The sequence below is a fragment of the Thermosipho japonicus genome, assembly GCF_014201655.1.
Lineage (GTDB): Bacteria > Thermotogota > Thermotogae > Thermotogales > Fervidobacteriaceae > Thermosipho > Thermosipho japonicus.
This window is the reverse complement of record NZ_JACHEX010000002.1, coordinates 115344-230686: the sequence shown is the minus strand read 5'-3', so window position 1 is coordinate 230686 and position 115343 is coordinate 115344. Positions and strand designations below refer to the sequence as shown.

The 115343-nt window shown below is 30.9% G+C and carries 111 protein-coding genes and 2 tRNA genes (2 of these 113 cut by a window edge); 77 read left to right on the top strand and 36 right to left on the bottom strand.

The genetic code is table 11. The features are described from left to right. The 11 genes from atpA to recJ all read right to left on the bottom strand — a co-directional run. Positions 1-601: the 5' portion of a F0F1 ATP synthase subunit alpha gene (gene atpA / locus HNP65_RS05045; protein WP_004100563.1), read on the bottom strand. Its footprint begins 923 nt before the window's first position; 601 of the gene's 1524 nt are visible here — the first part of the coding sequence; the start codon lies at positions 599-601; the stop codon falls past the left edge of the window. A gap of 4 nt (positions 602-605) precedes the next feature. Then, a complete protein-coding gene (locus HNP65_RS05040) occupies positions 606-1157 on the bottom strand; it encodes a F0F1 ATP synthase subunit delta (protein ID WP_184619224.1) in 552 nt (183 codons plus the stop codon). Next, positions 1154-1639 (bottom strand): F0F1 ATP synthase subunit B, encoded by a 486-nt coding sequence (gene atpF / locus HNP65_RS05035; protein WP_004100568.1) that lies wholly within the window; start codon positions 1637-1639, stop codon positions 1154-1156. The genes HNP65_RS05040 and atpF overlap by 4 nt, the downstream gene beginning before the upstream one ends. A gap of 14 nt (positions 1640-1653) precedes the next feature. Beyond that, the gene (locus HNP65_RS05030; protein ID WP_004100570.1) at positions 1654-1905 is read right to left on the bottom strand and encodes a F0F1 ATP synthase subunit C; all 252 of its coding nucleotides are present in this window, start codon (positions 1903-1905) and stop codon (positions 1654-1656) included. Between the two features lie 24 nt (positions 1906-1929). Then, positions 1930-2772: a F0F1 ATP synthase subunit A gene (atpB, locus tag HNP65_RS05025; protein ID WP_184619223.1), complete on the bottom strand. Its 843-nt coding sequence runs from the start codon at positions 2770-2772 to the stop codon at positions 1930-1932. Further along, the gene (locus HNP65_RS05020) at positions 2756-3136 is read right to left on the bottom strand and encodes an ATPase (protein ID WP_184619222.1); all 381 of its coding nucleotides are present in this window, start codon (positions 3134-3136) and stop codon (positions 2756-2758) included. Before HNP65_RS05020 ends, atpB begins: the two co-directional genes overlap by 17 nt. Then, on the bottom strand, positions 3114-3365 hold the full coding sequence (locus HNP65_RS05015) for an AtpZ/AtpI family protein (RefSeq protein ID WP_184619221.1): 252 nt from the start codon (positions 3363-3365) through the stop codon (positions 3114-3116). The genes HNP65_RS05020 and HNP65_RS05015 overlap by 23 nt, the downstream gene beginning before the upstream one ends. Beyond that, on the bottom strand, positions 3362-4432 hold the full coding sequence (locus HNP65_RS05010) for an aminopeptidase P family protein (protein ID WP_184619220.1): 1071 nt from the start codon (positions 4430-4432) through the stop codon (positions 3362-3364). Before HNP65_RS05010 ends, HNP65_RS05015 begins: the two co-directional genes overlap by 4 nt. A 25-nt stretch (positions 4433-4457) precedes the next feature. After that, positions 4458-4534: transfer RNA gene (locus HNP65_RS05005), tRNA-Arg, on the bottom strand. Between the two features lie 4 nt (positions 4535-4538). Next, complete coding sequence (ruvX, locus tag HNP65_RS05000; protein ID WP_184619219.1) at positions 4539-5147, bottom strand: Holliday junction resolvase RuvX; 609 nt, start codon at positions 5145-5147, stop codon at positions 4539-4541. Between the two features lie 9 nt (positions 5148-5156). Then, entirely contained in the window at positions 5157-8084 is a 2928-nt protein-coding gene (gene recJ / locus HNP65_RS04995; RefSeq protein WP_184619218.1) for a single-stranded-DNA-specific exonuclease RecJ, read from the bottom strand. A gap of 223 nt (positions 8085-8307) precedes the next feature. Here recJ and HNP65_RS04990 point away from each other — a divergent pair, with 223 nt between their 5' ends. From HNP65_RS04990 to HNP65_RS04975, 4 genes are read left to right on the top strand one after another with little or no spacing between them, the layout of a single operon-like run. Beyond that, on the top strand, positions 8308-8517 hold the full coding sequence (locus HNP65_RS04990; RefSeq protein ID WP_126992802.1) for a hypothetical protein: 210 nt from the start codon (positions 8308-8310) through the stop codon (positions 8515-8517). A 15-nt stretch (positions 8518-8532) separates the two neighbouring features. Continuing rightward, entirely contained in the window at positions 8533-9396 is an 864-nt protein-coding gene (hslO, locus tag HNP65_RS04985) for an Hsp33 family molecular chaperone HslO (protein WP_184619217.1), read from the top strand. Next, the gene (locus tag HNP65_RS04980) at positions 9393-10589 is read left to right on the top strand and encodes a HAMP domain-containing sensor histidine kinase (RefSeq protein WP_184619216.1); all 1197 of its coding nucleotides are present in this window, start codon (positions 9393-9395) and stop codon (positions 10587-10589) included. The genes hslO and HNP65_RS04980 overlap by 4 nt, the downstream gene beginning before the upstream one ends. After that, positions 10579-12234: a formate--tetrahydrofolate ligase gene (locus HNP65_RS04975; protein WP_184619215.1), complete on the top strand. Its 1656-nt coding sequence runs from the start codon at positions 10579-10581 to the stop codon at positions 12232-12234. Before HNP65_RS04980 ends, HNP65_RS04975 begins: the two co-directional genes overlap by 11 nt. 27 nt (positions 12235-12261) lie before the next feature. Here the strand turns inward: HNP65_RS04975 and HNP65_RS04970 are convergent, their stop codons facing one another. From HNP65_RS04970 to HNP65_RS04960, 3 genes are read right to left on the bottom strand one after another with little or no spacing between them, the layout of a single operon-like run. Continuing rightward, the gene (locus HNP65_RS04970; RefSeq protein ID WP_184619214.1) at positions 12262-13698 is read right to left on the bottom strand and encodes a diguanylate cyclase; all 1437 of its coding nucleotides are present in this window, start codon (positions 13696-13698) and stop codon (positions 12262-12264) included. A gap of 5 nt (positions 13699-13703) precedes the next feature. Further along, positions 13704-14732, bottom strand: coding sequence for a uroporphyrinogen decarboxylase family protein (locus tag HNP65_RS04965; RefSeq protein ID WP_184619213.1), 1029 nt, complete (start codon positions 14730-14732; stop codon positions 13704-13706). Next, positions 14713-15369 (bottom strand): cobalamin B12-binding domain-containing protein, encoded by a 657-nt coding sequence (locus tag HNP65_RS04960; RefSeq protein WP_184619212.1) that lies wholly within the window; start codon positions 15367-15369, stop codon positions 14713-14715. The genes HNP65_RS04965 and HNP65_RS04960 overlap by 20 nt, the downstream gene beginning before the upstream one ends. Before the next feature lie 162 nt (positions 15370-15531). Here HNP65_RS04960 and HNP65_RS04955 point away from each other — a divergent pair, with 162 nt between their 5' ends. Further along, positions 15532-17424: a metallophosphoesterase family protein gene (locus tag HNP65_RS04955; protein ID WP_184619211.1), complete on the top strand. Its 1893-nt coding sequence runs from the start codon at positions 15532-15534 to the stop codon at positions 17422-17424. A 42-nt stretch (positions 17425-17466) separates the two neighbouring features. On the opposite strand, the gene HNP65_RS04950 is transcribed toward HNP65_RS04955, so the two are convergent. Continuing rightward, positions 17467-19395: an IGHMBP2 family helicase gene (locus HNP65_RS04950; protein ID WP_184619210.1), complete on the bottom strand. Its 1929-nt coding sequence runs from the start codon at positions 19393-19395 to the stop codon at positions 17467-17469. Positions 19396-19496: 101 nt separating this feature from the next. On the opposite strand from HNP65_RS04950, the gene HNP65_RS04945 reads away from it, so the two are divergent. From HNP65_RS04945 to HNP65_RS04935, 3 genes are all read left to right on the top strand, one after another. After that, on the top strand, positions 19497-19754 hold the full coding sequence (locus HNP65_RS04945; protein WP_184619209.1) for an SHOCT domain-containing protein: 258 nt from the start codon (positions 19497-19499) through the stop codon (positions 19752-19754). Positions 19755-19766: 12 nt separating this feature from the next. Then, positions 19767-20336 carry a hypothetical protein gene (locus tag HNP65_RS04940; protein WP_184619208.1) on the top strand — a complete coding sequence of 190 codons (570 nt, stop codon included), beginning with the start codon at positions 19767-19769 and terminating at the stop codon, positions 20334-20336. Positions 20337-20579: 243 nt separating this feature from the next. Continuing rightward, positions 20580-21863 (top strand): Glu/Leu/Phe/Val family dehydrogenase, encoded by a 1284-nt coding sequence (locus tag HNP65_RS04935; protein WP_184619207.1) that lies wholly within the window; start codon positions 20580-20582, stop codon positions 21861-21863. A 67-nt stretch (positions 21864-21930) separates the two neighbouring features. On the opposite strand, the gene acpP is transcribed toward HNP65_RS04935, so the two are convergent. The 6 genes from acpP to HNP65_RS04905 form a co-directional block, all read right to left on the bottom strand. Beyond that, the gene (acpP, locus tag HNP65_RS04930; protein ID WP_004100598.1) at positions 21931-22161 is read right to left on the bottom strand and encodes an acyl carrier protein; all 231 of its coding nucleotides are present in this window, start codon (positions 22159-22161) and stop codon (positions 21931-21933) included. A 123-nt stretch (positions 22162-22284) separates the two neighbouring features. Beyond that, positions 22285-23760, bottom strand: a complete 1476-nt coding sequence (locus HNP65_RS04925; protein ID WP_184619206.1) for a tetratricopeptide repeat protein — start codon at positions 23758-23760, stop codon at positions 22285-22287. Between the two features lie 107 nt (positions 23761-23867). Beyond that, positions 23868-24203 (bottom strand): HIT family protein, encoded by a 336-nt coding sequence (locus tag HNP65_RS04920; RefSeq protein ID WP_184619205.1) that lies wholly within the window; start codon positions 24201-24203, stop codon positions 23868-23870. A gap of 11 nt (positions 24204-24214) precedes the next feature. Next, entirely contained in the window at positions 24215-25420 is a 1206-nt protein-coding gene (locus HNP65_RS04915) for an adenylosuccinate synthase (protein WP_184619204.1), read from the bottom strand. Positions 25421-25435: 15 nt separating this feature from the next. Next, positions 25436-26698: a hypothetical protein gene (locus HNP65_RS04910; RefSeq protein ID WP_184619203.1), complete on the bottom strand. Its 1263-nt coding sequence runs from the start codon at positions 26696-26698 to the stop codon at positions 25436-25438. 1 nt (position 26699) lies between these two features. Next, entirely contained in the window at positions 26700-27371 is a 672-nt protein-coding gene (locus HNP65_RS04905) for a metal-dependent hydrolase (protein WP_184619202.1), read from the bottom strand. Positions 27372-27483: 112 nt separating this feature from the next. On the opposite strand from HNP65_RS04905, the gene HNP65_RS04900 reads away from it, so the two are divergent. The 17 genes from HNP65_RS04900 to HNP65_RS04820 all read left to right on the top strand — a co-directional run bounded on the left by HNP65_RS04900 (position 27484) and on the right by HNP65_RS04820 (position 48389). Beyond that, positions 27484-28851: a GlmL-related ornithine degradation protein gene (locus HNP65_RS04900; protein WP_184619201.1), complete on the top strand. Its 1368-nt coding sequence runs from the start codon at positions 27484-27486 to the stop codon at positions 28849-28851. Between the two features lie 3 nt (positions 28852-28854). Beyond that, positions 28855-29442: an NUDIX domain-containing protein gene (locus HNP65_RS04895; protein ID WP_184619200.1), complete on the top strand. Its 588-nt coding sequence runs from the start codon at positions 28855-28857 to the stop codon at positions 29440-29442. Further along, positions 29397-30224 (top strand): 4-(cytidine 5'-diphospho)-2-C-methyl-D-erythritol kinase, encoded by an 828-nt coding sequence (gene ispE, locus HNP65_RS04890; RefSeq protein ID WP_184619199.1) that lies wholly within the window; start codon positions 29397-29399, stop codon positions 30222-30224. The genes HNP65_RS04895 and ispE overlap by 46 nt, the downstream gene beginning before the upstream one ends. Next, on the top strand, positions 30205-32565 hold the full coding sequence (locus HNP65_RS04885; protein WP_184619198.1) for an AAA family ATPase: 2361 nt from the start codon (positions 30205-30207) through the stop codon (positions 32563-32565). The genes ispE and HNP65_RS04885 overlap by 20 nt, the downstream gene beginning before the upstream one ends. Continuing rightward, positions 32565-33560, top strand: a complete 996-nt coding sequence (gene trpS / locus HNP65_RS04880; protein WP_184619197.1) for a tryptophan--tRNA ligase — start codon at positions 32565-32567, stop codon at positions 33558-33560. Before HNP65_RS04885 ends, trpS begins: the two co-directional genes overlap by 1 nt. A gap of 4 nt (positions 33561-33564) precedes the next feature. Further along, complete coding sequence (locus HNP65_RS04875; RefSeq protein ID WP_184619196.1) at positions 33565-34362, top strand: mechanosensitive ion channel family protein; 798 nt, start codon at positions 33565-33567, stop codon at positions 34360-34362. A 387-nt stretch (positions 34363-34749) separates the two neighbouring features. Further along, positions 34750-36741: a methyl-accepting chemotaxis protein gene (locus tag HNP65_RS04870; protein WP_184619195.1), complete on the top strand. Its 1992-nt coding sequence runs from the start codon at positions 34750-34752 to the stop codon at positions 36739-36741. 96 nt (positions 36742-36837) lie between these two features. Further along, positions 36838-37095 (top strand): flagellar biosynthesis anti-sigma factor FlgM, encoded by a 258-nt coding sequence (flgM, locus tag HNP65_RS04865; RefSeq protein ID WP_184619194.1) that lies wholly within the window; start codon positions 36838-36840, stop codon positions 37093-37095. 3 nt (positions 37096-37098) lie between these two features. Beyond that, entirely contained in the window at positions 37099-37533 is a 435-nt protein-coding gene (gene flgN / locus HNP65_RS04860; protein ID WP_184619193.1) for a flagellar export chaperone FlgN, read from the top strand. 17 nt (positions 37534-37550) lie between these two features. Further along, complete coding sequence (gene flgK / locus HNP65_RS04855; protein WP_184619192.1) at positions 37551-40094, top strand: flagellar hook-associated protein FlgK; 2544 nt, start codon at positions 37551-37553, stop codon at positions 40092-40094. 12 nt (positions 40095-40106) lie between these two features. Then, positions 40107-40994: a flagellar hook-associated protein FlgL gene (gene flgL, locus HNP65_RS04850; protein WP_126992774.1), complete on the top strand. Its 888-nt coding sequence runs from the start codon at positions 40107-40109 to the stop codon at positions 40992-40994. Next, positions 40991-41641 (top strand): tRNA1(Val) (adenine(37)-N6)-methyltransferase, encoded by a 651-nt coding sequence (locus tag HNP65_RS04845; RefSeq protein ID WP_184619191.1) that lies wholly within the window; start codon positions 40991-40993, stop codon positions 41639-41641. The genes flgL and HNP65_RS04845 overlap by 4 nt, the downstream gene beginning before the upstream one ends. 23 nt (positions 41642-41664) lie before the next feature. Beyond that, the gene (locus HNP65_RS04840) at positions 41665-43593 is read left to right on the top strand and encodes a CHASE2 domain-containing protein (RefSeq protein WP_184619190.1); all 1929 of its coding nucleotides are present in this window, start codon (positions 41665-41667) and stop codon (positions 43591-43593) included. Then, positions 43586-44524 carry an HD-GYP domain-containing protein gene (locus HNP65_RS04835; protein ID WP_184619189.1) on the top strand — a complete coding sequence of 313 codons (939 nt, stop codon included), beginning with the start codon at positions 43586-43588 and terminating at the stop codon, positions 44522-44524. Before HNP65_RS04840 ends, HNP65_RS04835 begins: the two co-directional genes overlap by 8 nt. Continuing rightward, on the top strand, positions 44517-45149 hold the full coding sequence (locus HNP65_RS04830) for a DUF3307 domain-containing protein (RefSeq protein WP_184619188.1): 633 nt from the start codon (positions 44517-44519) through the stop codon (positions 45147-45149). Before HNP65_RS04835 ends, HNP65_RS04830 begins: the two co-directional genes overlap by 8 nt. Continuing rightward, the gene (locus HNP65_RS04825; RefSeq protein ID WP_184619187.1) at positions 45146-47167 is read left to right on the top strand and encodes a FecR family protein; all 2022 of its coding nucleotides are present in this window, start codon (positions 45146-45148) and stop codon (positions 47165-47167) included. The genes HNP65_RS04830 and HNP65_RS04825 overlap by 4 nt, the downstream gene beginning before the upstream one ends. Positions 47168-47171: 4 nt before the next feature. Further along, positions 47172-48389, top strand: a complete 1218-nt coding sequence (locus HNP65_RS04820) for an HD domain-containing phosphohydrolase (protein WP_184619186.1) — start codon at positions 47172-47174, stop codon at positions 48387-48389. 13 nt (positions 48390-48402) lie between these two features. Here the strand turns inward: HNP65_RS04820 and HNP65_RS04815 are convergent. Continuing rightward, positions 48403-48476, bottom strand: a tRNA-Gln gene (locus HNP65_RS04815). Positions 48477-48540: 64 nt separating this feature from the next. Here HNP65_RS04815 and sdaAB point away from each other — a divergent pair. From sdaAB to priA, 10 genes are all read left to right on the top strand, one after another. Next, positions 48541-49188 (top strand): L-serine ammonia-lyase, iron-sulfur-dependent subunit beta, encoded by a 648-nt coding sequence (gene sdaAB / locus HNP65_RS04810; RefSeq protein ID WP_184619185.1) that lies wholly within the window; start codon positions 48541-48543, stop codon positions 49186-49188. After that, a complete protein-coding gene (gene sdaAA, locus HNP65_RS04805) occupies positions 49188-50045 on the top strand; it encodes an L-serine ammonia-lyase, iron-sulfur-dependent, subunit alpha (RefSeq protein WP_184619184.1) in 858 nt (285 codons plus the stop codon). Before sdaAB ends, sdaAA begins: the two co-directional genes overlap by 1 nt. A 154-nt stretch (positions 50046-50199) precedes the next feature. Continuing rightward, entirely contained in the window at positions 50200-50985 is a 786-nt protein-coding gene (locus tag HNP65_RS04800) for a DUF4912 domain-containing protein (protein ID WP_184619183.1), read from the top strand. Positions 50986-50987: 2 nt separating this feature from the next. After that, a complete protein-coding gene (locus tag HNP65_RS04795) occupies positions 50988-52601 on the top strand; it encodes a glycoside hydrolase family 57 protein (protein WP_184619182.1) in 1614 nt (537 codons plus the stop codon). Positions 52602-52780: 179 nt separating this feature from the next. Then, positions 52781-53356: a 2-oxoacid:acceptor oxidoreductase family protein gene (locus HNP65_RS04790; protein ID WP_184619181.1), complete on the top strand. Its 576-nt coding sequence runs from the start codon at positions 52781-52783 to the stop codon at positions 53354-53356. After that, positions 53349-53681, top strand: coding sequence for a 4Fe-4S binding protein (locus tag HNP65_RS04785; RefSeq protein WP_004100655.1), 333 nt, complete (start codon positions 53349-53351; stop codon positions 53679-53681). Before HNP65_RS04790 ends, HNP65_RS04785 begins: the two co-directional genes overlap by 8 nt. 13 nt (positions 53682-53694) lie before the next feature. Continuing rightward, positions 53695-54873, top strand: a complete 1179-nt coding sequence (gene porA, locus HNP65_RS04780; protein WP_184619180.1) for a pyruvate synthase subunit PorA — start codon at positions 53695-53697, stop codon at positions 54871-54873. Positions 54874-54886: 13 nt separating this feature from the next. After that, on the top strand, positions 54887-55864 hold the full coding sequence (locus tag HNP65_RS04775; RefSeq protein ID WP_184619179.1) for a thiamine pyrophosphate-dependent enzyme: 978 nt from the start codon (positions 54887-54889) through the stop codon (positions 55862-55864). Between the two features lie 89 nt (positions 55865-55953). Beyond that, positions 55954-56796 (top strand): SDH family Clp fold serine proteinase, encoded by an 843-nt coding sequence (locus HNP65_RS04770; protein WP_184619178.1) that lies wholly within the window; start codon positions 55954-55956, stop codon positions 56794-56796. Between the two features lie 51 nt (positions 56797-56847). Further along, a complete protein-coding gene (gene priA, locus HNP65_RS04765; protein WP_246348191.1) occupies positions 56848-59136 on the top strand; it encodes a replication restart helicase PriA in 2289 nt (762 codons plus the stop codon). On the opposite strand, the gene HNP65_RS04760 is transcribed toward priA, so the two are convergent. Beyond that, complete coding sequence (locus HNP65_RS04760) at positions 59129-59584, bottom strand: chemotaxis protein CheW (RefSeq protein ID WP_126992759.1); 456 nt, start codon at positions 59582-59584, stop codon at positions 59129-59131. The two genes, priA and HNP65_RS04760, sit on opposite strands and share 8 nt — an antisense overlap. 28 nt (positions 59585-59612) lie before the next feature. Then, positions 59613-61640 (bottom strand): helix-hairpin-helix domain-containing protein, encoded by a 2028-nt coding sequence (locus HNP65_RS04755; RefSeq protein WP_184619177.1) that lies wholly within the window; start codon positions 61638-61640, stop codon positions 59613-59615. A 140-nt stretch (positions 61641-61780) separates the two neighbouring features. On the opposite strand from HNP65_RS04755, the gene HNP65_RS04750 reads away from it, so the two are divergent. Continuing rightward, the gene (locus HNP65_RS04750) at positions 61781-63811 is read left to right on the top strand and encodes a methyl-accepting chemotaxis protein (RefSeq protein WP_184619176.1); all 2031 of its coding nucleotides are present in this window, start codon (positions 61781-61783) and stop codon (positions 63809-63811) included. A 151-nt stretch (positions 63812-63962) separates the two neighbouring features. Beyond that, on the top strand, positions 63963-65222 hold the full coding sequence (locus HNP65_RS04745; RefSeq protein WP_184619175.1) for an ABC transporter substrate-binding protein: 1260 nt from the start codon (positions 63963-63965) through the stop codon (positions 65220-65222). 48 nt (positions 65223-65270) lie between these two features. Here HNP65_RS04745 and pyrE read toward each other — a convergent pair whose 3' ends face one another. From pyrE to HNP65_RS04720, 5 genes are read right to left on the bottom strand one after another with little or no spacing between them, the layout of a single operon-like run. Then, on the bottom strand, positions 65271-65837 hold the full coding sequence (pyrE, locus tag HNP65_RS04740) for an orotate phosphoribosyltransferase (RefSeq protein ID WP_184619174.1): 567 nt from the start codon (positions 65835-65837) through the stop codon (positions 65271-65273). Then, the gene (pyrF, locus tag HNP65_RS04735) at positions 65828-66439 is read right to left on the bottom strand and encodes an orotidine-5'-phosphate decarboxylase (protein WP_184619173.1); all 612 of its coding nucleotides are present in this window, start codon (positions 66437-66439) and stop codon (positions 65828-65830) included. Before pyrF ends, pyrE begins: the two co-directional genes overlap by 10 nt. After that, positions 66436-67254 carry a beta/alpha barrel domain-containing protein gene (locus tag HNP65_RS04730; RefSeq protein WP_184619172.1) on the bottom strand — a complete coding sequence of 273 codons (819 nt, stop codon included), beginning with the start codon at positions 67252-67254 and terminating at the stop codon, positions 66436-66438. Before HNP65_RS04730 ends, pyrF begins: the two co-directional genes overlap by 4 nt. Then, the gene (locus HNP65_RS04725) at positions 67251-67898 is read right to left on the bottom strand and encodes an iron-sulfur cluster-binding protein (RefSeq protein ID WP_184619171.1); all 648 of its coding nucleotides are present in this window, start codon (positions 67896-67898) and stop codon (positions 67251-67253) included. The genes HNP65_RS04730 and HNP65_RS04725 overlap by 4 nt, the downstream gene beginning before the upstream one ends. Beyond that, positions 67876-69012, bottom strand: a complete 1137-nt coding sequence (locus HNP65_RS04720) for a dihydroorotase (protein WP_184619170.1) — start codon at positions 69010-69012, stop codon at positions 67876-67878. Before HNP65_RS04720 ends, HNP65_RS04725 begins: the two co-directional genes overlap by 23 nt. Positions 69013-69222: 210 nt before the next feature. On the opposite strand from HNP65_RS04720, the gene HNP65_RS04715 reads away from it, so the two are divergent. Then, a complete protein-coding gene (locus HNP65_RS04715; RefSeq protein WP_184619169.1) occupies positions 69223-70254 on the top strand; it encodes a hypothetical protein in 1032 nt (343 codons plus the stop codon). Here the strand turns inward: HNP65_RS04715 and ispG are convergent. Continuing rightward, positions 70232-71266 carry a flavodoxin-dependent (E)-4-hydroxy-3-methylbut-2-enyl-diphosphate synthase gene (gene ispG / locus HNP65_RS04710; protein ID WP_184619168.1) on the bottom strand — a complete coding sequence of 345 codons (1035 nt, stop codon included), beginning with the start codon at positions 71264-71266 and terminating at the stop codon, positions 70232-70234. The two genes, HNP65_RS04715 and ispG, sit on opposite strands and share 23 nt — an antisense overlap. A 45-nt stretch (positions 71267-71311) precedes the next feature. Here ispG and HNP65_RS04705 point away from each other — a divergent pair, with 45 nt between their 5' ends. Genes HNP65_RS04705 through HNP65_RS04695 form a run of 3 tightly spaced genes read left to right on the top strand, consistent with a single transcriptional unit; the run spans position 71312 to position 75873 of the window. Then, complete coding sequence (locus HNP65_RS04705; protein WP_184619167.1) at positions 71312-72985, top strand: HD domain-containing phosphohydrolase; 1674 nt, start codon at positions 71312-71314, stop codon at positions 72983-72985. A gap of 10 nt (positions 72986-72995) precedes the next feature. After that, complete coding sequence (locus HNP65_RS04700; protein ID WP_184619166.1) at positions 72996-74390, top strand: GGDEF domain-containing response regulator; 1395 nt, start codon at positions 72996-72998, stop codon at positions 74388-74390. Further along, positions 74383-75873: a M50 family metallopeptidase gene (locus HNP65_RS04695; protein WP_343043466.1), complete on the top strand. Its 1491-nt coding sequence runs from the start codon at positions 74383-74385 to the stop codon at positions 75871-75873. The genes HNP65_RS04700 and HNP65_RS04695 overlap by 8 nt, the downstream gene beginning before the upstream one ends. 28 nt (positions 75874-75901) lie before the next feature. Here HNP65_RS04695 and HNP65_RS04690 read toward each other — a convergent pair whose 3' ends face one another. Both HNP65_RS04690 and HNP65_RS04685 read right to left on the bottom strand, forming a co-directional pair. Next, the gene (locus HNP65_RS04690; RefSeq protein WP_114702203.1) at positions 75902-76255 is read right to left on the bottom strand and encodes a hypothetical protein; all 354 of its coding nucleotides are present in this window, start codon (positions 76253-76255) and stop codon (positions 75902-75904) included. A 12-nt stretch (positions 76256-76267) separates the two neighbouring features. Further along, positions 76268-76957, bottom strand: a complete 690-nt coding sequence (locus HNP65_RS04685; protein ID WP_343043465.1) for a 16S rRNA (uracil(1498)-N(3))-methyltransferase — start codon at positions 76955-76957, stop codon at positions 76268-76270. Positions 76958-77045: 88 nt separating this feature from the next. Here HNP65_RS04685 and leuS point away from each other — a divergent pair, with 88 nt between their 5' ends. Beyond that, entirely contained in the window at positions 77046-79523 is a 2478-nt protein-coding gene (gene leuS / locus HNP65_RS04680; RefSeq protein ID WP_184619164.1) for a leucine--tRNA ligase, read from the top strand. A 12-nt stretch (positions 79524-79535) separates the two neighbouring features. Continuing rightward, the gene (locus HNP65_RS04675; protein ID WP_184619163.1) at positions 79536-80543 is read left to right on the top strand and encodes a peptidyl-prolyl cis-trans isomerase; all 1008 of its coding nucleotides are present in this window, start codon (positions 79536-79538) and stop codon (positions 80541-80543) included. 73 nt (positions 80544-80616) lie between these two features. Here the strand turns inward: HNP65_RS04675 and HNP65_RS04670 are convergent, their stop codons facing one another. Further along, the gene (locus HNP65_RS04670) at positions 80617-81927 is read right to left on the bottom strand and encodes an alkaline phosphatase (protein WP_184619162.1); all 1311 of its coding nucleotides are present in this window, start codon (positions 81925-81927) and stop codon (positions 80617-80619) included. A 182-nt stretch (positions 81928-82109) separates the two neighbouring features. Here HNP65_RS04670 and mtnA point away from each other — a divergent pair, with 182 nt between their 5' ends. Genes mtnA through HNP65_RS04500 form a run of 34 tightly spaced genes read left to right on the top strand, consistent with a single transcriptional unit; the run spans position 82110 to position 112304 of the window. Beyond that, positions 82110-83150 (top strand): S-methyl-5-thioribose-1-phosphate isomerase, encoded by a 1041-nt coding sequence (gene mtnA, locus HNP65_RS04665; protein WP_184619161.1) that lies wholly within the window; start codon positions 82110-82112, stop codon positions 83148-83150. A 5-nt stretch (positions 83151-83155) separates the two neighbouring features. Beyond that, positions 83156-84436: a serine--tRNA ligase gene (serS, locus tag HNP65_RS04660; protein ID WP_184619160.1), complete on the top strand. Its 1281-nt coding sequence runs from the start codon at positions 83156-83158 to the stop codon at positions 84434-84436. 26 nt (positions 84437-84462) lie between these two features. Further along, positions 84463-86304 carry a 1-deoxy-D-xylulose-5-phosphate synthase gene (gene dxs / locus HNP65_RS04655; RefSeq protein ID WP_343043464.1) on the top strand — a complete coding sequence of 614 codons (1842 nt, stop codon included), beginning with the start codon at positions 84463-84465 and terminating at the stop codon, positions 86302-86304. Then, entirely contained in the window at positions 86279-86608 is a 330-nt protein-coding gene (locus HNP65_RS04650; RefSeq protein WP_004104284.1) for an Asp23/Gls24 family envelope stress response protein, read from the top strand. Before dxs ends, HNP65_RS04650 begins: the two co-directional genes overlap by 26 nt. Positions 86609-86624: 16 nt before the next feature. After that, on the top strand, positions 86625-88238 hold the full coding sequence (locus tag HNP65_RS04645; protein ID WP_126993143.1) for a DAK2 domain-containing protein: 1614 nt from the start codon (positions 86625-86627) through the stop codon (positions 88236-88238). 9 nt (positions 88239-88247) lie between these two features. After that, positions 88248-88655 (top strand): SoxR reducing system RseC family protein, encoded by a 408-nt coding sequence (locus tag HNP65_RS04640; protein WP_184619159.1) that lies wholly within the window; start codon positions 88248-88250, stop codon positions 88653-88655. Next, entirely contained in the window at positions 88652-89422 is a 771-nt protein-coding gene (locus tag HNP65_RS04635; protein WP_184619158.1) for an alpha/beta hydrolase, read from the top strand. Before HNP65_RS04640 ends, HNP65_RS04635 begins: the two co-directional genes overlap by 4 nt. Before the next feature lie 4 nt (positions 89423-89426). Next, positions 89427-89864, top strand: a complete 438-nt coding sequence (fliW, locus tag HNP65_RS04630) for a flagellar assembly protein FliW (protein ID WP_184619157.1) — start codon at positions 89427-89429, stop codon at positions 89862-89864. Between the two features lie 10 nt (positions 89865-89874). Next, positions 89875-90096: a carbon storage regulator CsrA gene (gene csrA / locus HNP65_RS04625; protein ID WP_126993139.1), complete on the top strand. Its 222-nt coding sequence runs from the start codon at positions 89875-89877 to the stop codon at positions 90094-90096. Between the two features lie 18 nt (positions 90097-90114). Beyond that, entirely contained in the window at positions 90115-90396 is a 282-nt protein-coding gene (gene gatC / locus HNP65_RS04620) for an Asp-tRNA(Asn)/Glu-tRNA(Gln) amidotransferase subunit GatC (protein ID WP_184619156.1), read from the top strand. Positions 90397-90405: 9 nt separating this feature from the next. Continuing rightward, the gene (gene smpB, locus HNP65_RS04615) at positions 90406-90855 is read left to right on the top strand and encodes an SsrA-binding protein SmpB (protein ID WP_126993137.1); all 450 of its coding nucleotides are present in this window, start codon (positions 90406-90408) and stop codon (positions 90853-90855) included. A gap of 15 nt (positions 90856-90870) precedes the next feature. Further along, positions 90871-91593 carry a deoxyribose-phosphate aldolase gene (deoC, locus tag HNP65_RS04610; protein ID WP_184619155.1) on the top strand — a complete coding sequence of 241 codons (723 nt, stop codon included), beginning with the start codon at positions 90871-90873 and terminating at the stop codon, positions 91591-91593. Between the two features lie 4 nt (positions 91594-91597). Further along, a complete protein-coding gene (gene glgD / locus HNP65_RS04605) occupies positions 91598-92713 on the top strand; it encodes a glucose-1-phosphate adenylyltransferase subunit GlgD (RefSeq protein WP_184619154.1) in 1116 nt (371 codons plus the stop codon). An 11-nt stretch (positions 92714-92724) separates the two neighbouring features. Beyond that, positions 92725-93963, top strand: a complete 1239-nt coding sequence (locus HNP65_RS04600) for a glucose-1-phosphate adenylyltransferase (RefSeq protein ID WP_184619153.1) — start codon at positions 92725-92727, stop codon at positions 93961-93963. Between the two features lie 12 nt (positions 93964-93975). Further along, entirely contained in the window at positions 93976-94965 is a 990-nt protein-coding gene (locus HNP65_RS04595; protein WP_184619152.1) for a DUF4899 domain-containing protein, read from the top strand. 12 nt (positions 94966-94977) lie between these two features. Next, the gene (locus HNP65_RS04590; protein WP_184619151.1) at positions 94978-95976 is read left to right on the top strand and encodes a 2-C-methyl-D-erythritol 2,4-cyclodiphosphate synthase; all 999 of its coding nucleotides are present in this window, start codon (positions 94978-94980) and stop codon (positions 95974-95976) included. A gap of 13 nt (positions 95977-95989) precedes the next feature. Then, positions 95990-96595, top strand: coding sequence for a hypothetical protein (locus tag HNP65_RS04585; protein WP_184619150.1), 606 nt, complete (start codon positions 95990-95992; stop codon positions 96593-96595). Next, on the top strand, positions 96592-97377 hold the full coding sequence (rsmA, locus tag HNP65_RS04580; protein WP_184619149.1) for a 16S rRNA (adenine(1518)-N(6)/adenine(1519)-N(6))-dimethyltransferase RsmA: 786 nt from the start codon (positions 96592-96594) through the stop codon (positions 97375-97377). The genes HNP65_RS04585 and rsmA overlap by 4 nt, the downstream gene beginning before the upstream one ends. Before the next feature lie 28 nt (positions 97378-97405). Continuing rightward, positions 97406-98320 carry a methionyl-tRNA formyltransferase gene (gene fmt / locus HNP65_RS04575; protein ID WP_184619148.1) on the top strand — a complete coding sequence of 305 codons (915 nt, stop codon included), beginning with the start codon at positions 97406-97408 and terminating at the stop codon, positions 98318-98320. Next, entirely contained in the window at positions 98310-99599 is a 1290-nt protein-coding gene (gene trmFO, locus HNP65_RS04570) for a methylenetetrahydrofolate--tRNA-(uracil(54)-C(5))-methyltransferase (FADH(2)-oxidizing) TrmFO (RefSeq protein ID WP_184619352.1), read from the top strand. Before fmt ends, trmFO begins: the two co-directional genes overlap by 11 nt. Before the next feature lie 17 nt (positions 99600-99616). Then, on the top strand, positions 99617-100888 hold the full coding sequence (gene murD / locus HNP65_RS04565; protein WP_184619147.1) for a UDP-N-acetylmuramoyl-L-alanine--D-glutamate ligase: 1272 nt from the start codon (positions 99617-99619) through the stop codon (positions 100886-100888). Further along, positions 100885-102696 (top strand): translation elongation factor 4, encoded by a 1812-nt coding sequence (gene lepA, locus HNP65_RS04560; RefSeq protein WP_184619146.1) that lies wholly within the window; start codon positions 100885-100887, stop codon positions 102694-102696. The genes murD and lepA overlap by 4 nt, the downstream gene beginning before the upstream one ends. Then, positions 102683-103555, top strand: coding sequence for a phospholipase D-like domain-containing protein (locus HNP65_RS04555; RefSeq protein WP_184619145.1), 873 nt, complete (start codon positions 102683-102685; stop codon positions 103553-103555). Before lepA ends, HNP65_RS04555 begins: the two co-directional genes overlap by 14 nt. Continuing rightward, the gene (locus tag HNP65_RS04550) at positions 103530-104543 is read left to right on the top strand and encodes an L-threonylcarbamoyladenylate synthase (RefSeq protein WP_184619144.1); all 1014 of its coding nucleotides are present in this window, start codon (positions 103530-103532) and stop codon (positions 104541-104543) included. The genes HNP65_RS04555 and HNP65_RS04550 overlap by 26 nt, the downstream gene beginning before the upstream one ends. Next, positions 104540-105070 carry an ATP-dependent protease subunit HslV gene (gene hslV / locus HNP65_RS04545; protein ID WP_004104244.1) on the top strand — a complete coding sequence of 177 codons (531 nt, stop codon included), beginning with the start codon at positions 104540-104542 and terminating at the stop codon, positions 105068-105070. The genes HNP65_RS04550 and hslV overlap by 4 nt, the downstream gene beginning before the upstream one ends. Position 105071: 1 nt before the next feature. Next, positions 105072-105350: a DUF503 domain-containing protein gene (locus tag HNP65_RS04540; RefSeq protein ID WP_184619143.1), complete on the top strand. Its 279-nt coding sequence runs from the start codon at positions 105072-105074 to the stop codon at positions 105348-105350. Further along, complete coding sequence (gene yqeK / locus HNP65_RS04535) at positions 105347-105931, top strand: bis(5'-nucleosyl)-tetraphosphatase (symmetrical) YqeK (RefSeq protein ID WP_184619142.1); 585 nt, start codon at positions 105347-105349, stop codon at positions 105929-105931. Before HNP65_RS04540 ends, yqeK begins: the two co-directional genes overlap by 4 nt. Further along, positions 105928-106608, top strand: a complete 681-nt coding sequence (locus HNP65_RS04530) for a hypothetical protein (protein ID WP_184619141.1) — start codon at positions 105928-105930, stop codon at positions 106606-106608. The genes yqeK and HNP65_RS04530 overlap by 4 nt, the downstream gene beginning before the upstream one ends. Before the next feature lie 4 nt (positions 106609-106612). After that, positions 106613-107059: a hypothetical protein gene (locus tag HNP65_RS04525; protein WP_184619140.1), complete on the top strand. Its 447-nt coding sequence runs from the start codon at positions 106613-106615 to the stop codon at positions 107057-107059. Between the two features lie 13 nt (positions 107060-107072). Beyond that, positions 107073-107843 (top strand): tRNA (adenine-N1)-methyltransferase, encoded by a 771-nt coding sequence (locus HNP65_RS04520; protein ID WP_184619139.1) that lies wholly within the window; start codon positions 107073-107075, stop codon positions 107841-107843. Between the two features lie 12 nt (positions 107844-107855). Next, positions 107856-109067 carry a S41 family peptidase gene (locus HNP65_RS04515; protein WP_184619138.1) on the top strand — a complete coding sequence of 404 codons (1212 nt, stop codon included), beginning with the start codon at positions 107856-107858 and terminating at the stop codon, positions 109065-109067. Next, positions 109064-109591: a hypothetical protein gene (locus tag HNP65_RS04510; protein ID WP_184619137.1), complete on the top strand. Its 528-nt coding sequence runs from the start codon at positions 109064-109066 to the stop codon at positions 109589-109591. Before HNP65_RS04515 ends, HNP65_RS04510 begins: the two co-directional genes overlap by 4 nt. Further along, the gene (locus HNP65_RS04505; RefSeq protein ID WP_184619136.1) at positions 109581-109979 is read left to right on the top strand and encodes a hypothetical protein; all 399 of its coding nucleotides are present in this window, start codon (positions 109581-109583) and stop codon (positions 109977-109979) included. The genes HNP65_RS04510 and HNP65_RS04505 overlap by 11 nt, the downstream gene beginning before the upstream one ends. After that, positions 109980-112304, top strand: a complete 2325-nt coding sequence (locus HNP65_RS04500; protein ID WP_184619135.1) for an efflux RND transporter permease subunit — start codon at positions 109980-109982, stop codon at positions 112302-112304. A gap of 130 nt (positions 112305-112434) precedes the next feature. On the opposite strand, the gene HNP65_RS04495 is transcribed toward HNP65_RS04500, so the two are convergent. From HNP65_RS04495 to HNP65_RS04485, 3 genes are all read right to left on the bottom strand, one after another. Beyond that, on the bottom strand, positions 112435-113586 hold the full coding sequence (locus HNP65_RS04495; RefSeq protein WP_184619134.1) for a glycosyltransferase: 1152 nt from the start codon (positions 113584-113586) through the stop codon (positions 112435-112437). Beyond that, a complete protein-coding gene (locus HNP65_RS04490; protein ID WP_184619133.1) occupies positions 113587-114417 on the bottom strand; it encodes a glycosyltransferase family protein in 831 nt (276 codons plus the stop codon). Between the two features lie 67 nt (positions 114418-114484). Then, a protein-coding gene (locus HNP65_RS04485; RefSeq protein WP_184619132.1) for a lysylphosphatidylglycerol synthase transmembrane domain-containing protein crosses the window boundary here: on the bottom strand, positions 114485-115343 show its 3' portion. It continues 161 nt past the right edge of the window; the window shows 859 of its 1020 coding nt (coding positions 162-1020); its start codon lies off the right edge, out of view; its stop codon occupies positions 114485-114487.

Below are 115343 nucleotides of genomic sequence, written 5' to 3'. Positions count from 1 at the left end.
GACCTATTGCAACATATACACAATATACACCTTTTCCTTTTTGGTTTATTATTGTGTCAATTGCTATTGCAGTTTTACCTGTTTGCCTATCACCAATTATTAATTCCCTTTGACCTCTTCCAATTGGAATCAAAGCATCAATTATTTTTATACCTGTTTGAAGAGGTGTATCAACTGGTTTTCTGTAAATAACACCAGGTGCTTTTACTTCAACATCTCTAAACTCTTTTGCTTCAATTGGTCCAAGGCCATCTACAGGTTCACCAAGTGGGTTTACAACTCTACCAAGGAGTGCTTCACCAACAGGAACTTGCATTATTTTCTTTAATCTTCTTACAGTATGTCCTTCTTTAATTCCTTTATAATCACCTAGAATTATTATACCTACATTATCTTCTTCTAAGTTAAATGCAACACCTATTGTCCCGGTTTCAACAAACTCAACCATTTCATTGGCCATAACGTTATTTAAGCCGTATGCTCTTGCAATTCCATCACCGACTTGTATAACCTTACCAACATCTTCTAAATTAATTTCTTCTTTAAATCCTTCAATTTTTGATTCAAGTACTTTTACAATTTCTCCGGGATTTATTCTCAAGATTTCACCCCTTTCTTAAGAAAAAAACTTCCTTAGCAATCTTGTCCATTCTTCCCTTTATTGACACATCTATCATTTTTCCAGCAAATTCTATAACTGCTCCTGCAATTAAAGATTCGTCAATTGTTTCTTCAATTACAGGGGTTTTACCGACATATTTTTCTACAAAATCATTTATAACTTTTATCTCTTGGTCTGATAACTTTACAGCAGTTTTAACATTAACCAATATCTTATTTTCAATATCAATAGCAGCATATTTATAAAGTGCTTGCATTTGAGGAATAAATTTTTCTCTTTTGTTTTCAAAAACAATATTGATAAAGTTTAAGAAAGCTTCATCTGGGCTTTCTTTAAAAATTTCCTCAAATGCTTGTTTTATTACAAGAACCTTTTGTTCTGGTTTTACAATTGGATTGTTGAAAAATGTTGCAAAACTTCCATAAATATCCTTTACAAAAGATAGAAATTCACCATATTTTTCAATTTTATTTAATTTTTGCCCGACAATCAATAACGCTTTAACATATTTGCTGGCTATAACAGAATATCTCATTTTTCAGACCCCTTTAAAACTTTCACAAGATATTCCCTCTTTGCCTTTTCGTCCAATGTGCCTTTGAGAACTTTCATTGCAAGAGCAACCGCGATTTCTCCAACCCTTTGTTCCACTTCCTTTATCATTTCTGCACGTTGCCTTTCAATTTCATCTTTTGCTGCAGCTATGATTTTAGAAGCTTCATCTTCAGCTTTTTTCTTGGCATCGCTTATAATATTTTCAGCTTCGTCTTTTGCCTTTTTAATTATTGAATCAGCTTCGCTTCTAATTTTCCTTAGTTCTTCTGTTGCTTCATTTTTAAGCTTTTCAGCTTCTTTCCTTAATTGTTCAGCTTTTGCTATTTCTCCTTCTATCTTTTCTTTTCTTGCGTCCATAACCTCAAAATATTTATCGTAGAGGAATTTCTTTAAGAAGTATAAAAGTAACAAAAAACTCATCAGTTGCACAACTGATGTCAAATTAATTTCAAACATATCCATAATATCGCCTCACATTATAATGTAAGAAGTATTAAGAAAGCAATCAAAAGGGAGTAAATACCTGTTGATTCAGCAACAGCGTCTGCAAGTAACATACGAGTTGTGATTGTTCCAACCATTTCAGGTTGTCTTGCCATTGCATCCATTGCATGTGCACCAATGTTACCTTCACCTATACCAGGACCAATAGCTCCTATACCCATTGCAAGACCTGCACCGATTGCTTTACCCATGATGATTAATGCATCTGCCAAGCTTTTTTCCATAAGTACCAACCTCCTCTTAAAGATTTATGATATTTTTTCTGAAATATATGCAACTGCTAACATTGAAAACACAAGTGCTTGAACCAAACCGACAAACATACCAAAGTAACCCCAAAATACAACAGGCATAAATAGATACTTAACTAGATACGAGAGCATAAATGTTAAAATTGCACCTCCACCAATGTTTCCAAAAAGCCTTAAAGAGTGAGAGATTGGTTTTGCAAGTTCACCAATGATATTCATCGGAAGCATTATTGGTGTTGGTTCCATCCATGATTTAAGCCATCCACCAAATCCCTTTGCTTTAATTGCAAACGCATGGCTTATTACAAAGACCATTAATGCATAAGTTAGATTTGTATTCAGATCAGCGGTTGGTGAAAACCAAGTATCCTGGAAGAGAGTAAATTTAACGTGACCATCTATCACACTTACATTTATACCTGGAATTGCACCACCAATTATGTTAGCGATCGATATGTAGATAAACAAGGTGGTTGCAATCATAAAGGTAGGCTTTACAAACTTTGGATCATCAATAACACTTTCTACAACTTCATACATAAAGTCCATTACAGATTCAGATAGAGCTTGCTTTCTATCTGGAATAACTTTAAAATTTTTTCCAACGCGTACTGCGAAAATAATAAGGCCTATAATTATAGCCCAACTCATTATTAGAGTTAGAGGATTAATTCGTGTGTACCAAGCTTTTGTATCAGAAAATTGTACTATCCATCTGTTGGCAAGTCCTTTTGTTACCTCAGCAGTGTCTTTCGGTACAAAGTAGATGGCATTGATAATTCCAACTACAGTATAAATTATTAAAAATATTAAAAGACCTGTGCTAATCTTTTTTTTCATGCCAGCCACCTCCAAATAAAAAGCCCACTAGATACGCAGAAATTTTTACATTTATCAATCCTAAAAAAGCACTAATAATTGCTGTGAGTTTTTCTTCAAAAATGACTCCCACTAAAAGAAAAATACTGGCTGAAAAAATGTAACGAATGTAATATCCTTTTTTGCTGATTTTTCTTTTCAAATTCAGACTAATTATATCGTGATATAGCGAAATTATGTATAAAATTGCGCCAAGTGTACCTAAAATGTAACTTACTATAAACGTCGTTTTGTTTTTTGTAATAATACTACCAATAGTTATTACAATTAAAGCTATAAATATTATAACATAAATAAATTGTTTAACTATTTTTTCGTCTTTCATTTTTATCAACCTTTTCAACTTCTTTCAGTAGTTGCCGTATAGCGTTATAAATACCAGATATAGCACCGAAAAACAGAAAAATAATTACGAATAATTTGTCTTTTTCAAAAATTTTATCAAGCCATTTTCCAATAAAATAGCCTACTACGATATTACCTATTACCGTTGCTCCAAAAAGAGTTAAAAGGTTTAATTTGTTTAATTCTTTTATGACATTGTCCTTTTTCATACTATAAAAATATCTCTTGGAAGACTACTTAAAACTTCACAGCCGCTTTCAGTGAGCAGAATATCGTCCTCGATTCTAATACCAAACTTGTTTGGTAAATAAATTCCTGGTTCTACAGTTACAACGGAATTTGCTGGTAATTTTTCATTGTTTAAATAACTTAATCTTGGTTCTTCATGTACTTCTAATCCTATACCATGCCCTAATGAGTGTCCAAAATACTCTCCGTATCCTTCATCTTTAATGTGTTCTCTAGCAGCAAGGTCAATTTCAGCACCTGTTAAAGATGCTCTAGCAATTTCTATAGCTTTTTCTTGAGCTTTGTATACAACATTGTGAACTTTTTTGACTTCTTCAGAAGGCTCACCGATACAGAATACTCTAGTTAAATCACTTGCGTATCCTTTGTAAAATGCTCCCCAGTCAACAACAACAGGCTCGCCTTTTTCTATGGTTTTTTCACTTGCTATTCCGTGTGGAAGGGAACCACGCCATCCGGACGCAACGATTGTATCAAATGAAAATTTATCTCCACCAAGCATTTTAATTTGGTATTCAAGGTAAGCTGCAAATTCTTTTTCAGTCATACCAACTTTAACGATTTCCAGAGTTTTTTTGAAAGCTTCTTCTGCAATATAAATTGCCTTCCTTATTAATTCAATTTCCTCATCTGTTTTAACCGCTCTAAGCCTTAAAAGCTCTTGTGAGACATCTATAAATTCAACACCATCAAGCTTATTGATTAAATATTCCATAACTTTTGCTGACGTTTTATCTTTTTCAATTCCAACGTTTTTTGCTTTAATATCTTTTAGGAGTTCAACTATAAGATCTAAAAATTTTTTATCACCTTTGAACTTTACAAGATCAAATTCTGATTCCAATTTTACTTGTTCCCAATATCTTGAATCAGTTGCAATTATCCTTTTATCTTTTGAAAATATTATACCAGAAAAGCTTCCACTAAAACCAGAAATAAATCTTGTAGTTGGTTTGTTAGAGCCTTCAAAATTAAGAACTAATAAAGTATCTAATCCTTTTTCGTTTAGTAAATTTACTAAATTCATCATTTTCCCCCTTTCATTTTTCACTTGGTGTGCCTGGCGGGATTTGAACCCGCAACCTCTGGATCCGGAGTCCAGGGCTCTATCCAATTGAGCTACAGGCACTTACCTAAACTAATATAATTTTACCACCACTTTTCAAAAAATTCTTCCCATTTTTTTCAAATTCTTTTTTTGTAATGACTATATTATATTTTTTGTCAAGTGTATCGGGATTTGAATATGTAAAATTTCCAATACTTAAGTGCAAAAAGGCTATTGAATAATCTTTGGTTAGTGCGTCAGCTTTAATCTTTTTTGAAGGTGGAACTTCATAAAATAATACGTTTTCTTCCCTTAGATCTAAATTTAAAAATTTTTCTTTTCTAAATTTTTGAGCAACACTTGGATTTTGTACAAAATCCATAAAGATTTGTCTTGCGCTAAAGGCGTCATCATCTTTAATACCAAAGGAGCTTGCCATTTTTGTAGTTAGCCGTTCATCTATTAAAAAAACATCGTATCCTTTTTCTACTAATTTATTTGCAAATGTTAGAACTTTAAGGCTCTGTGTTGAGTAATTTCCACTCATCGACAATGGTATGCCCATGACGATTTTTTTGGTATTTGAGATAATTTTCATAATATCTTTAGTTTTTACAGTGCCACTTTTTGAAATAAAGTTGTTTCCTATTGCGTATCCGCATTTGTTATTTCCATAGTCTATTGCTATTATCATTGTACACCTCTATATCTCAAGATATGTATCATACATATCTCTTTCTTCTATTATTTTATAAATATCCTTTATCGAGTTATTTAGCAAAAACATAGTATATCTTTCAAAGTATCTAAGTTCAAATTCACGTTCAATATTTCTAAGTATCTTTTTTCTTTCTTTGTAATCCTTTATCGCTTGATTTAATATTTTCGGAGAAATTGATGCGCTTTTAGAGAAATTTAAAAATTCTTCTTTGTTTTTTATATTATTTTCAAAGAATTCTTTTACTACATTTTCTAGGTTTTCTGGAAATAGTTTTTTTAGATGTTCCATTCTTTTTTTGGCGTCTTCTTCGTCGAAATAGAGTTGCAAAATGGTATATGAATCACCTGAAACTGCATCTATCAATTCTTTAACTGAAAGTGGAAAATCAAAAAGTCTTATTTCTGAACCATTAGGAAGCATCGAAGGAAGTCCATCTGAATTTGTTGATGATACCAATTTTTTTATTCTTCCTTTTTTAATAAGTGTACTTATAGCCTTTTTTTGGAAATCCTCTAAAATAGGGCTGTAGAATACCAGATCTTTAAATTTGTATCCTTTGGTAATTAATTTTTCATAGAATTTTGTTACGTAATTATAGTTTGAAAACAAGAATGCAATAGAATCAACTTCATAGTCAATAGTCTTTTTTGAATTTCTTCTATCTTCAAGGCCAAAATTTAGTTTTCTTTCTTCGCTGTATAAAGGAATGTTGGTATCAAATTTATATAGACTAGTAATTATCAATTTTTCTTTTTTTAATTTCTCTAGAAGTTTTTCATACATTTCAGTTGATAGAGCTGACAAAATATGCATTTCATTAAATACGATAAAGTCGAAATCATCAACTGGAATTTGTTCTTCAACTATCATAACCGCATTTGTAATGACATGGTTTGAAATTTTTCTATTTAAAGAATTTACAAATGAAAGGTCCTTAGGTGAGTGCCTTGAGAGGCTTTCATATACATGAAGTGCCTCAATGTTATTTGGATTTACTATTAAAGTTTTTCCTTTTTGCATTAAAAGCATTAAAAAGGCATTTCTTGTCATTGGATCCATTTGTAAAACAAAAGGCCTTTGGATATGAAGATACTTTTCAACTTTTTCATACCTTTGAGAAAGCTCATCAAAAACTCCAAAATGTTTGAATTCTTCTTGTTTTTGTGATTTCCAGTCATTTGTAAATGAATATATAAAGTATTTATCGTTGTAATCTTCTTCATGGACGGAAGAAATTTTAAAATCTAAAATATTTAAAATAGGTCCAACTCCATTTTTTCTTATATTTGCAACAACATCTAATGATGTAAGAAAAGCTTGAATTGCAGGTATATCATAATAATTCTTTCTAAGACCAAATCCGATGCCTTCCACAGTTTGTTTGTTTTTACCTTTAAGGATCATCCTTACGTTGGAGTTGGTGTTTCCAAAGAATCGTATTCTATCAACAATACTATCTTTAATTAAGAAAACAGGTTCAGGATTTCCATGGCCAAATGGTTCCAAATACCTGAGGGAATCTATAATTTCATCATTTATATCATCGACTTCTAAAATAGAATCTATCTCAATTTTTGAGTCTACTTCGAAAAATGTATTTCCAAATTTTTCTGATATTGCTTCAATTAATTCTGGTATTTTCTCGTCCTTTATGCTGAATCCGATTGCCATTGGATGGCCACCAAATTCTTCGAAATAACTTGCAAAGTCTGATAAAACTTCTAAAATATTTACACTGTCCACACTTCTACCTGAACCTCTTCCAATTCCGTTTTCCAAAGATACAACTAAAGAAGGTTTGTTATATTTTTGAACTAATTTTGTAGCCACAATTCCTAAAACACCTGCATGCCAGTTGTCACCGCTCACAATTAAAATTGGCAGATCTTTAATTTTAGAATGTTCAATTTTTTCTATTGCTTCTTTGAAGATTTTGTTTTCAATCTCTTGTCTAGTAAAGTTGTATCCCATTAACATTTCAGCAAGTTGTTCTGCAGAAGAAATATTATCAGTCATTATTAGTTTATAGGCATCTTCTGCTGAATAAAGTCTTCCCGCTGCATTCAATTTTGGTGCAAGTCTGTATCCTATATCTTGACTTGATATATTTGTAATATTTAATTTTTTCATAAGTTGTAAAAGACCAATTCTGTGAGTTGCATTAAGTTTCTTTAAACCTTCTTTTACTATATATCGATTTTCATCTACCAAATCCACCATATCAGCTATTGTTCCTAATGCAACAATATCTAATACTTCATCAACTTCATCATCTGGAATTCCAAGTTCTTGTGCGACTGCTGAAATTAATTTATATGCTACTCCAACTCCTGCAAAGTCCCTGAAAGGGTATGTTTCATCTTCTCTTTTTGGATCAACCACAGCGTGAGCTTCAGGAATTTTATCTTTGATCGTATGATGATCGGTTATAATGACGTACATCCCTAGTTCTCTTGCTTTTTCAACTGCTTCAAAACTTGTTATTCCGCAATCAACGCTCAGGAGAACTCTGTAGCCTTTTTTAAAATATTCTTCTACAACTTGTGGTTGTATACCATAACCCTCATCAAGACGGTTTGGAATGTAATAATCAACTTTCCAACCATATTTTGAGAGGAAAGTTACTAGGGTGGCCACACCGGTGATACCATCTACATCGTAATCACCATAAACAAACACTGGAAGCTTTTTTTCTCTTGCTTCCAATAAATACTTAACAGCCTTATCCATGTCTTTTAGCAAAAATGGAGAGCGAAGGTGTTTTTTAGATGGGTATAGGAATTTTTCAATTTCTTCAAAATCTGTATAGCCTCTTGTTACCAATAACTGAGAAGTTAAAAAAGGAAGATTTAACTCCTCAGAGATCTTCTGAGCAAGCTCCTTATTAAATTTTTTTAATTCCCATTTCACTATCCTACTCCTTTCTTTTTTATTTTTTCTTTTGTAATTATTTTACCACAACTAAAATTTAATTAAAAGAATTTAGTTTTTTTAAAAAAATGTTGTATAATATAATTGCATTTCTAATTTTCTCTCCATCTTTTTATTTTTTCTTATTGTGTCCCATGTTCCACCAGCAACATTTTGTAAACGGAAACAAGCTTTACCAAAAAACTTCATAGGAGGTGGAATTATGAGGAACACCCCTTACTATTGGCTAGTTCTTCTTGGAGAAAAAGAGTACCATATTTTACCAATACTTTTTGTCCCATCTCAATCTCATGTCGATAACATTCTTGAAACGATTTACAAAAACAAACTTATTGATTTTGAAGTCAAAAGGGTAATGTTTTCAGATAATTTTGAAGCAGTTAAGAGGGTTACTGAAAAATATCTTAATTAAGAAGGGTGGTTTTATATGTTGAAAAATGGTATTGTTTACAAGGCTCTTGTTAGGTTTTCAGTTATAGATAGTACACAAATTGTTAGGACTGCAACAGAAAAACATGGACTTTCTCCAATTTCTGCGGTAGCATTAGGAAGATTGTTGACTGGAGCTGCATTAATGATTCCTTGGCTTTCTGAAAAAGAAACATTAACCTATATTATAGAAGGTTCAAATCAAATAAAGTACATAGCTTCTCAAGCAAAAAGTGATGGTACTGTAAGAGGCTACGTTATCCCAAAGATAGTTGAAACAATGACAAACGAACTTGGAAAATTTGATTTAAAAAAGGCTATAGGAAGAGGTACATTAAAGGTAGTAAGAGATCTAAATTTAAAAACTCCATATGTTACACCAGTTGAGTTAGTAAGCGGAGAAATAGCAGAGGATCTTGCACATTATTTTGCTGTTTCAGAGCAGCTCCCAACTGCTATAGCACTTGGAGTTTTAGTTGACAAAAATGGTATTAAAAAAGCCGGTGGAATAGTTATTCAAATTTTGGATAAAAATTTACCTGAAAGTGATATACTAGAAATTGAGAAAAAATTTAAAGAAGTTACTCCAATATCGAAGTTTTTAGAGAATAATACTGTTGAAGATGCTGTAAAACATATATTTGGGGATAAAATTGAAAAAATTGAAGAAAGAAAAGTAGAATTCAAATGTAATTGTTCATATCAAAAGGCTGTTGAGTCATTAAAGCTTTTAAAAGTAGATGAGCTGAAAGAAATGTTAAATGAAGGAAAAGCTGAAGTTGAGTGTAAATGGTGTAGTACAAAATATTATATTGAAAAAGAGGATATCGAAAAGATTTTGGAGGAAAAAGAAGAAAAATGAGTATTTCATCTAAAGTAACTTATATAACTACTGTTATTACAGCTATTACAATGGCAATAGTTTTAATTCTTTTATACTCAAGTATTCGGTTAATGATCTATCAGTCGACTAAAAAAGATCTAATTGAAAGTGTTAGACCATGGCTTATTACACCCATGGGAAGGATGCACAATCCCAAAAATGATATTTATATTTCAAAAGATGGGGTTGTTATTGTTGATCCTTACAAAATTGGGCCAATAAATAAAATAGGAAAGTTTGAAATTAATGGTAGAACTTACATTTTTTTAAAAGCAGAAAATTTGATAGTTGGAAAAGATATTACTCCTATAGTAAATTACTTAAATAACATAAAGAAAATTTTTGTGTATATTTTTGTTATTTCATTGTCACTTATTAGTTTTCTAACATATTTTATAACAAAGAAGTCAACAAAACATTTAAGAAATTTTGTCAGCGAGCTTTCAAAAATCAAAGGCGATAATTTAAGTTATAGATTTATAAAACCAAATACTCATGATGAGGTAGATGAGCTTGTTGAAAAATTTAACGAACTCATGGATCGTGTTGAAAAAAATTACAAACTTCAAGAAGAATTTGTTTCAAATGTATCTCATGAATTAAAAACCCCGATAGCGAACTTAATAGGTTATTCGAAAATGCTTGAAAGATGGGGTCACAAAGATGAACAAATTTTAAAAGAGGCTATAGATTCTATTTCTCAAACTTCCAAACAGATGAAAGACTTGGTTGAAAATATGATATTACTTTCAAAAAATCTGGAACTTGATATGGAACAAATTAATTTGAGAACACTAGTTGAAGGGATAGTAGTAGGATATAAAGATAGTAAAATTAAAATAATCGGAGATGGAACAATTTTGGCCAATAAAGAAGCTTTAGAGATTGTAATTAAAAATTTAGTTGAGAATGCTATATATCATGGGAAAGCACCTATTGAGATAAAATTGTACCAAGGCAGAATAGAAGTAACAGATCATGGAGAAGGTATAAGCAATGATTTAAAAGAAAGGATATTTGAGAAATTTCATAAGTCGAGAAAATCTAAAGGTCATGGATTAGGACTATATATAGTAAAGAAACTTTGTGATCAAATGGGGCTTAATATTTACATTAAGGATGATAAATATACCACATTTGTAGTTGAAAGGAGTGAAAAAGATGAAAACTGATATTGTAATTGCAAGAGAAGCAAAATTGGAGAAAATAACAAAAATAGCAGAAAAAATAGACATACCAGAAGAATATGTAGAGCCATATGGAAAGTACATAGCAAAAGTTGATTTAAAAATATGGGAAAAAGTTAAAAATAACAAAGATGGAAAGTTAATTTTGGTAACTGCAATGACACCAACCCCAGCCGGAGAAGGTAAAACAACAACAAGTATAGGACTTTCTATGGCGTTAAATAGACTCGGAAAAAAATCAATAGTAACACTTAGAGAGCCATCACTTGGTCCGGTATTTGGAATTAAAGGAGGGGCTGCTGGGGGTGGCTATTCTCAAGTTCTCCCGATGGAGAATATAAATCTTCATTTTACCGGCGATATACACGCAGTTTCAGCGGCTCATAATTTGATATCAGCAGTAATAGACGCACATATAAAGTTTGGAAATGAGCTTGGAATTGATCCCACTCGTATATATTGGAAAAGAACCATGGATATGAATGATAGGGCTCTTAGAAATATAGTTGTAGGTCTTGGAGGAAGTGCAAATGGACAACCACGTGAAGATGGATTTATAATTACTGCTGCATCTGAAATTATGGCTATTTTGTGTCTTGCTAAAGATCTTAAGGATCTAAAAGAAAGACTTTCAAATATAGTTGTAGCTCAAAGTTATGACAAAAAGCTTATTAAAGTAAAAGATTTAAAAATTGAAGGAGCACTTGCAGTTTTATTGAAAGATGCCATTAAACCTAATCTTGTTCAAACAATTGAAAATACACCTGCATTTGTACACGGAGGGCCATTTGCAAATATTGCCCATGGAACAAATAGTATAATTGCAACAAAATTAGCATTAAAGCTTTCTGATTATGTAGTAACAGAAGCAGGATTTGCAGCAGATTTAGGTGCGGAAAAGTTTCTTGATTTTGTTTCACCAACAGCAGGTTACGATGTAAATGCAGTTGTTGTAGTTGCTACAATAAAAGCTTTAAAATACCATGGTGGTGTAAAGAAAGATGAGCTTGACAAAGAAAATGTTGAAGCTATGTTAAAAGGTATGGAAAATCTTAGAGTTCATGTTGAAAATTTGAAAAAATATAACGTTCCAGTTGTAGTGGCTCTTAATGTGTTTGGAAGTGATACACAAAGAGAATTAGATGAATTTTCAAAGAATTGTGAAATTCCTCATGCACTTGTTTATGCCTTTGAAAAGGGCGGAGAAGGTGCTATTGATTTAGCAAATCTTGTTCTTGAAAACATAAAAGAAGCTCAGTATAAACCTTTAATAACTTCTGAAATGAGTCTTGAGGAGAAAATTGAAACACTTGCAAAAGAAATTTACAGGGCAGGGAACGTGATTTATACCGATAAAGCAAAAAGTAAATTGAAGTTCTTAAGAAAGCATGGATATGATACACTACCGGTAATTGTTGCAAAAACACAATCAAGTATTTCTGATGATCCAAAAAAGATTAATGCACCATCTGGTTATACTTTTACAATAAGAGACTTTGAACTTTCAGCTGGTGCAGGATTTATAGTAGCACTTGCCGGTGACATTATGAGAATGCCAGGGCTTTCAAAAATTCCAAATGCGGTTAATATAGACATTGATGAAGAAGGAAATATAATCGGGCTATCATAAAATAAACAGCTCCCGATCGGGAGCTGTTTATTTGTAAACACAAATTCTATCTTTTCCTGATTGTTTTGCCTTATATAAAACTTCATCAACTTTTTTAAAGGTTGCTTCAGGATCATCTTTGCCATTATAGCTTACAACTCCAAAGCTAGCTTTTAGTTTTTCATTTTTAATTTTTATTTCATTAATAATTTTTTTAAGCTCTTTAGATAGTTTTTCAGCATTTTCTAAATTAGTGTTTGGCAATATGATTAGAAATTCGTCACCACCCCATCTAAAAAAGAAGTCAGTTTTTCTAAGTCTTTTTTGGACTTTTTCTGCTACCTTAATTAAAACTTTATCACCAAAGTGGTGACCATATTTATCGTTAATTCCTTTAAAGTTGTCAAGATCAAACATTATTAGTGAAAAAGTTTTTCCTTCCCTTTTACACCTATTTATTTCCTCTGAAAGTTTTAATTCAAAATAGTTTTTGTTGTATATACCTGTTAGTGCATCAGTAATTGCCAAGTTTAGAATTTTTTCAATCTTTCTTACATTTGAAATGGCAAGTCCGAGGACATCTTTGATAGTTACCAAAAAGTTTACGTATGAATCAAAATACTGATGGAACAAAAATTTTCCAACTTTTAAAAATCCATATATTTCATTGTTGTATTTGATTTTTACGATTATTTCAATGTTATTGTTTATTTTATATTCATCTCCTTTTAGAATATCATTTCCTTCAAATGGGAAATATTCTATTATTTCTGGAGAAAGTAATATTTTAATTTGATCAACTATTATACTTATTAGTTCATCTTCTTTCTCAATTTTTGAACTTGATATTCTCGATAAAATATTGAAAGCTGCCATGTAATTACTTTTTTCTATAGTAAGTTCTTTTATTTTCTTTTCAGCTTTTATTTCTGCCAAAATTTTATTTATTAAAAGTTCAAAATAATCAAGTCCTATGTCTTCTATAGTGTAAGGCAATTCAAGAAAATTTGAAAAATCTTTTAATATAGTTTCGATATTCTTTTCAACTTTTGTATTTAATAAGACTATTTTATTTGTGATTTCTTTAAAAAAGCTTTGTGCAGTTTCTTTATCAAAACCATATGAGGATAAATTTTCTTTCCACCTAACAAGCCATCCTGGAGTTACAAGATATGCACCTTTACTAAGATATTTATCTATATTTGTTTTTCCAAACATGTAAAAGCAGTTTTCAAATTTGTATAGCTTTATTTGATTTAAATATTTTTCTGGTATCTTTTTTAAGATATCACAAAACTTACAACAAAAAATAACTAAATTCTTGCTTTCTAAAAGTTTCTCTTTTATTTTATAATTTCTATTTTCCTTTTTTAAAGTACAAAAAGAAGGGAAAGTGATAATATCAATTTTTTCATTTAGCTTTTTAGATACTGTTTCAAACTCTTTTCTAAAATTTTCACAGATAAGGAAAGTAATTCTTTCCAATTATTTCACCCTCTTATTGGATATGTCCCATATTTTTGTACTGACTCAGAAATTGAAAGTAATACCTCTTCACTCACATACCATGGAATTTCACCATGAGTATCACCTATTATAAATCCTCCTCCTTTTGCACCTTTTAGTATTAATTTTTTAACCTTTTCTTTAGCTTCTTTAACTGTCCAATGTTTCATTGATATGCCATCAAGATTTCCAACGAATGCAATTTTTCCTTTAAAAGTTTCTTTTAGTTTTTCTATATCATCGTCTGTTCCAAAACTCACTACCCTTACTTTTGGATCAATAATATCTTCTACAGAATCTGATACTCTAGCAGATGCCATATGTATGGCAATAGGGCCTGCAATCTTTTTAAACATTTCTTTTGCAACTAAAAAACCAGTTTCTTTAAGAACTTTTTTGGGCATCATTTCTGTTGATAGAAGAGGATCAAAATATACAATTATATCAGCACCAGCTTTTAATTGTGTGTTTGCAAAATTTGATGAAAAGTCCATGTTTTTTCTCATTAATTTCCAGAAATAATCTCTTTGAAAATATATTAATTCTATATATTTATCAAATCCCATTTGCATTATTGGAAGTGAAAATGGAGAAATTATAACCCCTATAACAGGGATATCGGTGTTTTTTAATGCATTTTCAGTCTCAAAAACCTTCTTCAAGACAAAAGAATTTCTTACATCTGGGATTTTTAAGTTATCAATATCTGAAAGTTTTTTAATAATAGGTTCTCCTGCATTTGGAGGGCCATTGTCAATAAATATACTTTCTCCTCCAAATGCTTCTATTTCAAGAGAAGCATAGAAAAATACATAATAAAAATCATGATTATATTTTTCTCTTAATTTTCTTTGGGCATATACAACATTTTCTGACTTTGAAAAGTATTCTTTTATTGTTATACCAAGCTCTTTTGCGCCATAAAATGTGAAGGCTAAAAAGAGTGGTACTTTATCTGGCTCTTTATATGACAATGCTTTTAATGTTCTTTCTCTAGATGTTATATTTTTCATTTTCTACCATCCTTTTTACGATTTTTACTGCATCAGTTGCTGTTTCACCAAATTCATTTGCTTTTACCTCTTTCCACAAACTTTTGTCAATTTTAAAAGGTGCACCTCCAACAACTATTTTTATTTCTGGATTTTTTTCTTTTAATTTTTCGGTTAGATCTTTTACTTTCAAAGCAGCGGGTAACATTAATGTAGATACCAGCAAGATATCAACTTTATCTTTAACTGAAAGATTGACAACTTCATCAACCTTTCTTCCAATACCATAATCTTTAACTACAAAACCTGCTGAATTCAAAAATGATAGAACTATTTTTCTACCAAGTCCGTGGTAATCTTCCAAAGTAACGATTGCGATATTTAAATTATTTTGTTTTTTTTCATCATTTGATTCACAATTATTTTTGCAACATTTATTTACCATTTCTTCTGCAATAATACCAATCAGATAATACTGTGCAAGAGAAATTTCACCTGCTTCCCACATTATACCGACCTTGTCCATGACTTCAGTAAGGATTTTTTCAGTGAAGACAAGAGCATCTTTTTTATTAAAAATATCTTTGAACAATTTTTCAGTCATTACTTTATTTCCTTCAAGCATATATTCTAAGAGTTTTTCAGAAATATTGTTCATCACATTCCTCCAAACTATTATTTTCAAAAATTATTTTATCATATATACTGGTCTGTTTTAAAAAATTATTATCTTTGAATTTATTGTTATTGTATTGTATAATTGAATGATATTTAAAAAATGGAAAAAACTTAATAATATTTTTTGAAAAGGAGGGTTTATATGAAAAAGAAACTTTTTATTCTAATTTTAATGTTTGTATCTGTAATTTCTTTTACCAGTGTAACATTTAAAGGGATCACACCATTTTTGGGTAATAGTGATTACATTCTTTCAAATAATAAAATTGTAGCAAGTTTTACTAAAGAAGGTGTGCTTGAAAATCTTGCACAAAAGGATGTAATGTATGATGCGATTGATAATTTATATTATGCACTAGATAAAAAAAGAGTGTATTTTAACAACTCACAAATACTTAATGATAAGTTAATTGCTTTTGGTACTAATGGGGATAAAAGTGTCAAAGCTGAATATTCACTTATTTCAAACGGGCTACATGTAAAAATCACAACTGACTCTACTTCACAAGAATTAAGAGTATTTTTCAAAGACAGTGACGTTAATCCTGTAATTTTTAAAGGCAAAAATTATCATTTTGTTCAAGGTAGCCATGTTGCATATGCAATTTCATTTCCAAATTCAATGTCTATGTACAGAATTGGGGCACTTATGATACTAAATAGAACTCCAAAAATAGACAATGGAAAATTTTCTTTTGAATTTGATATACTTGTTGATAAAGATGTATTTAGCTTAAAAAAAGATCTTGAACTGGTAAAAGATACTTTTAATATGAAAGTTGTTGATGAAAGGGGACGTCCAATAAATGATTTAAAAGTAGTTGCTTTGAATAATTATATTCCTTTGGATGTTTCAACTACATCAAAAGATGGTGAACTTGTCTTTTCACTACCACAAGGAAATTATAAATATCAAATTTTAAATCTTGATTTAGAAATTAAGGATGTTGAAGATGGAAAGATTATAATAAACCTTCCTGAAAATCTTGGTTTTAAATGGAAACCGTATCTTACGGATCTCTCAACTAATAGTGTTTATGTTGCCTTTAGAACAAACAAACCTTCTACCGCATTAGTTTTATTTGATCATAGCAAAGTAATTGATAACTTGTACGATACTTTCCATATGATTAAACTTGACAACCTTAAACCTATGACTACTTATGCAGCAACTGTAATTGTGGGAAATTCATTAATTGATAATGTATATTTTAAAACAGCTGGTCAAGAGAGATATAAATTTCTAGTATATGGTGATACAAGAACAAATAATGATTGGCATAAAGTAGTTTGTGATGAAATGGCAAAAGAGAATGCATTGTTTGTTCTTCACACAGGTGATCTTGTGGAAAGTGGAATTGTTCCAATTGATTGGGATAGGTTCTTTGATGCTGTACATGATCTTTATTCAACAACTCCACTTTTCCCAACTCTTGGAAATCATGAACACAATTCTATATTGTACTATCAAGCATTTATGACAGCCGAAGGTGGAGGAGATTTCCATAAGCAGTGGTATTCTTTTGATATTGGACCTGTTCATTACATTTTTCTTGATAGTGACGTAGAACAAAATACCGTCGAAGATTCAATCCAGACTGAGTGGTTAGAAAATGATCTAAAAAATACAAATAAACCTTACATAGTTGTTTTGTTTCATCATCCATTTTTCTCAAATGTGAAAAACAGAGGGCAACAATTTAGACCAACCTGGCATGATTTATTTGTAAAATATAAAGTTTCCGTGGTATTTAATGGACACATACATCATTATGAGAGATTTTACAAAGATGGTATTATGTATGTTACAACTGGTGGTGGAGGTGCTCCACTTGGTTTTGGTCTATACTCAAGTGATGTTTCTTTCCTTCCATTTTCAAAGGCAGCATATGCAGGTTATTTACACTATATAATTGGGAATATAGAAGATGATCATATACAATTTATAGTAAAAGCGGTTGGAAAGCAAGAGAATAACAAGTTGAAAAAAGTAAACCAAATTTTAGATGAATTTATAGTTACTCCAAGAAAATAAACTCAACCAAAATATTGCCCCCAATGTCTGGGGCAATATTTTTTAGATAGTAAAATCAAGTAAAATTCCTTTATTTTTTACAAACTCAATAAATTTTTTGTAAGTTTGATGGTTTACAAGGGTTGATGAATCACCAATACAAATTAATTTTCTTTTTGCACGTGTAAGTGATACATTTAAACGTCTCAAATCCGTTAAGAATCCTAATTCTTTTCTCTGATTTGATCTAACAAATGAAATAATTATAACTTCCTTTTCTCTTCCTTGAAATCCATCAACTGTATTAACTTCTACTCCAAGATTGAAAGATTTAATTAAATCGACTTGGTCATCGTAAGGTGTTATAACACCAATAAATTCTCTATTTAATCCAAGTTTTAGAAATCTTTTAACAATATCTTTTACAATATTTGCTTCAAGCTCATTAAAATATGAATTTGAATCCTTTTTTTGGCCTTCTGTCTTATCTTTTCTATTTTTTGTATCAATGAAAATAATTGTATTTTCAGGTTTTGTGATTTTATCATTCCCTTCAAATCCAAGATCTTTTAAAGTTATATTTCCAACGCCTGATTTGAGTTTTCCATTGTAAAATTCTTTATTTGGAAATTCCATTATCTTTTCATTCATTCTATATTGAATGTTGAGAAGTTCTTTCGTGTGTGGATATTTATCAACGAGTATTTCAAATAGCGTTATAGAAAGTTCTTTTGCTTTTTCAGAGATAATAGTTGGTGGAAGCTGTTTATGATCTCCAGCTAACACGAATTTTTTGCCTTTTGAAAGTGGAATTAAAACACTAGGTATAGTAGTTTGTGCTGCTTCATCTATAACGACAATATCAAATTCAACTCCTTTTAAAATTTCTGAATATGAGGATGAGTTTGTTGAAAATACAACACTTGAGTTTTCAATTATATCTTTTGAAATCTCTTCCTCAAATTTTTCCATTTCTTCTTTGATTTTCTCTATTTTATTGTTTAAAGTTATCCACTCTGCCATGGTATTTATCATTTTTAATGGTATTCCTCGTGTTGTTTTACCTTCCTTTGAAAGCTTCAGAATTTGTTCATCCGAAAGTCCACGTCTCCACTTTTGTATAGGCTTTTGGAATTTCTCTCTTTCTTCTGTTAAATTTGAAAACTTTTCTTTTAATTTATTGAGTTCTTTATATCTTTCATGTTTTTGTATTTTGAACAAAAGAGTAGAGGATAAAAGTTTTTTTGATACTCTTGAAGGATGACCAATTCTAACGTGAGAAACTTTTTCGGAGAGTCTTTCAACAAGATTATCAACAGCCATATTGCTATCTGCCGAGACAAGAACTTTTTTTCCTTTCCTTACTTCCTGTAAAATATATTCAACAAGTGTTCTTGTTTTTCCGGTTCCAAAAGGGCCGTGAATAAGAAAAAAATTTTTGCTTGAAAGTGCTTTAGAAATAGAAAGTTTTTGAGAATAATTAAGATTTTCATCAAAAGGTTTAAAATCAATTTTTTTAATATCATCAAATTTGACATCTTTTAGAATGTAAAGAAGAACTTTTTTGCCATTTTCAGATAAGTTTTTTAAATTATCAATTTGTCTTTTATATGTTACGTCACTTGCGTAGAGATCAATTCTAACTTCTTTAAAACTTTTTGGAAGGAGTTTATCTAACGAAACTACTATAAATCTTGAACCTTTTTCAACTACAACACCTTTAAAATCATCTCTAACTTTTCCTTCATTTTTATTTATTAATACTTCATCACCAACATTAATTTCTGTTTCAATTATTTTACTTCTTCCAAATTTAATAAGATATAATCCAAGTTCTTCTCCGATTACTTTTGGTTTTAAATTTAATATTGCTCTTCCTTTTTTTTCTCGCTCAAAGCCAGATAAATTTTTTATTTCCCACTCCATTTTTCTTATTTCTTCATTTCTTTCTAATTGAACAAGTTTAATTAATTTTTCAATGTATTTTTTCAATTTTGATCACCTCACCTTTTTTATTATATCATTAGAGTTTCTAAGGATTTTTTAAGGTTAAATATATATAATGAAGATGTAAAGTGCAAGGAGGTGAGAAAATGCATTGGTTCTTTCCAGTATGGCACCACAGCTTTTATGGATGGATTATTCCAATAATTGGTCTTGCTTTATTTATCTTAGTAGTGTTCTTGTTTTATAGAATATTAAAAAGTTTAATAAAAGATTTTAATGAAAAAAGGTCTTCGTCGTACAATTTTTCAAATGATGAGAGTTTGAAAATTTTAAACGAGAGATTTGCCAGAGGAAAAATTAGTGAGGAAGAATATAAAAGATTTAAAAATCTAATTCTTAAATAGGAGGTGGAAGTTATGAGAAAATTGGTATTTTTACTTGTTTCAATTGTATTTATAAGTGCATTATTTGCTTTCCCTTATAATTATCAAACAGCCAAGTCAGCAGATTATAAAAATGTATGGGAGAAGTTAAAAAATGTAGAAGTAAGTGAACCTGCAACATACACAGGTACAATAAAAGAAGTTTACATAGTAGTAAATCCAGGTTTTTCAAAGTCAAAAATTATACTTGAAACAGATGAAGGAAGCGATGTTGAGATATTTGTTGGACCTATGTGGAGATTTTTTGAATTTAAACCTGGAGAAAAAGTAGAACTTGAAGTAGTAAAAATTAACTTTAGCAAAGATTCATCATTTTATTTAGCATACAAACTTACAAGTGACGGTATTACAGTAGAAATCCCTTACAAACAAATGATAAAAGAAAGAATTGCAAATTTAAAAAGGCTCAAATTTCAAAATAATGTGGTCCCAAGATTTCAAAGAAGACCAGAGCAATCATTTGGATCGATGATGCCACACTATGGGAGTCCTTATGAGAATGGTTATCCTCCAATGAGTAGGCCACGAAATAGATGGAAATAGAAAATAGGGTGCACTTTTGCGCCCTACTTATTTTATTGTAGTATTTCGTAGAGTATTTTATCACAATTTTTGAAAAAATAAATGTATCCTATTAAAAGCTTTGATTAGTATATTAAAGAATTATGTTATATTCTTCAATAATTCAGTTTTATGTTAGGATTTTCACAAAATATAAAGTTTGATAAATATGCTAATATAAGTGATAATTTAAGTGTATTACAACAACATAGGGAGGTATTGAAAATGAGATTAAGTGAACTTGGTAGATTAGAAGCTCCTGGACCACTTTATAAAATGGCTCAACACCAATTTTTAAGAGCTGCAAAACTCATGGATTTGGATCCAAACATTGGTAACTTTTTACTTTGGCCACAAAAATCACTAATTGTTCATTTTCCAGTAGTAATGGATGATGGAAGAGTTGAAATATTTGAAGGATATAGAGTTCAACATAATACAGCAAGAGGTCCTGCAAAAGGTGGTATAAGGTATCACCCAGAAACAAATTTAGATGAAGTTTCTTCACTTGCATTCTGGATGACTTGGAAATGTGCTGTTGTTAACCTTCCATACGGTGGCGGTAAAGGTGGCGTTAGAGTTGATCCTAAAAAGTTGTCAGAAAAAGAATTAGAAAAACTCAGCAGAAGATTCTTCTCTGAAATTCAAATGATGGTAGGACCAACAAAAGATATTCCAGCACCAGACGTAAATACAAATGCAAAAATTATGGCATGGTTTATGGACACATACAGCATGAATTCTGGAAATACTACGCTTGGTGTAGTTACCGGAAAACCATTAGACCTTGGTGGATCAGAAGGAAGACCAGAAGCAACTGGTCGTGGTGTTTCAATTGTTGCATCCGAAGCATGTAAGGCAAAAGGAATGGATATTTCAAAAGCAACAGTTGCAGTTCAAGGTTTTGGAAACGTAGGTTCTTACGCAGCAAAAATTTTACATGAAGAATATGGTGCAAAAATTGTTGCAGTAAGTGACGTAAGTGGTGGTTTATACAGTGAAGAAGGTTTCGATGTAAATGATCTTATTAGATACAGAGATGAAAATGGTGGAGTTATCAAAGGATATCCAAAAGGTAAATCAATATCAAACGAGGAATTACTCACATTAGATGTTGATATCTTAGTTCCAGCAGCACTTGAAAATGCAATTACTGGAGAGATCGCAAAAGATGTTAGAGCAAAGATTATAGTTGAAGGTGCGAACGGCCCAACAACAGAAGAAGCAGAAAAAATATTAATCGAAAAAGATGTTCTTATTGTACCTGATATTCTAGCAAATGCTGGAGGAGTTACAGTATCATACTTTGAATGGGTACAAGACTTACAAAGCTTCTTCTGGGATATAGATGATATTAGAAAGAAATTGCACAGGATAATGACAAAATCTTTCGGTGAAGTATATGCAACAAAAGAAAAATACAACACAGATATGAGAACAGCTGCATACATTGTCGCAATTTCAAGGGTAGCAGAAGCAGTTAAAAAAAGAGGATATTTCCCAATGTAAGAAGATCTATAAAAAATCAAGCCCCCTTCAAATTTGTGAAGGGGGCTTTTAATTTGTCTAGTAAAAATTAAACTCTTGCGCTAATTAAATCAATAACATCTTTTACTGTGTTAATTTTTGAAAGATCGGAATCTTCCACTTTTACTCCAAATTCATCTTCAAAAGCCATTACTAAATCCACCATATCTAATGAATCAGCACCTAAATCCTCTGTTAAACTCTTTTCATCCGTAACTTCTTCAATATCCACACCAAGCTGATCAGCAATAATTTCCCTTATTTTTTGAATTTTTTCCATTTTAATCACCTCCTGTCATAGGAAATGATACCACAGAGAAAAGTTAGTGTCAAGTAAAAAAGTTAATGTAAATTAATTTTTAAAACAAAAATAAATCCCGCAAGAATGCGGGATTTATTATACCTATATGTTTAATATAAATTTCATTAATTTTCCAAGGAAAGTACTTTCATCTAATTCGTACTGGGTTGGTTCATAACTTAATAGTTCCAAAATTTTTAAGATAAATTCTTCTAAATCATTTGGTTCGGTATAATTTTCCCAAAAATCCTCTAAGGAAGTTCTTTCAATTTCAAGCATGTGCTGGGCTTTTTTCATTAAAGGAAAATCATAGTCTGAAAGTACTTCTAAAGATTTATCTATTAAATCTTCGAAGTTTAATTTTTCAAAGAGCCTTCCAAAGTATATTATTTGAATGACTTTATAAAAACTAATTACTTTATCAATTTTAAATAAAACCATGGAAGCTTTTACAAGGTTTTTTTCAATTAATATTGGATCTGCACCGGCAATGTAGGCACTTGAAATTATATATGAAAGTTTTTGATTAAAATTTCTAACTTCTATTTTTGAAAATTCATCTAGGATAATTTCTCCTTTTTCATCCGTTAGATCAAATACTTTTTCTAGCTCATCAAATTGAAAGTTTATATTGGAAAGTTTTTCTTCTAGTTCATCTTTTAATTTAAAGAGTACTTTTTTCAGGAACTCAACATATTCAGGATCATATTTTGTTAATTTATCAAGGATTTTATTATCGTATCCTTTAGTATAGAGCAAAATTTTTAAATAATTTTCTTCATACTCTTCTCCTGCAAGTTTTAGGTTTTCCTCTGCATCTTCATACAAACCTAAATTTTTTTGTAGTAATCCAAGTTCATTATATACTTCTGGAGTTGGGTAATTATTTGCCAATTCCTTTAGGATCTGCAAAGCTTGAAAATGTTTTCCAAGTCTAATTAACGTATATGAAAGGTTGTATGCAATTTCAGGTTTGTACTCCACAGATAATCCATCTCTAAAAACTTTTTCAGCCTTATCAAATTTTTGAAGTTCATTATATAGGACTCCTAATCTCAAATATACCTGAGGTAGTTTTTCAATTTTTAAAGCAGATTTATATGCAATTTCTGCATCTTTAAATTGACCATTTTCAAAGTATGTATCTCCAATTTTTAAAAGAGGTAATGAAAATTCTTTATTTAATTCAAATGCCTTCATGTACATTTCTATCGCTTCATCATAATCTTTTTTTAAATAAAGGACGTTCCCTAGTTCATAGTATCCAATATAGAAATTAGGATTTAATGATACTGCTTGTTTTAACTCAATTTCCGCGTTATCATAATCACCTAGTTTAGCAAATAATAATCCATAGTAAAAATGATATCTGTAATCGTATAATACATTTTTTGCTTTTTCGAGTATTTTTCTTGCTTCTTCATATCTTTGTTCATTAAGTAGTTTTTTAAACTTTTCATAGTAAAAGTAAACAAGGTAAGTTGCCCAATAATCTGTTTTTTCAACAGAATATTGGGCTTCAAGTCCTCTTACTATGACATCTAAAGGTATTCTATCCATTTCAGTAATAAGCGGCATATCCTCAACTAAAACAGGTAGTTTGACTGGTAAATTCTGTTTTTTAGCGATTTCAGGTTTTATTGGTAAATATACAATAGCCTTGATCTTATCACTCCTCCTATTTTTTAGCCAATTTTCCCTAATTTTCTTCCGGCAATTACATGGAAATGAATATGTGGGATTTCTTGTCCTGCTTGTTTTCCATTGTTTTGAACAATTCTATATTCTTTAAAATTTAGTTCTTCTGATAATTTTTTAATTATATTAAATACTTTCCAAAATCTTCTTTGATCGTCTTCTGATAATTCGTGTATTACAGGAACGTGTTTTTTATAAATTACTAAAAGATGTATTGGAGCAACAGGATTAATGTCTTTGATAACTATAAAATCTTCATCTTCGTATAACTTTTCAGATGGTATTTCATTGTTTATTATTTTACAAAACACACAATTTTCCATGTTTTCCCTCCCTACAATTTTATTATTTCTTCAACTTTTGGACCTATAGAAATATGTGTTATTTTTCTTTTTACGTGAGATTCAATAAAACGCAAGTATTCATTGAATTCTTTTGAAGTGTGATTTTCCCAGCCATCAAGAGTTTCATATATTGGTTCTGCTTTTTCCAAGTCATCTATTGAGTTAATTCTATCTACAATATTACCATCAATTTTGTATGCTACACAAACTTTTATTTTCTTCATGCCGTTTAGTATATCTCCTTTAGTCATTATAAGTTCTGTAGCTCCAGATACGGTAATTGCATACTTTAAAAGAGGAAGATCAAGCCAACCACATCTTCTAGGGCGTCCCGTTGTCGCTCCAAATTCGTGACCTCTTTTTCTTATTTCTTCCCCTTCTTCTTCGAATGCTTCTGTTGGAAATGGTCCATTTCCAACTCTTGTTAAATAAGCTTTGAAAACGCCTATATAATTCTCAGTTTTTACAGGAAAGCCAACACCATTTTGGATTCCAGTTGTATTACAATTTGTTCCAGTTACGTACGGATAGGTTCCAACATCTATATCCAATAGTACACCTTGTGTGCTTTCGAATAATACTTTGTTTTTGCTTATTAGGTTAATAATCTCTCCGTGAGGAATTATATGGCTTTTTAGTTTTTCGTATGAGTTTAAAACATTTTCAACACTTTCGACTTCAATATTATATAGATTTTTGTAGAGTTTTGAAATGTTCTTTATTTTTTCATAGAATTTATCTTTATTTTTAAAATCACTAAGTCTTATTCCTATTCTGTGTACTTTATCAGCGTAAGCTGGACCTATTCCACGTTTTGTGGTTCCAACAGCATTTTTTCCTTTAATTTGTTCTAACTTTTCATCTAACTTCTTGTGATGTGGCAAGACGACATGTGCAAGCTCTGAAATGTAAAGTTTAGGATATGTACCTGTTTTAGTTTTAAATTCTTCAATTTCTTCGACTAATTGTTCTAAATCCAAAACAACTCCGTTAGAAATAATGGCACCAACATTTTTTTTTACGTAAAATGAAGGTAGTAGGTGATGAATTAATTTAAAATCAGTATATTCAACTGTGTGTCCAGCGTTGCTACCACCACTGTATCTTACCACATAATCATAATCCTTTGAGAAATAAGTTGTTACTTTACCTTTTCCTTCGTCCCCCCACTGTAATCCAAAAATAACACTTCTCAAGAAAATTCACCTCTCTTAATAATCTTCAATAATTGATTTTTTATCACTAACAATATTTTCTATTTCTACCAATCTTTTCAACAATTTTGATTTTAATGCTTCAACTTTTTCTATTTTTGCTTTATAAAATTTTCCAACACAAAATGTATTTAATTTTAAATTTCCAAACTTAACATCTTTTCCATGAAAGTATACTCCTCTTTCAAATGTAACTTTTTCTACTTGAGAAAATCTAATTACAATATTTGAAAAATCACTAACTGCTAAAGACTTGGATCTAAGATTATATATATTAATATTTGTTAGACCTTCCACTCTTGAATTAGTAGAGTCAATATTATTTAATATAACTTCCCTTGTATTTGAAATATTTAAATTCGTTATTGTTGAGTTTTCCAAAACTAAAAAAGCAATGTGTTTAGCGTTTATGTTAGAAATAACAGAATTTTTTATTACAACAACGTTAGTTTTTGAAACATTTACATTTTCAAGATGTGCATTTTCTATATAGACAAGTTGTCCCCCATCTGAGGAAATTTCACCATCAAAATTTTTTGTTTTTGAGACAAATTTTCCATTTTCTGAAACGTCAAAACTAATATATCCAGGAAACGAAACATTTTCTGGAATATAAACTGTTCCTTTTACTGTTATCCCACTTTTTCCTATACTCTTTAATTCAACACCAGGTTCAAAAAAGAGTACTGCTTTCTCAGGAATTACAACACGTCCAACAATTTTGTATGGAGATTTTGAGCTAAGTAAAATATTCTTATTATTTATTCCTGATATAGGAGTTTTAGAGTCAAGTGGCGTTATATTGCTTATGCTTGGTGGAACGATGGAAAAGCCTCCCATATTTTTTGCTTCATCCATATTACAAAATAAGAAGGGGGCTTTTTCATCTCTTTTAAAACTTCCGGTAATTTTTTCACCAAAGAAACTTATTCTATTTTCGTAATTAATTTTTAAAACTTCATTTTCTAAAATAACAAGATTTGGATCCCTTGTGGTAAATATGGTGGAAGTTGGTGGAATAGTGTCTATAATAACTTTAAACAAAAATTCCTGGTAACTTCCTACCAATCTTAAAGAATGAACTCCTTCTTCAAAATCAAGCCCGTTTATTTTTTTATCTTTTATAGCAACTCCATTAAAATATCCTTCTAGATTTTCAAATTCAATTTCAACATCGTTACTTCCGATGTACCGTGGAATACTGAAAGAAAAAATTATTAAAGAAAAAAGTACTAGGAAAATTACAATAATTTTTTTCACTTTATACCTCCACACTTTCGCCAGGGTTTAGAATAATGCACTTAATTCCTAATTGTTCAGCACCCTTTTTAAATTTTTCTTCATCAGCGTTTATAATGTCCCATGTGTTATAGTGCATAGGAATTACTACCTTAGGTTTAATCATTTCAACAGCTTTTAAGGCATCCTCAACATCCATTACAAAATTTCCACCAATTGGTAATATTGCAACATCAACACCACGTAAAAGTTCCATATCTTTTGTAAGGCCTGTATCTCCTGCATGATATACAGATTTTTCAGAATAAATAACAAATCCACCAGGATTACCTCCGTATATTATATTATCACCTTCAATTATGCCTGATCCATGTAAAGCAGGCGTCATTTTTAATTTGCCAAATTCAAAATTGAAAGAGCCACCAATATGCATTGGATGAACTTTATTAACACCTTTCTTTTGAAGATAATTACATATTTCAAAATTTGAAACAACAGTCGCATTATATTTTTTAGAAAGCTCCACAGTATCTCCAATGTGATCTCCATGGCCATGGGTTACTAGTATGTAATCAATTTTATCAAAAGAAAAATCTTTTGGAAATGCAGGATTTCCAGTTATAAATGGATCAATTAATATCTTTTTGTTTGTTTCAATAAGAAAAACAGCATGCCCTAAAAATGTAATTTTCATATTTTACACCTCCCTATCCATTTTTTACAACTAAATTATACTCTATAACTTATATAACTTGCAATATATTTTTTCAACTTTCATGTTAAAATTTAAAAAGGGGGTGAATAAATTGAAGATTGATTTAGTTTTTGCAGAAATTGGTTCAACTACAACTGTGGTAACAGCCTTTCATAATTTGGATGGAAAAGTAAAAATTTTAGCTCAGGGAGAACACTGGACAACTGTAAATGAAGGGGACGTAACAATTGGTATAGAGAGAGCAATTGAAAATTTAAAAGAAAAACTGGGAGTTTCTAATTTTTCATGGGATAAATTTGCTGCTTCAAGTAGTGCAGCCGGTGGGCTAAAAATGACAGTACATGGTCTAGTATATGATATGACTGTTCGAGCTGCAAAAGAAGCTGCACTTGGTGCGGGTGCTGTAATAAAATATATTACGGCAGGAAAGATGGATGAATTTCATCTTCACAAGATAAAGCAGATTTCACCAAAATTAATACTTCTTGCCGGTGGAGTTGACTATGGAGAAAAAGAGACAGTAATTCATAATGCAAAATTACTGTCAAAGCTTGATTTGGATGTTCCTATTATTTATGCAGGTAATATTGCCGCAGCTGAACAGGTCGAATTTATTTTAAAAAACTCTGGAAAAACTGTTTTTGTAACTGAAAATGTTTATCCAAAAATAGACCAATTAAATGTTGAACCTACTCGAAACATAATAAAAGAAGTTTTTGCAAAACATATTACTAAAGCACCTGGTATGGAGAAGATTTATAATGTTGTTGATTATGAAATTCATACAACCCCGGGTGCTGTAATGAAGGCGACGCAACTTTTATCTGAAATTTATGGAGATGTGTTAACAGTTGATATTGGTGGAGCTACAACAGATGTAGATTCAGTAACAGAGGGAAGTAATGAAATTCAAGAGATTACAATTTCTCCAGAACCTGTTGCAAAGCGTACTGTTGAAGGTGATCTTGGTTTGTTTGTTAATGCTCACAATGTTATTGATTTAATTGGTAAAGAAAATTTAAAGCACGAATTTGAAAATTTAGATGAGTTGATAGAAAGAATTTCACCTTATCCAAAAACAGGCCAGGATGAATATTTTATATCAAAACTTGCTTTATATTGTTTTCAGCAAGGAATAAGAAGACATGTTGGTAAAAAAAAGCATATATATACTGCGTTGGGAAGAAAATTAATAGCGGAAGGGAAAGATTTAACTGCTGTTAGATATCTTTTTGGAACGGGAGGTTTTTTAAGTCGTTCCAAGTATGCAAAAGATGTTTTGAAAACTGTGAATAATCTGTCCAAATTACATCCGATGGAACTTTTACCACAAAATGAAGTTAAAATATTTAGAGATAAATATTACATTTTTGCTGCAATAGGTGTAATTGCTAGTGAAATTGATAAAGAAATAGCAAAAAAGATATTATTAGAAGACTTAGAAGAATTGGGAGGTTAAAAAATGTACGAGAATGAAAAAGTTTTGGTTGTACCGACAGAAGATGTGGAAAGACTTTGTAATAAAAGGCACGGATTAATTTTTGTTAATGAGTATGATATAATTTCGTTAATAGAAAATAAAGGTTTTTTTGTTGATAGAAATTCTGCAGAAAATGATGAAAGTATAAGACAAGTTATACCGTATATTGTATTAAGAGAAGAAAATAAATTTTTGCTTTTTAAAAGAACAAGTAAACAGGGTGAAAAAAGATTACATAATCAAATAACGATAGGTGTTGGAGGACATATTAATACAGATGATTCATTAGAACCATTGAAGGCATTTAAAAATGGGCTTATAAGGGAAATAAACGAAGAAGTTGACGTTGATATAAAATCGTTAAACTATGTCGGAGTTATTAATGTTGTGGATACCCCTGTAAGTAGAGTTCATGTAGGTATATGTTACGTTGCAGATGTAAAATACAAGGGGTTGAAAGAAAAAGACAAATTTATAGAATTGTTCACTGAAAATCCGAGGGAATATTTTGAGGAGATGGAAGGATGGAGCAAAACGGTAGTACAGTCGTTAGAGCTTATGCAAAAATAAATCTTTCTTTGGATGTGGTAAAAAAAAGAGACGATGGTTATCATGAAATTACTTCATTATTTCAAAATATATCTCTTTATGATAGATTGTCGATTGTAAAGATAGATAGAGGACTTGAAATTAAATCAAATGTTGAAATTGAGAATAATATACTTTATAAAGTATGGGACTTGTTTTGTGAAAGATACAAAGAACCAGAATTTGGTTTTAGGATAGTTCTTGAAAAAAACATTCCAATGGAAGCGGGACTAGGTGGAGGAAGTGCCGATGCTGCAGCTTTATTATTTTTTCTTGGAAAAACTTTTAAAATTTCCACTTCTGAACTTTTGAATTTAGCAATAAAAATTGGTAGCGATGTTCCTTTTTTTCTAATAGGAGGTACTGCAATAGTAAAGGGAAAAGGAGAAAAAATTGAACCACTTCCAGCTCTTAAAGGCTATTATGTAGACCTTTTGACTAGTGAAAATGGTATATCTACAAAAGAAGCGTATAGTCTTTTGAATCCTTCTTTGTTTAACAGAGCGCCATGTTCTCCGTATGTTTTATACGAAGCATATAAAAATAGAAATGCGGGGGAAATTAAAAGATGTACTTATAATATTTTTGAAAAGGTGGTTGCAAATAACTATAAAGAAATTATGGCGAATATAAAAAGGTTGAGAAGGACTCATATAACAGCAGCTTTAACAGGAAGTGGAAGTGCTGTTTTTGGTGTTTCATTTAGAGATGGTAAGTATAAATTCGTTTCAAGGGGGGTTGAATATGAAGAAACTAAGTTATAATGATTTAAAAATAGATAATAAATTGTTTCCAAAAGTTACTACTTCAAAAAATGTAAGTCCTTGTGATACATTTATTGGTCGTGACAATGCTTTTGATTCTATGAATTTTGGGCTTTCAATGGACAAACTAGGCTACAACGTATTTATTGTAGGTCCCAGTGGAACAGGAAGAAAGTCATTTGCACTTTCTGTTACAAAGAAATTTGCAAAATCAAAGAAAAATTATTATGATCTTGTTTATACAATTGATCTTGATGATCCGTATTCTGCAAAAGCAATTATGCTTCCTTCTGGGCAGGGACGAAGATTAAAAGAAAAGCTTGAAAATTCAGCTGAGGAAATTTTTACAAATATTCAAAAGACATTTGAAAGTGAAGAATATGAAGAAAAAAGAAAAGAACTTGAAGAGGAATATAACGAAAAACGTGAAAGTATTATTAAAGAACTTTCTAAAAAAGCTTTAAGATTGGGTTTTTTAATAAAACTTGCTCCAACAGGAATAATTTATATACCTCAGATTGACGGAAGGGCATTGACTCCTGAAGAATTTGAAAAGCTTTCAGAAGAAGTAAAACAGACATTTGAAGAGAATTCCAAAAAAGTAGAACATCTTATATCTGGTGCACTGCACCAGCTTAGAAAGCTTGATTTAGAATACAAGGAAAAATTTAATGATTTAGATAAATATGCTACACTATTTTCAATAGAATCTTTATTTGAAGAATTGAAAGACGAGTTTAGATACAGCGAAAAACTTGTGAATCATTTTGAAAAGCTTAAAAACCACATTGTAAAGCATATAGGTCGAATAAAAAAATCCGATGATTGGAAGAATTACATTAAACATATTCTAACTATTAATTTAATCGTTGATAATTCACAGGAAAATAGTGCTCCTGTGGTTTATGAAAATAATCCTACATATCCCAATCTTTTTGGAAAAGTTGAATACATTTCAAAATCTGGTGTTTTATACACAGATTTTTCAATGATACGAGGGGGATCAATACATAGAGCAAATGGAGGGTACCTTATACTCAATGCGGAGGATTTGCTAAAATTTCCTTATGTTTGGGATAAATTAAAGAAAACTTTAATGTCTAAGAAAATTCAGATTGAAAATCTGGATAGTGCTTACGGAGTTAGTCCAACAATTACTTTAAAACCTGAACCTATTGATTTAAATTTAAAGGTAATTTTAATAGGAACACCGGATTTGTATTATATTTTATACGAGCACGATGAGGATTTTAAAAAGCTTTTTAAGGTAAAAGTTGAATTTGATTGGGAAATGGATGCTACAAAGGATAACATTAAGCAATATTATTCATTTTTGTCAAATGTTGTAGAAGCAAATGAATTGAATCCTCTTGATTCTTCTGCTTTAAAGAAAATAATCTGGTATTCTATGAGACTGTCAGAAAGTAAAGAAAAAATATCGATGAAGATGGGGAATATAGCCGATTTAGTTATAGAGTCTGATTATTATTCAAAATTAAGAAATTCTGAGACCATTTCAAAACAAGATGTTGAAAAAGCTATAGTAGCTCGTGAAAATAGAACAAAACTTATAATGGATAAATACGATGAAGCATTGAAAAAATACGAGATAATGATAGAAACTCATGGAAAGGTTGTAGGTCAGATTAATGGTTTAACTGTAAGTCAATTTGGTGATTTTTCTTTTGGAATGCCAGTAAAAATAACTGCAAAAACTTATGTTGGGAATGCAGGGATTATTGATATACAAAGGGAATCTGATTTAAGTGGAAACATTCATGGGAAAGCCGTGTTAACATTAATGGGTTATTTGGGAAGTAAATATGCAAGAGAATTTCCAATTTCAATAGGAGTATCGATTAGCTTTGAACAGGTCTATGGTATGGTGGAAGGGGACAGTGCATCTCTTGCAGAAACAATTGCAATAATTTCTGCTATCTCAAATATTCCGATTAAACAGTCAATTGCTGTTACGGGATCTATAAACCAACATGGAGTAGTTCAACCTATTGGTGGAGCAATTGAAAAAGTGGAAGGATTTTATAGATTATGCAAGCACAGGGGATTAGATGGATCTCATGGTGTTATTATTCCAGAATCAAATGTCAAAAATTTAGTATTAAAAGATGAAATTTTAAATGATATTAAAAAAGGGTTATTCAATATATGGGCTGTTAAAACTGTAGATGAAGCAATTGAAATTTTGATGGAAAAAACGGCAGGTAAATTAAATTCAAAAGGTAAATATCCTCGCGGCACTGTAAATTATATCGTTGAGGAAAGATTAAAAAGTATATATGAAAAGCTGGAAGGGAAAACCAAAAGTAGGAGGTCAAAATAATGAGAGTGCTTAGTGGAATGAGACCAACAGGAAAATTACATATCGGACATCTTTTTGGTGCACTTTCATCTTGGGTAGAACTTCAAGAACAAGGCCATGACTGTTTTTATTTTGTGGCTGATTGGCATGCACTAACTACCCATTACAATGACACCAAAGAAATTGTAAATAATTCAATAGAGCTTGTCAAATCTTACCTTGCAGTTGGAATTGATCCAAATAAATCTACAATTTTTATTCAATCTGAAATTAAAGAACATGCAGAATTAACACTATTGTTTTCAATGTTTGTTTCAGTTTCAAGGCTTGAGAGAGTTCCAACTTACAAAGAAATAAAACAGCAACTTTCCGATAAAGATCTTTCAAATGCTGGTTTTTTAATTTATCCGGTTCTTCAGGCTGCTGATATTTTAATTTACAGGGCAACTGGTGTTCCAGTTGGTGAAGATCAAGTCTATCATATAGAACTTACAAGGGAAATTGCAAGAAGGTTTAATTACTTATACAAAGAAGTATTTCCTGAGCCAGAACCAATATTATCAAAGGTTCCAAAACTTTTGGGAACAGATGGTAGAAAAATGAGTAAGAGTTATGGTAACACAATACCATTAGTAATAGATGATGAAAATTTGAGGAAAAAGGTTATGCCAATGATTACAGATCCTGCAAGGCAAAGGAGAACTGATCCTGGAAATCCTGAAAAATGCCCTGTATGGGATTATCACAAAGCCTTTGGCATTTCTGAAAAAGATGCTGAATGGGTAAAAGATGGATGTACAAATGCAAAAATTGGTTGCGTGGATTGTAAAAAGTTGTTGTTAGAAAATATGAAGAAAAGGTTAGAGCCTATTTGGGAAAGGTATAACAGTTTGACAGATGATTATGTAAAAGATGTAATAGTCGAGGGAAATAAAAGAGCAAGACAAGTTGCAAAAGAAACGATGGAAATGGTAAGAGATGCAATGCAATTGGATTATAATTTTTTGAGGAAGTGAAAAAATGAAAGATATATTTCAAAATTTCTGGGATGAGGTACTATTGTCAATCATCTCTGTTTTAGTTGGTTATGTAGTTTATAAGTATTTAACTAAGATTATTCAAAAATCCTTAGAAGCTTTTGGCAAAGAGTTAAAAGCTCCAAAAACTGTAAGGTTTTTTGTTGGTGTTATTATTTCTGTTTTTGTAATACTTGCCTTGTTGAGTATTTGGAAAGTAAATCTTGTACCATATATAACTGGGCTTGGTATATCGGGTATAATTGTAGGTCTTGCTCTACAAGAACCGTTAACTAATTTTGTTTCAGGTATTTTAGTTATGTCTACTAGAAAGTTGTTTGAAGGTGAAGTTGTAGACATAAATGGAATTACAGGTATTGTTGATGAGATAAAGATTAATCACAGTTATATTAGAAGTTTTGATGGAAAATTAATTTTAATTCCAAATAAATCTGTTTGGAGTGGAATAGTTACAAAATTTTGGCCCGATCCTGTAAGAAGAGTGACAATGGATGTTGGAGTTTCATATAGCACTGATTTAGAAACGGCATTTAAATTACTTCAAAAAGCAATTGAAGAAGAACCACTTGTTGTAAAAGAAGGTGTTAGTAATTTTATTGCTTTTAAACAATTTGGAGCAAGTTCAATAGATTTTACTGTTTATTTTTGGGTGGAAAGAAGTACTTATTTTGATGCTGTTAATTCACTTGCATTTAGAATAAAGAAAATATTTGATGAAAACAATATTGAAATACCATTTACCCAAATTGATGTTCATGTCAATTATCAAAATTCAAAGTGAGGATAAACACATTTCAGATTTTTCAAATAAAAATTTTTAAAAATATTAAATACAAATTCCCACCAAATTGCAATTGCCTATTAGTTGCTGCCTATGATTTTACTTTTCTCCATCTCTTTGGTTATATTATTGTAACATTCAAATGTTGTATTGGCTATTCTTTAGAGTGTATGTAATTCATTCGTTGGTGTTTTTTTAATAAGTCATTTTTGAACTTTTGGGTCCATTTTTTTTTAGTGTTGGAAAAATTTTTTTAAAAGTTATTTTGATATTTTTTTATGGTAGAATATTTATGTACTGTAAATGTCGGAATAAAAATGTGAACTTTTGGTTAAGGAGATTATAATGTTATTTTTTGGATAACAAACTTTTTATGGAGGTGATATCATGTTAAAAAACATGACTATTAAGGGAAAACTCTGGCTACTTTTGATTCTTTCTGCGGTTTTACCATTGGTTATAGTTTCTATCGTAGCTATTGTCAATTCATACCAAGTTGGAAGAGAGTTGGGAACAAATTCTCTTTTATCAATTGCAACAGCGGGGACAGAAAATTTGGAAAATTTTCTTGAGGGTTATGTGAATGTAATAGATTTTCTTTCTACGGATGCAAATGTTGTTGGTGCAAAGGAAAATAAATATGATGAAGTAACATGGATGATGAAGACTTTTAAAAATATAAAAAACAAGTACAAAGATGCCTTATATGTTTACCTTGGAACAGCTGACAAGAAATTTTATATTTATCCAGATGTTGAAATGCCGGAGGGTTATGATCCAACAAAAAGGCCATGGTATATTGATGCAATTAATAATAGAGGTAAAGTTATTATAACAGATCCATATATTGATGCATCATCAAAGGATATAGTTATAACTGTTGCAAAGACAGTGGAAAAGGATGGAAAAATATTGGGAGTTGTAGCGCTTGATTTTAAAGCATCTGAGCTTGCAAATTCACTACTTTCTGCAAAATTTGGTGAAAGTGGATATTCCTATCTTTTATCGTCTGACGGAAAAACTTTATTGCATAAAGATGAGAAAAAAATTGGTAAATCTGTTGCCGACATGGATTGGTTTAAGCAAATTGTTAATAGCAAGGATAACTCAGGAATTATAGAATATGAATATGATGGTATAAAAAGGATAGCAGGTTTTTCAAAAATGGATAATGGATGGATTTTTGTCACTGCTGCTCTTTCAAAAGATGTTAATAAGAGAGCAACTGAGGTTATGATAACTCTTATTATTATTTCAGTAATTGCTATTGCACTTTCTTTTGTTTTTGGAACAATTACAGGAAACTCTATTGTAAAACCAATTAGAACACTTGTTGAAATAATTGAAAAACTTGGAAGTGGTGATTTAACACAGAGAGCTGAGATAAATTCAAAAGATGAGGTCGGTCATATGTCAGAAGAACTTAATAAAGCACTTGATAATTTGTCTGTACTTATTTCACAAGTTGATCAAAATACAATAAAGCTTAGAGAAAATTCAGAAAAACTTACAATGCTTTCAGAGGAGCAAGAAAGTGAAGTAGAAGAGTTTACTAAGAATATAGAAGAGATAAATTATGAAATCCAAAATGCATCATCTGCGATAGAAGAAACCACAAGTGGTGTGGAAGAAGTAGCAGCAAGCGCTCAAAACGTTTCAAAGACATCCCAAGATCTAACAGAAAAAGCTACTGATGTATCAAATTCTGCAAAGGATAGTGAAAAAGCTATAGATACTATTGTTCAGATTATTGAAAATATAAAGGCAAAGTCACAGTCTATGTCTGAGAAGGTAGATGACCTTGCAAGCAATGCTAACAACATTGGAGAAATAGTTGAAACTATTTCAAGTATAGCTGAGCAAACCAACCTTCTTGCATTGAATGCAGCAATTGAGGCTGCAAGGGCAGGAGAGGCAGGAAAGGGATTTGCAGTTGTTGCTGATGAAATAAGAAAGCTAGCAGAAGAAAGTAAATCTGCAACTGATAAAATTACGCAGATATTGAAGAATATACAGAAGCGTTCTGAGGATGTTAGAACAGAGACAGGAGATATGGTAGAGATAGTTTCTAATGCAAGTAAAGAAAGTGAAAATATTGCAAATAATTTAAGGGGAATATTGAACCAAATAACAGATATTTCTGGAATGATTGAAAATCTTGCTGCAATTGCACAAGAGCAAAGTGCGGCTGCGGAAGAAATGGCAAGTGCTATGGATGTTGCAAGTAGGAATATAATGAGTGTTGCAGAAAAGATGGAAACTGTTGTTGATTCGACAAAACTTCAAAAAGAAAGATCAGCTGAAGTTAAAAATGCAGGAGATGAAGTATCAGAAATTGCTAAAAAGCTATATGAAGAGGTTCAAAAATTTAAATTTTAATTGAGAATGAATAGATTTAATTGTCCCTCCACTTTTGTGGAGGGATTTTTAATTTTTTTACTTTTTTCCGATAAGTAATATTGGAGGTGAAAATGTATGGAAATTAAAAAAATAGGTGGATATGGGTATATTCAAGGAATAAATAGTAAGAATGCAGAAAAAGTAAATAGGGGAAAAAATGGTAAAGATAAAGTTGATTTTTCAGCAACGCTTGAAATCAAAAAACTTTTCTATGAATCAAAAAACATTCCTGAGGTTAGAGAAAAGTTAGTAAATGAATTAAAACAAGCGATTGAGAATGGAACGTTCAAGATTGATCCTGAAAAAATTGCAAGATCAATACTAGGAGGTTAAAAGATGAAAGATTTATTGGAAAATCAAATCAAATTGTTAAAAAGTATTATTGAATCTTTTAAACTTTCTGAAAGAGCATTAATAGAAAAAGATGTACAAAATCTTTCAAGGCATATTTCAAAAGTTGAGGAGTATTCTTTTAACTTTGAAAGACTTGAAGAAGAGCTAAATAAGGAAGTAAATAAGAGGGGCTATACGTCAATAAAAGAATATATTGAAAAGACTAATGATAGCGAAATAGCATATTTGCTTGCTACTTTAGTCGAAAATCTTAATGAGTTAACTATTGTTATGTCAAATTTTAAAAATTTAGTGGATTTTGAAAACAAATATTTTGAATTTATAAAGTCGTTGTTTTCTAACACTTCTACTACTTCAACTTATACAAAAAAAGGGTATGGAGTTGATCAAAAATCATTAATTGATAAAACATATTAATATAGAGGAGTGATTAAATGCCAGATATTAGCCTTTTTGGGGCTTTAAATACAGGATTATTAGGAGTTTATACTAGTAAACTTGCAATGAATGTGGTTTCACATAATATAGCAAATGCCAATACCCCCGGGTTTTCAAGGCAGGTTCCAATTATTAGGACAATGCCTCCAATACCTGCTACAACGCTTACTCAACCTTCCATTCCTTTACAGATTGGTACGGGCTCAAAGGTAAAAGATATTCAAAGAATACGAGATGAGTTTTTAGATATTCAATACAGACAAGTGAATAACAAATACAATTATTGGGATTCAATTACTGCAAATATGCATTTTGTCGAGCAGCTTTTTGCTGAACCTGGAGATTCAGGTATTAGGTATCTTTTTGATTCGATGTGGTCTGGTATGGAAGAAATTATTACTGATCCAACAAATAGTGCAGCAAAGCGGGAGCTTGTAAGTAGAGCGGAAGAATTAGTTAAAAATGTAAAAGATTTGTATTCAAGACTCGAACAATTAAGAGAGGATCTTGACTATGAGATATCTCAAAGAGTTGAGCAAATAAACGGAATGGTAAGAAGACTTGCTGATATAAATTCGAAGGTTAGACTTTCTATGGCGTTGAAATCTACACCAAATGATCTTTTGGATGAAAGAGATAGAATTTTAGATGATTTATCAAAATTTGCTGATATTTTTTATACTGAAGATGCATCAGGTCAAATATCTTTAAGAATAGGTGATCAGATTGTATTGACAGGTAGTGATGTTAATGAGTTAAGAGCTCTAGAAAGACCATATGGAAAAGGATTTAAAGAAATTTTTGTGGGAAATTCAAAGGTTGATATACATGATGGAAGTTTGAAGGCAGCTATTGATTTAAGGGATAATATAATAGTCAAATATATGAATAGACTTGATGAATTTGTTCTTTACTTAACTGATAAATTTAATTTGATTCACAAAGATGGATTTAACTCTGATGGAAGTGTAACAGGTTTAAATTTCTTTAATGAAATGACAGCTGATAATATAGAAAATTCTGTGTTATTTAGAATAGCAGGATCAAAGAGGGTTGAAGGTGGACCTATAAAGTATATCTCGGGGATGTCAAATAGGGATAATTTGAGCGATATAACAACAAAACAATTTATCGATCAGGGTGCAATTGTATTTTTTGATGGTTCAAGCAATGCCCAGGCAATTTCGGTGAATGCTGGAGATACCATCCAGGATTTTATGAATACTGTTTCATCAAGTGGACTGTGGTTTAACTTTGAAACAGCGCTTCACAATAGCTCTACTTATTTACTTAGAATGACAAGTAATACAAACAATTTGAAAGATACACTTGCATTAGATTTTAATGGAAATATGTTCAATACTATGGGTTTTAATACTAAAGATGTTGATATTTACGTGATAAACCAATCAGAGTTTAATATTCAAGAAGGCACTTACAAAATAAAAATTAACGGCACTGAGGCTAATATAAATGTAACAAGTGGATATACGATTAATGACCTTGCAAACGATATTAATTCCAATTTTTCATCCGATGTAAAAGCAGTTGTATATAATAATAAGCTTTTGATAATTCCTACAAAAAATAATAATTTTGATAGAAATTTAGTTAATATAGAAGATTCAAATGGGCTATTTACTCAAGCAAATCTTCATGTCGAAACATATAAGGCATTAGATACGAGCAGAGAAACTTTGGATAATATTCTAGATCACACCTCACCATTTAAGATAACAATAGGTGCTACAAGTATTGAGATTGATCCGACTCAAACTACATTAAAAGAACTTGCAGATAAATTGAATGAGGTTGGAACAGGTATTTTGTTTGATGTTACACCTCACAATAAATTTGTAATTAGAGGGACAAGGTCCATGAATTTTAAAATTGATAAAACAATAAAAGGACCAGAGGCATTATTTGTAAAATTAGGATTTATAGATGCAGATTCTGATCCGACAAACGATTGGAATGAGGATTATGTATTTTTAAATCCTTTTGACGAGCCAAAGTCTTTAAGAGAGAGATTTGCAAAAGCTGATACACTTTTTATAGATAAGTTAACCCCTAATGAGCCTTTTAGGTTTGTTGAAAAGTTTAATGTAAATTCAACCGTGAGTGTTAATCCTGAAACTATTGCAGTTGATTATGGTAAAATAGAGGATAACACAAATTGGGATGCGAAAGTATTTACCCCAACAGGTCAGGCTAATACAGCAATTATGGAAATTCTTTCAAAAATGCGTTTTGAAAAGATCTTAAATGATGGAAGAGAGAGTTTTGCAGAATATTTAGGTGGAATTGTTGCCGAAATGGGGGTCGAAGGTGAAACAGCGATGAAGATGAAAGATAATACGGATATTATAATGAAAGATATAAGCAATGAAAGAGAAAGAGTTAAAGGTGTTTCATTAGATGAAGAAATGGCAAATATGATAAAGTTTCAACATGCATTTAATGCCTCTGCAAGGGTGATGACTGCTGTTGATGAAATGATAGGTAGGGTTATTGATAGACTAGGAGTTGTAGGAAGATAGGGAGGGATTTAAATGAGAATAACAAATGGAATGATCAATGAAAGAACATTATTTAATATACAACATAGTTTGTATAGAATTTCAAAGCTACATGATAAGCTTTCTTCAGGAAAGGAAGTCTCCTATCCTAGTGATGACGCAGTAGTTGCTACAAGAGCTTCTAATATTTCCAGTCGTATGAGGGAATTAAAACAGTTTAAGAGGAATGTTGAGCATACCCAAAACTTTGTGAATATATATGATTCTACCATACAAGAACTTACAAATGTGTATCATAGAATAAAAGAACTTATTGTTAGAGGAGCTAATGGGACGAATGATGCTGCTGAAAGAGAAGCAATAGCTTCGGAACTTGAAAAATTAAAAGAACATCTTGAAGATATTGCAAATACGCAACTTGGTGGTGAGTATATATTTGGTGGTGCAAGAAGTGATTTAAAGCCTGTTGAAAACGGAAAAATTCAAACTCCTCCTGATGCAAATATAAAAAGAAAAGTAAATGCTATGGGGTTTACAATTGAGTATGGAGTAACCGTTTACGATGTTTTCAAGCTAGAAAATGGAAAGGACGCATTTACAGTTATAGATGATGCAATAAATGCATTAAGAGAAGGAGATAGTTTAAAGCTTTCAAATATTACTTTAAAGGAAGTAAATTTATTAGAAAATTCTACGATGGAAGTATTTGCTCAAATAGGTGCAAATTCCCGTACATTAGAGTTGGTAAGTTCAAGGTTAACAGATATTGATACGTTTATGACTGAATATCTTTCAAAGGAGCAAGATGCAGATCTTACAAAGGTTTTAACGGATCTTTCTATGCAACAATCCGTTCTTCAAGCTGCTTTAAAATCAGCTGCACAGGTATTACAAAAAACTTTGGTTGATTTTGTGTCATGATTAAACTACCACCATTTGATAAAAATCTTGGAAGGGATATTAAAACTATTGATATTGATGGACATAAGCCGACGCATGCGTCGGTATTTCTTTTGTGGTATTCACTGCCAACAAGTGACATTAAGAATGTATGTGAGTTGGGTAGCGGAACTGGGTTTGTAAGCTTTGGACTTTCGAAGTATTATAACTTAAAAGTTACGGGAATTGAAGTACAAAAAGAACTTTTTAATGCTTCAGTAAAGGCTATAGAGTTAAATAATGTTTCTAATGTAGATTTTTTTAACTTAGATCTTAAAGATGTAAAAAAGCATTTTTCAGCGGAAAGTTTTGATATGGTAGTTTTTAATCCACCTTACCATTTTTCTTCTAGCTCTGAAAATAAAATAAGGGAGATTTCAAGAAAATCCAATCAAGAACTTTTAGAAATTTTTATATCATCTGCTTCTTTTTTGTTGAGAAATAGAGGAACTTTTGTGACAGTTGTTGCACCTTATATTTTTCCTCTGTTTAACAACATCCTTTTAAAATATAGATTAACACCTCAGCAGATGTGTATCGCATATGGCAAAAAAGCAGAGTTAATTGCAATAAGAGGGCGTAAAAATGGGGGAATGCATTTTGAAATTGATGTACCAGTATATTTTTGATTAATATGTGGTAAAATTGTAGTATGAAAATATTATATTATTTGTCAGTGATTTTTATTATTGTTTATGGTTTATTCTTGTTGTTTCAAGTACCATTTATAGATTTTTTTGAATTAAAAATTATGGATCTGTTTTATCGAATAAGGGGTTCAGTTAATATATCTCCTGACATTGTAGTTGTTGGGATTGATGAGTATTCTTTAACTTCTCTTGAAGCAGAAAAGGATGTATGGCCGTGGTCTAGACATCACTATGGAAAGGTTGTTAAGAATTTATTTAATGCTGGGGCAAAAGTTATTGTATTTGATGTGTCTTTTACAGAAGAAGATGAAACAAATCCAATGTATGATAATTATTTTGCAAGTATTATTTCAAAATACAAAAATGTGATTTTAGGTACCTATCTGATAAATGAAAAAGATACATATCAAAAGTACAATGAAAAGATCAAAGAAAAACTTGAAAACAATATTACTTACCTAAATTATACCTACAAAATGAAAAATTTTAAAAGCCTAGATTTCATACAACCTATTGAAATTTACAAAGTTCGCCCTCCTATATTGAAGTTTTCATCACTTGTTCCTTCTGCAACATATGAAATCGGTGAAATAGATGTAGATGGAGTAGTAAGAAGTTTACCTTTGTTTTTTAAGGAGTTATGGGCCAATGAAATGGGAATTTCTTCAGGATTTTTACCTCATATGGATGTTTTGGCAGTTGCAATGTTTAAAAATGCAGATTTGACAAATTTAATAGTTGATTTTGACAAAAGAATAGTTGAAATAAAAGATTTAAAAATTCCTTTTGATTCAAATGGTCTTTTTAAGATTTTTTATTATGGAAATAATATATTTAAAGAAATTTCTTTTTATGATATTGAAACTGGGAATTTTAATAAAGATATTTTTAAAAATAAAATTGTGATTATTGGTTATACTGCAACTGCCAAAGGATTGTATGACCTTAGAATAACTCCATTTTCAAATAATACGCCTGGAGTTTATATTCATGCAACTGCTATTCAAAATATGCTATTAGGTGACACTTTAATTAGAGCATCAACTTGGTTAAGGTTATTATTTACTACATTAGCAATTATTTATGTTCTTTTGTTTTCAAGATCAAAAAATATAAAAATAAACATTTTGGCTCTTCTTTCTGTACCATTAATTTTCCTTGTTTCATATATGTTATTCTTAAATCAGATATATTTAGATAGCTTTTTTCCGGTAGTTTCCTGTATTATTTTAAGTACTACAAACATTTCAAAGAATCTTATTCAAGAGAATAAAGAAAAAAAGAAAATCAAAGAATATCTATATAGATATGTTCCAGATAATGTAGCTGATTATTTGATAAAAAGTGGAAAGTTAACACTTGGTGGAGAGACAAGAAATATTGTTGTACTTTTTTCAGATATAAAGGGCTTTACAAGCCTTTCTGAGAAACTTGATGCAAAAGAATTAGTTGAGTTGTTAAATAGTTATTTAACCAGAATGAGTGACATAATAAAAAATAAATACAACGGGACAATTGATAAATTTGTTGGAGATGCCATAATGGCTGTTTTTGGTGCACCAATTAGTTTTGAGGATGATATTGAAAGGGCTTTAAAATGTGCACTTGAGATGCGACAAGAATTAAGAAAATTTAACAGTGAGAATAATATAGATTTGGATAGCGGTATAGGAATTCATTTCGGCCCAGCAATTGTAGGTAACATTGGAGCACCTTTTAGAATGGATTATACGAGCATAGGAGATACTGTTAATACTTGCTCAAGGATAGAACACTTAACGCGCGAACTGCCAGCAAATATAATTGTTTCTGAAAGTGTTTATAAACTTGCAAAAGAAAAATTTGAATTTATTTTTCTTGGAGAATATCGTGTTAAAGGAAAAAGTATGCCGTTAAAATTATATGAATTAAAGGGTGAGAAGAATGTTTGAATTTAAAAACTTAGTTATAGACAATTTTGGAAAAGCAGGCAAAAAAGTTATTTTAAAACTTGACATAAAAAATCATACTATAGAAATATATGATGTTCTTCCTGATTCTGAAACGCTTTATTTTCTTGCAAATTTTTTTGAAATTTTTGATCCAAAATTTTCAGAAAATATAATTTCGAAAATAATAAATTCCAACAATTTAAATGATGTTCTAAATGCTATGAAAAAAGCATGGGATCTTGATGATGTATTATATGATGAAAATAATTTTGAAATTGAATTTAGTAATAATACATTTTACTTTCCAATATATAGTAAAACTGCCGGTAGCCTTGGAACTGTTATTTTAAAAGGAAATTTAAATTCTGAGTTTATTATAAATTTTCTTGCGATTTCTGATGCTATAACTTCAATACTAGAAGGTTTTATATTAAAAATGAGAGTTTCTGAACTTTTATATAGTACTTTAGAGGCTTTATCAAAAGCACTCACTAAGAAAATAAACGTAGATGAAAAATTGCAGAAAGAGATAGAAAATAAGATCATAAACCTCGGTGAAAAATTTAATATTCCAAAAGATATATTAAAGATTGCAAGTAAGATTTATGATTTAGGGAAAATAGGTATACCTGATTATGTATTTTCTAAAAAGGAGCTTAGTAAAGAAGATTTAGAAATTTTAAATAAACATGTGGAATACGGGTATGAAATATTAAGTAAGATAGAAGATATTCCTGATCAAATATTAAAAGCAGTTTTGTATCATCATGAAAAGAAGGATGGAAGTGGCCCATTAAAAGTTAAAGACGTTCCCCTTTTAGCCCAAATTATTGGAATAGTTTTGGAAGTTGTTGAAAACAAAACTCCAATTGATGCTTTGCAAGGGAAATATGATGAAAAGCTCATTGAGGGGATGAAAAAGAATGGATAGGTTTATACATTTATTTCTTGGACATCTTGTAGGAGACTATGTACTTCAAAATAAATTTATCGCATCTAGAAAGCAAAAAAATTTAAAAGTTCTTTTGATGCACATTATTTTAATTTTCTTTAGTCAGGTTGCTTTTTTTGCAGGAAAAGACTTTAGTGTTAATTCTCTATACATAATTTCTTTTGTAACACTTGCTCATTTTTTTATTGACTTTTTTAAATACAAAAATAATAATAAACCATTTTTTAAGAGTCCAAAGTACTATTTGATAGATCAATTGATGCATATTTTTACACTTTTTCTAGCTTCTATTTTTTCAACTCAAACCTTTTTTTATATTCCTGATAAACTTGCTGTAATTTTAATTTCTGCTATTTTTAATGCCTATTTTCTTGGGATTTACACTTTTATTCTCAAAAATAATGTTAGAGAATATAAGCGTGATATTGTAGGTTACATTGTTAGAGGACTTTGCCCTGTTTTTTATATTTTTGGTCCCATAGTCTATTCAGTATATACTTTATTGACAGGGTTTTTTTCACTTTACTTTTTAAAAAGTTATCAAGTAATTTCCTGGGCGCTTTCAATTATATCGACCATAATTTTTTTGGAGGTGTTATTATGAAAAAAATACTTTTTCTCCTTATAGTTTTATTTTCAATTTCAATTTTTGCAAGTCTTACAGTTATACCTGATGCAACAGTTGTAGAAGTAGGAAGTCCGTTGGGATTAAAGGTGATTTCTGATAAAACAGTATATGTTGATTTTAATCTTGGTGGTTTTGAACCGGCCGATATAGTATTTGATGGAATTGTTGGAGAGTCTTATGTTTATTACATTGCTCCTTTAGTTGAAGCAAGTGATACTATTACCTTTAAAACGTCGGATGAGTCAACATCGATAACTATATACTTTGTTAAAAGTAGCGAAGAGGTGAAAAATAAATCGTTTGCAAAGGTCAAAAGTTTTTCTGGGCACGCTGCAGTTAAGAAGGGAGACCTTTGGAATCCGATAACATCTGAGACTGTAATTGAAGAAGGAGACGAAATATTAACAATGGAAAATTCCTTTGTTGAAGTAGAGTTTGAAGATGGTAGTGTATCAAAAATACTAGAAAATTCTCAGGTATTATTTGAAAGAATTAGATACGACAAAGGTGTAGTTAACATAGTAATGAACCTAAAAAAAGGAAAAAGTTATAATATAGTTCAAAAGCTTTTAAATAAGTTTTCAAAGTTTAGAATAAAAACTAAGAGTGTCACTGCGGGTGTTAGAGGAACAAGATTTGCTGTTTTTGAAAATGGAAAGATATTAACGTACGAAGGAAGAGTATTTGCTTATTTTTCAGATGGAAAGGTTTTACCGATTACAGAAGGATACGCTTTAGAATCGTTTGAAAAACCTAAAAAGATAGATATACCAGAAGAGGAATTTGTTAAAGTTATGCCCGAAAAGCCAACAACTCAAAAAGCAGAAGTTAAGGAAAAAGAGAAAACAACCTCTATACAACCGAGCATTCCTCCAGTTTCTGTTGGACCTGTTAGAAAAGGTAATGATTATTATATGGTTTATTCAATAGCTCCTGAGTTTGATTTTGGTTTAGTAAGAGTTGGACTTGGATTTACTGCGTATTCTACTGATGTTTCAGGTAATTTGTATTATGGACTTCCTTCAGATGATCCAAGTACAAATATAATCAATGGACTTACATTAAACTCTTTGGCTTTTAAAATTTTTAATATAGATTTTAGATACGGTAATATGCTTCCAAAATCGCTTGGACTTGGATTTACAACTAGAAATTATTACAACCCATTTTCAAAGAGTTTTGATATTAAATATGATAGTGATAAATTTTTATTGTATGCTCGACTACCATATGAGCTTTCAAAGATTTATCCAATTGAATTTTTAACATCTGATTCTATTTTCTTAGCTGAGGCTAGCGTAAAATTTGATTTACCATTTATTGGAAAATCAAGAATTGGTGTAGGTATTACTATTGATACGCAGGCAAGTTCAGCTTTCCTAGAAGATATTTCTGCAACGCCGATTGAATCTGCATATTCACTGTTTTTGAAAAAGGAAATTTTTAAGAACTTTGATTTTGGAATAGAATTGTCTATGGAAAATGGTTTAAATGACTATTCTTTGGGTAGTTTTGCAGGCTTTTATGGCAATTTTTCGTTTGTCAATTTAACTGCTGGTATATATTATTACCTAGATGGATTTGTACCTTTCTATTTTAATAATAACTACTCTTATTTAAAGAGTGCAAATAAATTACCGGCTATGGATAGTGAAGGTTCATCAGGATATCTTTCTGGCTTTGACTTTGATACAAGTTTTGCTAAGGGTAAATTATATCTATATGGAACCTTAACCAATTTTTCAAGCCCTACTCTTGAAGGACAAATTGAGATATCAATTCCTCAAATTGGAACTTTTAGTGGTTTGTCTATAGCTGGATATTACTTTGATAAAACACCATTTGAAGGGAGTTTGTTCAGTTTAGACACAACATCTTATTTGAAAATTATTTATCCTTTAGCTGGAGAATCATTCTCAGCAGGAGTGATATTTATATGGGATGGGGAAAAGTGGAATGAAAATGTAATTATTGGTGTGGATCTTTGGAGGTGATAGATTGTATGCACCTTATTGGGTATCTGGGTACATAATTGATAAGGAAATAATTGGAAAAAAAAGTAAGATAAAGGTTAATATAGATGGCGTTGATTTTTATCTTTTAGAGAAAGATATTAACTATTCGATTTTGAAAATGCTTGTAAGGCATGCAAAGAAAAAAAGCCTAAAAATATTGAATGATGTTGAGAAAGTTTCATTTATGGCTGCAAAACTTAATAGTTCATTGCGACTTTCTACTTTGCTAAAAAATATTCAGGAAAGTATATGCAATATTTTAGATGCAGAAGCTGCTTCTGTGTTACTTTTAAAAGATGATCACTTGCAATTTCTTGTTACTGTTGGAAAGGCGAGTGGGAAGATAGAAAGTATACCAGTCCCAATGGAGTCAATTGCTGGAACAATATTTAAAAGCGGAAAGGCTATGGTCTTTAACGATCTTTCTAAGGCTCCACACTTTAAGAAAGTTGATAAGGTTTCAAAGTTTAAAACTAAAAATATTGTAGGTGCACCAATATATTCAGATCAAGAAAAAGTTGGAGTAATTGAGGTTTTGAATAAAGAAGGAGGTTTTAATGAGAGAGATGCAAAGATAGTTGAATTATTTGCAAAGTTAATTGGAAAGAAGTTGTTAAGCACATGGGAACATGAAAGATTTAGTAAACTGTTTAAAAACATAATTCTTGCGTTTTCTACAATGATAGATAAAAGAGATAAATATACACATATGCATTCTAAAAATGTAGCGTATATCTCAAGGTTAATAGGAGAAGAGCTTGGTTTTTCTGAACATACTCTTGAACAATTGGAATATTCTGCAATTTTACATGATGTAGGAAAAATTGGAATTCCAGACAGCTTGTTGTTAAAAAAGGGGAAATTAACAGATGAAGAATACAAAATTATTCAATCACATACTATTATGGGTGCAGAAATTTTAGAAAAAATAAAGCATACAACTTATGACATTATTTCCGGAGCTTTAGAGCACCATGAAAGGCTTGATGGATCTGGTTATCCTTTTGGGAAAAAAAATGGTGAAATAAGTCTTTTTGGAAGAATAATTGCCATTGCTGATGTCTACGATGCTTTAACTGCAAAAAGGCCTTATAAAGAACCATGGCCAAAAGAAAAAGTATTGAAAATTTTAAGGCAAGACAGTGAAAATGGAAAATTTGATATTAAACTTGTTGAAATACTAGAAAAAATTGCCCCTTAATAGGGGCAATTTCTGGCTGGGAGGGGTGGATTCGAACCACCACTGGCGGATCCAGAGTCCGCAGTCCTGTCATTAGACGACCTCCCAATTACATATTTAATTTTATCATATAAAATGATAAAATCAAGATATGAAAAGTGAGGTGATGGATATGAGCCTGTTAAAAATCCTTGGTCCAGTGATGGTAGGGCCATCAAGTTCTCATACTTTGGGTGCATTAAAAATTTCAAGATTTGCTTATAAATTAGTTGGGAAGACTCCTGATAAAGTTACATTTTTACTTCATGGTTCTTTTTCAAAAACATACAAGGGTCATGGAACGGATAGGGCCCTTCTTGCTGGAATAATGGGATTCAAACAGGACGATCCAAGAATAAAAGATGCATTTGAAGTTGCAAAAGAAAGAGGTCTTGAGTATTCTTTTGAAATTCAAGATTTGGGAGAAGTACATCCAAATACTGTGAGAATAAAGTTCGAAGTTGAAGGTATTGTTCATGAAATAGAGGGTTCATCAATAGGTGGTGGAGATATAAAAATTACAAATATAGATTCTGTCCCCTGTGATTTGTCATGGGATTACGATACACTTGTTATTGTTAACAAAGATATTCCAAAGGCACTTGAGAAAATTCTTGATGCGATAAATGTTAATGTGGCAAATCTATATTTAAGAAGGATAAATGCCTTGCTTGAGAGAGCGCTAACAATTGTAGAACTTGATGAACCTGTTGATAATCTAGAAGAAATTAAAAAAATTCCATACGTTTATGAATGCTATTTTATTGGGAGGGACTATTAATGACCTGGAAAGAAATAAGTGAAATGTCAAAAAATATGGAGCTTCATGAGGTTATATTAACGCTTGAAATGCTTGAGAATGGTGAAGATCCAGTAAATCTTAGGAATATGCTAGGGGATATTTTAAAAGTAATTTTGGAAGAATCAGAAAAACAGTATGGTAAAAAACAAAAAACTTTAACGGGTCTTACCGGGGAAAATGCATTTAAATTTAGTAATTATTCTCCAAAATTAATGGGCGAGTTTAATTATATTGCTACTACAACAGCGCTTTCAATTGCAGAAAGTAACGCTTCAATGGGAAGAATAGCTGCGTGTCCTACAGCGGGTTCCTCGGGAATTATTCCAGGAGTATATTATTCCTTGTATAAATTGTTTAATCCAAGCTTTGAAGAACTTTTAAATTCATTTATAGTTTCAGGTGGTGTAGGAAACGTTATTGCAAAAAAAGCAACACTTTCCGGTGCGGCAGGAGGCTGTCAAGCAGAAATTGGTGCTGCTGCTGCAATGGCGGCTGCAGGGCTTTCATATTTTTTTATAAAATCTGCTGATGTTGCAGGTAATGCAGCAGCACTTGCTCTTAAATCACTTATGGGACTTGTTTGTGATCCAGTAGGTGGATTTGTAGAAGTTCCATGTGTAAAAAGAAATGGAAATATAGTTAATTTGGCAATTTCCTCTGCAGAACTTGCTATGTCAGGAATAAAAAGTGTAATTCCATTGGACGAAGTTATTGATGCAATGTATAAAGTTGGAAAAAGTCTTCCTGAATCTTTACGTGAGACTGGTGAGGGTGGAATTGCTGCTACTCCGACTGCAAGAAAATTAATTGATAATATTAAAAATAAGCTTTTTTAGCATATTTATACGATATTATCATAACATATTCTAAAATATAACGTTTTTACTCCTCCATACAACAGTTTACAACATTCTTTTATAATGTTATAATTTTTATTGAAAAAATATTTACTAAAAGTTTACAAAATTCTTAGTAAAAGGGGGGAGTAAGATGGTTGATGGAAATATAGAAAAGTTAAAAAAATGGTTAGATTCAAATCCGACCATTCAGGAGTTAAAATCTCAGGCAAGAATTTTGGGTTTAAAGGTAAAAAGGATGATGAAAAAAAGAGAAGTAATTAAACTCATAGAAGGCTACATTAATCAAATGCAAGAACTTCAGAAAATTCAGAGACCTAGTTCGGCAAATTCTGCAAATGATGTTAAAGAAGATCAAGAAATTAAGAGAGAAGAGGATATTAAACTTCCAGAAAGTTACAATAAAAACAAGCTTGTTGTTTTACCAGTAAATCCAAATTGGTTACATGTTTATTGGGACCTTTCTAAGAAAACTAGTGAATCTTTAATGAATCTTCCAAATGGTTTTAGAACCGTATTAAGAATATATGATGTAACTTTCATAGATTTCAATGGTAATAATGCACATCGAACCTTTGAAATTTCGGTTGATTTAAGAACAATGAAAAATTACTATGTTAATGTTCCTATGCCGAATGCAGATTATCTTGCAGAGTTAGGATATGTATCCCCCGATGGAGAATTTCACCCAATTATACGTTCCAATCTTTGTAAAACTCCTCCAAATTCTCCAAGTCAAAGTACCCGTGAAAGATGGCTGGATATAAGGAAAAAGAGAAAAATAGTTACTCCTTCAGAAGGTGTTTTAGTAAAAGAAGTTGAAACCATTCCAGGATCTATTTTTAACAACAACCCTTTGTCCAAGGAAGAATCTATTTGGCAGCTCTTTAGCAGGCTCAGAAGCGGAAGGGGGATGTGATTATGCCAAAGGGAAATGTAGTGTTTGTTTTACATGCACATTTGCCATATGTTCATCATCCAGAGTATAAATTTTTTCTTGAAGAAAATTGGCTGTTTGAAGCTATAACGGAGACGTATGTTCCACTACTTAGAATGTTTAAGCGACTTGAAAAAGAAGGAATAAAATTTAATCTAACAATGTCAATTACTCCCCCTTTGATGGAAATGCTAGCAAATAAATCTTTACAAGAAAAGTACATAAATAGGATGACAAAGTTAATAGAACTTGCTGGAAAAGAAATAGAAAGAACAAAAAATGAAAATCCAAAAAAACATAAAATGGCAAAGTATTATTATGAGGATTTAAAAGAAATATTGTATATATTTAAAGATGTATACAGTGGGAATATATTGAACGGATTTAAAGAATACATGGAAAAAGATAGATTGGATATAATAACTTGTAATGCAACACATGGTTTTCTGCCATTAATGGAAATGTACCCTCAAGCAATTAGAGCTCAGATTGAACAAGGAATTAAAACGTATGAGAAACATATGGGGAGAAAACCTAGAGGAATATGGCTTGCAGAATCTGCTTATTTTTCTGGACTTGATAAGTATCTTAGTGAATATGGAATAGAATATTTCTTTGTGGATTCTCACGGTTTTTGGTATGCTGATGAAAGGCCAAAATATGGTGTTTACAGACCTATAATTACTCCAAATAATGTCTTTGTATTTGCTAGAGATCCAGAAAGTAGTGAACAAGTTTGGAGTGCTGAAATAGGTTATCCTGGTGATGGACGGTACAGAGAATTTTATAGAGATATAGGCTTTGATAGAGAATTTGAATATATAAAACCATATATTGATCCAAGTGGAGTTAGGATGAATACGGGAATTAAGTATCATAAAATAACCAGCAAACAAACTCCTCAAAATCAAAAGGATTTTTACGATATAGATGAAGCAATTCAGGCAGCTAAAGAGCATGCCATGGATTTTTTAAGAAAAAAAGAGCAACAATCTAAAAAATTGATTAGCTTGTTTAATGGAATTGAACCAGTTATAGTTGCTCCTTTTGATGCAGAACTTTTTGGCCATTGGTGGTATGAAGGCCCAATCTTCCTTGAAGAATTTATGCGACAGGCTTCAAAAAGTTCTTTGGTAAGAACATTAAAGGCTTCTGATGTTGTAGACATAGTAGAAAAAGTACAGATTGCAACTCCTGCTACCTCTACATGGGGAGCAAATGGATACAATGAAGTGTGGTTAAATGGAACTAACGATTGGATTTATCCACACCTTCATGAAATGGTAGAAAAAATGACTGAACTTGCACAAAAGTATCCTAACAGGTATGAAATTAAACCTGAAATAAGAAGAGCCTTAAATCAAATGGCCAGGGAATTATTGCTTGCTCAATCAAGTGATTGGGCGTTTATAATGACAACTAGAACAAGTGTAGAATATGCTGTTAATAGGACTAAAACTCATATAAAGCGCTTTTTGGAGTTATATGACATGGTTAATAGCGGGAAAGTAGATACAAAAAAACTTTCATATTATGAATGGACAGATGATATTTTCTCTGATATTGATTATACAATGTATTTGAAAACAGAAAAGTAAAATTAATTATGCTTTAGTTGTTAACAGAACAAAAACACATTTGAAACTTTTTTACGTTTGTAGAATATTCTTTTAGGTGGTAAAATAGACATGGGAATACTTTCACATTATTGATATTTAGATACAAACTATACTGGTTTTAGTGTTTAAAAATCTTTTTTGTAAGGAGGGAGATAACAGTGCCCGCAAAATATTTTGAGATTAGATGGCATGCAAGAGCAGGGCAAGGTGCAAAGAGTGCCTCCCAGATGCTTGCAGAGGCAGCTCTTGAAATGGGAAAATACGTTCAATCTTTCCCAGAATATGGTGCAGAAAGAACGGGAGCGCCAATGAAGGCTTTTAATCGTGTTGCCGATGAACCAATTTTGGTCCACAGTTCAGTTGAAAATCCAGATGTTGTAGTTATAATTGATGATACCATGCTTGGACAACCAATGCTTACCGAAGGAACAGATGAAAACACAGTATTTATTGTAAATACCGTTAAAGATATTGAAACAGTTAGACAAAAACTTGGAGCAAAAGGAAAAGTTTGTACAATTGCTGCAACAGATATTGCACTTGAAGAAATTAAAAGAGGTATTCCAAATACTGTTATGTTAGGTGCTATTGCAAAAGTTACAGGAATAATAACACTCGAAAGTGTTGAGCAAAGAATTAGAAAAGCATTTGGTAAAAAATTCCCTGAAGAAATTGTAGAAGCAAATGTTAGAGCTCTTCGCCGTGGATTTGAGGAGGTGAAATGCAATGGCTGAACTCAAAGGATGGAAAGATATTCCAATTGGTGGAGTTATAGATAAACCTGCTACTGCAAAAGAATATCAAACAGGTACATGGAGAGTTATTAGACCGGTTCACCAACCAGAAAATTGTATTCACTGTATGATGTGTTGGCTTTACTGTCCAGATCAAGCAATTGTAATTGAAGTTGTAGATGGAAAGCCAAAAATGAAAGGATACAATTATTATTACTGTAAAGGTTGCGGACTTTGTGCAAATGTATGTCCAAAAACAAATGATAACCTTCCTGAAGAAAAAAGAGCAATTGTTATGAAACCTGAAACGGAATTCCAAGACTAAGGAGGTGCCTGAAATGCCAGAAGTAAAAAATAGACAAGCAGTTACTGGCGCGCAAGCAGTTGCAAATGCTATGCGTCAAATAAATCCTGATGTTGTTGCAGCTTACCCAATTACTCCTCAAACACCTGTCGTCGAATATTTTGCGCAATATGTTGCAGATGGTGTTGTAGAAACTGAAATGATCCCAGTTGAAAGTGAACACAGTGCAATGAGTGCTGTTGTTGGTGCAGCAGCAGCTGGTGCTCGTGCAATGACAGCAACAGCAGCAAACGGTCTTGCATTGATGCATGAAATTGTATACATAGCAGCATCTTCAAGACTTCCAATTGTTATGGCTGTTGCAAATAGGGCTCTTTCTGGACCAATAAACATTCACTGTGACCACAGTGATGCTATGGCAGAAAGGGATTCTGGATGGATTCAACTTTGGGCAGAAAATGCCCAAGAGGCATATGATCTTACATTAATGGCAATAAGAATTGCTGAGCATGAAGATGTTAGATTGCCAGTTATGGTAAATTTTGACGGTTTTATAATTTCACATGGTGTTGAGGTAGTAGACTTTTTAGATGATGAGGTTGCAAAAAAATTTGTTGGCGAGCCAAAAGTTATGTATCCACTTCTTGATACAGAGCATCCAGTAACACACGGTCCACTAGATCTATACGACTACTATTTTGAACACAAAAGGCAACAAATTGAAGCAATGAAACATGTTGAAAAAGTATTTAAAGAAGTTGCAGAAGAATTTGCAAAGATTTCAGGAAGAAAATATGATCTTCTTGATAAATATAAAATTGATGATGCAGAGTATATAATGATTGCACTTGGTTCAACGGCAGGAACGATTAAATATACTGTTGATCTTTTAAGAGAAGAAGGACACAAAGTAGGAGTGGTAAAGCCACAAATCTTTAGACCATTTCCAAAGAATGAATTGCAGGAATTGCTAAATGGTAGAAAAGGCGTTATTGTATTAGATAGAGCAGCATCCTTTGGTGCAGAAGCACCTCTATATGAGGCTGTAAAGAGTGCACTTTATGAAGTAGCTGTAAGGCCACAAATTGGAAGTTATGTCTATGGACTCGGTGGAAGAGATATTAAGATCGAACATATTAGAAAAGCATTTGAAGATGCATTTAGTGGTAACTTAATAGCTGATGAAGAAAGATACCTAGGACTCAGGGAATAAGGAGGTGTAATTGATGGCTTTAAATATAATGCAACTTGCAACAATGTTTGCAGATAAACACCCTGGTATAACATCCGGTCACAGACTTTGTCCAGGTTGTGCTGCTCCAAATGTGGCGAAATTTGCCCTTATGACAGCAGAAGCACTTGGTTATACCCCAGTTGTTGGATTTGCAACAGGATGTATGGAAGTTTCAACTACAATCTACCCATATACAGCATGGAATGTTCCATATATTCACAATGCATTTGAAAATGCCGCAGCAACAGTTAGTGGTGTAGAAACTGCATATAGGGCCCTTTTGAAAAAAGGAAGACTTGTTGATCCAAACAAAAAATATGCATTCTTTGCATTTGGTGGAGATGGAGGAACATACGATATCGGTCTTCAATCACTTTCTGGTGCAGTTGAGAGAGGACACAAATTTATTTATATAGTATACGATAATGAGGGTTATATGAATACTGGAAATCAGAGATCAGGTGCTACACCTCCAGGCTCTCAAACAACAACACAACCAGTAGGTAAAAAATTATCTGGTAAAATTCAACTTAAAAAGAACATTGTAGAAATTATGGCTGCTCACGAAAATGTATACGTTGCAACAGTATCTACTTCTGAACCAATGGATTTCTTCAAAAAAATCGAAAAAGCATTAAACTTTGATGGCCCATCCTTTATAGCTGCAATGTCTCCATGTGTAAGATTCTGGAGAGTTAATGATGATAAAGCAGTTGAGATTTCAAAACTTGCAGTAGAAACTGGTTATTGGCCATTGTATGAAGTAGAAAGAGGAGTATATAGAGTAACAAAGAAAGTAAAAGAATTAAAACCTGTTAGAGAATTTATCGAAAAACAAGGAAGATTTAGACCTCTCTTGAAGAGACCGGATGCAGATGAAATAATTAATGAATTGCAAGAATATGTAACAAGTAGATGGGAAAGACTTCTTGCACTTGAAGAAGCAACAAAAGATAAACCAATTAGATAATTTATCGAAAAAGTAATAAAAAGCAAGGCGTCATGCCTTGCTTTTTTTGATATAATTGAATAGAACAATTATTGAAAGAGGTGTGAAAAATGGGTGATTTATTTACTATTATTTTTCAAATTTTTTGGATGGTATTGATTATTTCAAGTTTTGCACCATTATTTAAAAGTTTGTCTTTGCATTCTTCAAGAGATGGGTTAATAAGAGCTATTGAGAAAAAAAGAGGAAGTAGAGTTATAACATTGATACATAGGGAAGAGTCTATCAATTTCTTTGGTCTTCCTATTCGAAGGTATATAGATATAGAAGATTCCGAAGAATTGATAAGGGCTATTAAGATGACTCCAAATGATATGCCAATAGATTTAATCATTCATACTCCAGGTGGTCTAGTATTAGCTGCTGAGCAAATTGCAAATGCTTTGAAAAAGCATAAAGGGAAAGTAACTGTATTTGTTCCACATTATGCCATGTCTGGTGGGACTTTAATAGCTTTGGCGGCTGATGAAATTGTAATGGATGAAAATGCAGTTCTTGGACCAATTGATCCACAGCTTGGACAATACCCGGCTGCTTCTATTTTGTCTGTTGTTGAGAAGAAAGATATAAACGAAATAGATGATCAAACGTTAATTTTAGCAGATGTAGCAGAAAAAGCAATGAAGCAAATGAAAGAATACGCAACTAATCTTTTAAAAGAAAAATATGAAGAAAATGCTGAAGAGTTAGCTGATAAACTTGTAAGCGGTTATTGGACACATGATTATCCAATTACAGTGGAAAAAGCTAGAGAACTTGGATTAAAGGTTTCTACGAATATGCCAAATGAGATTTATTTGCTTATGAGCCTTTATAAACAATCAGGAAAGAGAAGACCTTCTGTAAATTATGTGCCTGTTGATTATAGGGTGTTTAAAGACAATCAAAAGTGATATAATTTCTGATAAAAAAGTGGCTTCCATTTTTTAAAGAAGCCACTTTTTTTGTATGATAAAATAAACATAGAATCAAAAAATAATGAGGTGATTTTTCTGTTATATCAAGTAGCTTTGTCAAATTCCTCTTTAAAGAAAACTTTTTACTGTCAATCAAACATACCATTGGAAAAAGGAGAAAGAATTATAGTAAAGTTTAAAGGGAAAAAAACAATAGGATATGTTTTGGAGGAAGTTAATAACAGTTTCAATAAAGATAAAGATACATTAGTTTTTCAATCAAAGCTAGATGGGAAGAGTTTTTTAAGAAGCTGGTTAGTTGATGCTTTGAAAGATGCAGCGCTTTATTATAACACGCCTGTTGGAAAGCTTTTTGATTTATGTTTTCCAAAAGGAATAGAAAATTACTTTGTTGAAAAGGTAAAATTTAATAATCCTCTTTATGGTTTTGAAGAGTTTACGTTGAATGAATTTATAAATAAATTTGGTGAAAGAAAATTACAACAATTTTTAAAAGATGGAACAATATCTGTGTTTAAGGATTTTAAATTGAAAGTTCCCACCCCAAGAAAAGAAATTTATTTGGAGTTAAAAGCAGATTTAAAAGAGGTTAGCACTAAAAGATTGACAGAGAAGCAGAAAAAAGTAATTGACTATCTTTTCTTAAATAAAATCGTTTCTTATAAAGAATTAAAAGAGCTTTTAGATATTAATAAAGATGTAATTTTGCAACTTAAAAGGAAAAAATTAATTGAAATATATGAGAATATTCCAGAAAAGATTAAAAAAGTTGTTCTTAATGAGGAACAAGAGAAAGCTGTTGAAGAGGTTGTTAAGAGTAAGTCCAAAGTATTGTTACATGGTGTTACAGGTAGTGGTAAAACAGAAGTATATCTTTCAGTTATAGAAAGGCTAAATACAAAAGTTTTATATCTTGTTCCAGAAGTATCACTAATAGAACAAACACTTTCTAGAATTTATTCTAGATTCTCAGATTTGAAAGTAGAAGTTTATCATAGCTATTTAACAAAAAGTCAAAAGGTGGATGTTTGGCTAAAGGCCATAAAAGGACAAATTGATGTTTTGGTTGGTACAAGAAGTGCATTTTTTATACCTCATAATTATGAATTAATAATCGTCGATGAAGCGCATGATGAAAGTTATTATCAAGATGGTGAAGTAGTGTACGATATAAATTATCTTGCCGATAAGTTCCCTGGTCCAGTTATTTTTGGAAGTGCAACACCAAGGCTTGATCATTATTTAAAGGCAAAAGAGAATAATATGAAAATTTGTAAGTTAACAAAGAGATATGGAGCACATCTTCCTGATGTTGAAATTATAAATATGAAGAAAGAGGAAAAAGTAACATATCATCTTTCTAAAAAACTTGTAGATGAAATAAAAAACGAATTAGATAATTCAAAGAGTGTAATGTTATTTGTAAGGAGAAAGGGTTACTCACTTATTATGTGTACAAATTGTGGTCACGTAGTAAAGTGTCCAAGTTGTGAAGTTGCCTTGACTTATCATAAATCTAATGAAAAGTTGAAATGTCATATATGTGGTTATGAAACAGAAGTTATATCGACTTGCCCAGTATGTGGTTCAATAATGCTTTTAGAAAAGGGCGCCGGAACTGAAAGAATAGAAAAGGAAATTCAAAATCTTTTTCCTGCAAGAAATATTTCGCGAGTTGATACTGAAGTTATTCAAGATTATAGATTATTTCAAAAAATTTTGAAGGGTCTATACAATGGAGAACTTAATATTTTAGTAGGAACAAAGATGATAACAAAAGGTTTGGATGTTCCTACTGTTAATTTAATTGGAGTAATTGATATTGATGCGATTCAAAGCTTGCCAGATTATAATTCCGCTCTTAATTTGTTTAGGCTTATTGTACAAGTTGTTGGTCGTTCAGGAAGAAAGGAAAAAGGTAAAGCGTTAATTCAGACATATGATCCTGAAAGTTTGGTACTAGAATATGCCGTTAAACAAGACGTTGAAGGTTATTATGACTATGAATTAAAACAGAGGAGGGCTCTCAATTACCCTCCATTTGTTGATATTATTCAAGTTGTTGTTTATTCTAATGAAAAGGAAAGTGGATTTAAAAATGCAGAGAAAATGGTTGAAGAGCTAAAAAAACACAATATACAAATCCTTGGACCAACTGAATTTTTTATTCCAAAAATAAGAAATTTATATTTACATCATTATATAATCAAAACAAATAAAGTGCTAAAGGTAAATCAAACTTTAAACGATATATTGGTTAAATTTCCAGCGAAAGTTAGTATAAGGGTCAATCCACCATCATTGTATTTTATTTGATCATATTTTCAATGGCAAGTTTTTCTTCTTTTTTCAGTACTTTTTCAACATCTAAAATTAAAATCATCCTATTTTCAAGTTTAGCAATTCCAAGCAAGAATTCAGCAGATACTCCGCTGTATTCTGGCGTTTGATCTATTTGATCGCCGCTTAATGTAATAACTTCTTTTACATCGTCAACTAGAAAACCCATCTTTTTACCATTTTCTTCAAATCTAATAACTATTATTTTTGATTTTTCCTTATCTTGGAAATCTTCTAACATGAACTTTTTACGAAGGTTAATAATGGGGATAACTTCACCCATGAGATTGATGATTCCTTCAACATAATCTTTGGAATTTGGCAGTTTAGTGGTTTTTTCATATTCTTTTACCCTATCTACTTTCATAATATCAATAGCAAATTCTTCATCTCCTAAAACAAAAGTTAAAACTTTTAATTCCATACTGTCACCTCCTCTGTATTTGATTATATCATATTAATTTAACTTTTATATGCCTTAATTGTTGATCTAAATCGATTATTTCAATATCTACAATATCATTAATATTTAGCTCTCTAGTTATAAGTTTTTTATATAAGAATGCGGATTCTTTGAGTCCTATATCAATAAATGCTCCAAAGTCTGTTATATTTGTAACTTTTCCTTGTAACTTTAATCCAATTCTTAAATCTTCAAAGGTCAAGATATCATCAAATAATTTTGGCTTAGGAAGAGATTCTCTTGGGTCTAGCCCGGGATTTTTTAACTCATTTATTATGTCCTTTAAAGTTAATATTCCAACATTTAATTCTTTGGAAAGTTTTTCGATGTCAATGTTGTCTAAATTAAAACTAATTATTTTATTTGCTATTTTATATTGTTCAGGGTGAATTCTGCTCTTTTCAAGTGGATTTTTTCCATCAATTATTCTTAAAAAACCAGCGCATTGTTCAAATGTTTTTTCTCCGAGACCATCTATGTTTAGTAATTGCTTTCTTTCTATAAATTTACCATGTTTTTCCCTGTATTTTACTATTTTTTTGGCAAGTGAAGGTGTAATTCCTGATACATATTCAAGAAGTTTGGCAGAGGCCGTGTTTAGATTAACACCTACCATATTAACGACATCTTTTGTAACGTTGTTTAGTTCTTCTTCCAATTTTTTTTGATTTACATCGTGCTGGTATTGTCCTACACCAAGTGATTTTGGATCTATTTTTACAAATTCTGAAAGTGGGTCTTGCACGCGCCTACCAATACTTATTGCACTTCTTATTGTAGGGTCAAGGTCCGGGAATTCTTCAATAGCTATTTTTGAAACAGAGTATACTGAAGCTCCAGCTTCATTTGCAAAGATGTACTTTATATCAAGATTGAATTTTTTGATTGTATTTACTATAAATTTCTGAGTTTCTCTGGATGCCGTGCCATTACCTATAACTATCAGGTTTAAATTAAATTTCTTGATTAATTCTATAACGATTTTTTCCGAATTTTCAATATCATTGTGTGGAGGAGTTGGAAAAATAATTGCTTTTCCAAGGAATTTTCCATTTTCATCAAGAACTGCAATTTTACATCCAGTTTTATTTCCTGGATCTATAGCAAGGATTCTTTTATCTTTTAATGGTGGTGTGAGTAATAGTTGTTTTAGGTTTTTTGAGAAAATTGCAATGGCTCTATTTTCTGCCTTTTGGGTAAGTTGGTTTCTAATTCTTTTTTTTATAGAATCAAATAATTTTTTCCAACCCATCTCAAGCCCTTTTAATATAATTTCGTTTTTAAGGTCAAGCTTTGTGAGATTGAATATTTCATTTTTGAATTTATCATCAAGTGCAATTTGGACTTTTAAAATATTTTCTTTTTCTCCTCTGTTTATAGATAGTACACTGTATTCTTTTAGGTTTTTAATTTTTTGAGAAAAATTTTCATAGACGTCATATTTTGTTTTGTAATCAACTTTTTTAGTACATTTTAAATAACCATATTCAAACATAAAAAATTCCAGTCTTTTTCTTATATTTTCATCATGAGAAAAATTTTGGGCAATAATATTTTTCAAACCTTCTATTACTTTATCTTTTGTATCAAAGGTTTTGCTAAAATATTTTGGAATTTCTTTTTCAAAGCTTTCAGGATTATTTATTAGTTTATTGTGAAGCTCTAAAAGGCCATTTTCAATTGCAATATCAGCCTTAGATTTCTTTTTCTTTTTGTACGGTAAATATATCTGTTCAAGCTCATCAAAATCGTACGAATTTTCTATTTTCTTTTTCAACTCTATTGTTAGTTTATTTTCTTTTTCAAGTGCTTTTAAGATTTTCTTTTTTTCTTTTTCTACTTTTTCGTAGTAATGAAGTAGGTTTTGTATTTCTCTTAATTGTTCTTCGTTTAATCCACCGGTTTGGTCTTTTCTATACCTTGCTACAAAATGAATAGTATTTTCTTTTAAAAGTAATATTGCATTTTTAACTTGCCAGTTTTCTAGATTCATTTTTTTTGAAATTAGTTTTTCCAAAATTTCACGCTCCTTTTTAAAAAGATTATATCAGAAAATTGTTTCATTATTAAGTTTCACTTTTTAATTCCGACTTAATTATGGTATAATTAAAATAAATAGAGAAAATTTATTATATTTTTATAAAAGGGGGCGATGTTATGAAGAATAAACTTTTGGTGAAGTTATTGATTCCACTTATTATTTTTGCAGCTTTAATTATAACTATTTACATATCTACCTTATTTATTACGGATCATCAAAAGTCTGATTCTGTTGTAATTAATCTTGCTGGAAGACAAAGAATGTTAACTCAAAGAATGTCTAAAGATATTCTTATATTTTCTATTTATGGAGATAAAAATGTTAAGAATGATTTGCTGATGTGTAAAAACATTTTTGATGTTACTTTAAGTGCTTTAATAAATGGCGGAGAAGCTCCTTTCGATTTAAAGGGTACTGTGAAGGTAATGCTTCCACCGGCATCGGGTAAAGCCAAAGATCAACTTGAGAAAGTTAAAAAAATTTGGATACCATTTAAGAAACATATTGAAAAATTCTTGGAGCTTGGAAAAGAAGATGATTTAAAATATATAATTAACAACAACCTTACGTTGTTAAGTGAAATGAACAATGCTGTAACTTTATTGCAAAAAGATGCAGAGAAAAATGTTTCTATGATGAAAAACATACAATTATTATCGCTTGTTTTTGGTATAGGTGTTATAATTGTTACATTGGTTCTTTATCACAAACAAATTTTGAAGCCAGTTAAGTATCTTTTAGAAAGTGTAGAGCAACTTGCAAAAAGTAATGGGGATCTTACTAAAAAAATTCCAAGTTTTACGAATGATGAAATTGGTAAAACTTCTAAATATTTTAACGAATTTATTGATATGTTGCGTAAATCTTTGCTAGTGATATCTGACACATTTGGTAATGGAATAATTTCTTTAGGAAATTTTGAGAGAATAATAGGAAATTTTGATAGAGAATTTCAAGAATCTTTGGGAATGTTAGATTCAATTAAGACTAACTCTGAAAATGTTATCTCATCGGTTAAAGATGCAAGTTATGGTATTGAAGAAATAGCTACAACTGGACAAAAATTAGCGGAAATTAGTCAAGAATTAAGTAGTTTAACGTCGGAAATGTCAAATATGGCTCAAAATGGTCAGAATACAATTAGGTATGTTGGAGAAGCAATAGAATCAATTAGAAGTGAGATGGAAAAAGTATCACATGATATGGAAGTGCTTAATGAGAATGCTGGGACTGTAAATATGGTTGTTGAGACAATTGCCAGTATTGCCGAGCAAACAAACTTGCTTGCATTAAATGCAGCAATTGAAGCAGCTAGAGCCGGAGAAGCAGGAAAAGGATTTGCAGTTGTTGCAGATGAAATTAGAAAGCTTGCTGAAGAAAGTAAGAAAGCAACCGAAAGAATTTCAGACAATCTTTCCGAAATTGTTAAAGGTATAAATAATACTTCAAAGAATATTTTGGATATTTCCGAGAATGTAAATGAAGCCACTCAAAAGATAGATCAATCTATTGAAGAAATAGAAAAAGTTTTAGAAAAAACAAAGGATGTAGATGAAATAGCTATGAATGTTGCGGCTAGTGCCCAAGAGCAAAATGCAGCCACCGAAGAAATGACTTCAATTTCCCAAAATATTACGAGTTTGGTATCAGAGTTTTTCAATGCTATGAGTGCTTTAGAAAAGACATTTGAAAATTTAGGAATGGAAAATAAAAAAATAGATGAACAAGTTTCAGGATTAAGCGATAGATTCTTTAAGAGTTTTGAAGAATTTTTAAAACTTAATTTCTATTCGAAAGAAGATATAATTGAAAGACTTGAAAGAGCAATTGAAGATCATAGTAACTGGATTAAAAAACTTGAATCAGTAATTACTGAAGGTGAATATGATATAGAAACTGATCCAAATAAATGTGCTTTTGGAATGTTTTATAATATTTTAAAACCACCAGTGGAAGTTCAAGAAGTTTGGGGAAAAATTGGAGAACTACATGTAAGACTTCATAATGAAGCATCTGTTATATTAGAATTAGTTAAAAATGAAAATAAAGAAGAAGCATGGAAAAAACTTGAAGAAGTTAAAAATATTTCAAACGAATTAAAAGATTTGATGAAAAAGGCCCGAGAAATAATTAGTTCACTTTTATGAATGATTTTTAAAAATATACAAGTGTAGAAGTTATTTGCAAAGAAAAGTTGAAAAGTGTTATAATAAATGTTGCTTGAAGAATGTAATTAAAGGTTAAAAGTTTAAGAGGTATGTTTGTTTTTGAAAATTCTTATGGAGGAGGGGAAAGTTCATGAAAAAACTACTGGTGATTTTGTTGTCACTTATTGTTGTTTTCTCGTTTGCAAAGACTAAAGTTGTATTCTGGCATGCTATGGGTGGAAATCATGGAAAAACATTAGAGCAGATCGTAAATTCATTTAATGAATCACATCCTGATATTGAAGTAGAAGCTATTTACGTTGGAAATTACGGTGCTTTAGCTCAAAAACTTCTTGCTGGTGCACAAGCTGGAGAACTTCCAACAATTGCACAAGCTTATTCAAATTGGACTGCAAAATTAATTCAAAGTGGTGTTGTCCAAAAATTAAATGACTTTTTAAACGATCCAAAGATAGGTCTTACAAAAGAGGAATGGGAAGATGTATACGAACCATTGAGAAAAAACTGTATGTGGGGTAATGATGTTTATGCTGTTCCTTTTAACAAGAGTCTTTATATTTTATACTACAATGCAGATCTTCTAACACTTTATGGTGTTGATGTTCCAAAGTCAATTAACGAACTTTACTATGCTGCAAAGGTTTTAACAGAAGATGTTGATGGTGATGGTAAACCAGATCAATATGGATTTGGATTTAGAACAACTGCAGACTTGTTCCAAATTCTTCTTTCACTTAGAGGCGGTTCTGTTTTAAAGATGGAAAATGGAAAATGGGTATCAAATATAGATAGCCAAGAAACAAGAGATGTTTTAAGCTTTGTTAGAAAATTAGTTGATGAAGGTATTGCATATTATCAAGGCGGATACATGAATGATCCATTTGGTCAACAAAAGGTTGTTATGTACATTGATACGATTGCAGGAAGAAAATATGTTGAAAGCTCTGTAAAGGGTAAATTCAACTGGGGTTGGGCACCGGTACCAGTTTGGAAAACAAGAAATGTTCCATTTGCAGGAACCGATGTTATTATGTTTGCAAATGCAACTGATGAAGAGAAAAAGGCAGCTTGGGAATTTATGAAATACCTTATTTCACCAGATGTTACAGCATTCTGGTCAGTAAATACTGGTTATATTCCAGTAAGAAAGAGTGCTCTTGAAACAAATATCTGGAAGGAAAATGTAAAATCAGATCCTCTTGCAGAGATTCCACTTTCTCAGATTAACAATGCAATATTTGATCCACAAATTGGAGTATGGTATGAAATTAGGAATGTTGTTGGAAACATGTTCTCAGATTTTGTAAATGGAAAAGTTGATATGGAAACAGCAATTAAAACGGCAGATGATCAAATTAAGAAATATTTGGCAGAAGAATACGGAGAGTAATTTTGTCCAATACACAAAGTACAAAGCGTGGCATCTGCCACGCTTTGTTTATTTTTTAATGAATCTACTTCCTGGTTTTTCAAGTGGAATATTTTTTTTACAGAGCGGGCATTCATCTGGAGAGTAAATTGGGAGTTCTAGTTTTATTAAATATTCATATGGAACATCGAATAAATTTGAGCTAGATCTGTTTATGATTGAGCCAATGCAGCAAAGATTACCTTCACTATTTTTTACTATTTCAATTACTTCTTTTACTGATTTACCTGTAGTTATTACATCTTCAACTATTGCAACACGTTCGCCTTTATTTATTTTAAATCCACGTCTAAGTGTCATAATACCATTTTCTCTTTCAGCAAAGATATTTCTAATATTAAGATATTTTGCAACCGAGTATGCAAGATGTATTCCACCCATTGCAGGGCCAATTATTAAATCTGGTTTGTATTCTTCTATCTTTTCGGCAAGCATTTTTGCCACCATATCACCGTATGCAGGAAACTCGAAGAGCCTTGCGCATTGAACATATTTTTCGGAGTGATTTCCTGATGAAAGTAAAAAATGTCCCGACAAAAGTGCACCTGTTTTTTCAAGGATTTCTTTTATTTCCATTTTAATTCCTCCTTGATTTTTTCGATTTTTTCTTTTGGATTTTCACTGAGGTAGATTTCTCTACCTAAAACTGCAAAGTCTGCAATATCTTTTATTTGATCCAATGTAATGGTATCTTTTTGATCATCTGCTTTGACTTGCATTCTTATGCCTGGAACTAAAAATTTGCCACTGAGTTTTTTTCTTAAATTTATTGCCCAACGCCCAGGAAGAACAAACGAACTGTTGATGTTTTCAAGCTCTTCTATTGTCTTTAGATAGTCTGATAATTCTCCAACTTGAGAAGTTAATTTGACTACTGAGAAAATGATTTTTTCTGTTGAATCAAGCGCTGCCTTGACACTTTCAATTCCAGCAGCGCTATGGACTGTAAAACCTATTATAGCCGGATGATCCCAGCTTTTGATTGATCTAGAAACTGTTGAGGGAATATCACAAAATTTCAAATCTAATATTACTTTGGTATTTCTCTTTTCAAATTCATCTAGAATTTTTTTGCCGAAAATAGCCAAGTTATGCCCTACCTTTACAACATCAAAACTTCCATATTTATCAATGAATTCCAAGGGGTTTTCCATATCTAAGCTCAATACAGGTATCATCTTTTCACTCCTTTCAAGTATTTTCCAAGTTCTTCAACAACTTGGGGATCTTTAAATAATGCGCTTCCTATTGAAATAGCATTTGTTCCTACTAAAAGGAAATCATCTACATCTTTCTTTGTATATATACCTCCTGAAGCTATTATGTATATATCTTTTAGGACTTTTCTAACTTCATATATTGCTCGCAATGCTATGGGTTTTAGAATGGGTCCCGAAAGTCCTCCTGTAACTATTTTTCCATCTTTTATTAGAAGACCTCTTACACAGTTTATTAGTGTAAGGCCGTTCCATCCAAATTCTTTCACTTTTCTTGACAAAATTTCCACAAAATTTCCTTCAATACTTAATTTTGCCATTAAAAATGAATCTGGAAGTATTTTTCGAACATTTTCAAGAATTTCTTGCCATTCATTTAAGTCTGAAAGAATTGAAAGTCCCCCTTTTTTTACATTTGGGCAAGAAAAATTAAATTCAATTGCTTCAAATTTTTTAGCATGCGGTGCAATTTTTTCTGCAATTTTTATGTATTCATCTTTACTATCTCCTCCAAGACTAAGGATTGTTTTTGTTTCTTTAAGTACGAATTTGTCAATGTTTGATATAACATATTCTATTCCAGGATTTTCAAGTCCGATGCTATTAATTATATAGTTTTCCAAATTTTCCATTCTTTTTGTTTTGTTTCCTGGTTTTGGATTTAAGGTTATAGTTTTTAGTGTATATGCACCTACATATTTTGGGTTTATAAGTCTTAGATATTCTCCACTTCCTCCAGGTCCAGAAGCTATAACTAGAGGTGGGTTTAGATTCATAGTATATCCCTCCTAAATATTGGTCCGTCTGTACAGACGTGCTTTACACCCTCTTTTGTAAAAACAGCACAGCTTTTACAAGCGCCAATACCACATCCCATATATTCTTCAAGCGACACAAAAACATTTTTAGATTCAATGTTTGAAAGAACAAATTCTTCCATTTGTTTTGAACCACTTACAAGGTACCAATCGTATGTCTTTAATGTTTTTATTTTTTTGGAAAAATCTTCATTTCCAATTACGCTTTCAAAAGGAAGTTCGAAATTTATTTTACTTTTGCTTCCAATAAGTACATCACAAGAATATTTTTCATGTAAAAGATTTGCTAAAGTAATACATGTTGGAGATGATATAACTATGCCCTTGCCTGCAGGTGGTATGAATTTATTACCTAATGGAAAGTGTGCTTTAAACTTTTCTCCTTGAAAGACGATATAGTTTGTTCCTTTTCCTTTTATCTGAACTGATACAGCTATGTTGCCTTTCCATGTTCCAAGTATAAAAGGTTTTCTTGTTAGTGAGGGAGTTTGAATCATTATAAATTGGCCCTCATCAAATTTAAATTTTTCATTAAATGTAACTATGAATGTATCTTCATTTATTTGAATTACATCTTTCTTAGTCAAGTAAGTATTCTCCATCCCAAAACCCCCATTTTCCATTTATTTTTACTCCAATAACTTTACCTTTTAATTTCATACCATCAAAAGCGCAATTTTTGCCTTTACTGTAAAATTTTGTACTATCAACTATAAATTCTTGGTTTAAATCTACAACTACAAAGTTTTCTGAATCAAATTTTGGCTTTATTTTTAATCGTCTTCTTGGTGAGTCACAAAGTTTGTTAACTACTATCATAAGGTCTTCAATAGCAGTATAAAACGCAGAAAATGCGATTTCAATATTTGAAGTACCATATGGATCTTTTTCAAAGTCATTTTTTTTGTCAGGATGTGGTGCATGATCAGTAGCAAGAATATCTATATCATTGTTTTTTACGGCCTCAATTAAAAATTCTCTTGTTTGTTGGTCAGCAAGGGGTGGGTTGATTTTAAAGTTTGAATTTTTGATATGCTCATTTGTTAATAAAAGGTGGTGTGGAGTTACTTCACAGGTTATATTTGCATATTTTTTTAGAAATTTTATCATTTCCAGTGTGTAAATTGATGAAATGTGCTGAATATGAAAATCTTTAAAACCAAATTCAATCCCTGTTAAGATAGTTCTAGCTACTGCAATAGCTTCATTGGTTATTGGCCGTTTGGGAAGATTTTCTATTTTTTTGTAAAAAATTCCCGGATGTTCAAACATTTGACTGTGGTCAAGAAGAAAGTGTGGTTTTTTCTTTGAAAAATTTTCTACTAAATCATTGTAATTGTATTCAATGCCATCAGTGGAATAACATAGAATATCTATGTTGTTTGGTTCTTGGGAGCCAAAAAATGACGTTGTTCTGTAGAATCTAACGTATGGATTTTCAGAAAGTTTTTTGTGTTTTTCATGGACTTTACTATTTTCTAGCCTTGGTTTTGTGTTTGGTTGAATTAGAACTTCGGAAAAGCCACCAGCTATACAAGCTTTTTTTAAAGATTCATAATCTTCTTGATCTTCTAATAGTCTTACATGGGTGTGAAAGTCAAAAAATGTTGGAACAACAACTAATTTCTCAGAACGTATGTTTTTTGGCAAAGAAATTTCCTCATAGAAAAGCTTTTTTTGATAAGGATCATACACTTTTACCGAAATAAATTTCACCTCCCCCACAGCTAAAGAAAAAGGGGCCCAATAGTGAGCCCCTTTTTCAAGGATTTATGTGAAAAATATTAATTTTTAATTTTTGTTCGAAAGTTTTCATTTTTATACCCCCCATTGAACTTACCTTATAATTTTATATCATATTTGTGGGGATTAATCAAGTTGTTGAGTTTTTAAATAAATGATGTAGAATTAAATAGAGGTGAATTTATGAGGGTATTTTTAAACGTGGAAGAGTTAAAAAGAGTGTTAAAGTTAATAGATAAAACAGTAGGAACAGTTGAAAAAACAAATAGAATAGTTGGATTTAAATATGAAAACGGATTTTTAAATCTTTATGGTAGTGATGGCTGTCTAAGTTTAAAGGCAAAAGTTTCAGAAATGAGTCCGACAACTCTTTCTTTTTCTGTTCCATTAGATATATTGAAATTTTTTGTATTTGAACTCTCAGGTAACATCTCAATTTATTCTGATGGAAATTATGTTGTATTAAAAGCAAAAGACGAAAATTTGAAATTAAAGACAGAACGTTTTTCTTTCAAGAACTTTGAAGAAAGATATGAAGAATTAATTAATATTCCTATAAATGTATTTGTAAATGATCTAGACTTTGTATCAAGTCACTTGGAAGAAGGAAGTTATGTGGATTTTTACTTTGGAAGTAAAGTAAGAATGGTAGCAGAAAATGGCAGGATTATTAATTATGTTGTAAGAGATAAGAAAAGTAAGGAATATTCTTGGAGGATTCCTTATTATTCAGCACGGCATTTGATAAAGGCTTTGTCTGAAATAAAAAGTGGAGAATTAAGTGTTGGTGAAGGACTTAATAAATTGGTTTTGTCATCAGATTATTTGTTTAATGTGTGTGGTGAGGAACTCGATCACTTGGATCTTGTGCCATTAGAAAATGAAATTGAAAAGTCTGAAGAATTTTTAAGGGTTAGTTTAAAAAGTATAAGACGATTTTTAAGAAGAGCTATGATTTCTGGAAGATACTCAAGACTAAAAATATTTGGTAATGAAAAAGGGCTTTATTTTTATGCTTTTTCTGAAAATATGGAATATAGAGGGCATATAGATATTAGTAGTAAATATATTTTCCAGACAACAACAAACGCCTACTTTTTAAGAAGCGCTTTAAATAGAATAGGTAGCGAAACATTATTGTTCTTTAAAGGTGAAAAGTATTTAATAATATCAACTATGCAAAAAAGAAGATTTATTCTTCTTCCACTTTTATAATATAGTCTTCTAGAACTTGAAAAATTTCTTCTTTTTTGAAAGTTCCTACTATCTTCCCTTTATAGAATAGCAAAAATCCATTTTGAACTCCTGCAATTCCAATATCAGCATCTTTTCCTTCTCCAATACCATTTACAACACATCCTAGAACTGCTATTTTTATGTTTTTTTCAACCTTTGAAAAATTTTTTTCAATGATACTAGCCCATTTTTCAACATCTATTGTGGTTCTAGCGCAAGTAGGGCATGCTATTATTTGTATTCCTTTTCTGAGATTTAAAGATATTAAAAGTTTTTTTGCAGCCAGTACTTCTTTTATAGGATCTCCTGCAATGGAAATCCTTATTGTATCACCTATGCCTTTATATAAAAGATATCCCAAAGCAGTTGAAGATTTAATAATTGCCCATTCGTATGTTCCTGCTTCTGTAACTCCAATATGAAGTGGATAATCCGTCATTTTTGAAATTTTTTCGTATGCTTTTATTGTTTCAATAACATCTGAGCTTTTTACGGAAATTACAATGTTTTCAAAGCCAAATTTTTCGAGTAACCTAACTTCTTTTAGTGCTGCTTGGCATAGTGCATCAATTTTAGGAAGCTTTTCAAATTCTTTTGGAATGGATCCTGAATTTGCACCTACTCTTATAGGAACATTATAATCTTTTGCAACTTTAATAATTTCTTTTACTTTTTCATCATTTCCAATATTTCCAGGGTTTATTCTAACTTTACTGGCTCCATTTTTAATGCTTTCTATTGCAAGCTTATAGTCAAAATGTATATCAGCTATAATTGGGATTGGAGATTCTTTGGTTATTGTTTTTAAAGCTTTAGCAGCTTCAAAAGTGGGGACTGAAACTCTAACTAATTCGCATCCTGCATTGTATAAATTTTGAATTTGTTGCAAGGTGTTTTTTATATCTTCTGTTTTTGTATTAGTCATGGATTGTATTACAACCGGATTTTTTCCGCCAATTTTAACATTTTTAATATTTATTTCTTTAGTCATTTTAATGCCTCCTTGTGATAGAATAATAGTTAAGAGGGTGATAATATGAGGTTAAAAGATGAATTAATATTATTACTTAGAAAATGTTTCTATGTTTTATTAATAGTATTTATCTTGATGTTTGTTGCCATATCAATTTTACTATTTAATTTTGAAAAAAACAATCTAGTTAACTTTGCAAATTTTGTAAAATCAGTGGTAGAAGAAAAAAGTTTTGATAGCAGTAAGTCGGTCATAGATTATATAAATAAGTTAATAGTAAATAAAAAGGAATGTCTGTTTTTTTCTCCTGTCAAGGAAAATAGATTGTTCTATGTTAGTGTTCCAATAAAGGTTTTAGGTTATAATTTTGTAATTTGCAAAGATTTAAGATCAAGTTTTTTTAAACTTGTGATTATTTTTGGAGTATTTTTATTGATGTTTTTGATTATATATTATAGATTAAAAAATTCTTATGTAAAATTTGCAAAAGAACTGGAAGATGGACTTAAAATTCTTAAAGCTTCTATGGACCATTTTCAAAATTATCTTGAACTTAGTACTGTTAATAGAGAATTGAGAATTGCTGAATTAGATGAACTTAAAGAAAGGTTTAATTATCTTCAAAGGGTTGTATTGGACAATGAAAAAGAGCTACAGGAAATGTTTTATTCAGAAGAAAGATTAAGGAAAGAAGTTGAACAATTAAATAATTTACTTGTATCAGTTTACGACATACTTTCTAATATTGTTCCAGAAGAAGATTTAGAGGAGATTGCTTATAAAATACTTAAAAAGTTGATTTCTATAATACCAGATGTAAATGCTGGAAGTATTATTTTAAAGGATGGTGGAAAGTACAGATTTTATGCGCAAATAGGTTATACTGATGCTTTAAAAAATATAGTTTTTACAGATGAGGATGATGTGGTTGCAGTAAAGTATGAGGGGTTTGTTGATGGAAAAATCTTTAAAGAAGTAAATAAAAAAAGTGTATTTAAAGACGAATTTGAAAAATTAGGTAGCGATAAAATAAAATCATCTTATATAATTCCGATCTATATTAATAACGAAAAGTTTGGTGGTATTTGTTTGGATTCATTTGTAAATGAAAAACTAGTTATACCAGAATATGCAACTGAAATATTTGGAAAACTATTTGGGAACTTTTTGTATCTAAAATTATATGGAAAGAGAATGGAGAAATTATTTGAGGAAATTTTAACAATGCTTGTAGAGGTTGAAGAAAAATTATCAAATAAAGAACATTCTAAAATGGTAGCAAGTGTTTCTAAGATAGTAACTGAAAAGATGGGACTGGATGTGGAAAAAGTGTATATGGCTGCATATTTGCATGATATAGGGAAAATAATGGTAAATGGTGCCATTTTAAAAAAACCCGGAAGGTTAACAGAAAAAGAAAGAAAATCAATTGAAACTCATGTAGAGTATGGATATGAACTATTAAGCAAATTTGAAGGTTTTAAAGATATTGCAAAGATAGTTTTATACCATCATGAAAGGTGCGATGGAAAAGGTTATCCTAAAGGGCTAAAATGTGAACAAATACCTATTGAAAGTAGGATAATAAGTGCTGTGGATGTTTGTTGTACATTGATGATTAAAGGGTATGAAAAAGATGAGGTGATAAATTTACTTAGAAAAGATGTAGAAAACGGGAAATTGGATGGTAATATTGTTGGAATTTTGATAGAATTGTTAAGGGACAATATAATTTAGAGGTGAAGTTATGAATAAAAAGGTATTGATAGTTGATGATAGTAAGTTATGGAGAGAATTCTTAAGAAGTATAATTGAAGGTTTTGGGTGTACAGTAAAAGTTGCAAGTGATGGTTTGGAAGCTATAAATAAATTTTTTGAATTTATGCCTGAAATAGTTATAACCGACTATATTATGCCTAATATGAATGGAGTACATTTGACTAGGTTTATAAGATCATATCCTCAATTTAAAAATGTTGGAATAGTTATTTTAACTGCTGAAAATGAGTCTATAAACCCATTTTGGGCAAAAGAAAGTGGTGCAAATTTATTTTTGCAAAAGACTTTAGATAAGGAGAAAATTATTGAAAAACTAAAAAAATTTTGTGAAAGAGGTTATACGATAGAATGGTCTATGGAATTTTATAAAGTTAAAAAAGAACCATATGGAGAGTTAGTAGATCTTCTTGAAGAAAGGCTTCGAAATGAAATTATTATTTCGGAAGTTTTTGGTTTGCTTCAGTATATCGAAGATGAAGAGTATCTTTTGAACAAATTCTTTAATATAGTTGTTAGTTTTTTTGATCCAAGGTCAATTCATGTTCTTTTAATAACTTTAGCTGAAGGGCGAATATATAGCTGTTCAAAAAATAATGAAAAATTTTCTCTTGATAATGTTAAAGAAAAACTTTTCGAAAATTTGAAAAAACCAGTAACTCCATCAAAATGGAAGTATGTTGGCAATTTTTCAAAAGATGGGAGGTCACTAAATAACATAAAAAGTTTTGTTTTGGAACATAATGGTATTGAGCAAGGAGTAATTTTGTTTGAAAATGTCGAAAAGGATAATGATTTCAAAAAATATTTAAATGTTGCATTAGAACCTTTAGGATTAGTTTCAAAAATTTTGAATGATTTTTCAGATTTTAAAATTAAAGTTGAAATTGATAATTTAACACAAGTGTTTAATAAACAGTTTATTATTTCAAAATTGAATGAACTTTTGAAAATGCATAGAAGGCAAAATTTACCGCTTTCGGTTGTAATGATTGATATAGACGATTTTAAGAAAATAAATGATACTTATGGGCATGTAAAAGGAGATGAAGTTTTAAAACAATTTGCAAAATTGATCAAAGAAGGACTCCGTGAAAGCGATTATTTGGGAAGATATGGTGGGGAAGAATTTTTAGTTATATTTCCTGCAACAAGCTGCTTTGATGCAAAAAAGGTTATGGAAAGAATTTTGGATAAAGTTAACAAGTACAACTGGAAAGAAGAACTTGGAATAGAAAAAGTTACATTTAGTGCAGGTGTTTGTTGTGACCTTTCAAAAACAGTACTTGGTCTAATAAATATGGCTGATGAAAAACTTTATAGAGCAAAGAGAAATGGTAAAAATCAAGTAGTCGGAGGTGAGTAGTATTTTAATAACCATTATTTCATTTATTTTGGTTTTCATGTTTGTAGTTATAGTTCATGAGTTTGGACATTTTTTGTTTGCAAAGATTTTTAAGGTTTCGGTCCTTGAATTTTCAATTGGTTTTGGACCAGCTATTTTTAAGAAAAGGTTTGGAGAAACTGTCTGGAAGATAAATATAATTCCCTTTGGTGGATACGTTAGATTAAAGGGTGAGGATTTTGATGAAAGTGAGGAAGATGGGCTTTATGCAAAACCAGCATGGCAAAGGCTATTAATAGCATTTGCTGGGCCTTTATTCTCTGTTTTGGCTGCATATATACTTTTTATACCTATAGTATTAAATTGGGGTGTTCCTGCTGTAACAATTGGGAAGGTAATAGAAAATTCACCTGCTCAAGAGTGTGGCCTTCAACCCGGAGATGTTATTTACAAGATCAATGGTAAAAGGATATTCGATTCTTATGAAGTCACAAATACAGTATCAAAGGGAAAAGTTGTAAAGATGGAAATTTTAAGAAATGGAGAAATAATTAAAAAAGAAATTCCTCCTAGAATTTCTCCACCTGAATACATTTTTTTGTTAGATGATGTGAAAGGAGATATAAATGGGAAAATAGTAAAAATAAATGGTTATAAAGTTGGAATTGATTTAAAACTTGAAAGTGGTACTTTTGTAGAACTTGAAGATGAGTTTGGTAATACAATTTCTGGGGTATTAATTCAATATTCTTATGTTCCTGAAAGACCAACAATTGGTTTTTATTATGCTGGTTTTAAGCCAGTAATTGAAAAAGATATGCAACCGTTTAAAAAAGGAGATATCCTTTTAAAAGTGAATAATAGAGAGATTGATGATTATATTTCTCTTGTTAATGTTATAACTGCCTTAAAACTTTCAGAAAATCAGGTGTATATAGATATCTGGGGACAGCAAATAAGAGAAAAAATTGTACCTTTAGGCAATGATTTAAATGTACTTGTATCAAGAAATGGAAAGGAAATTGTTTTGAATTTAGACAAAAAAGAGTTTTTAGATATAGTTTCAGCACCTGGATTTTTCAAGCAAGAAAGTTATGTTATTAAACCAAAGAACTTTTTTGATGCAATCTCGCTTGCAATTGCAAGATGTAATTCAGCTGCAATATCTATATGGAAGGCATTTGGAAAATTGTTTACAACAGGGCAAGGTGTAGAACAAGTAGCAGGTCCTATAGGTATTGCAGTTATAGTTGGTGAAGCAGCAAAAGCGGGATGGGAAACTATTTTAACGGTGGTAGCATTATTTACCCTTAATCTGGGAATATTTAATTTATTACCTCTTCCTGCACTTGATGGTGGAAGGATAGTATTTTCTCTGATTGAGATTATTTCTAGGAAAAAAGTAAATAGAAAGGTTGAAGCAATAGTTCATACTATAGGATTCTTTATATTGATGGCTTTAGCATTTTATTTTATGTTTGCTGATTTTAGCAGGTTCTTTTAATAAAAATGAGCGGCTTAGCCGCTCATTTTTATTTCTTTAGATTAAAGTAGTCAGTATTTTCGTCGTGCTCGATTTTTAAATATCTATTTTTTGCAGCTTCAAAAATTCTTTCAATAATTGCATGTAAATCACTATCTTTGAATTTTTCCAACTTTTCTTCCAACTTTTTAGAAAATTCGTAATGTTCACCTTCAAATTTTATATCTTCTTGTGAAAATTCATTAAATTCAGGGTCGATAGAAGAAAGTAATTCCAATAATGTGTTAATAAATACTTCTCTAACATCTGATTTTCTTTTGGCGTTGGCTAATTTTTCACGATATGAAGGTTCAATTTCATGTTCATATTTTACAAATGAGATGATCTTTTTGCCTTTTTCCATAAAATCCCCCCTTTAAATTTTGTTGAGTGCAATTGCAAAATAGCTCAAAGCAACAAATGCTGCAGTTTCAAAACGCAAAATTTTATTTCCCAAACGTATTGCATTGAAATTTGAAGACAGAAAGTCTAGTTCTTCTTTTGAAAAACCACCTTCTGGGCCAACTATTATTGAAACATCGCTGGCAATATTGGCTGGTAATTTTTGACCGTTAAAATCTAGAAAATAGGTATTTTTGGTTGCATAGTTTTGAATGTTTTTAAAATTAATAAAATCTACATTTGGAAAATGAAACCTTACACATTGTTTTGCACTGTCTCTAATTACCATATTTATTTTTTCTACTTTATCTTTATAATCTCTATTTGAAAAAGCAGTTTTTGTTATATAAATATTGTCTACGCCAAGTTCTACAGATTTTTCAATAAGCCATCTAAGACGCTCCCATCTTGACGCTGGTGCAAAAAGGTTTAGAATAGTTTTTTCATTGTTTTCTATATATTTAGACTCGAGAATCTCTCCAAAAGATTTCTTTTTTCCAATTTGTGTGATTTTTACTTTGTAGTAATATCCTTTTCCGTCTGTACATTCAATTATATCACTTTCTTTTTTTCTAACTGTTTTAAAATGAACAGTTTCATGCTCATCGAAAATTAGATATTTATCTTCTTTTATTCCAAAAAATAGATTTGGCAGTTTTATCACCTCAATTAGATTATACTACATTATTTGTTAACTATTGCTATTTGTAGTATAATCTTAATAAAACAAGATTAAGTAAGGAGGGATTTGTGTGAAAGAATATATTCCAAGTCAGATAGAAAAAAAGTGGCAAAAAGTATGGGAAGAAAAAAAAGTATTTGAAACACCCCAATATTCTGAGAAACCAAAATTTTATGATCTAGTAATGTTTCCATATCCTTCAGGGACATTACATGTTGGCCACGTGAAAAATTATGTTATTGGCGATATAGTTGCAAGGTATAAGAGAATGAAAGGTTATAATGTTTTACATCCATTTGGTTACGATGCATTTGGTCTTCCTGCTGAAAATGCCGCTATTAAAAATAAAATTCACCCCGAGGTTTGGACTTTTAAGAATATAGAGACAATAAGGAACCAAATTAAAAAGATAGGAATAAGTTATGATTGGAAAAGGGAAATTGCAACTTGTACAGAAGATTATTACAAATGGACTCAATGGTTGTTTGTCAAAATGTATGAAAAAGGACTTGCATATAAGAAGAAAGCAGCAGTTAATTGGTGTCCAAGCTGTCAAACAGTGCTTGCAAATGAGCAAGTTGTGGATGGTAAATGTGAAAGATGTGGTACAGAGGTTACTTTAAAACATCTTGAGCAATGGTACTTTAAGATAACTGATTATGCCGAAAGGCTTTTAAATGATTTAGAAAAGCTAGAGGGATGGCCTGAGAATGTAAAGACAATGCAAAAAAATTGGATAGGAAAAAGCACAGGTGCAGAAATTGATTTTAAAGTTGATGGTCTTGATATGAGCATTAGAGTATTCACCACAAGACCTGATACAATCTGGGGAGTAACCTTTATGGCTATTGCTCCAGAATCACCACTTGTAGAAACGCTTGTAACTGAGGATAGAAAGAATGAATTAGAAGAATTTTTGAAAAAGGTTTCTTTGGAAGATAGGTTTAAAAGAACAAGCTTGGAAGCCGAAAAGGAAGGCTTTTTCTTGGGAAGATATGCTATAAATCCTGTTACTGGAGAAAAAATTCCTATCTATGTTGCAAATTATATATTGTATGAATATGGAACAGGAGCAATTATGGCAGTGCCTGCACATGATCAAAGAGACTTTGATTTTGCAAAAAAATACAATATACCTATAAGGATAGTTATTGACAATCCTGAAAATCCAATAGATGTAGAAAAAATAGAAAAAGCATACGAAGATGAGGGTATAATGGTAAATTCTGGACCATTTAATGGAATTTCAAGCAAAGAAGCAATTGAAAAAATAATAGATTATCTTGAGGAAAAGAATATTGGAAAAAGAAGTGTTCAATATAAATTGAGGGATTGGCTTATCTCTAGACAAAGATATTGGGGAGCACCTATTCCAGTTGTTTATTGTGAAAAATGTGGTACAGTAGCTGTTCCTGAAGAACAACTTCCAGTAAAACTTCCAAAAGATGTTGAATTCTTACCAACTGGACAATCACCACTTTCATTGGATGAACAATTTTTGAATACAACATGTCCAAAATGTGGTGGCCCTGCAAGGCGAGAAGCTGATACAATGGATACGTTTGTGGATAGTTCATGGTATTATCTAAGATATGTAAATCCAAATCTTGAAGATAAACCTTTTGAAAGCAAGGATGTTAACTATTGGCTTCCAGTTGATCAATACATAGGTGGTGTGGAACACGCGGTTTTGCATCTTTTATATTCAAGATTTATAACTAAAGTCTTGCATGATATGGGATATGTTGATTTTGATGAGCCATTTACGAACCTATTTACACAAGGAATGATTTACAAAGATGGATGGAAGATGAGTAAATCTAAAGGAAATGTAGTATCTCCAGATGACATGATTGAAAAATATGGGGCAGATACACTCAGAACATACATATTGTTTATGGCTCCACCAGAAAAAGATGCAGAATGGAGCGATGCAGGAATAGAAGGTGTCCATAGATTTTTAAAGAGACTTTGGAATAATATTTATTCCGTGCTTGAAAAAATTAAAAATGTTAGTGCAGAAAGAATAGAATTAAAGAATAAGTTAGAAAAGGATTTAAGAAGGAAATTACATCAATCAATTAAAAAAATAACGGAAGATATCGAAGGTGGATTTAAATTTAATACGGCAATTGCAGGATTAATGGAATTAAACAACAGTTTTTCAGATTATTTGAATAAGACTGAAGAAAAAGATTTAAATTTACCTCTTTTGAGGGAATTGGTTGAAAAGCTTGCCCTTATACTTTCACCATTTGCTCCACATATGGCTGAGGAGATTTGGCATGACCTAGGCAATGACACATTAATTGTAAATGAAGAATGGCCAAAGTATGATGAAAAGGCTTTGGAAGTTGATGAAGTAACTGTAATTATACAGATAAATGGCAAAGTTAGGGGAAAAATAAACGTTGAGGTTAATGCAGATGAAGAAACAGTAAAAAAGATTGCTTTTAAAGAGCCAAAGGTATCTTCATATATAGAGGGAAAAGAAATAGTAAAGGTTATTTATGTAAAGAATAAGCTACTTAATATCGTTGTAAAATGAGGAGGAGATTGTATGAAACGTTTTTTACTTTTACTTTTACTTTTGGTTGTTTTTTCAGTGATGATTTTTTCCGAGGAACTTCCAGCAACATCAACTGTTGCAGTTGTAAACGGTGAGACTATTACGCTTGAACAATTAAATAGAGCTGCAGACGTGCAAAAACTTATGATTGGTATAAGTCAGGTGGATCAAACGTTTTTTAATGTTTTATCGAATACAGAAGAGGGTGTAAAAGTAATATTAAGATACAAAAGAGTAGTTTTAGATGATTTAGTAAATAAGTTGTTAATAGTACAGTTTGCCCAAAAATATGGAGCAAGACCAACTGAGGAAGAAGTAAAAAATGTAGTCGACAAACAAATATCAAACTATTTAAACCAACAGGGAATTGATGAAAAAACATTTGATATGTATTTGCAGTATGCAAATATGGGAACTTTAGAAGATTTTAAAGAAAAGATGTATTTTGAAACGCTTGTTAATCTATCACTTGAAAAACTTTTTAATGTGGTTACAAAAGATGCAACAGTTTCTGATGAAGAATTGAAGGATTACTATCAAAAGCATATTGATGAGTATTCTACACCAACACAATATACTCTAAGCTTAATAGCTTTTGACAATGAAAAAGTTGCAAATGCTGCAAAAACTAAGATAGTTTCCGGTGAAACGTTTAATGGTGTTGCAAGTGAATATGGAATTTCTCATTTTAAATATGAAAATATTGCTGAGGATACTACTTTCCCAGATAAGTTATGGAACTATATAAAGAATGCACCACAAGGTGCATTGTTGGGCCCAATAAATGTAGATGAAAAATATTACATCTTTAAAGTAGAAAAAGTTATCCCAATGCAATCTAAAAAATTTGAAGAGGTAAAGGAAGAAATTTCAAATGTGGTTTTGTCTGAAAAGAAGAAAAATTTGTGGGCCAACTTTATTGACAGTGAATTTAGTAAATTTAAAAACGAAAGTACAGTTGAGGTTTATTATAAAGTTGATGTAGAACAGAAAAATTAATAGTTAGATGAAAAAAATAACCCCCAAAAATTTGATTATCTTGGGGGTTATTTTTTACCTAACATTTACTTAATTAATGTCTACCCGATACTGGTAATTGATAGGTTGGGAATGTAAGTGGATATCCTGCAAGCCTTGCAATAATTCTTGGTATTTCAGTGTTGTCTATTAATCCTTTAAAGTTATCGGCACCTTGTCCAAAGGCATATAGTGCAACAGGGGCGCCTGTGTGATCATATGTGGTCCAACCAAGGTGTGCTTTTTTACTTACTAATCTTCCTATTACATTTGAAAATGCATAATATGAATTTCCTTGTTCTTTTACTAGAGAGTTGAAAAGCTCTAAATCTTCATCAGTTAACTCTAATTGATAGTATTTTTTAATGAGCTCTTTTAATTTATTTTTGTCTTTATTTGACTCTTTTGATATAAAATCTGTGTTTTTACTAAATTTTCTTATCATTTCAACATCAAAGTAATATCCGCCGCTTGAAAGGCCGAGGCCTCCGGTTTCATGATCTGCTGTTACAATAATTAAGGTATCTGGGTTTTGTTTTAAAAATTCCATAGCAACTTTGAATGCTTCTTCAAATTCTATTATTTCTTTCCAAACACCGTATGGATCATTTCCATGTGCTTCCCAGTCTATTTGTGAGCCTTCGATCATTAAAAAGAAAGGTGAATTATCTTTTGCCAGTACTTCAAGGGCTTTTTTTGTCATCTCAGAAAGTGTTGGTTCATTTACCCTATCAGTATACGCTGGTAAATGGCTTGAATTGAAAAGTCCTATTACTTTTTTTCCGTTGTAATTAAGTAATTCTTCTTTTGTTGTAATATAATCAAATCCTTTTTCTTTTGCCAATTTAATTAAATCTTTTCCATCACTTCTTTTTCCGCCAGTTGCTACAAAATGTCTCCAGCCGCCACCAAACGCAACTGTTATAGAGCAGTTAACTAATTGTTCTGCAAGAGTATTTTCATCCTTTCTTGAATTCACGTGGCCATACACTGTGCCTGGGGTTGCGTGAGTAATTCTTGATGTTGCTATTATTCCAATTTTTACACTGTGTTTTGCTGCAATTTCCGCAATTGTAGGAACAGTCGTGCCATCTGGCAATATGCCGATCATTCCGTTGTTAGTTTTAAAACCAGTAAAAAGTGCAGTTCCAGCAGCTGCTGAGTCCGTAACATTACTATTTGCAGAATGTGTAGTTACTAGTGCAATATTTTGGGTTTTCATAAACTCTAGAAGTCTTCCTTCAAGATAGCTAGCAAGAATTGCATGGTTAATCCCCATACCATCTCCAATCATGTAGATAACGTTTTTTACAGAAAATGAAAATACAGAGACTAGTAAAAGCAATATAAGTAAAAGTTTTTTCATAAAGCTCCCTCCCTTTTTTTGAAATTAAGCAAAAAACTTTCTAGATTGGGCTTTGTTATTTTATCTTGTTTATTTTCATCAAAAGTTTAAAACATACATTTTATTTTACTATTTAGAAATATTTAGTTATTTTAAGATATGATATAATTAAATAATAGATAAAGTGAAAAGGAGGTTTTGATATGAAATTAAAAACTATGACTATGGAATGGACGGGAGATGAATTGATTCTAATTGATCAGAGGAAAATACCACTTGTTGAAGAGTATGTTAGTTGCAAGTCATATAAGGAAGTTGCTGTAGCTATAAAAGATATGGTTGTAAGAGGCGCTCCTGCTATAGGTGCTTCTGCAGCTTTTGGATATGTTCTTGGAGCAAGAGAAATGTTTGTTGAAGATTTTAATGCATTTGTTAAAAAAGTGGAAGAAGTAAAAGAAGTTTTAGCAAATACAAGACCTACAGCGGTTAATTTATTTTGGGCTTTAAATAGAATGGAAGATTCGTTAAAGAAATATGGAAAAACAGAAGGTGTTTTAGAATATCTTGAAGAAGAAGCTATGAATATTGCAAAAGAAGATATTGAGGTAAATAAGGCAATTGGTAGATATGGTGCAGAACTTTTAAAAGATGGAGATACTGTATTAACTCATTGTAATGCAGGTGCACTTGCAACGGTTGATTATGGTACAGCTCTTGGAGTTATAAGAGCGGCTGTTGAGCAAGGAAAGAAGATAAAAGTTTTTGCTGATGAAACAAGGCCATACTTGCAAGGGGCTAGACTTACTGCTTGGGAATTGATGAAGGACGGTATAGATGTAACATTAATAAGTGATAATATGTCTGGTTGGTCAATGAAACTTGGTAAAATAAACGCAGTAATTGTTGGTGCAGACAGAGTAGCTGCAAATGGTGATGTTGCAAATAAGATAGGAACTTATATGGTTGCTGTTTTGGCAAAAAGGCACGGAATTCCTTTTTATGTAGCTGCGCCAACAAGTACAATTGATTTGAATACAAAAACTGGTAAAGATATTCCTATTGAAGAAAGAAAGCATACAGAGGTTACACATTGCGGTGGAAGACAGATCGCACCAGATGAGGTAAAAGTGTTTAATCCTGCATTTGATGTTACAGATGCAGAGCTTGTAACTGCAATAATAACGGAAAAAGGCGTAGTTTACCCTCCTTACGAAGAAAATTTAAAAAAGTTGTTTGAGGAGTGATTAAAATGATTGATGTTAAATTATTAAGAAAAAGTCCTGAAATATTTTATGATGCTTTAAAGAAAAGAAATATGGAAACAGAAATTATTGACAAAATTTTAGATGTAGATAAAGAATGGAGACAACTTGTTGCGAAGGTAAATGAATTGAAAGCAAAGAGGAATGAGTTCTCTAAGCTAGTTGCAAAAGCAAAGGCTGAAAAAGATAATGAAAAAGCGAGTAAATTAATAGAAGAAAGTAAGAAAATAGGAGAAGAGATAAAGAAAATAGAAGAGCAAGAAAAAAAATTAGAAGAAGAAATGCAAAATTTAGCATTGAATATTCCAAATATTCCATCAGAAGATGTTTCGTTTGGAAAAGATGAATCGGAAAATGTCGAAATTAGAAGATGGGGAGAGCCTAGAAAGTTTGATTTTGAGCCTAAAGCTCATTGGGATCTTGGGCCTGAACTTTCAATGATGGATTTTGAAAGAGGTGCAAAATTAAGTGGTTCAAGGTTTACAGTTTTGTATAGTTATTTAGCAAGACTTGAGAGAGCCTTGATTCAATTTATGCTTGATGTTCATACAAGAGAACATGGATATACAGAAGTTTGGGTACCACAACTTGTTAAGAGAGACGCAATGCTTTGGACTGGTAAACTTCCAAAATTTGAAGAAGATGCATATCGTATTGAAAAAGATGATATGTTTTTAATTCCAACAGCTGAAGTTCCACTTGTGGCACTTCATGCCCAAGAAATTCTTTCTGAAAAAGATCTTCCAATAAAATATACAGCGTATTCTGCATGCTACAGAAGAGAAGCAGGAAGCTATGGAAAAGATGTTCGTGGAATGATTAGACAACATCAATTTGATAAGGTAGAACTAGTATGGATAACAACTCCTGAAAGATCCTTTGAGGATCTTGAAAAATTAACACAGGATGCAGAAAGGATATTACAGCTTTTGGAACTTCCTTACAGGGTTGTTTCTTTGTGCAGTGGTGATTTAGGATTTGTTTCTGCAAAAACTTATGATATTGAAGTGTGGCTTCCATCTTACAATTCCTACAAGGAAATTTCTTCATGCAGTAACACTACAGATTTTCAGACAAGAAGATCGAATATAAGGTACAGAGGAAGTGACAATAAATTGCATTATGCACATGCACTTAATGGATCTGGACTTGCCGTTGGAAGAACTTTGGTGGCTATTGTTGAAAACTATCAGAACAAGGATGGAAGTATAACTGTTCCAAAAGTTTTAGTTCCTTACATGGGAGTTGAGAAAATAGAAGTTAGATAATTTTTTCAAATTAAAGAGGTGATTAAGTGGATTATATTTCTTATATAAGAAGAATGGATTACGATGAGTTAGATAATTTTGCAGAGCACATAAGAGAATATATTATAGATGTCATATCAAAAAATGGTGGCCATCTTGCGTCAAACTTAGGTGTGGTTGAGCTAACTCTTGCACTTTATAGAGTTTACAACCCCTATGAAGATTTCATTATTTGGGATACAGGGCATCAAACTTACACTCACAAGTTGTTAACTGGAAGATGGGGTTTGTTTTCAACTATTCGAAGATTTAATGGTTTGAGTGGATATACAAACATTTTTGAATCTCATGTTGATAGATTTGGTGCAGGGCATGTCGGAACGGCTATTTCTGCTGCACTAGGAATTGAGCAGGCATTGCGATTAAATAATAGCAGTGCAAATGTAGTAGTAGTTATTGGTGATGGTGCTCTAACCTCTGGTCAATCACTTGAGGCATTAAATCAAATTAAGACTTTAAATTCGAAGATAAAAATAATTGTTAATAATAATTCTATGTCAATATCAAAAAATGTAGGTGCGCTATCTCACCTTTTTGACAAGCTTAGATCAAGTAAAGTGTATTTAGAAACCAAAAAAACTTTAAAAAAATCTGTGAGTTTTGAATTAAAGAATGAATTGAAACGGATAAGAGATGCTATAAAGGTTTCAATTAGCGGAGAAGATTTCTTTGAGGGGCTTGGGTTGAAACATTTTGGACCTGTTGATGGGCATAATTTGAAAGAACTAGAAGAAGAATTAAGACGAATTAAAGATTATGATTATCCTACAATACTAACTGTTAATACAGTTAAAGGTAAAGGTTTTGAAAATTCAGAAGTTGATCCTGAAAGTTTTCATAGTGCGGGTAAATTTGATGTTTCATCGGGAGTTTTCATAAAAAATAAGGGAATAATTTCGTATAGTGAAGCATTTGGTAAAATGTTAACTAAAATTGCAGAAAAAGATGAAAAGGTTGTGGCAATTACCGCTGCCATGAAGAGTGGAACGGGTTTAACTGAATTTGCAAAAAGATTTCCAGAAAGATTTTTTGATCTTGGAATAACAGAGCAAATGTGTGTCACATTTGCTGGAGGAATGTCTACTTTGGGTTTTAAACCTGTTTTTGCTGTGTATTCTACCTTTTTGCAAAGAGGGTTTGATCAAATAATTCATGATATAGCTCTCCAGAATCTCCCAGTAATTTTTGCAATTGACAGAGCTGGTGTAGTGGGTGAGGATGGGCCAACTCATCATGGAGTTTTTGATATTGCATACTTGAAAATGATTCCAAATATGAAGATTTATGCACCGATGGATATTCAAGATTTGCTTAATATAATGCATACTATTTTTAAGTTTAATATAGATGGACCGGTTGCAATAAGATACCCACGTGATTATGAATTTGGGAAATTTGAAGAATTATATGATAAAATAAGATTGGTTGATCTGGATAAATGGCAAATTTTAAATGAAGGAAAAGATATTGCTATTATTGCAACTGGATATCCTACAAAATCAGCACTTTCCGTTGCAGAGAGGAATGGATGGACTTTAGTGTATGCAAGGTCGGTAAAACCAATCGATGTGGAAACTTTAGGTTGGGTTTTTGAAAATCACGAGGAAGTTTTTTCCATCGAAGAAGGAGTTATAAATGGTGGTTTTGGAGAGTCTCTGAGCAGGTATGGAGAGATTAGAATATTAGGAATTGAAGATAGATTTGTACCACATGGAAGTAGAAAAGAACTTTTAAAACTGCTAAAGCTTGATGAAGAGGGGATTGAAAATCAGATAAAAGGTATTGTTGAAAGGAGGAAGAATTATGAAGATTCAAACAGAACTTGGTGAACTTGATATTACGTTAAATGCAATTAGAAAATTAGTATATTTTGCAATTTTAGAAACTTACGGTCCCGTAAGTATTTCTTCAGATAGCTGGTTTTCAAAACTACTGAGTAGTGAGGAAAGTAGAGTTAAGATTCAAGAAGATGAATTTGGACACGTTAAAGTTGATGCTTATGTAGAATTGGAATATGGTACAAAAATTTCAGAGGTCGGAAGGAATATTATAGAAAATGTGAAACATAAACTTCAAAATTTAGCTGGCTGTGAAAGTGTTGAAGTAAATGTCCATGTTATAGACGTGAAATAGTAAGGAGGGTTATACATTGGATAAAATAACAGCCAAAGAGCTGAAATATTTATTTATGAAAGGTGCAGAAAATCTTTTAAAACATAAAGACGAGATAAATGCACTAAATGTTTTTCCGGTTCCAGATGGTGACACCGGGTCAAATATGTCATCAACACTTTTGGAAGGTTGTAAATATCTTGAGAGTGTGGAAGATGAAAGAGCAGATAAGATAATAGAAGCTATAAGAAATGGAACATTGATGGGTGCGCGAGGGAATTCTGGAGTAATCTTGTCGCAAATTTTTAGAGGATTTACAGATTACTTGAAAGGAAAGACTGAAATAACGATAGAAGATTTTGCATACGCATTTAAAAGTGCAAAAGAAGTCGCATATGGTGCAGTTATGAAGCCAGTAGAGGGTACTATCTTGACTGCTATAAGGTATTTGGCTGAGAATGTTGATTATTTAATTGACAGCAGTGATTTTAAAGAATTTTTTGAAAAAGTGCTTGAAGTTTTAGATAAGGCAGTTAAAGATACACCTAGTATGTTGAAAAAATTAAAGGAAGCAGGTGTTGTTGATGCTGGTGCAAAGGGATTATATTATATTGCTGAAGGGTTTTATAAATATATACAAGGCGAAAAAGAAATAGATTTGAATATAAAAACTACAACAATGCCAGTAGAAGAAATCAATATAATTCCTGAAGATTTAAAATTTCAATACTGTACCGAATTGATAATAAAGGCTTATGAGACTTTAGAAGCTGATAAGGAAGAGGAGTTAAGAAACTTTTTGTATGAAATTGGAGATTCAGTAGTATTTTTCGTTCAAGATAGTGTAATCAAGTTACATGTGCATACCAATAACCCTGGAAGTGTAATAGAAAAGTTCTTAACAGTTGGAGAATTGATGAAAGTTAAAATAGATAATATGAAAATGCAACATGAGCATTTTGTTTCAAAAGAAGTAGAACAAGAGAAAAAGAAAATAGGAATAGTAGCTGTGTCTCCTGGTGAAGGGATTTCAAGAATTTTAAAAGATTTAGGGGTTGACCAGATAGTTTTTGGCGGTCAAACAATGAATCCAAGTACTGCCGATTTGAAAGCTGCAGTTGAAAGTGTTAATGCCGAAAATGTGTTTGTTTTTCCAAACAATTCAAATATTATACTTGCTGCAAAACAGGTTGCAGAGACTGTTAAAGATAAAGCTGTATACGTTGTTGAGAGTAAGAATGTTCAAGAATGTATTGCAGCATTGATTAGGAATATTCCTGATGAAGAACCAGAAAAATTGTTTGAAGTTTTTAAAGAAGCAATTTTAGAAGTTGTAACTATATCTATTACTAGAGCGGTTAGAAATGCAAAATTGAAAGGTGAGAAGATAAAGAAAGATGAGTATCTTATCTTTTTAAATAATGATTTTTCAGTACATGATATGGATTTTAGAATTGCACTTGAAAAGACGTTTGAAAAAATTGAAGATATTGAAGATAGGGAAATTGTGACAGCAATAATTGGAAAGGATGCAACAGCAGTAGAAATTGATATTTTTGAAAGCTTTATTTCAAATATATATCCAGATTTAGAACTTGAAACATATGAAGGTGGGCAGGCGCACTATCCATTTTTAATTTTGATTGAATAAGGTGATAATATGAAAGAATTATTTACTATAGCAAAAGTAGATGAAAAATATATTTATCTTGAACGTGACACAAGTGCTTGTGGTTCATGTGCAATATCAGGTAGTTGTAATGTAAAGTCTGTAGAGCAATTAAAAGTGGAAAAAGATAATAAATTTGAGTATTTTCCTGGAGATTTTGTTATTTTAGATTTAAAATATCGTCCAGCTTTGCTTGCTTTTATTTTGTACGGACTTCCAGTGATACTTTTAGTTTTTGGGGTAGGTCTTGGAACGTATTTAAAACTTTCTGATTATTTTAGCTTTTTGATAGGTCTTTTATTTATGAGTGGGGCTTTTGCAGTGTTTAGAATTTGGGATAAAAGATATAAACCGAAAATAGTTGATGTTAGACATGTAAACAAGGGGGGAGTAGGTTGATATATTCGATTAAAAAAGGTGAACCTAGAAAGGGATGGGTCGTTGTAGTTCATGGACTTGGAGAGCATATTGGAAGGTATGAAAAATTAATTGATGGTTTAGCTGACAGGGGGTACGCTGTTCTTGGTTTTGACCTTCCTGGTCATGGAAAAAGTCCAGGAAAGCGGGGACATACATCTATTGAAGAGGTTATATCTGTAATAAATGATCTAACTAATGAAAATAACATTGAAAAGTTTCATATCTTTGGCCACAGTTTAGGCGGTCTAATTTCAATTAGATACACCCAAGAAAACTTACAAAGAGTCAGATCTTTAGTAGTTTCTTCTCCGGCATTATTTCTTTCACCAAAGTTTTCACAACTTTTACTTTTAAATTTATTTAGCATAATTTATCCAGCGCTTACGTTAAGAAATGGAATAGATCCAAAAGATTTATCCAGGAATGAGGAAGCTGTTGAGAAATATATAAGTGATGAGCTTGTACATGATAAGATAAGTATAAAACTTGCAAGAAGTTTATTAAAAAATGTAAAATTGGCCCATGAAAAAGTGGGGATTATTTCTGTACCGACTATGATACTTGTTGGTACTGCTGACAAAGTTACGCCACCACAGGGTAGCTATTTATTTTTCAATAATTTACAGCTTATGAAGGAAAATAAAAAATTAGTTAGATTTGAAGGCGCTTATCACGAAATATTTGAAGATAATGAATGGTCTGAAGAATTTTATTCTACGATCTTTGAATGGTATGAAATGAGGTGAAAAGTTGAAATATAATACTAGATTAGGGGAAATTGAGATAAATGAAAATGAAATAATAACTTTTGAAAAAGGGATTCCTGGTTTTGAGCACTTGAGAAAATTTTCTGTGATCTCATTAAAAGATACTTTGCCAATACTTTGGCTTGTATCTCTTGAGGATAAAAATATTTCACTTCCAATAATTGATCCATGGATTGTTGATAAAAATTATGAGATTGAGATTTCTGATGAAGATATAAAAGAGCTTGAGATAGAGGATAAGGAAAAAGTTGCTGTATGGGCTATTTTAACTATACCATCTGGGCACCCAGAAGATACCACAGTAAATTTAAGAGCACCAATAGTTATTAATATGGAAAAAGGAAAAGGAAAACAGATCATTTTAGACACGGAAAAGTATAAAATAAAACACAAACTTTCGGAGTTTTCTTTTCAAGAATGAGGTGATTTAAGTGCTTGTTTTATCAAGAAAAATAGGTCAGAGCATAATAATTGGTAATGATATAGAAATTAAAATCTTAAAGATAGATGGTGGAGAAATAAAGATAGGAATAGAAGCACCAAAAGATATTAAGGTTTTAAGAAAGGAATTATATGAAGAACTTTTAAAAGAAAATAAAGAGGCAGTAAAATTTGATATAAAGAATTTACCTGGATTTTTTAAGAAAAAATAGTACATGGAGGTGTTTGACTTGAAAATAGATGAAAAGTTGATTGAAGAAATTGCAAAATTAGCAAGACTGGAAATTGAAAATAAGCAAGAATTTATTAATGAAATGCAAAAAATAGTTGATTATTTTGAATTATTGAATAATGTTGATACAGAAGGTATTGAGCCAATGTATACTCCTCTAGAGTCTAGTGCATCTCTTAGGGAAAATGGTGTTGTTAATTTTGAAAATGTAGAAAGTATAAGGAAGAATTTTCCTGAAAGAGAAGGTAATTATCTAAAAGTACCAGGAATACACAAGTAGGTGAAGTATATGAAAGTAATAGCTACAAACAAAAAAGCATATTCAGATTACAATATTTTGGAAACATATGAAGCAGGAATTGAACTTAGGGGAACAGAGGTTAAATCTTTAAGAGAGTCGGGAGCGAATTTTAAAGACAGCTTTTGTCGAATTAAAAATGGAGAGGTTTTTCTTTTAAATTTAAATATTCCACAATATAGAAATGGCAATTTAAATAACCATGATCCAGAAAGACCTAGAAGATTGTTACTTCACAAAAAGGAGATTCATAGACTTATTGGTAAAGTTAAGGAACAAGGGCTTACCATAATACCTACAAAGATTTATTTTAACTCAAGAGGATTAGTAAAAGTTGAGATCGCTGTTGCAAAGGGAAAGAAAAAGTATGATAAAAGAGAAGATATTAAAAAGAAAGAAATTAATAGAAAAATAAATGAATATTTAAAAAGAAATAGGTAAAGGAGTGTGAAGAATATGGATATAAAAAAAATTGTGGAGGAAAAAATTAGAGAGTTTAAAGAAAGCTACAAGTTTGAATTAAAGAACATAGAAGTTAGAGATGTTAATAAGTACATTGAACATACAAACTTAAAGGCCACGGCAACTGAAGAAGATATTTTGAAGTTATGTCAGCAAGCAAAAGAATATAACTTTAGAGGTGTATGTGTAAATCCTTCGTTTGTACCTCTTGTTAAAAAACAATTAGATGGAACGGATGTTAAATTAGTTACAGTTATAGGTTTTCCGTTGGGAGCAACATCTACAAAAGCAAAGGTAGAAGAAACGAAAGTTGCAGTTGCAGATGGTGCTGACGAAGTTGATATGGTAATTCACATTGGCTACCTAAAACAAAAAAATTATGAGTATATTTATGACGACATTAAGGCTGTTGTTGAAGCTGCCAATGTGCCTGTTAAGGTTATTATTGAAACATGTTATTTGACTGATGAAGAAAAAGTAGCAGCATGTGTGATTTCTAAAGAGGCAGGCGCAGCATTTGTTAAGACATCTACAGGTTTTGGAACAGCTGGAGCAAAGGTTGAAGATGTAAATTTAATGAGATGGGTTGTTGGAGAAGGTATGGGTGTCAAGGCATCTGGTGGTGTAAAAACATATGAGGATGCAGTAAATATGATAAAGGCAGGTGCAAATAGTATTGGAACAAGTTCTGGAATTGATATAGTTAAAGGTAGGTGATATATTGAAAGTATTAGGCTTAATTCTTGCAGGAGGAAAAAGTGAGAATCTTGGAAAGCTAGTTTACAAACGTGCAAGTGCAGCCCTACCTATAGCTGGGAAATATAGAGCAATAGATTTTACTTTGAGTAACATGGTTAATTCTGGAATTATAAAAGTGGGAGTTCTTACACAATATAACCCTAGAAGTTTAATGGATCACCTTGGCTCTGGTAAAGAATGGGATTTGGATAGGAAAAAAGGTGGTTTATTTATTTTGCAACCTTATATAGGTTTTTCTGGTGAATATTGGTATAAAGGTACTGCAGATGCAATATTTCAAAATATGACCATACTAAGACGTGGAGAAGAGGATTATGTATTGATAGGCTCTGGAGATCATATTTACAAAATGAATTATAGCGATCTTTATATGTATCATTTTTCAAAAGGTGCGGATATAACTCTTATAACAAAAGAACTTGATGATACGTACGACATAAGTCAATATGGAAGTGTTATTGTAGATGAAAATATGAAAATTACTAAATTTTATGAAAAAGTAAAGAATCCGCCAACTAGAAGAGCATTTTTGGGGATATACTTTATCAATAAGCATCTTTTGATGGAGTTGCTATATTCGACGGTGCCTAATGGAGGAAATGATCTTTTACTAGATGTTATATTGCCTCGACTTGATGAACTTAATGTTTATGCATATGATTTTAAGGGATATTGGAGAAATATTAAAAAGGGTGTTGATGAATATTTCAAAATAAATATGGATATTATTAATGATAGAAATGTAAGGGAAGAATTGTTTTATCAAAATGGTAAAGTGTACACTAAATTAAAAGATTTTCCACCTGCAAAATTTACATCCAATTCAGAAGTTGTAAACTCTATAGTTGCAGATGGTAGTATTATTTCAGGTAGTGTGAAAAATTCTGTTTTGTTTAGAGGTACGGTTGTAAAGGCTGGTGCAAAAATAGAAAATTCAATAATTATGCAAGGTACTGTAATTGAGGAGGGTGCTGTTGTAAAGAATGCTATCCTGGATAAAGATTGCCATGTTAGAGAAGGTCAAGTTATAATTGGAGAAGATGAATTAGTAGTACTTGAGAAGAGGACTATAATATAGGGGTTGATAGCGTGAAGAATGTTGTTGCGCTTATTTTAGCTGGTGGTCAAGGTACAAGACTTGGAGTATTAACTGAAAAGATAGCAAAACCTGCCGTTCAATTTGGAGGGAAATATAGACTTATTGATTTTACATTAAGTAATTGTGTTAATTCAGGAATTTATAAAATCGGAGTTTTGACACAATATAAACCACATCTTTTGAATCAGCATATAGGAATAGGTAAACCTTGGGATTTAGATAGAAAAGATGGAGGAGTAACTATTTTACAGCCCTATTATACTGAAAAAAAGGGTGTTTGGTATAATGGTACAGCAGATGCTGTTTATAGGAATATAGAATTTGTAGATGATTATAATCCGGAATATGTTGTTATTTTATCAGGAGATCATATCTACTCAATGGACTATAATGAACTACTTGATTATCATAAAGCTAAAAGTGCACTTGCAACTGTTGCGTGTATGGAAGTTCCACTATCCGAAGCTAGTAGATTTGGTATAATGGTTACTGATCTTGAAAATAGAATAATAGAATTTCAAGAAAAACCTAAACAGCCTAAATCAACACTTGCTTCATTAGGAATTTATGTTTTCCAGTGGAGTTTTATAAGAGAAGCATTAATTGAAGATGCGAAAAATGATCAGAGCTCTCATGATTTTGGTAAAGATATCATTCCAAAGATTATTCAAACAGAAAGAGTTTTTGCATTTCCATTTGATGGTTATTGGAAAGATGTAGGAACAATTTATTCATACTGGGAATCTAACTTAGAACTCACAAGACCAATACCACCGTTTAACATTCATGATGAAAATTGGCGTATTTATACTCATTCTAAAGAAATGCCACCTGCTTACATAGCAGATAGTACAAAAGTTAAAAATTCACTGATTAGTGAAGGATGTGAAATTTATGGTGCGGTTTCAAATTCTGTTCTTGCGCAAGGTGTGGAAATTGGGAAAGGTTCAATTGTCAAAAATTCAGTTATAATGAGTAATGTAAGAATTGGTGAAAATTGCTATATTGAAAATGCTATAATTGCTGAAAATGTGGTAATTGGAGATTTTGTAAAGATTGGAGTTGGAGAATTTGCAGAAAGCAAATTAAATAAAAAGGTTTACAATTCAGAAATAACTGTTATTGGTATGGATAGTATTATTGAAAGTAAAGTTGAAATTGGTAAAAACTGTGTTGTTGGAATTGATAAGATTGTAAATAAGAATTTAAGTTCAGGTGATTATGTATAGGGGGTTTAATGAATGGACCTATATTTTGTTAAGGTAAAAGGAAGAAGTAAAGCTACTGCGGAAGAATTTGTTGGTTTTCTTTTTGGGAAAGCTAATAATGCTCCAGATTTTGATTTTTTAATGGTACCACTTAGATTTTCTGAGCAATTAGATGAGATAGACTTAAATGATAATATTTTAGATTTTAAGGAGAAATATAACAAGTTAAAAAATGAACTGATGAAAGAATCAGTCGTTGAAGATTTGACAATTTCTTTTAATTCATTTTTAAATACAATCTTTAATAAAAGAGGAAAAATTGCTATAGGTATTGAAATTACGGCTGCAGTAAAGGAAAATGACATGGAACTTTTGAAGGTTATTTTGACCGGTTTAATTGAAGAATGGTCTCCAAAACCTGACTTGGAGGTAGTAGCAGATGGTTTGACGCTGGAGGAATATTCGGCTTATAACGTTCTAGATATGAAAGAAGACTTTGAGGATGTAATTATAAGTGACTTGTATAAAAGATCTGATCTTGAAAAATTGCCAGAATTTTTTCCTGTTATTGATCCAATAAGTGGGGAATCAATTACTAAGTTTGACGTTGGAGATGTTATATATGTAGTTCCTGTGGAAATAAATAAATTGGAGGAAAAATTAAGAAAAAAATATCCGAAAAATTTTGTCGAAGACAATAAAGTCCTACCATTTCCTGCCAAAATTTTGGCTAAGGAAATGATTCCTACAAAGAAGGGATATTTGTATTTATGTAAAATAGACCTTGGTGATGAAATTTATGGAAAATTTGTAGTAAGTCCTTCATTTAAGTTATTATATGATGAGAATGTGTTAAGGGAAAAGCAAAAAAATACAGAAAAAATTTCAGAGCATAAAGTAAAAATAGTAAAACCTGCTAATGTAAATGTTCCTGGTGGATCTGAGCTTTTCTGGGCTTTTATAACCACTATGATATTCTCCGGACTTTTGATTATAATACTTTACTTTCTAAAGATACTATAGGAGAGTGTATAAATGAAATTTACAAAAATTAACGAAGACAATTACATAGATTGTGCAAGATTCATATATGAAGAAAAAAAAGAATACTTTGATTATTTGTTTAAAAAAGATGCCTTTGAAATAATTAAAAAGGCAATACTTTTTAATATTCCTCCTTTCTTAATGGAAAATTCACTTGTAATTGAAAGTGATGAAGGAAAAATTTTAGGTGTTCTCCTATATGCTTCTAAAAGTGCTTTTAGGCATAGATATGAAAAGTGGATTAAAATTTTAGGATTGAAAGTTTTGGGTACAGGTGTTAAATTAGCATCTATAATAGGTCAAATTTTGTTGAATTTTTCAGTAGATGATGTATATATCATTTCTCTTTCTGCACAAGATTTTTACTTGGAATATGAGCTTTTATATAGATTTGTAATATCACATGATTATAGTAGAATTTTGACGGATGTTACGGAAGAATTGATTGAAAAATATAAAAAAATGGGATTTGTTGTGGAAAAAGGGTTGGATGATAAGATATTTAGAATGCATAAAAAATCGAAGCTGAATATTGCAAGTGGAATAGGATGGGATACCCATCCTATTAAAAAGGATCGAAAATTAATTTTAGGTGGTATAGAGATAGAATCAGATATAGGACTTGATGGTCACTCGGATGCAGATGTTTTGATTCATAGTATTGTAGATTCCTTTGTGGGTGTTTCACTTAAGAAAGATATAGGTGAACTTTTTCCAGAAAAAGATGTTCCAAAAGGTATAAGTAGTGTTTTCATTTTAGAAAATGTTCTAAAGAGCATGAAAGAAAATGGTTTTTTCCCCGAGAGCGTTGACTGTGTGTTAATTACTGATTTTAGACTAGGAAAGTATAGAGCTGAAATTTCAAAAAATCTAGAAAAGATTATTAATTGTCCTGTAAGTATAAAATTTAAGACTGGAAATAGTGTATATCCAGAAACTAACCTCAAAGCAATGACTGCAATGTGTGTAAGCAATATTATATCTATTTAGGAGAGTGAATTGTATGAGAAGATTAAGCGTATTTTTGATTTTATCTATCTTTATACTTTCTTTTTCAAGTGTGTATAACATAAAAATTGGTGAAACATCATTCGGGACTTCTGTGCTGATTAAAGTTGACCCACAAACCTATAGAAGTATATCCACGATAGATTATGGAGTTGTCTACACAGTTGATGCTACAACAGTATATGATGGCTTATGGTTTAAAAATTATGTGGCTTCTTTTACCGTTGATGGAAGTTTTACTGGAATTTTAAAGGCGGAAAATGATGGAAATGAAATAAACTTTGTTTATGAGACTAGATATGGTTCAAAGACAAGTTATAAACTTTCAGGTGGAAAATTTGTTATACTTGATAATAATTTTATTTTGGCACATATTGAAAGGCTTTTAGAGTACCCAATACCTTATTTTAAGCTTGTTGTACCACAGTTAATTTTTAATCCTTCAAAGACAGAATTTGCAACTGGACAAGCGAGTTTGAAGAAAAATGGAGAAATTTTTGAAATAAAGTATAAAGACGAGAGTATAAAGATCAAATATGAAAATGGAAAAATAATAAGTCTAGAGTATCCCGGCTTTGTAAAGGTGGAGTTGAAAGAGTGAAAATTGCTGATTATTTAAGGCAATATAAATTAAACTTAAAAAAGTCACTAGGGCAGAATTTTCTTACAAATATGGAAATTGCAAAGAAAATAATAGAAAATGCAAATATTCAAACTGGTGAAACTGTTCTTGAAATTGGTCCCGGTGCTGGAACGATTACGGAACTTTTGATTAAAAAAGGAGCAAATGTTGTAGCAGTTGAAATAGACAAAAGATTAACTCCCATTTTGGACAGGTTTAATGAGTTTGAAAATTTTAAAATTTATTACCAGGATTTTTTAAAATTTGATATGAAGCTTCTTGGAGAAAATTTTAAGGTTGTTTCAAATATACCATATTCAATAACGGGAATGATAGTAAAAAAAATACTTTTTTCCAAGTTTTCAACAGCTGTTTTAATGGTTCAAAAAGAAGTTGGAGATAGATTATTAGCAAAGCCAGGTGAGGATAGAAGTTTTTTAACTGTTGTGGTTCAAACATTTACAGATATTGAGAAAGTATTACATGTTTCAAAAGGGAATTTTGTTCCACCACCTCAAGTTGATAGTGTAGTATTAAAATTTACTCGTAAGGAAAAAATTTATGAAAAGTACAATATAGAAGAATTTTGGAGTTTTGTATCAAAATGTTTTGAAAAAAAGCGAAAAACTCTTTTGAATAATTTGAAAGGTTTTGTCAAAAATTTGGACTGTTTTTCAGAGTTTGATCTAAAATTGCGTCCACAACAGCTTTCAAACGATAATTTCTTAAAACTTTTTGAAAAATATAAAGGGTGCAAATAGCATCCTTTTTTATTGAAGGAGGTAAGTTATGAGAATACTATTTTTAGGAACCCCTTCTTTTGCAAGTGAGCATCTTGAGTTTTTAATAAAAAATAATTTTGATGTTGTAGCAGTTATTTCACAACCTGATAAACCAAAGGGGAGAGGTAAAAAGATCCAACCAACTCCAGTAAAAGAAGTTGCACAAAAGTATAACATTCCTATCTTTCAGCCGACAAAACTTACAAGCGAGGGACTTTCTATTATTGAAAGATTTAAGCCAGATTTAGGAATTGTAGTTGCTTATGGAAAACTTTTAAAACCTCCATTTTTAAATGCAATTCCTTTTTATAATATACATGCTTCACTTCTTCCAAAATACCGAGGTGCTGCACCAATTCAAAGGGCATTAGAAAATGGTGAAAGCGTGACAGGAATTACTATTTTTAAAATTGGTGAGGGTATGGATAATGGACCAATTGCATTGAAGAAAGAAATAAGTGTTGATGAGTTTGAAACATTTGGTAGCTTGTATGAAAAACTTTTAAGTCTTGGAAAAGAGGCATTGCTAGAGTTTCTAAATAATTATCCTCCTAATCTTTATCCGCAAGAAGGTGAGCCAACTTATGCACCAAAGATTTCAAAAGAAGATTTGGAATTAGATTTTTCTGCTGATTATATAACTGTGAAAAATAAAATCAGAGCGTATGATCCTATCCCTGGTGTGAGAGTATCTTTGAAAGGAAAGTTGGTAAAACTATTCCAGGTCTTTTATGTTGAAAGAGATGAAAATATAAAAGAATATGGAAAGGTGTTGAAGATAAATAATGAAGGTGGATTCATTAGTGCAAAGGGTGGAATTGTTGGAATTAAATATATTCAGTTTCCAGGTAAAAAGCCTATAACTTTTCTTGATGCAAAAAATGGAGGGCTTGTAAAAGAGGGTGACAAGTTTGAGAGTTAATATTGTTGGAGCAGGACTTGCTGGTGTTGAAGTTGCATATAGATTATTGAAAGAAGGATTTAAAGTTAGAATTTTTGAGCAAAAGCCCGTGAAGTTCTCACCAGTACATAAAATGGAGACTTTTGGTGAGCTTGTATGTAGTAATTCTTTAAAGTCTGAAAATTTAAAGAATGCTGAAGGAATATTGAAAGAAGAAATGAAACTTCTTGATTCACTAATTTTGAATTGTGCATACAAAACAAGAGTCCCTGCTGGAAAAGCACTAGCTGTTGATAGAGAAAAATTTTCACGATGTATTACAAAAGTTTTAGAAAGTTTTGAAAATGTTGAGATAGTAAGAAAAGAAGTTGAAAAAATAGATCTAGACACGGATGAAATTTGGGTAGTTGCAACTGGGCCTACTACAGATGGAAAGTTCGCACAATGGCTTTCTAAATTAACAGGCGGATTTTTAAACTTTTTTGATGCAGTTGCACCAATAATTTCAAGAGATAGTATTGATTTTAATAAATGCTTTGTAGGGGACAGATATGGTATTGGAACAGGAGATTATATTAATTGCCCTATGACAAAAGAAGAATATGAAAGGTTTTACAACGAATTAGTTAATGCTGAAATGATTGAAATGAAAGACTTTGATAGAAAGCTTCTTTTTGAAAGATGCCAACCAATTGAAGAGATAGCAAAAAGTGGCAAAAAATCTTTATTATTTGGACCACTGCGCCCAGTTGGACTAATAAATCCACACACGGGAGAAATTCCTTATGCAGTTATACAATTAAGGAAAGAGGATGAAGAAGGAAATATGTATAATATTGTTGGATTTCAAACGCGTTTGAAATGGTCTGAACAAAAAAGAATAATTAGACTCATTCCTGGGCTTGAAAATGCAGAGATTTTAAGATACGGTGTTATGCACAGAAATACGTATATTGATACACCAAGAGTTTTAGACGAATTTTTAAGGCATAAGAAATATAAAAATATATTCTTTGCAGGTCAAATTACAGGTGTTGAAGGATATTTAGAATCCGCAGCTTGTGGTATATATGTTGGTTTAAATATATCTAGAATCTTAAGTGGAAAGGAACCTGTAAAATTACCTTCTAAGACAATGACGGGTGCATTAATCAATTATATTACAAAAGCTGATGAATTAAAGCCTATGTATGCAAATTTTGGTTTAATAAACGTTAAGATGAAGAAAAATGAAAAGAGAGAAAAACTTCATGAAATATGTATAAATGAAATGAAAAATTTTTTGAATGTGCTAAAATAAGATAGAGGTGATTGATTTTGAAATATACACTACTTGGGTTTGGAATTAGTAATAAAGAAATTTTGAAATATCTTTTAAAAAAAGGAGAAAGTGTTTTTGTAAGTGAAGGAAGAAAATTGAGTGAAGTTGATAAAGAGTTTTTGAATTCTTTTGGTGTGGATTTTGAAGAAAATGGTCATACTGAAAAAGTATTAGATTCGGATGTTATTCTTGTTAGTCCTGGAATACATTTTGAAAATGAAATAATCAAGAAGGCAAAGGAAAATAATATAAAGATAGATACGGAAATTTCTTTTTGTTTGAAAGAATTTGAAAAAATAAATTGGTTTCCGTATGTTATTGCAGTAACAGGTTCGGTGGGAAAGAGTACAACTGTATCGATGATTCAGCATGTATTAAACAAGTATAAAAGAACATTGCTTGCTGGAAATATAGGAATCCCTATAGCAAAATTATTGAATGATGATTTAAGGGCTGATTATTTGGTCTTAGAAGTTAGTAGTTTTCAACTATTTTGGTCCGATAAATTCAAACCTAATATATCTTCTATTTTAAACATTTATCCTAATCATTTAAATTGGCACCCGGATATGAATCACTATATAAATTCAAAATTTAAAATAACACTTTCCCAGGATGAGAATGATTTTTTTGTTTACAATCCTAATGATGAATATATAGTTAAGAATCTTGATAAAGTTAAAGCAAAGAAAGTTCCATTTAAATATGATTTTGAAATAAAGGAACTTCCAGAGCATTTAAGGTATAAACAAACTATTGAAAATGTAGCGGCCGCAAAGACTATAGTTGAAGTTGCAGGATTTGAATTTAACATAGATTTTTTGGAAGATTTTGAAAAGTTACCACATAGAATGGAATATGTTACTGAAATAAATGGAGTTAAATTTTTTAATGACTCAAAGGCAACTAATGCTGCTGCAGTTATAAGGGCAGTTGAAAATTTTGATGGAAAGCTGCATCTTATAATGGCTGGAATTGGAAAAAATGAAGATTATACTTTATTACGAAAAGTTCTAAAAAATTCTGTAAAAACTGTGGCTTTGGTTGGACCAATTACAAAAGATGTAAAGCCATATTTGGATGGGATTAATTTTATGGAATGTTCAAGCATAAATGAGGCTGTGAATCAATTGTTTAGAATAGCGAACCCTGGCGATGTAATTATGTTAAGCCCAGGAGGTGCAAGTTTTGATGCCTTTAAAAATTTTGAGGAGAGAGGAGAATATTTTAAGCAGCTGGTGTTTCAATTAAAGGAGGGAAAATCTTGAGGAATGTAAGAAATATAAGTATTATTGCACATATAGATCATGGAAAAACAACATTGACGGATAGAATTTTAGAAATAACGGGTGCAATTGAGAAGAGAAAAATGAGAGAGCAATTTTTAGATAGTATGGATATTGAAAGAGAAAGGGGAATCACTATAAAGTCTCACCCCTTAAGAGTTTTTTACAAATCCAAGAAAGATGGAAAAGAGTATGAAATAAATATAGTTGATACCCCTGGCCACGTAGATTTTTCGTATGAAGTAGATAGAAGTCTTGCGGCAGTTGAAGGTGCAATACTCCTAGTTGATGCATCCCAAGGCGTTCAAGCCCAAACTGTTGCTAACACCTACAAAGCCTTGGAGCATAACTTGGAGATAATTCCGGCCATTAACAAAATAGATCTTCCAAATGCCAACGTTGCTGAAACAGAACTTGAAATTGAGGATTTAATTGGTATACCAAGCTCTGAGATTTTGAAAATTAGTGCGAAAGAAGGAATAGGTGTTGAAGAGTTACTAGAAGATATTATTGAAAAGGTTCCTGCACCAAGTGGTGATGAGAGCGGAAAATTGAAAGCATTAATATTTGATGCCAAATACGATAAATACAGAGGAGTAATAGTTTATATTAGAGTATTTGATGGTAAAGTTTCAGTTGGAAATAAAATAATGACGTTTTCAAACGGTCAAAGTTATGAAGTTATCGAGACTGGTGTATTTACTCCTGATATGACACCTGTAGATGAACTAAAGGCAGGGGATATAGGGTATATAATTGCAGGTATAAAAGAAGTTTCACTTGCAAGAATTGGTGATACAATTACTGATGCAAACGATCCAGTTGAAGAGCCACTTGAAGGTTATAAAGAGGTTAAACCTATGGTTTTTGCTGGGATGTTTCCTGGAGTTCCAGAATATTACGAAGAACTTAGAAAGGCTCTAGAAAAATTAAAATTGAATGATTCGGCTCTTGTCTTTTACCCTGATCATTCACCAGCACTTGGATTTGGTTTTAGGTGTGGTTTTTTAGGTTTGTTGCATATGGATGTTGTAAAAGAAAGACTTGAGAGAGAATTTGAAATGACCGTAATATTAACGGCTCCAAATGTTGAGTATAAGGTTTTATTGAAGAATGGCGAGGAATTGATAGTAAATGATCCTGCAAAGTTTCCAGATGAATCAACTATACAAGAAGTATATGAGCCATATGTAAAACTTTCGATTATAACACCGCCTGAATATCTTGGAAAATTGATGAATCTTGTTCAAAATGAAAAACGTGGAACAATGATAAGTACTGAAAATGCTGGTTTTGAAAGAGTTGTTTTGAATTTTGAAGTACCTCTTGCTGAAATAATATTTGATTTCTTTGATAAGATGAAAGCGTTGAGTAGAGGATATGCATCTATGGATTATGAGTTTATTGGATATAGAAAAAGTGATCTGGTTAAGGTTAGTATATTGGTAAATAAAGAACCGGTTGAGGCTCTTTCTATAATTGCTCATAAAGATAAAGCGTATTCTATGGCAAGAAAGTTAGTTGATAAATTGGCAGAGCTTATTCCACAGCATCAATTTGAAATTCCAATTCAGGCAAAAGCTGGAGGCAGAATTATAGCACGTTCTACAATTAAAGCTCTTAGGAAGGATGTTCTTGCAAAATGTTATGGTGGAGATGTTACAAGAAAGATGAAACTGCTCCAAAAACAAAAAGAAGGAAAGAAGAAATTGCGTGAGATTGGAAATGTTTCTATACCTCAAGAAGCATTTTTAGCATTATTAAAGGTTGGAGAAGATGAAAATAAGTAGCATTTTAATTATTTTCCTTTCTTTAGTAGTATTTTCAGCTAATGTTTATTTCACTGAATTTGTTGATTTGACTGATGTTGTAGTTGATTTTATAAATAATTCTAACAAGTTTCTTTATGTATCTTCGTACAGTTTGGATAATTATTATGTTGTTGAAGCGATAAATAGATTAAGTGAAAAAGGATTGGATGTTAGGGTTATATTAGAGGTTTCAAATAAGGATTTAAAATGTAAAGTTTTAAAAGATTATGAAAAATCTCTTCATCACGCAAAATTCATGGTGAATGACAATGGTGTAATTTTTGGCTCAGCAAATTTTACAGATAGTGGACTTTTTGAAGGCTACAATGATATAGTTGTATTTGAGAAAGATAAGGTAGAAAATTTTAAGAATTTATTTTTAAATTTATGGAATGATGGAAGAGTATCTGGATGTAAAAATTTTTTTGTTGTGGGCTATAATGATGTAGAATCAAAGCTTTTAGAGTTCATTCAAAGTGCTAAGAAAAGAATCTATGTTTGTGTGTACGCGCTTACTAATAAGAAAGTTTTTGCGCTTTTGAAGTATAAAGAATCCCGTGGAATTGAAGTAAAAATAATTACTGATAAATGGTTTGATAACTCAATTTTAAAGAAATATCCTATTAGAAATATTGTTATTGTAAGAGATAAAATGTTGCATCATAAGTTTGTGATAGTGGATAATTCCGTTTTTTTAGGGTCGGCTAATATCACAGTAAATGGTCTGACAAAAAATTTTGAAATGGCATATATTTCAAAACAGTTTTTAAGTAACTATTTGAAGGTTTTTGATTATCTTTGGAGGAGATACGGTGAAAACAAAGATATTGAAAATTGATCCATTAGATTTTAATGAAAAGGATTTAATAGAAGCATGTAATGTTATAAAAAGTGGCGGACTTGTTGCGTTTCCTACAGAAACTGTTTATGGTCTTGGGGCAAGTGCGTTTAAAGAAAAGGCTGTTGACAACATTTTTAAAGTTAAAGGTAGGGCAAAGGATAATCCATTAATAGTTCATGTAGATAGCTTTGAAAAACTTTTAGAGATTGCAGAGGTAGATGAAAAATATTTTGAAGCGATAAATAAGTTAACTCCAGGGCCTGTTACATTTGTATTGAAACAGAAGGTAAACCTTCCAAAAAATGTTACGGCCGGGCTCAAAACAGTTGGAGTTCGAATTCCTGCACATCCTGTTGCAAGAAAATTATGTAAATGTGCTGGTCCTATAGCTGCTCCGAGTGCAAATTTATCAGGAAAGCCAAGTCCTACGGATTCTCAAGCAGTTATTGAAGATCTTTTCGGGAAAATTGATTTTATTATTGATGCTGGAAGTTCAGAATTCGGACTTGAGTCTACAATTATTGATCTAACATCTGAAATCCCTATTATATTAAGACCTGGACCTATAACAATAGAGCAACTTGAATCGATTTTTGGAAAAGTTGAAATTCCACAGTTTGTAATTGATGCAAGTTCTGTTGATAATCCAAAAGCTCCTGGTATGAAATATAGGCATTATGCACCAGAAAAACCAGTGTATAGGTACAATAAAGTTCAAAGAGAGAAAGTTATAAAGAAAGCAATAAGTGAAAATGGTGTTTTTATATGTCCTGAAGAACATAAAAAATTTTATCCTGATAATCGTATAATGATACTTGGAAAATTATCTGAGCCTTATTCAATTGCTCAAAATTTGTTTAAAGTGTTGAGAGAATTTGATAGGTCTAATTTCAATGTTGCTTTTATAGAGACTTTTGAAGAAAAAGGAATATTATTATCAGTCATGAATAGGTTAAAAAAGGCAAGTGTGGAGGTGGAATTGTGAAATGGCGTTCGACTACTGTGGTATGTGTTAGAAGGAATGATTCAGTTGTCATGATTTCTGATGGGCAAGTTACATATGGTAATACTATTTTAAAGGGAAATGCAAAAAAAGTTAGAAAGATGGGGGATGGTAATGTTCTTGCAGGGTTTGCCGGTTCTGTTGCAGATGCAATGGCCCTTTTTGATAGATTTGAGGCAAAATACAGAGAATGGGGAGGAAATTTATTAAAAGCAGCTGTAGAACTTGCAAAAGATTGGAGAACTGATAGAGTCTTAAGAAGATTGGAGGCAATGCTTCTTGTAGCGGATAAAAAATACACTTTTATAGTTTCAGGAACAGGTGAAGTGATTCAGCCAGAAGATGATATTGCTTCAATTGGTTCAGGTTCTCCATATGCTATTGCAGCAGGAAAGGCGCTTTTAAGGCATACAGATTTAAGTGCAAAAGAGATAGCACTTGAAGCAATTAAAATAGCAAGTGAAATATGTATATATACGAATGATAACTTTACAATTGAGGAGTTATAAGATGCCTGCTAGTTATTTGGAGATTACTTTACGAATATTTGGTATTAAATCTTTAAAAGAGAAAAGATCAATTGTTAAAAGACTAATAAATGATTTAAGAAGTAATTTTAATATTTCTGTTGTAGAAATTGCTGACCAGGATTCAAAAGATTTTATTACGTTGGGTGTTTCTTTGGTAAGTATAAATAAATCTCAAATATATAAAAGTATTGAAAGTATTGTTGAGTATATTGAAAGGTATTATACAGTTGAAAATGTCTACAAGGAGGTGTATGATTGATAGTAGATATAGATGAAATAAAGAATGTAGTAAGTTTGCTTGTTAGCAAAGATAGGCTTTTACATGTTGAAGGAACAGCAAAGTTTGCAAAAACCCTTGCAAGAGTTCATGGGTTAGATGGGAATATTGCAGAATTTATTGGATATGCACATGATATTTTTAGAGATATCAATCAAGAAAAACTTTTAAAACTTGCAAGAGGGTATAATTTGATTTTAACTGATGAAGAAAAATTACATCCAATATTGCTTCATGGAAAACTGGCTGCTGAATTTTTAAGATTTAGATTTAATGTTGAAGATGAAGAACTTTTAGATGCGGTTAGATATCATACATCTGGTTATAAGAATTTTGGAATATATGGAAAACTTTTATTTTTAGCTGATTCATTGGAAGAGACAAGAAACTATCCAAATGTTAATAAATTAAGAGAAATAGCATTTAAGGATATTGAAATGGGGTATTTTGAGGTTCTTAGAAACAAGTTAATTTATGCTATTGAGAGGAATTTATTTATTTTAAAAGAAAGTATAGAATCCTGGAATGAATTGATAAGGAAGAGAAAGGGAGGTTCAATATGAGAAGAAGGAGAAGAAATACCGGATGGATTTGGATAGTGCTTACTTTGGTTATAATAACAGGGATTACAGGAGCATTTTTTTGGAAAATTTACTCCGTTAAAAATAACGAAGAGTTTAATCTTTCTTATGTAAGTCAATATTTGTTCATTGACAAGTCTAATGAAGAAGGTTTTTATGTTATTGTCAATGGTTCAAAAAGAACAGTCAATATTTTAAAGATAAAAAATCACACATTTGATCCAGAAAAAAAACAGGAAATTAGTTTTTCAAGTCCAATACTTGCTTTAAAAATACTTGGTGAAATGTTCAATGTAAATTCAAATTATAAATATTATGTAGTAGTTGACTCTGGCAAGATTGCAAGTGCTGCAAAAAAGCTCAATATAAATGCAAGTACTTTTGATGATTTATTTAATGTATTGAGTGAAAGAGGATTAAAAATATTCGATTTCTTTAAATTGAATTCGATTTTAAAAGAATTAAGGCCTGAGACTACTTTAAATGCTCCTTCAATTGCTAAATTAATTTATTCTCTTGGTAATTTCAGTGTAAGAATTAAAGATATTCCAACACTAACCAAACGCCCTTTGAGTATAACAGTTGGAGATAGTACATTTGAAAGGATTTATATTGATACAGAAAAAATTCAGCAGTTAAAGAATGATATAGGGGGATGATTTTATGAAAAAGTTATACTTTTTCTTGTTAGTTATACTTGCATCTTTAGCTTTTTCTTTTGATTTTGAACCATATGCTGGATGGAATTTTACAATAGATTCTTCAAATACTAGCAGTTTTTACAGTGTCTTTTTAGATTTTCCATTAACTGTAAATAATGAAACAGAATTTGGAATATCTATTGGTTATATAGGAACAAATAATTTTGTATTACAAAGTTTTGGAAAATATAATATAAAGACATCATTTGGTGTTTTTACAACTTATGGAAAAGGTGGAGCAGTGTTTTCAGGTGATTTTAAACTTAATTCTATTGGCTATTCAGTTTTGGCTGGAGTAAGGTATTATTTTAAAAACTTTTTTGTGGGCTTTTCATATGCTGTGTATTATATTGAAGATGAAAAAATTGGGACGATTCCTTTAGAGGTTGGTTATAAAATAGAATTTTAGGGAGGAATATATTTTGATTAAAGAAGGAGATAAGGTTTTACTATATGGGGATGATGGAAGTAAGATTATTATCACAGTTGAGGCTGGTAAAAAGAAAGGAACACATCTTGGACATGTTAATATGGATGAGCTTATAGGAAGGGAATATGGAGATACAATTGTCTTTGGGAAAAATAATAGGGTCTTTTATATTTTAAAGCCAACTTATATTGATCTAATTTTCAATATGAAAAGAAGAACTCAAATTATATATCCAAAAGATGCATCATATATTTTATTTAAACTTGATATTAAACCTGGCGATAGAGTTATTGATACCGGTGTTGGTAGTGGGGCAATGTGTGGGGCTTTTGCAAGAATTGTCGGAAAAGAAGGGAAAGTATATGGTTATGAAAGAAGAGAAGATTTTTACAACTTAGCTAAAAAGAATTTAGAATATTGGGGATTAGTTGACAATGTTGAGCTAAAATTAAGGGATATTTCAGGAGGTTTTGATGAAGTAAATGTTGATGCTTTAGTGTTGGATGTTCCTGATCCGCACAATTATATTGAACAATGTTGGCAAGCATTAAAAGGTGGAGGAAAGATGGGAATAATCTGTCCTACTACAAATCAAGTTCAAGAGGTTTTGGAAAAGCTATATGAATATCCTTTTATAGATGTAGAGGTTTGGGAAAATCTTATGAGAAGATATAAGCCAAATCCTGAAAGGTTGAGACCTTTCGATAGAATGGTGGCTCATACAACGTATTTGGTGTTTGCTACCAAGGTTCTTAAAAAGTAGGAGGTGTATTAAATGAAAAAGAAAAATTTTATAGTTATAACTGCTGTTATTATTTCTATTTTGGTTGGTACTATTATTTTATCGGGTGCTACAACGGATAAGAATTTTCAGGATAATCTGACCCCACTTGCAGAAACCCTTTATTATATATTAAATTACTATTATGAAATTGATAAAGCAGATATTAATAAGGTAATTGATTATGGTATAGATGGTCTTGTTAAAGGATTAGGTGATGATTTTAGCTATTATTACAACAAGGATGTATACGAAGAAAAAGAGATTGAAAATAAAGGTGAATATGGTGGACTTGGAATTGAAGTTACATACGATGCAGATAGTAAAGCAATAAAGATAATAAGTCCTATGTATGGTACACCTGCCTGGAGAGCCGGTTTAAAAGCTGGAGATTTAATAATTAGTGTTGATGGAAGTTCAGTTCAAGAAATGAGTTATATTGAAGCTGTTAATAGGATGAGGGGGGAGCCTGGGACAAAGGTTAAGCTCACAATTTTACGAGGAGAAGAAGTTTTAGAATTTGAAATTACAAGAGAAATAATAAAGATTACTCCTGTAAAATATGGTTTTGTGGAAACTCAAATAGGAAGGATAGGTTACGTTAGACTAACACAGTTTAATCAACCATCTTCTAAGAAACTTGAAGAAGCATTGAGCAAAATATATGAAAAAGGTGTTGTTGCATTAATATTTGACTTAAGAGATAATCCTGGAGGTTATTTAGATAGTGCTATTGATGTCGCAAGTATGTTTTTAGATGCTGGAAAATTGGTTGTTACAGTAGAACCCAGAGTTGGAAGTATAGAGCGCTACGTAAGTAAAGGAAATGATTTTCCAAAGGTTCCAGTAGCTGTTCTTGTTAATGGTGGTTCAGCGTCAGCTTCAGAAATAGTTACGGGAGCATTAAAAGAAAATAATAGAGCGGTAGTTATAGGTCAAAAGACGTTTGGAAAAGGTTCAGTTCAACAAGGTTTTCCACTAAGTAATGGTGGAGTATTGTTTATTACAATTGCACATTATAAGACTCCAAGTGGGAATGATATTCACAGAGTTGGTATTGAGCCAAATATTTATGTAACACAAGAAGCAACAGATAATGTTGCCCATGAAGAAGAAGTTGTTGATTATACGAAAGAGATTACTGAGGTAAATTTAGATGATCCTTATATAAAAAGAGCTATTCAGTACTTTATTGAAAAAAGATGAAAATAGCATTTGTTGCGTTTTTAATTACTTTAATAAATTTGGCTTTGATTTTAACTATTGCATTTGTATATCAGAAAAATATGGAGATTGTAGAGATACAATCTCCACCTTATTTTTATTTTACTAATCCTTATAGTAACTTATTCTCCAAATTGAAAAAACAGCTTATTTTGCAGAAGATTTTATCTGAAACAAAAATATATGGTAAAAGCCCTTTCTTAGTTGAAAGTATACAAAAGCTTAATGAAGTTAAATATTTTTTGAAGGTTTTTAATGTAAACTATTTTGAAAAAACAGTATCTAAAAAATATTGGTGGGGCACTTCTGAAATTGAAATTTTGCAGTTTAAAGATATTATCTTTTATTACATGCCAGTTGTAGAAGTTGGAAAAACTGGTGAAAGATTTGGAAAAATTTTATTTCACTCTTTAAAAGGTAAGAGGATGTTTTTAGATTCAAAAGATTTAAATCCTATTTCCATTGAGTTATTAAAAAGGTATGGAGTGAAAATTCATGAAAAATGAAAAATATAAATTATTAGTCTTTTTAGAATTTTTAATTGTGTATGTTTTTTCATCGTTTATATTACACGTAAATTATTTTACTTTATCACCCTTTGTACTAAAGTTTTTTATTTTTTATTTTTTGGTTTTAAGTTTGTTTTCATCTATAAAAGGTAAGAAATTTTTATTTTCTGAAATTTCGAGATTGTGGATTTATTCATTTACTCCACTATTATGCTATTTGTTTTTTATAATAGGAATTTATTTTCATATTTCAATTGATTCAAGGTTTTCGTATTTTATTCCCTTTTTGTTTTCAAACTATTATAATCTTGAATATGAATCAAGAAAATATATAACCTTTTTAAGACTTTTTTCGTTTTCTTTCTTTATTTTGGGGGTGAATTAGTTGATTGAAAGATTTGCAAAGTTTCTAATAAAAAAGGCCTCGGTTTTTATTCTTATACTATCACTAATTGGTTTACTATTTGGGATATATAGCTTATTAAATTTAAAAGTTAATGCAGAACTTACTGAGCTTGCCCCGGAAAAAATACCGGAGTTTAAAGATATGGTTAAATTTACAAATGAAAAAGTTGTTTCAAATACCTTGCTTTTAGTTATTGAATTAGAAAATAAAAAGATCAATGTAAATGAGTTTGTTGAAAAATTAAAGGATGCATTTGAAGAAACACCTTATATATCAAAAGCAGAAGCATTTGACGATCCTGAAACGATGCTAAAGTATGGAATTTTTACAATTGATGAAAATAGTTTAACTAATGTTTTAAATTACTACAATGCAGTTATAAATGTTGAGCCAAGGTCTGCTATAGATTTTAGATTTTGGAGAAACTTGGGGGTAGCTATTTCCACTGTATCAGAATATGCTAATAGTTTTTTGTCAAGAAGTGGTATAAAAAAGTATTATTTAATTTCGAATGATGGAAATGTAATATTAATGAATTTTTCCATGAGTAAGCCAGTAACGGATATTGATTTTCTAAACAAAGCAATTCCAGATTTAAAAAATATAGCTAGCAAATTATCAAAAGAATTTGAAGCAAATATTCTATTTAGTGGTTCTGCGATGAATAATTATATAGGAAACAAGCAAGTAACGAAAGATTTTCAAATTACAACAATTGTTTCTCTTGTTGGTATATCACTTCTATTATTAATTTCATACGGTAGTTCTAAGACTATGTTATTCATGTTTTATTCAATGATACTTGCTATGGGTACAAGTCTTGGAATTATAGTATTACTTTTTAAGCAAATTAATATTATTACTTCTTTTGTAAACGCGATGCTTCTTGGACTTGGAATTGATTATGGTATTCATATAACTGCAAAAATACATGAGAATTTGAGAATATATGGAAAGACAAATGAAAGCATTGTTGAAGCTTTCAAGGAAAATTTTACTCCTTCATTTGTCTCTGCAATAACTACTTCCATTGCTTTATTAGCACTTGCTCTCAGTCCTTCAAAGCCTTTACAGGAAATGGGAATATCTTCTGGAATAGGTGTAATGATATTTTTTGTTTATATGAACTTTCTAGTTCCTGCTTTTTATTCTAGGTTTCAACAAAGTATAAGTATTCCTAAAAAAGAGTACTTTTCAAGTTTTTTAGAGCTACTTAGAAGAATAAAACCTATAAAAGTACTTGTGTGGTTTGCAGTTATTATTTTTTCAGCATTTTCATACCTAGCTGTAAAGAATTTTTCCTATACTCCACCAGGACTTGTACCAGAAAATTCTGAAGCTGTTAAAGCTCTTGAAATTGCAGAAGAAAAGTTTGGAGAATTTGGTGTTGGACAAATTGTAATTGCCGCAAAGAGTATAGATGAGTTGAAAGAAATTAAAAACGAGATAGAAAATTCTAAGTATTTTTCAAATACTTTTTCATTACTTTCGTTTGTCGAAGAGCCTGAAAAACTGGAAGAAATAAGGCCGAGTTTTTATGAGACGGTTTACAAGGTTATAAATGAACCTATATTAGATGTAGTATTTAAAAAGTATGGTTTATATAATAGCCTTTTGGAAACTTTGAGTTTGCTAAGAACAGCCAAAACATACGATGATGTTATTTCAAGTATAGAAAAAGATATTCCAGCATTATTTTTCTATGATACTAATAATACTAGATATTATTTGCTTTATGCTAAAGAAAAAGTTTCGTTGTGGAGAGATAATAACTTAAAAAAGATTTTTGATGAAGAACTTAAAGGAAAAAAGGTATTTGGATATCCAGCATTATTTTACAAAGTAATGGTATATTTGATTAATTCAACGAGCAAAGCGGTATATTTTGTGTTTTTAGCGATAATAATTACACTTTTGATTGATTTAAGGAGTTTTTTAAAGTCTTTGAAAGTGACTTTCTATGTGGTTCTTTCAATATTAGCTACCATTGGTATAGGTTATGTGGCTTTAAAAATAGATTTAACGTTTTTAAATCTTTTAATAATTCCAATTTTTCTTGGAATTGGTGTAGATAGTATGGTTCATTTATCACACAGTATACTTCATGGAAGAGATAGTATTATGAAGACAGAAAAAGCTGTAACTATTTCTGTTTTAACTACGATAATTGCATTTGGAAGTTTTATTTTAGCCCAAGGAGAGCTTTTAAAAGAATTTGGAGAGCTTGTTTCAATAGGCTTGCTTGTTTCATGGTTTGTTAGTATTTTTGTTTATTTAAGTAATGCTGATAAGCCAAAAATATGATCTCGTGTTTAGCTATTGTGGTTTGAATTAAGCTATTTATATTATACTTTTCATTATGATATTAATATTATTTTGAATAAAAAAATCTCCTTCTTACGTTAGCCAAGAAGGAGATTTTCAGTATTATTTATTACTTATTTAATAGATTTTTGTACACTTCCAAAACTTTTTGTACGGATATTTCGATTGAATAATTTTCTTTTACAAAATTAATAGCATTTTTTGAAAGTTTGTTATATAATTCTTCATTTTTTAAAACCCTCAAAATTTCATGTGCAAAATCATTCTCGTTTAATTCTCTAATCATTATTCCTCCTGCATTTTCATGATTTAATAAATCATATACTCCCATTTTTCCTAATGCTACTACTGGTGTTCCAGCAGCCATAGACTCTAATATTACTAGTCCTTGGGTTTCTGTATAGGATGCAAATATAAATAAGTCGGCTTGTTTATAAGCATCGATCACTTTTTCTCTAGGTTGTGCACCTGCAAAAATAATATTTTTTTGTAAACTGTATTCAATAACTATTTCTTCTAATTTATGTCTTTCGGTTCCATCACCGATAATTATAAATTTAATATTTTTTTCTTCTTGAAAAATTTTATGAAATACGTTAATTAAAAAATCTACATTTTTTTCAGGTCCTAATCTACCAACAAATAAAAGTATTTTTTCATTGGGTTTAATATTGTATTCTTCTTTTATATTCCATTCTATTGGTTTATTAAATTTATTTACATCAATCCCAGTTGGTATTACAACTACATGTTCTTCAGGCACACCATAGCTTACTAATAAATTTTTAATATTATTTGTTGGAGAAATAACTTTATCAAGTTTTAAGCACCAGTTTTTAATCATTTTTTGTGTTTGTTTTAATGTTGGTCTTATAATTAGAGGCAAATAGTTTCTATAATATTCGTACATTGTATGGTGAGTTCCAACGTGTTTTATTTTTAAAATTCTAGATAAAAATTCTGCAAGAATTCCCATTGAAAAGGGGTCCTGCGAGTGTATTATATCTAAGTTTAATTTTTTTATTTTAAAAATGTCTGTTGAAATTGGTAATGCAATTCTTTGTTCTTTCTCAAATAGAAATTTAATAGCAGGAAATTCAAAAACGTTTTTTTCGTTTCTCTTATAATTTTTAGAATATTTTGGTACAAATAAAAATACATTATGCCCTAATTTTTCCATTTCTTCTTTGTATAATTTTATAGCAGTTGAAACACCATTTTTTTGAGGGAAGTATACGTCAGAAAATATTCCAATATTCATTTAATCACTCCTTTTGTTAAATATTTTATATATAATTCTTAAAGAATATACTAATAATCTATTTAATCGAATCTTGTTTTTATTAGAATATCCAAAATTTTTTAAAGGTCTAAAAAATGATTTATTACCGGCGTTGTGAACAATATAAATTAATTCATTATTTTTAAATAATTTTCCGTTTTTAATAGTTAAGGAGCTAATATGAGTTGTAGGAATAAAATTATAGATGTCTTCTAATTCTTCAAAGCCATGTTTGTATAAATAATAGTTAATTAACAACTGATCAAGCCCCCAAGTGTTTAAATTTTTTAAGTTATTAATTAAAAATTCAAGTAAAGAAATAAAAGAATCTTTGTTTCCAAATATGACACCAGCGTTTATCATTTTTTTATTGTGTAGTAAAGATTTAATATTGTTTATAAGAGTTTTATCTAGATTATTTTCTTTTAAAACAAGTGACATTGGTGGGGCTATATCTTCACATACAACTAAAAAATTTTTAATTTTTGAATTTAGTATTTTTGAAATATCATTTTGAAATATAATATCTCCGGAGTCACAAAATAGTAAATTTTTGTAATTATTATTATTAATTAAGAAATTATATAATTCTATAAAACGAGCATTTACAATATTACCTTTTGTATTAGCTTTTTTTACTAAAACATTTTCTTTTTTTAGTTTAGTTAAAATATTACTACTTAATCCAAAGTCAATTACTAGAATATCAGTGTTGTTAAGATTAACATTATCTTTTAAAGACATTAACCAATCATTGTATAGAAACTGCTCATATTTTTGATTACATGCTGTTGCAATAAGATTTTTCAATTGGATCACCCCTTAAAATGAATATTTTTAATCAATTTTCTTAGACTTTTTTAATTTTTTTTTTGATTTATTTTAATTCACTATTTTTAGTTTTTTTAGTCATTAAATTGAAAAAGCTCAATAGAAGCCCAAAAAGAATTTGAAGATAATAAGTTGCAAATCTCCAACCTATTATTGACAAAAATACTCCTTTTTGTACTTTTAAAATTGATGAAAAAATTATCTGATAAGTTATTTCTATTGTTCCACTAGCTCCAGGTGTAGGAATGTAAAAAATAACCATATTTAATAATAACATTGTTCCAAAAACTATAAGAAAGTTGTTAAAACTATTATTTAAATTGGTATATCTTAAAAACATATAGTATAATGAATAAGCTTGTAAAATTAGGACTAGTAGGTTTAAAAAAATGTCTAATATCATTATATATATTTTTTCTTTCCATAAAAATTTTATACTATTTTTTAAATTATTTGACCATTCTAAATACTTTGTTTTTATTTTTTTTAATCTTTTAAATTTCAAAATGTTTGTTAACTTAATTATGATATCAGAATTTGAAAATACTATAAGAATTAGAATTAAAGTTATAGTTGATACAAATAACCCGAGATTAATTAGAGTAGATTCAATGGTTGTCCCTTTTAAAGAAATTATCACATTTTTATATGAAATAATAGCAATTATTAAATTTAGTATCATTGTAGTTATAAATCTAGAAACAACAACATTTGTAGAATGTTCTAAATCGAAACCTAGCTTGTTTAAATGGTAAATTTGGTATGGTTGACCTCCGGCTGCAAATGGAGTAATTGATGAAAAAAATAACCCCATAACGTTGTTATAAAATAGTTCAAAAAAGTTTAGTTTTATTTTGAATTGTTTTAAGATAATTATATACCTTAAAGTATCTATTGTGTAAACC

What these genes read in the sequence shown, in the direction of transcription:
- HNP65_RS04990 (WP_126992802.1), top strand. Translation starts at nt 8,308, where the DNA reads ATGAGGAACACCCCTTACTATTGGCTAGTTCTTCTTGGAGAAAAAGAG.
- HNP65_RS04895 (WP_184619200.1), top strand. Translation starts at nt 28,855, where the DNA reads ATGTACGAGAATGAAAAAGTTTTGGTTGTACCGACAGAAGATGTGGAA.
- HNP65_RS04555 (WP_184619145.1), top strand. Translation starts at nt 102,683, where the DNA reads ATGAAAATAAGTAGCATTTTAATTATTTTCCTTTCTTTAGTAGTATTT.
- HNP65_RS04935 (WP_184619207.1), top strand. Translation starts at nt 20,580, where the DNA reads ATGAGATTAAGTGAACTTGGTAGATTAGAAGCTCCTGGACCACTTTAT.
- HNP65_RS04835 (WP_184619189.1), top strand. Translation starts at nt 43,586, where the DNA reads ATGTTTGAATTTAAAAACTTAGTTATAGACAATTTTGGAAAAGCAGGC.
- HNP65_RS04730 (WP_184619172.1), bottom strand. Translation starts at nt 67,254, where the DNA reads ATGAATCTAAACCCACCTCTAGTTATAGCTTCTGGACCTGGAGGAAGT.
- sdaAA (WP_184619184.1), top strand. Translation starts at nt 49,188, where the DNA reads ATGACCTGGAAAGAAATAAGTGAAATGTCAAAAAATATGGAGCTTCAT.
- HNP65_RS04495 (WP_184619134.1), bottom strand. Translation starts at nt 113,586, where the DNA reads ATGAATATTGGAATATTTTCTGACGTATACTTCCCTCAAAAAAATGGT.
- HNP65_RS04650 (WP_004104284.1), top strand. Translation starts at nt 86,279, where the DNA reads ATGAAGATTCAAACAGAACTTGGTGAACTTGATATTACGTTAAATGCA.
- ispE (WP_184619199.1), top strand. Translation starts at nt 29,397, where the DNA reads ATGGAGCAAAACGGTAGTACAGTCGTTAGAGCTTATGCAAAAATAAAT.
- HNP65_RS05040 (WP_184619224.1), bottom strand. Translation starts at nt 1,157, where the DNA reads ATGAGATATTCTGTTATAGCCAGCAAATATGTTAAAGCGTTATTGATT.
- flgM (WP_184619194.1), top strand. Translation starts at nt 36,838, where the DNA reads ATGGAAATTAAAAAAATAGGTGGATATGGGTATATTCAAGGAATAAAT.
- mtnA (WP_184619161.1), top strand. Translation starts at nt 82,110, where the DNA reads ATGAAATTAAAAACTATGACTATGGAATGGACGGGAGATGAATTGATT.
- HNP65_RS04840 (WP_184619190.1), top strand. Translation starts at nt 41,665, where the DNA reads ATGAAAATATTATATTATTTGTCAGTGATTTTTATTATTGTTTATGGT.
- serS (WP_184619160.1), top strand. Translation starts at nt 83,156, where the DNA reads ATGATTGATGTTAAATTATTAAGAAAAAGTCCTGAAATATTTTATGAT.
- ruvX (WP_184619219.1), bottom strand. Translation starts at nt 5,147, where the DNA reads ATGATAATAGCAATAGACTATGGAAATAACAAATGCGGATACGCAATA.
- HNP65_RS04590 (WP_184619151.1), top strand. Translation starts at nt 94,978, where the DNA reads ATGAAATTTACAAAAATTAACGAAGACAATTACATAGATTGTGCAAGA.
- HNP65_RS05030 (WP_004100570.1), bottom strand. Translation starts at nt 1,905, where the DNA reads ATGGAAAAAAGCTTGGCAGATGCATTAATCATCATGGGTAAAGCAATC.
- HNP65_RS04775 (WP_184619179.1), top strand. Translation starts at nt 54,887, where the DNA reads ATGGCTTTAAATATAATGCAACTTGCAACAATGTTTGCAGATAAACAC.
- HNP65_RS04715 (WP_184619169.1), top strand. Translation starts at nt 69,223, where the DNA reads ATGAGGGTATTTTTAAACGTGGAAGAGTTAAAAAGAGTGTTAAAGTTA.
- atpF (WP_004100568.1), bottom strand. Translation starts at nt 1,639, where the DNA reads ATGGATATGTTTGAAATTAATTTGACATCAGTTGTGCAACTGATGAGT.
- HNP65_RS04510 (WP_184619137.1), top strand. Translation starts at nt 109,064, where the DNA reads ATGAAAATAGCATTTGTTGCGTTTTTAATTACTTTAATAAATTTGGCT.
- HNP65_RS04690 (WP_114702203.1), bottom strand. Translation starts at nt 76,255, where the DNA reads ATGGAAAAAGGCAAAAAGATCATCTCATTTGTAAAATATGAACATGAA.
- HNP65_RS04700 (WP_184619166.1), top strand. Translation starts at nt 72,996, where the DNA reads ATGAATAAAAAGGTATTGATAGTTGATGATAGTAAGTTATGGAGAGAA.
- HNP65_RS04745 (WP_184619175.1), top strand. Translation starts at nt 63,963, where the DNA reads ATGAAAAAACTACTGGTGATTTTGTTGTCACTTATTGTTGTTTTCTCG.
- sdaAB (WP_184619185.1), top strand. Translation starts at nt 48,541, where the DNA reads ATGAGCCTGTTAAAAATCCTTGGTCCAGTGATGGTAGGGCCATCAAGT.
- smpB (WP_126993137.1), top strand. Translation starts at nt 90,406, where the DNA reads ATGAAAGTAATAGCTACAAACAAAAAAGCATATTCAGATTACAATATT.
- porA (WP_184619180.1), top strand. Translation starts at nt 53,695, where the DNA reads ATGCCAGAAGTAAAAAATAGACAAGCAGTTACTGGCGCGCAAGCAGTT.
- HNP65_RS04945 (WP_184619209.1), top strand. Translation starts at nt 19,497, where the DNA reads ATGCATTGGTTCTTTCCAGTATGGCACCACAGCTTTTATGGATGGATT.
- HNP65_RS04705 (WP_184619167.1), top strand. Translation starts at nt 71,312, where the DNA reads ATGAGGTTAAAAGATGAATTAATATTATTACTTAGAAAATGTTTCTAT.
- HNP65_RS04960 (WP_184619212.1), bottom strand. Translation starts at nt 15,369, where the DNA reads ATGAACAATATTTCTGAAAAACTCTTAGAATATATGCTTGAAGGAAAT.
- HNP65_RS04870 (WP_184619195.1), top strand. Translation starts at nt 34,750, where the DNA reads ATGTTAAAAAACATGACTATTAAGGGAAAACTCTGGCTACTTTTGATT.
- HNP65_RS04670 (WP_184619162.1), bottom strand. Translation starts at nt 81,927, where the DNA reads ATGAAAAAACTTTTACTTATATTGCTTTTACTAGTCTCTGTATTTTCA.
- HNP65_RS04955 (WP_184619211.1), top strand. Translation starts at nt 15,532, where the DNA reads ATGAAAAAGAAACTTTTTATTCTAATTTTAATGTTTGTATCTGTAATT.
- HNP65_RS04800 (WP_184619183.1), top strand. Translation starts at nt 50,200, where the DNA reads ATGGTTGATGGAAATATAGAAAAGTTAAAAAAATGGTTAGATTCAAAT.
- acpP (WP_004100598.1), bottom strand. Translation starts at nt 22,161, where the DNA reads ATGGAAAAAATTCAAAAAATAAGGGAAATTATTGCTGATCAGCTTGGT.
- HNP65_RS04770 (WP_184619178.1), top strand. Translation starts at nt 55,954, where the DNA reads ATGGGTGATTTATTTACTATTATTTTTCAAATTTTTTGGATGGTATTG.
- pyrE (WP_184619174.1), bottom strand. Translation starts at nt 65,837, where the DNA reads ATGGAAATAAAAGAAATCCTTGAAAAAACAGGTGCACTTTTGTCGGGA.
- HNP65_RS04750 (WP_184619176.1), top strand. Translation starts at nt 61,781, where the DNA reads ATGAAGAATAAACTTTTGGTGAAGTTATTGATTCCACTTATTATTTTT.
- HNP65_RS04725 (WP_184619171.1), bottom strand. Translation starts at nt 67,898, where the DNA reads ATGGAGAATACTTACTTGACTAAGAAAGATGTAATTCAAATAAATGAA.
- HNP65_RS04785 (WP_004100655.1), top strand. Translation starts at nt 53,349, where the DNA reads ATGGCTGAACTCAAAGGATGGAAAGATATTCCAATTGGTGGAGTTATA.
- HNP65_RS04525 (WP_184619140.1), top strand. Translation starts at nt 106,613, where the DNA reads ATGAAAAAGTTATACTTTTTCTTGTTAGTTATACTTGCATCTTTAGCT.
- pyrF (WP_184619173.1), bottom strand. Translation starts at nt 66,439, where the DNA reads ATGATACCTGTATTGAGCTTAGATATGGAAAACCCCTTGGAATTCATT.
- HNP65_RS04530 (WP_184619141.1), top strand. Translation starts at nt 105,928, where the DNA reads ATGAGAAGAAGGAGAAGAAATACCGGATGGATTTGGATAGTGCTTACT.
- HNP65_RS05010 (WP_184619220.1), bottom strand. Translation starts at nt 4,432, where the DNA reads ATGAATTTAGTAAATTTACTAAACGAAAAAGGATTAGATACTTTATTA.
- HNP65_RS04965 (WP_184619213.1), bottom strand. Translation starts at nt 14,732, where the DNA reads ATGAAAAATATAACATCTAGAGAAAGAACATTAAAAGCATTGTCATAT.
- HNP65_RS04585 (WP_184619150.1), top strand. Translation starts at nt 95,990, where the DNA reads ATGAGAAGATTAAGCGTATTTTTGATTTTATCTATCTTTATACTTTCT.
- flgL (WP_126992774.1), top strand. Translation starts at nt 40,107, where the DNA reads ATGAGAATAACAAATGGAATGATCAATGAAAGAACATTATTTAATATA.
- HNP65_RS04885 (WP_184619198.1), top strand. Translation starts at nt 30,205, where the DNA reads ATGAAGAAACTAAGTTATAATGATTTAAAAATAGATAATAAATTGTTT.
- flgN (WP_184619193.1), top strand. Translation starts at nt 37,099, where the DNA reads ATGAAAGATTTATTGGAAAATCAAATCAAATTGTTAAAAAGTATTATT.
- hslO (WP_184619217.1), top strand. Translation starts at nt 8,533, where the DNA reads ATGTTGAAAAATGGTATTGTTTACAAGGCTCTTGTTAGGTTTTCAGTT.
- ispG (WP_184619168.1), bottom strand. Translation starts at nt 71,266, where the DNA reads ATGACTAAAGAAATAAATATTAAAAATGTTAAAATTGGCGGAAAAAAT.
- HNP65_RS04830 (WP_184619188.1), top strand. Translation starts at nt 44,517, where the DNA reads ATGGATAGGTTTATACATTTATTTCTTGGACATCTTGTAGGAGACTAT.
- atpB (WP_184619223.1), bottom strand. Translation starts at nt 2,772, where the DNA reads ATGAAAAAAAAGATTAGCACAGGTCTTTTAATATTTTTAATAATTTAT.
- flgK (WP_184619192.1), top strand. Translation starts at nt 37,551, where the DNA reads ATGCCAGATATTAGCCTTTTTGGGGCTTTAAATACAGGATTATTAGGA.
- HNP65_RS04595 (WP_184619152.1), top strand. Translation starts at nt 93,976, where the DNA reads ATGGACCTATATTTTGTTAAGGTAAAAGGAAGAAGTAAAGCTACTGCG.
- HNP65_RS04505 (WP_184619136.1), top strand. Translation starts at nt 109,581, where the DNA reads ATGAAAAATGAAAAATATAAATTATTAGTCTTTTTAGAATTTTTAATT.
- HNP65_RS04675 (WP_184619163.1), top strand. Translation starts at nt 79,536, where the DNA reads ATGAAACGTTTTTTACTTTTACTTTTACTTTTGGTTGTTTTTTCAGTG.
- HNP65_RS04760 (WP_126992759.1), bottom strand. Translation starts at nt 59,584, where the DNA reads ATGGAATTAAAAGTTTTAACTTTTGTTTTAGGAGATGAAGAATTTGCT.
- HNP65_RS04825 (WP_184619187.1), top strand. Translation starts at nt 45,146, where the DNA reads ATGAAAAAAATACTTTTTCTCCTTATAGTTTTATTTTCAATTTCAATT.
- HNP65_RS04540 (WP_184619143.1), top strand. Translation starts at nt 105,072, where the DNA reads ATGCCTGCTAGTTATTTGGAGATTACTTTACGAATATTTGGTATTAAA.
- HNP65_RS04905 (WP_184619202.1), bottom strand. Translation starts at nt 27,371, where the DNA reads ATGAAAATTACATTTTTAGGGCATGCTGTTTTTCTTATTGAAACAAAC.
- trpS (WP_184619197.1), top strand. Translation starts at nt 32,565, where the DNA reads ATGAGAGTGCTTAGTGGAATGAGACCAACAGGAAAATTACATATCGGA.
- HNP65_RS04980 (WP_184619216.1), top strand. Translation starts at nt 9,393, where the DNA reads ATGAGTATTTCATCTAAAGTAACTTATATAACTACTGTTATTACAGCT.
- HNP65_RS05015 (WP_184619221.1), bottom strand. Translation starts at nt 3,365, where the DNA reads ATGAAAAAGGACAATGTCATAAAAGAATTAAACAAATTAAACCTTTTA.
- fmt (WP_184619148.1), top strand. Translation starts at nt 97,406, where the DNA reads ATGAGAATACTATTTTTAGGAACCCCTTCTTTTGCAAGTGAGCATCTT.
- HNP65_RS04845 (WP_184619191.1), top strand. Translation starts at nt 40,991, where the DNA reads ATGATTAAACTACCACCATTTGATAAAAATCTTGGAAGGGATATTAAA.
- HNP65_RS04925 (WP_184619206.1), bottom strand. Translation starts at nt 23,760, where the DNA reads ATGCCGCTTATTACTGAAATGGATAGAATACCTTTAGATGTCATAGTA.
- HNP65_RS04920 (WP_184619205.1), bottom strand. Translation starts at nt 24,203, where the DNA reads ATGGAAAATTGTGTGTTTTGTAAAATAATAAACAATGAAATACCATCT.
- HNP65_RS04975 (WP_184619215.1), top strand. Translation starts at nt 10,579, where the DNA reads ATGAAAACTGATATTGTAATTGCAAGAGAAGCAAAATTGGAGAAAATA.
- HNP65_RS04875 (WP_184619196.1), top strand. Translation starts at nt 33,565, where the DNA reads ATGAAAGATATATTTCAAAATTTCTGGGATGAGGTACTATTGTCAATC.
- HNP65_RS04640 (WP_184619159.1), top strand. Translation starts at nt 88,248, where the DNA reads ATGAAAGAATTATTTACTATAGCAAAAGTAGATGAAAAATATATTTAT.
- HNP65_RS04515 (WP_184619138.1), top strand. Translation starts at nt 107,856, where the DNA reads ATGAAAAAGAAAAATTTTATAGTTATAACTGCTGTTATTATTTCTATT.
- HNP65_RS04940 (WP_184619208.1), top strand. Translation starts at nt 19,767, where the DNA reads ATGAGAAAATTGGTATTTTTACTTGTTTCAATTGTATTTATAAGTGCA.
- HNP65_RS05020 (WP_184619222.1), bottom strand. Translation starts at nt 3,136, where the DNA reads ATGAAAGACGAAAAAATAGTTAAACAATTTATTTATGTTATAATATTT.
- deoC (WP_184619155.1), top strand. Translation starts at nt 90,871, where the DNA reads ATGGATATAAAAAAAATTGTGGAGGAAAAAATTAGAGAGTTTAAAGAA.
- HNP65_RS04795 (WP_184619182.1), top strand. Translation starts at nt 50,988, where the DNA reads ATGCCAAAGGGAAATGTAGTGTTTGTTTTACATGCACATTTGCCATAT.